Annotated in this window: 83 protein-coding genes and 2 rRNA genes (1 of these 85 cut by a window edge); 38 read left to right on the top strand and 47 right to left on the bottom strand. The window is 36.3% G+C overall.

Going from position 1 to position 104,622, the window contains the following annotated elements; genetic code table 11:
- The 4 genes from BC781_RS24310 to BC781_RS24325 form a co-directional block, all read right to left on the bottom strand.
- Window positions 1–682: the start of a hypothetical protein gene (locus BC781_RS24310; protein ID WP_146201776.1), read on the bottom strand. It extends 863 nt beyond the left edge of the window; only the first 682 of its 1,545 coding nucleotides appear in the window; the start codon lies at window positions 680–682; the stop codon falls past the left edge of the window.
- Window positions 683–707: 25 nt separating this feature from the next.
- Window positions 708–2,069 (bottom strand): OmpP1/FadL family transporter, encoded by a 1,362-nt coding sequence (locus tag BC781_RS24315; RefSeq protein ID WP_158281577.1) that lies wholly within the window; start codon window positions 2,067–2,069, stop codon window positions 708–710.
- Entirely contained in the window at window positions 2,053–2,781 is a 729-nt protein-coding gene (locus tag BC781_RS24320; protein ID WP_109622956.1) for a type III pantothenate kinase, read from the bottom strand. The genes BC781_RS24315 and BC781_RS24320 overlap by 17 nt, the downstream gene beginning before the upstream one ends.
- A 159-nt stretch (window positions 2,782–2,940) precedes the next feature.
- Window positions 2,941–4,815, bottom strand: coding sequence for a cation:proton antiporter (locus tag BC781_RS24325; RefSeq protein WP_245935662.1), 1,875 nt, complete (start codon window positions 4,813–4,815; stop codon window positions 2,941–2,943).
- Between the two features lie 293 nt (window positions 4,816–5,108).
- Here BC781_RS24325 and BC781_RS24330 point away from each other — a divergent pair, with 293 nt between their 5' ends.
- Both BC781_RS24330 and BC781_RS24335 read left to right on the top strand, forming a co-directional pair.
- Window positions 5,109–6,725, top strand: coding sequence for a hypothetical protein (locus BC781_RS24330; protein WP_109622958.1), 1,617 nt, complete (start codon window positions 5,109–5,111; stop codon window positions 6,723–6,725).
- A gap of 260 nt (window positions 6,726–6,985) precedes the next feature.
- Window positions 6,986–8,257 (top strand): Glu/Leu/Phe/Val family dehydrogenase, encoded by a 1,272-nt coding sequence (locus BC781_RS24335; protein ID WP_109622960.1) that lies wholly within the window; start codon window positions 6,986–6,988, stop codon window positions 8,255–8,257.
- Window positions 8,258–8,327: 70 nt separating this feature from the next.
- Here the strand turns inward: BC781_RS24335 and BC781_RS24340 are convergent, their stop codons facing one another.
- The 3 genes from BC781_RS24340 to BC781_RS24350 all read right to left on the bottom strand — a co-directional run bounded on the left by BC781_RS24340 (window position 8,328) and on the right by BC781_RS24350 (window position 11,889).
- Window positions 8,328–8,945: a hypothetical protein gene (locus tag BC781_RS24340; protein ID WP_109622962.1), complete on the bottom strand. Its 618-nt coding sequence runs from the start codon at window positions 8,943–8,945 to the stop codon at window positions 8,328–8,330.
- 3 nt (window positions 8,946–8,948) lie between these two features.
- Entirely contained in the window at window positions 8,949–9,794 is an 846-nt protein-coding gene (locus BC781_RS24345) for a metallophosphoesterase family protein (RefSeq protein WP_109622964.1), read from the bottom strand.
- A gap of 193 nt (window positions 9,795–9,987) precedes the next feature.
- Entirely contained in the window at window positions 9,988–11,889 is a 1,902-nt protein-coding gene (locus tag BC781_RS24350) for a tetratricopeptide repeat protein (protein ID WP_109622967.1), read from the bottom strand.
- 282 nt (window positions 11,890–12,171) lie between these two features.
- Here BC781_RS24350 and BC781_RS24355 point away from each other — a divergent pair, with 282 nt between their 5' ends.
- The 4 genes from BC781_RS24355 (at window position 12,172) to BC781_RS24370 (ending at window position 17,276) form a co-directional block, all read left to right on the top strand.
- On the top strand, window positions 12,172–14,331 hold the full coding sequence (locus BC781_RS24355) for a prolyl oligopeptidase family serine peptidase (RefSeq protein WP_109622969.1): 2,160 nt from the start codon (window positions 12,172–12,174) through the stop codon (window positions 14,329–14,331).
- Window positions 14,332–14,602: 271 nt separating this feature from the next.
- Window positions 14,603–15,709 (top strand): cysteine peptidase family C39 domain-containing protein, encoded by a 1,107-nt coding sequence (locus tag BC781_RS24360; RefSeq protein WP_109622971.1) that lies wholly within the window; start codon window positions 14,603–14,605, stop codon window positions 15,707–15,709.
- Window positions 15,710–16,030: 321 nt separating this feature from the next.
- On the top strand, window positions 16,031–16,345 hold the full coding sequence (locus BC781_RS24365; protein WP_146201777.1) for a hypothetical protein: 315 nt from the start codon (window positions 16,031–16,033) through the stop codon (window positions 16,343–16,345).
- A gap of 247 nt (window positions 16,346–16,592) precedes the next feature.
- Complete coding sequence (locus tag BC781_RS24370) at window positions 16,593–17,276, top strand: hypothetical protein (RefSeq protein ID WP_109622975.1); 684 nt, start codon at window positions 16,593–16,595, stop codon at window positions 17,274–17,276.
- A gap of 12 nt (window positions 17,277–17,288) precedes the next feature.
- Here the strand turns inward: BC781_RS24370 and BC781_RS24375 are convergent, their stop codons facing one another.
- The 5 genes from BC781_RS24375 to BC781_RS24395 all read right to left on the bottom strand — a co-directional run bounded on the left by BC781_RS24375 (window position 17,289) and on the right by BC781_RS24395 (window position 22,250).
- Complete coding sequence (locus tag BC781_RS24375) at window positions 17,289–17,876, bottom strand: DUF4199 domain-containing protein (protein WP_109622977.1); 588 nt, start codon at window positions 17,874–17,876, stop codon at window positions 17,289–17,291.
- A 21-nt stretch (window positions 17,877–17,897) separates the two neighbouring features.
- Window positions 17,898–19,172 (bottom strand): dihydroorotase, encoded by a 1,275-nt coding sequence (locus BC781_RS24380; RefSeq protein ID WP_109622979.1) that lies wholly within the window; start codon window positions 19,170–19,172, stop codon window positions 17,898–17,900.
- 152 nt (window positions 19,173–19,324) lie between these two features.
- Complete coding sequence (locus BC781_RS24385) at window positions 19,325–19,732, bottom strand: ATP-binding protein (RefSeq protein ID WP_109622981.1); 408 nt, start codon at window positions 19,730–19,732, stop codon at window positions 19,325–19,327.
- Entirely contained in the window at window positions 19,710–20,069 is a 360-nt protein-coding gene (locus BC781_RS24390) for an STAS domain-containing protein (RefSeq protein WP_109622983.1), read from the bottom strand. Before BC781_RS24390 ends, BC781_RS24385 begins: the two co-directional genes overlap by 23 nt.
- 144 nt (window positions 20,070–20,213) lie before the next feature.
- The gene (locus tag BC781_RS24395) at window positions 20,214–22,250 is read right to left on the bottom strand and encodes a GAF domain-containing SpoIIE family protein phosphatase (protein ID WP_109622985.1); all 2,037 of its coding nucleotides are present in this window, start codon (window positions 22,248–22,250) and stop codon (window positions 20,214–20,216) included.
- Window positions 22,251–22,586: 336 nt separating this feature from the next.
- Between BC781_RS24395 and BC781_RS24400 the strand changes: the two genes are divergently transcribed.
- Window positions 22,587–24,077, top strand: coding sequence for a BamA/TamA family outer membrane protein (locus BC781_RS24400; protein ID WP_109622987.1), 1,491 nt, complete (start codon window positions 22,587–22,589; stop codon window positions 24,075–24,077).
- Here the strand turns inward: BC781_RS24400 and BC781_RS24405 are convergent.
- Window positions 24,074–24,970, bottom strand: a complete 897-nt coding sequence (locus BC781_RS24405) for an alpha/beta fold hydrolase (RefSeq protein ID WP_109622989.1) — start codon at window positions 24,968–24,970, stop codon at window positions 24,074–24,076. The genes BC781_RS24400 and BC781_RS24405 overlap by 4 nt on opposite strands.
- Window positions 24,971–25,284: 314 nt before the next feature.
- Here BC781_RS24405 and BC781_RS24410 point away from each other — a divergent pair, with 314 nt between their 5' ends.
- The 7 genes from BC781_RS24410 (at window position 25,285) to manA (ending at window position 33,087) form a co-directional block, all read left to right on the top strand.
- Window positions 25,285–26,559, top strand: a complete 1,275-nt coding sequence (locus tag BC781_RS24410; protein ID WP_109623120.1) for a nucleotide sugar dehydrogenase — start codon at window positions 25,285–25,287, stop codon at window positions 26,557–26,559.
- A 58-nt stretch (window positions 26,560–26,617) separates the two neighbouring features.
- On the top strand, window positions 26,618–27,607 hold the full coding sequence (locus BC781_RS24415; RefSeq protein WP_109622991.1) for an SDR family oxidoreductase: 990 nt from the start codon (window positions 26,618–26,620) through the stop codon (window positions 27,605–27,607).
- A 28-nt stretch (window positions 27,608–27,635) separates the two neighbouring features.
- On the top strand, window positions 27,636–28,520 hold the full coding sequence (gene rfbA / locus BC781_RS24420; RefSeq protein WP_109622993.1) for a glucose-1-phosphate thymidylyltransferase RfbA: 885 nt from the start codon (window positions 27,636–27,638) through the stop codon (window positions 28,518–28,520).
- A 28-nt stretch (window positions 28,521–28,548) separates the two neighbouring features.
- Complete coding sequence (galE, locus tag BC781_RS24425) at window positions 28,549–29,601, top strand: UDP-glucose 4-epimerase GalE (RefSeq protein ID WP_109622995.1); 1,053 nt, start codon at window positions 28,549–28,551, stop codon at window positions 29,599–29,601.
- A 189-nt stretch (window positions 29,602–29,790) separates the two neighbouring features.
- The gene (locus BC781_RS24430) at window positions 29,791–30,270 is read left to right on the top strand and encodes an NADH-quinone oxidoreductase subunit A (protein WP_109622997.1); all 480 of its coding nucleotides are present in this window, start codon (window positions 29,791–29,793) and stop codon (window positions 30,268–30,270) included.
- Window positions 30,271–30,288: 18 nt separating this feature from the next.
- Complete coding sequence (locus tag BC781_RS24435; RefSeq protein ID WP_109622999.1) at window positions 30,289–31,677, top strand: right-handed parallel beta-helix repeat-containing protein; 1,389 nt, start codon at window positions 30,289–30,291, stop codon at window positions 31,675–31,677.
- 192 nt (window positions 31,678–31,869) lie between these two features.
- On the top strand, window positions 31,870–33,087 hold the full coding sequence (manA, locus tag BC781_RS24440; RefSeq protein WP_109623001.1) for a mannose-6-phosphate isomerase, class I: 1,218 nt from the start codon (window positions 31,870–31,872) through the stop codon (window positions 33,085–33,087).
- Between the two features lie 140 nt (window positions 33,088–33,227).
- Here the strand turns inward: manA and BC781_RS24445 are convergent, their stop codons facing one another.
- The 4 genes from BC781_RS24445 to BC781_RS24455 all read right to left on the bottom strand — a co-directional run bounded on the left by BC781_RS24445 (window position 33,228) and on the right by BC781_RS24455 (window position 36,951).
- On the bottom strand, window positions 33,228–34,289 hold the full coding sequence (locus BC781_RS24445) for a hypothetical protein (protein WP_109623003.1): 1,062 nt from the start codon (window positions 34,287–34,289) through the stop codon (window positions 33,228–33,230).
- A 61-nt stretch (window positions 34,290–34,350) separates the two neighbouring features.
- Window positions 34,351–34,542, bottom strand: a complete 192-nt coding sequence (locus BC781_RS25440; protein WP_146201778.1) for a hypothetical protein — start codon at window positions 34,540–34,542, stop codon at window positions 34,351–34,353.
- 12 nt (window positions 34,543–34,554) lie between these two features.
- On the bottom strand, window positions 34,555–35,256 hold the full coding sequence (locus BC781_RS24450; RefSeq protein WP_109623005.1) for a T9SS type A sorting domain-containing protein: 702 nt from the start codon (window positions 35,254–35,256) through the stop codon (window positions 34,555–34,557).
- A gap of 252 nt (window positions 35,257–35,508) precedes the next feature.
- Entirely contained in the window at window positions 35,509–36,951 is a 1,443-nt protein-coding gene (locus BC781_RS24455; protein WP_245935663.1) for a sodium:proton antiporter, read from the bottom strand.
- Window positions 36,952–37,543: 592 nt separating this feature from the next.
- Here BC781_RS24455 and BC781_RS24460 point away from each other — a divergent pair.
- The gene (locus BC781_RS24460) at window positions 37,544–38,779 is read left to right on the top strand and encodes an FtsX-like permease family protein (RefSeq protein WP_109623007.1); all 1,236 of its coding nucleotides are present in this window, start codon (window positions 37,544–37,546) and stop codon (window positions 38,777–38,779) included.
- A gap of 91 nt (window positions 38,780–38,870) precedes the next feature.
- Window positions 38,871–39,290 carry a hypothetical protein gene (locus BC781_RS24465; protein WP_109623008.1) on the top strand — a complete coding sequence of 140 codons (420 nt, stop codon included), beginning with the start codon at window positions 38,871–38,873 and terminating at the stop codon, window positions 39,288–39,290.
- Between the two features lie 56 nt (window positions 39,291–39,346).
- Here the strand turns inward: BC781_RS24465 and BC781_RS24470 are convergent, their stop codons facing one another.
- Window positions 39,347–40,210, bottom strand: a complete 864-nt coding sequence (locus BC781_RS24470; RefSeq protein WP_109623011.1) for a pirin family protein — start codon at window positions 40,208–40,210, stop codon at window positions 39,347–39,349.
- A gap of 170 nt (window positions 40,211–40,380) precedes the next feature.
- Between BC781_RS24470 and BC781_RS24475 the strand changes: the two genes are divergently transcribed.
- Window positions 40,381–41,286, top strand: coding sequence for a diacylglycerol/lipid kinase family protein (locus BC781_RS24475; protein WP_109623013.1), 906 nt, complete (start codon window positions 40,381–40,383; stop codon window positions 41,284–41,286).
- 225 nt (window positions 41,287–41,511) lie between these two features.
- Here the strand turns inward: BC781_RS24475 and BC781_RS24480 are convergent, their stop codons facing one another.
- Window positions 41,512–41,889 carry a DUF805 domain-containing protein gene (locus tag BC781_RS24480; protein WP_109623015.1) on the bottom strand — a complete coding sequence of 126 codons (378 nt, stop codon included), beginning with the start codon at window positions 41,887–41,889 and terminating at the stop codon, window positions 41,512–41,514.
- A gap of 170 nt (window positions 41,890–42,059) precedes the next feature.
- On the opposite strand from BC781_RS24480, the gene BC781_RS24485 reads away from it, so the two are divergent.
- Window positions 42,060–42,452, top strand: coding sequence for a hypothetical protein (locus BC781_RS24485; RefSeq protein ID WP_109623017.1), 393 nt, complete (start codon window positions 42,060–42,062; stop codon window positions 42,450–42,452).
- A 94-nt stretch (window positions 42,453–42,546) separates the two neighbouring features.
- On the opposite strand, the gene BC781_RS24490 is transcribed toward BC781_RS24485, so the two are convergent.
- The gene (locus BC781_RS24490) at window positions 42,547–43,863 is read right to left on the bottom strand and encodes an ABC1 kinase family protein (protein ID WP_109623019.1); all 1,317 of its coding nucleotides are present in this window, start codon (window positions 43,861–43,863) and stop codon (window positions 42,547–42,549) included.
- A 24-nt stretch (window positions 43,864–43,887) separates the two neighbouring features.
- Window positions 43,888–44,535, bottom strand: a complete 648-nt coding sequence (locus BC781_RS24495) for a TetR family transcriptional regulator C-terminal domain-containing protein (RefSeq protein ID WP_109623021.1) — start codon at window positions 44,533–44,535, stop codon at window positions 43,888–43,890.
- Between the two features lie 224 nt (window positions 44,536–44,759).
- Here BC781_RS24495 and BC781_RS24500 point away from each other — a divergent pair, with 224 nt between their 5' ends.
- From BC781_RS24500 to BC781_RS25685, 4 genes are all read left to right on the top strand, one after another.
- A complete protein-coding gene (locus tag BC781_RS24500) occupies window positions 44,760–45,209 on the top strand; it encodes a DUF523 domain-containing protein (RefSeq protein ID WP_109623023.1) in 450 nt (149 codons plus the stop codon).
- Between the two features lie 208 nt (window positions 45,210–45,417).
- Window positions 45,418–46,302, top strand: coding sequence for an ABC transporter ATP-binding protein (locus BC781_RS24505; RefSeq protein ID WP_109623025.1), 885 nt, complete (start codon window positions 45,418–45,420; stop codon window positions 46,300–46,302).
- Window positions 46,303–46,320: 18 nt separating this feature from the next.
- On the top strand, window positions 46,321–49,938 hold the full coding sequence (locus BC781_RS24510) for an ABC transporter permease/M1 family aminopeptidase (protein ID WP_109623027.1): 3,618 nt from the start codon (window positions 46,321–46,323) through the stop codon (window positions 49,936–49,938).
- 239 nt (window positions 49,939–50,177) lie between these two features.
- Entirely contained in the window at window positions 50,178–50,993 is an 816-nt protein-coding gene (locus BC781_RS25685) for a hypothetical protein (RefSeq protein WP_109623029.1), read from the top strand.
- Window positions 50,994–51,054: 61 nt separating this feature from the next.
- On the opposite strand, the gene BC781_RS24520 is transcribed toward BC781_RS25685, so the two are convergent.
- Window positions 51,055–54,024, bottom strand: a complete 2,970-nt coding sequence (locus BC781_RS24520) for a DUF2339 domain-containing protein (RefSeq protein ID WP_109623031.1) — start codon at window positions 54,022–54,024, stop codon at window positions 51,055–51,057.
- 244 nt (window positions 54,025–54,268) lie between these two features.
- On the opposite strand from BC781_RS24520, the gene BC781_RS24525 reads away from it, so the two are divergent.
- Window positions 54,269–55,003 (top strand): SIMPL domain-containing protein, encoded by a 735-nt coding sequence (locus BC781_RS24525; RefSeq protein ID WP_109623033.1) that lies wholly within the window; start codon window positions 54,269–54,271, stop codon window positions 55,001–55,003.
- A 194-nt stretch (window positions 55,004–55,197) separates the two neighbouring features.
- Here BC781_RS24525 and BC781_RS24530 read toward each other — a convergent pair whose 3' ends face one another.
- Window positions 55,198–55,431, bottom strand: coding sequence for a DnaJ domain-containing protein (locus BC781_RS24530; protein ID WP_109623035.1), 234 nt, complete (start codon window positions 55,429–55,431; stop codon window positions 55,198–55,200).
- 324 nt (window positions 55,432–55,755) lie between these two features.
- On the opposite strand from BC781_RS24530, the gene BC781_RS24535 reads away from it, so the two are divergent.
- The 3 genes from BC781_RS24535 (at window position 55,756) to BC781_RS24545 (ending at window position 57,726) form a co-directional block, all read left to right on the top strand.
- The gene (locus BC781_RS24535; protein WP_109623037.1) at window positions 55,756–56,424 is read left to right on the top strand and encodes a DUF4136 domain-containing protein; all 669 of its coding nucleotides are present in this window, start codon (window positions 55,756–55,758) and stop codon (window positions 56,422–56,424) included.
- Between the two features lie 8 nt (window positions 56,425–56,432).
- Complete coding sequence (locus tag BC781_RS24540; protein WP_109623039.1) at window positions 56,433–57,035, top strand: outer membrane beta-barrel protein; 603 nt, start codon at window positions 56,433–56,435, stop codon at window positions 57,033–57,035.
- A gap of 109 nt (window positions 57,036–57,144) precedes the next feature.
- Window positions 57,145–57,726 carry a hypothetical protein gene (locus tag BC781_RS24545; protein ID WP_146201779.1) on the top strand — a complete coding sequence of 194 codons (582 nt, stop codon included), beginning with the start codon at window positions 57,145–57,147 and terminating at the stop codon, window positions 57,724–57,726.
- Between the two features lie 62 nt (window positions 57,727–57,788).
- Here the strand turns inward: BC781_RS24545 and BC781_RS25785 are convergent, their stop codons facing one another.
- Complete coding sequence (locus tag BC781_RS25785) at window positions 57,789–58,598, bottom strand: energy transducer TonB (protein ID WP_109623042.1); 810 nt, start codon at window positions 58,596–58,598, stop codon at window positions 57,789–57,791.
- A gap of 137 nt (window positions 58,599–58,735) precedes the next feature.
- On the opposite strand from BC781_RS25785, the gene BC781_RS24555 reads away from it, so the two are divergent.
- Window positions 58,736–60,499 (top strand): M14 family zinc carboxypeptidase, encoded by a 1,764-nt coding sequence (locus tag BC781_RS24555; RefSeq protein ID WP_109623045.1) that lies wholly within the window; start codon window positions 58,736–58,738, stop codon window positions 60,497–60,499.
- Between the two features lie 41 nt (window positions 60,500–60,540).
- Here the strand turns inward: BC781_RS24555 and BC781_RS24560 are convergent, their stop codons facing one another.
- From BC781_RS24560 to cdd, 3 genes are all read right to left on the bottom strand, one after another.
- Window positions 60,541–61,530: a HupE/UreJ family protein gene (locus BC781_RS24560; protein WP_109623047.1), complete on the bottom strand. Its 990-nt coding sequence runs from the start codon at window positions 61,528–61,530 to the stop codon at window positions 60,541–60,543.
- A 36-nt stretch (window positions 61,531–61,566) separates the two neighbouring features.
- Window positions 61,567–62,442 carry a peptidyl-prolyl cis-trans isomerase gene (locus BC781_RS24565; protein ID WP_109623048.1) on the bottom strand — a complete coding sequence of 292 codons (876 nt, stop codon included), beginning with the start codon at window positions 62,440–62,442 and terminating at the stop codon, window positions 61,567–61,569.
- Between the two features lie 139 nt (window positions 62,443–62,581).
- Complete coding sequence (gene cdd, locus BC781_RS24570) at window positions 62,582–63,076, bottom strand: cytidine deaminase (protein ID WP_109623051.1); 495 nt, start codon at window positions 63,074–63,076, stop codon at window positions 62,582–62,584.
- A 136-nt stretch (window positions 63,077–63,212) separates the two neighbouring features.
- On the opposite strand from cdd, the gene BC781_RS24575 reads away from it, so the two are divergent.
- On the top strand, window positions 63,213–64,577 hold the full coding sequence (locus tag BC781_RS24575) for a saccharopine dehydrogenase family protein (protein ID WP_109623053.1): 1,365 nt from the start codon (window positions 63,213–63,215) through the stop codon (window positions 64,575–64,577).
- A gap of 55 nt (window positions 64,578–64,632) precedes the next feature.
- Here BC781_RS24575 and BC781_RS24580 read toward each other — a convergent pair whose 3' ends face one another.
- The 3 genes from BC781_RS24580 to BC781_RS24590 all read right to left on the bottom strand — a co-directional run bounded on the left by BC781_RS24580 (window position 64,633) and on the right by BC781_RS24590 (window position 68,688).
- Entirely contained in the window at window positions 64,633–65,262 is a 630-nt protein-coding gene (locus tag BC781_RS24580) for a hypothetical protein (RefSeq protein WP_109623055.1), read from the bottom strand.
- Window positions 65,263–65,437: 175 nt separating this feature from the next.
- Window positions 65,438–66,319, bottom strand: coding sequence for a DUF4249 domain-containing protein (locus BC781_RS24585; RefSeq protein WP_109623056.1), 882 nt, complete (start codon window positions 66,317–66,319; stop codon window positions 65,438–65,440).
- 65 nt (window positions 66,320–66,384) lie between these two features.
- Window positions 66,385–68,688: a TonB-dependent receptor gene (locus BC781_RS24590; protein ID WP_109623058.1), complete on the bottom strand. Its 2,304-nt coding sequence runs from the start codon at window positions 68,686–68,688 to the stop codon at window positions 66,385–66,387.
- 316 nt (window positions 68,689–69,004) lie between these two features.
- On the opposite strand from BC781_RS24590, the gene purH reads away from it, so the two are divergent.
- From purH to BC781_RS24605, 3 genes are all read left to right on the top strand, one after another.
- Complete coding sequence (gene purH / locus BC781_RS24595; RefSeq protein WP_109623060.1) at window positions 69,005–70,543, top strand: bifunctional phosphoribosylaminoimidazolecarboxamide formyltransferase/IMP cyclohydrolase; 1,539 nt, start codon at window positions 69,005–69,007, stop codon at window positions 70,541–70,543.
- Between the two features lie 127 nt (window positions 70,544–70,670).
- Complete coding sequence (locus BC781_RS24600; protein ID WP_109623062.1) at window positions 70,671–72,347, top strand: hypothetical protein; 1,677 nt, start codon at window positions 70,671–70,673, stop codon at window positions 72,345–72,347.
- A gap of 147 nt (window positions 72,348–72,494) precedes the next feature.
- Window positions 72,495–74,369, top strand: coding sequence for a DUF3604 domain-containing protein (locus BC781_RS24605; RefSeq protein WP_109623065.1), 1,875 nt, complete (start codon window positions 72,495–72,497; stop codon window positions 74,367–74,369).
- A gap of 85 nt (window positions 74,370–74,454) precedes the next feature.
- On the opposite strand, the gene BC781_RS24610 is transcribed toward BC781_RS24605, so the two are convergent.
- From BC781_RS24610 to BC781_RS24620, 3 genes are all read right to left on the bottom strand, one after another.
- Entirely contained in the window at window positions 74,455–75,375 is a 921-nt protein-coding gene (locus BC781_RS24610; protein WP_109623067.1) for a DNA/RNA non-specific endonuclease, read from the bottom strand.
- 112 nt (window positions 75,376–75,487) lie between these two features.
- Window positions 75,488–76,006, bottom strand: a complete 519-nt coding sequence (locus tag BC781_RS24615) for an SRPBCC family protein (protein WP_109623069.1) — start codon at window positions 76,004–76,006, stop codon at window positions 75,488–75,490.
- A 159-nt stretch (window positions 76,007–76,165) separates the two neighbouring features.
- Window positions 76,166–77,359, bottom strand: a complete 1,194-nt coding sequence (locus tag BC781_RS24620) for a class I SAM-dependent methyltransferase (RefSeq protein ID WP_109623071.1) — start codon at window positions 77,357–77,359, stop codon at window positions 76,166–76,168.
- Between the two features lie 343 nt (window positions 77,360–77,702).
- Between BC781_RS24620 and BC781_RS24625 the strand changes: the two genes are divergently transcribed.
- From BC781_RS24625 to BC781_RS24635, 3 genes are all read left to right on the top strand, one after another.
- Complete coding sequence (locus BC781_RS24625; RefSeq protein WP_109623073.1) at window positions 77,703–78,575, top strand: P-loop NTPase family protein; 873 nt, start codon at window positions 77,703–77,705, stop codon at window positions 78,573–78,575.
- Between the two features lie 85 nt (window positions 78,576–78,660).
- A complete protein-coding gene (locus tag BC781_RS24630; RefSeq protein ID WP_109623075.1) occupies window positions 78,661–79,608 on the top strand; it encodes a hypothetical protein in 948 nt (315 codons plus the stop codon).
- Entirely contained in the window at window positions 79,595–80,281 is a 687-nt protein-coding gene (locus tag BC781_RS24635; protein WP_109623078.1) for an ATP-binding cassette domain-containing protein, read from the top strand. The genes BC781_RS24630 and BC781_RS24635 overlap by 14 nt, the downstream gene beginning before the upstream one ends.
- Here BC781_RS24635 and BC781_RS24640 read toward each other — a convergent pair.
- Window positions 80,278–81,066: a DUF3050 domain-containing protein gene (locus tag BC781_RS24640; protein ID WP_109623080.1), complete on the bottom strand. Its 789-nt coding sequence runs from the start codon at window positions 81,064–81,066 to the stop codon at window positions 80,278–80,280. The two genes, BC781_RS24635 and BC781_RS24640, sit on opposite strands and share 4 nt — an antisense overlap.
- Before the next feature lie 116 nt (window positions 81,067–81,182).
- On the opposite strand from BC781_RS24640, the gene BC781_RS24645 reads away from it, so the two are divergent.
- Window positions 81,183–81,944 carry a hypothetical protein gene (locus BC781_RS24645; protein ID WP_158281578.1) on the top strand — a complete coding sequence of 254 codons (762 nt, stop codon included), beginning with the start codon at window positions 81,183–81,185 and terminating at the stop codon, window positions 81,942–81,944.
- 280 nt (window positions 81,945–82,224) lie between these two features.
- Here the strand turns inward: BC781_RS24645 and BC781_RS24650 are convergent, their stop codons facing one another.
- The 6 genes from BC781_RS24650 to BC781_RS24675 all read right to left on the bottom strand — a co-directional run bounded on the left by BC781_RS24650 (window position 82,225) and on the right by BC781_RS24675 (window position 91,695).
- Window positions 82,225–85,701: an efflux RND transporter permease subunit gene (locus tag BC781_RS24650; protein WP_109623084.1), complete on the bottom strand. Its 3,477-nt coding sequence runs from the start codon at window positions 85,699–85,701 to the stop codon at window positions 82,225–82,227.
- Window positions 85,702–86,174: 473 nt separating this feature from the next.
- A complete protein-coding gene (locus tag BC781_RS24655; RefSeq protein WP_109623086.1) occupies window positions 86,175–87,320 on the bottom strand; it encodes an efflux RND transporter periplasmic adaptor subunit in 1,146 nt (381 codons plus the stop codon).
- 39 nt (window positions 87,321–87,359) lie between these two features.
- Window positions 87,360–88,733, bottom strand: a complete 1,374-nt coding sequence (locus tag BC781_RS24660; protein WP_109623088.1) for a TolC family protein — start codon at window positions 88,731–88,733, stop codon at window positions 87,360–87,362.
- Between the two features lie 8 nt (window positions 88,734–88,741).
- Window positions 88,742–89,353: a TetR/AcrR family transcriptional regulator gene (locus BC781_RS24665; RefSeq protein ID WP_158281579.1), complete on the bottom strand. Its 612-nt coding sequence runs from the start codon at window positions 89,351–89,353 to the stop codon at window positions 88,742–88,744.
- Window positions 89,354–89,551: 198 nt separating this feature from the next.
- Entirely contained in the window at window positions 89,552–90,523 is a 972-nt protein-coding gene (locus BC781_RS24670; protein WP_109623092.1) for an outer membrane beta-barrel protein, read from the bottom strand.
- Window positions 90,524–90,807: 284 nt separating this feature from the next.
- Complete coding sequence (locus BC781_RS24675; RefSeq protein ID WP_109623095.1) at window positions 90,808–91,695, bottom strand: peptidylprolyl isomerase; 888 nt, start codon at window positions 91,693–91,695, stop codon at window positions 90,808–90,810.
- 215 nt (window positions 91,696–91,910) lie between these two features.
- Here BC781_RS24675 and lpdA point away from each other — a divergent pair, with 215 nt between their 5' ends.
- The 3 genes from lpdA (at window position 91,911) to BC781_RS24690 (ending at window position 97,799) form a co-directional block, all read left to right on the top strand.
- The gene (lpdA, locus tag BC781_RS24680) at window positions 91,911–93,311 is read left to right on the top strand and encodes a dihydrolipoyl dehydrogenase (RefSeq protein ID WP_109623097.1); all 1,401 of its coding nucleotides are present in this window, start codon (window positions 91,911–91,913) and stop codon (window positions 93,309–93,311) included.
- A gap of 373 nt (window positions 93,312–93,684) precedes the next feature.
- Window positions 93,685–97,089, top strand: coding sequence for a preprotein translocase subunit SecA (gene secA, locus BC781_RS24685; RefSeq protein ID WP_109623099.1), 3,405 nt, complete (start codon window positions 93,685–93,687; stop codon window positions 97,087–97,089).
- A 92-nt stretch (window positions 97,090–97,181) separates the two neighbouring features.
- A complete protein-coding gene (locus BC781_RS24690; RefSeq protein WP_109623101.1) occupies window positions 97,182–97,799 on the top strand; it encodes an SPOR domain-containing protein in 618 nt (205 codons plus the stop codon).
- 63 nt (window positions 97,800–97,862) lie between these two features.
- Here the strand turns inward: BC781_RS24690 and BC781_RS24695 are convergent, their stop codons facing one another.
- From BC781_RS24695 to rrf (BC781_RS24725), 7 genes are all read right to left on the bottom strand, one after another.
- Entirely contained in the window at window positions 97,863–98,972 is a 1,110-nt protein-coding gene (locus BC781_RS24695) for a glycosyltransferase family 4 protein (protein ID WP_109623104.1), read from the bottom strand.
- 15 nt (window positions 98,973–98,987) lie between these two features.
- Window positions 98,988–100,109 (bottom strand): glycosyltransferase, encoded by a 1,122-nt coding sequence (locus BC781_RS24700; protein ID WP_109623105.1) that lies wholly within the window; start codon window positions 100,107–100,109, stop codon window positions 98,988–98,990.
- A 42-nt stretch (window positions 100,110–100,151) separates the two neighbouring features.
- Window positions 100,152–101,237: a glycosyltransferase family 9 protein gene (locus BC781_RS24705; RefSeq protein ID WP_109623107.1), complete on the bottom strand. Its 1,086-nt coding sequence runs from the start codon at window positions 101,235–101,237 to the stop codon at window positions 100,152–100,154.
- 495 nt (window positions 101,238–101,732) lie between these two features.
- Window positions 101,733–102,209, bottom strand: coding sequence for a DUF4920 domain-containing protein (locus BC781_RS24710; RefSeq protein WP_109623109.1), 477 nt, complete (start codon window positions 102,207–102,209; stop codon window positions 101,733–101,735).
- A gap of 154 nt (window positions 102,210–102,363) precedes the next feature.
- The gene (locus BC781_RS24715; protein ID WP_109623111.1) at window positions 102,364–104,136 is read right to left on the bottom strand and encodes an alpha-amylase family glycosyl hydrolase; all 1,773 of its coding nucleotides are present in this window, start codon (window positions 104,134–104,136) and stop codon (window positions 102,364–102,366) included.
- A 168-nt stretch (window positions 104,137–104,304) separates the two neighbouring features.
- A 5S ribosomal RNA gene (gene rrf / locus BC781_RS24720) occupies window positions 104,305–104,416 on the bottom strand.
- A 118-nt stretch (window positions 104,417–104,534) separates the two neighbouring features.
- Window positions 104,535–104,622, bottom strand: a 5S ribosomal RNA gene (rrf, locus tag BC781_RS24725); the annotation flags it as partial.

Consider the following 104,622-nt stretch of genomic DNA (forward strand, 5'->3'; position numbering starts at 1 on the left):
CCAATTGCTTTTCGAATTCAGCAGTTGGTTGATCAGCTTTCTTGAAGTTCTCGATGTTTTGCTCGATAGCAGGGATTTTCTTTTCCTTGTTCTCGATCTTTTGTCTGTAAACAGGAATATCTTTACCCAATTTAGCTACAGAAGAGAAGAAGAATTGGATATTTGGATAATATGTTTTGTTTCCGTTTGCCTCAATAACTGAGTTATAGAAATCATAAACATTTTTCCAGTCCATTTCTCCACGGTCTTTGATATATGGCATATATACAAGACCTTTCTTGTTTAGCATTGAGTTCTTAGACTTCGGATAATAAGCTGCACGGTAATCGTACAAAGCTAACAATTGGTCTTCGTAGTAAGTTACCTTATCACCTTTCGCTTTTTGTTCAGCTTTTACCAAAGCTTTGTACATTTTTTCACCATATACGTACAAACCTTTGTTGATGTAAGGAACATTTTCTAATAACCACAAGTAGTTTGCCTCAGCACTTGCGTAGCTTTTTGCTTTAACCTCATCAGAGAAGAATGTCCATTTGCTTTTAGTTGCGTCGATGTCAGCACCCCAACACCAACCTTTCTCATCACAGCCCTCTTTTTCTTTGACTACGATGTCAGTTGTTTGTGCGAAAAGGCTTACCGCACAAGTCATCATAAGTAAAAATACACTACCTAATCGTTTCATAGTTTGATCGTATTGTATAGTAGATTTAGTTAACCCTAATTCTTCTGAACCATTGGTCATTGATTGTCAATGCCAAATAAACTCGCCAATAGTTTTCTGTTACCAACCTATCATTACTTGGTTTAATTCGCCCCCAAGTACCTGTAAGTGTGACATTAGAAAATCCGATTGGCATTGAAAAACCACCATTCAAGCTTACGTCTGTTAGTGTTTCTGTATTGCCTTCAAACTCAATTTGGTTTGGTAGTTCTTCATATCTTAAACCAGCTCTCCAAGTGATACGTTTCCAGTAATTCGTTGCAGAAAGAATGTCTGGTGTATATTCCATTCCGGCACTGAATCTTTGGCTATCTCTATATTGTTGAGACGGATCTAATGGATAAACAAATTTATCAAAATTCTGTCTCGAGTAGTCAAATGCAAGAGCTAATTTTCCTATTATTTCATAACTAACTCCTACTGTATAGCGGCTAGGAATTTCCAAATCTGCTGAAGATGGATAAGGAATAGTATCGGCTGTACCGATTGTGATACCACTTTGGTTTTGTAAAGAAGTAATAATATCTCCTTCTTGCTTTAATGGTGCTTCAAATTGGTAAGTAGCACCAATAGAAATTCTTCGGTTATTAGGTCTATTTTGTTCTGGATTTCCTCCAAAATCATAAGCATAGTAAATACCCGGTTGGAAAGACCAACCTGTTTGGTTCAATCTTGCAAGTTGTACCGCTTCGTATTCCGATCTGCCTCCATCAATGACTGAACCACCGCCTGATGTTACAATCACAGATGAGAATCTGTCTTCTTGTACACCAAAGTTGTACGATGCATCGATACCAATAGACAAACCTTTTATTATAGAGTAACCCGCAGCCAAAGATGCTTGAGTAATCCCACCCTTTCCACTATTCTCTGTCAAATAGAATAATTCAGAAGGAACTCCTCCGTTACCTGAGCCAGACTCTACTGGTGATAAATTTGAAAAACGGTAGTTTAATGAAGATGCAGGACGCAAACTTGCAGACATTGATAACTTTTTACTTACAGGAACAGCAAAGTGTAAATAAGTAAAGTTACCGTTAAACTCAGTTTCGCGACGAGTATTCCCACTTTCTGTTTTTTGGTCTAGCCATTTACCTTCTACGAAGTAGCCAGCCTCAAAAAGTGTTAGTCTATTATAAGTTAACAAAGCAGGGTTTAAGGTATTTGCCATACCTGGGTGTCCTAAACTGACACCTACACCTCCCATTGCTATATTCCGAATACTCATCGGCTCAAATGAACGTCCATAACCTAATGTAGTGTATGGAGAATTTCCAATCTGAGCAGCTCCTTCACGAGCAAACAGAAGGCATAAAAAAAGTGATACGTAACTAAGTTGTTTCAACATAATCCTGAAGTATTGCATTTAATCCTCGTAGGACCAAATTGTAGTCTGCAAAGATGGGAGGATTTAACTTATATTCAAAGAATTCTGCGTCTCCTCCGCACAAGATAGGCTTTAATTTTCCGAACTCTTCACTGTATTTATCAATTGTGCCCTCAATTTCAGCCCTTAATCCCGTTACAACACCTGCTTCTATGCAAGATTGGGTCGTATTTCCCCAAATGGGTGACTCATCGCTAACAGTAACTAAAGGTAAGCGAGCAGTAAATTCATGAAGAGCTTTGAAACGCATATTAAGACCGGGAGAAATTGCCCCTCCTACATATCGGGAAGGAGAATGCAATAAAACATCAAATGTGATACATGTTCCTGCATCAATAACAATAAGATTCTCACTTGGAAATAATTGCTGAGCCCCGATAACTGCGGCTAAACGGTCAAGTCCTAGAGTTTCTGGACTACCGTAAAGATTTTGGATAGGTAAAGGTGTCTGATGATTAAAAACTAGAAGAGCCGCCTTTGATTGAATACTTTCATATAGTACTGTTTTGTCTTTTCCTACGTTTGAAACCACAACCCAATCGGGCTGCTTTTCAATAATATAGTTTAATATCGTTTGATCATCCAAACGTGACTTCACATCTACAAGAACGTCCCCATCAAATAAGCCTACTTTCCCAAAAGTATTCCCAAAATCTATCGAAATGCTTTTCATCTATTCATACATTTGGAACACGAGACTTTACCCCTCACCGTAATCCATACAGTTTATCGAACATAATTATTATCCTATTCGAGCAGGAACAAGTCTTTTAACATAATTAACTTTATATAAGCAACGTTTTATAACACCTCTTAACACCGTATACCATCGCTAAACTCTTGGTAAAAATGCTAAGGTTGAACCTTCTTTGATCTCTACTAGGTCTTCTGTAACTGGAAAGGCATTTTTTTCATGAACAATTAAAAGTGGTATGATACTATCCGATTTTTCTTCTAGTATTTTCTCCAAGTCTTCTTGAGTATTCACCCCCACTTCTTGAATTTTTGTTCTACGACGGAATGCCTGTGTCAGCGAAATGAAATCATACTTACCATGAAATAATAAGTTCTTCGGATTTTCTAGATTGGTAATTTCTAATTCTCTCTTCGATGCTAACCTATAAACATTTCCATCGCCAATTTCTTTTCCAATGATCCGATTTCCTAATACATTTATATCTGTATTTGAAGTCATCGCGAAAAGCTTCCCAAACTTTGAAAAATCCATTTCTTCTAAACCTTCATCAGAGAATAAACTTCCCTCATAAACAGGTAACCAAGAAGTTCTACATTCATTCACATTTGACTTTGCTGTATCACCAAGCATCACAGGAATTCCTTTTCCTTTTAAGTATTTAGCAATTGTTCGAGCTGTTTCTCCCGCACCCAAAAACAGAATACCATTTGGTTTCTTTCTAGTTACGCCCAATGCATTGGCTACTTGTTTGGCTAATAATCCTTGAATAATTACAGTACCAACAATAGTCATAAAAGTAAGAGGTAAAAGCATTTGAGCATCTTCAACAATCTTTGGAGAAAGCCCAGCCTGACCTGCCAAATCCACCATTTTTACTGTGAAAATTGAGGCTACCCCTGCCGCAACAATACCTCTAGGACAGATAAAAGAAATAAAGATTTTCTCTCTTAAATTCAATTCAGATTTGATGGCACTGAGGAATACGACCAAAGGTCTAAGGACTAAAACAATTACTAAAAATAGTAGTAAGCTTTCCCAGTTCATCAACTTCTCCAAATCAGCCATATCCATCCTCGAAGAAAGCATTACGAAAAGGAATGAAATCAGAATCAAAACCACATCTGCTTTAAAAGAAAGTATTTCTTTTAAACCTTCTATTTTTAGATTGGCGAGTATCATTCCAAGAATAGTCACTGCCAATAATCCAGATTCAGCATGAAGAATATCAGCTAAAGCAAAAGCCATAATTACAATCCCGAGAACAACAGTATTTCTCAGATAATATGGCAATAGTTTATTGGTGAGAATTTTATATAAAAACCAAGCAAATAAACCTCCTACAAATACTCCGGCAACTACAGTCGTTGCAAAGGTCTTCAATGCAAAAAGCGTGAAGTACTCATTTGGCTTTCCTGAAACAATAAATTCATAGATAAGAATCGCTATCAAAGCTCCTACTGGGTCTATAAGAATACCTTCCCATTTCAAGATTGTACTAATCTTGTCATTAGGTTTTACATTTCTCAAAATTGGACCTATTACAGTTGGCCCTGTTACAATGATTAATGCCCCAAACAGAAATGCTATTTGATAACTAAAGCCCATGATATTATGAACAGCCAAAGCCCCTCCGATAAGAGTGACGACTGAGCCATAAAAAATCATATTTCGAACCACTGTCGCTAAAGACTTTACTTCTTTAAATTTCAAAGTAAGTCCTCCTTCAAAAAGTATAAGCCCCACCGATATTGAAACAACATCAAATAATCTTTCTCCTTGAAATATTCGATCTCCATCAATCAACTTTTCTCCCGTAGGAGTGAACAACGATGAAATAGGACCAAATACTAATCCCACAATAATAAGGGGTAAAATGGCTGGTACCTTGATACGCCAAGCTAACCACTGTGCAAAAAATCCTAAAACTAATAATCCAGCAATTTCAAACATACCAATGAAATATAATGAAGTCCAACCATCACTATTCTTAGAATTCTCTAATTCAGTCACTCTTTAGCTGAGTTCTAAAAATGTGTACATCAAACAAGATGAGAATTGAATTCAATTCCTACCAACTTGTAGTATAGGTATTTGATTTCAATATTTAAAAACAAACTTTCATTTTTTTGTTTTTATTCTCAAATAAATCCATTGAAAATTTTAGCTAAAAAACTAGCTCAAATACCTTCCTAAGCCACATTATTCTGAATTCTGACAGAAAAGGTTGCATTTGCAATTCATTTTCTTCTCATCTATCTTATTGTACACTCTAAAGCTGCATCATTGACTAACCCATTTCAACTATGAGAACTTCGTACTTCGTTTTCGTCATGACTCTTCTCGCTTTTTATATTCCTACCTTGGTGAGTGGTCAAACTTGGTCTGAAAAATCGATCCAACTAGATATCAATTCCAAAGATTTTTCTAGTTATCAGACACTTGAATTTCCTTCTAAAGGATTATTGGTTTTACGCGAAGGCAATAAGCGACCAGGAAAGCACCTACCAGTCATTTGCCAATTTTATGACCTAGACCTTGAAGTAAAATGGACTCGTAATCTTAGCATTCATAGACACTATGAACTCATTGGTGAAACCCTTTATGAAGATAAAGCCTATCTATTGGCCCAAAATTCTAAAGATGACTTCTTAGTCTTTGAAATTGATACAGAACAAGGTCGAATTAATGAATACGCATTTGATAATATTGAACGAGTGAATCCTACTCATTTTGTAGCACTCAAAAATCATATCATCATAGGAGGGCATGATCAAGGACATCCTACTGCTATCATTTTTGACACCAAACTTCATAAGAAAAGCATACTACCTTCTCTACATCAATTGAAGGCAAAACTAGTTGAGATTAGCTACCATCCCGAAGTACATAGCTTTACGGTAGTCAGTAAAACCACTCAAGGATTGAAGCCTGGTATTCATTTCAACACCTATTGGGAAGATGGTAGACTTCAAAATAACTTTTGGTTAGAAGATACCGAAGACTATAACCTTCATACCTTCCGTCCATTTCTGAATAAAGAACATAAACTTGTTGTGCTTGGTACTTACGGTTTAAAAAGTAGTAAGCAAGTTCAAGGAATTTACTCGCTAAATTTCAGTGAAGAAGGTCAGTTTGAAGATATGAAGTTTTACGACTTCGGGTATTTCAAAAACTTCTATCAACACTTATCTGAAAAACGTAGAAATCGACTCGCTAAAAAAATTGATTCAAAAAGAAAGAAAGGGAAGATTCACCCACTCCGCCATAACTTTTATCTCTATGATCTGAAGTTTGATGATGATCAAGTTGTATTAGTTGCTGAAGAAGTAGAACTCAACCGCCCAAGCAGAACTACACAATTTCATCCTAATGCTTTTCCATACAACAATACAGCTTCTACAATGGCTCTTCAGTACACTGTTCCTTTAGGAATGTATAATTCGTCATTATACAACAGAAATGTAGATGCAAAAATGTATCATGATCTTGGGTTACTCACAGAACAGGTTTTCCCTAGTGAAATAAGGTACAAACAGCTTATTGCTTGCGGATTTGATCGAGATGGAAATCTACGTTGGGACAATGCCTTTCTTTTAGAAAACCAACCAACTTCTATACCTCAAAAACATGCAGATATTTTATTATTCGAAGATCAAGTCAGTATAATTGAAGCCTTGGATGACAAACTTCGTTTTGCAGAAACTAAACTGAAAAAATATGCAGATTCGGTTCAAGTACAAGAAATGAACTTCCAAAACTTGGAGTCTAAAGAAGTGATTCACCGCTCAACCTCTCAGTGGAATGATGATCGTATCTTGATCATTTCTGAAGGTCGAAAATTAAGTTCAAGTTTTACACTTCGACCTCAAAAGTGGCTTATTATTCGTTCAGTCATGAAAAAGGATCAGGAAGAAACATGAATTTCTGATAAATTAATCAACATCAGAAACGAAGAATAAACAAAACCCAAAAACCACTTAAAATCAAAAACTTAACACACTAAAACTTGAATCTCTTTTCATCTTGAAAAAGAATTTCTAGGAGAAAAAGTAAAAATATTTTGTACTATCTCTTGAAGATTCATTTGAAAGATATACATTTGCATCAATAAGTGTGTAATTAACACCAATAATTAACGAAACAAAAAACCGAGTCTACATTACTTGATAATTTTTTGTCTATGGCTTACATCGAACCTGCACCAATTAAGGACAAAGAAAATCCATTTGAATCAATGATGGAGCGTTTCAATATCGCGGCCGAGAAGCTTGGTCTTGACGATGAAACGTATGGAGTTTTAAAAAGCCCATCTAAACAGGTTATTGTCTCCTTGCCTATTACTATGGATGATGGTAGAAAGGAAGTCTTTGAAGGCTACCGAGTGATTCACTCAAATATCCTTGGACCATCAAAAGGAGGGGTTAGATTTGACCCACACGTGAACCTTGATGAGGTAAAAGCATTAGCTGCTTGGATGACATGGAAATGTGCCGTTGTGGACATTCCTTACGGAGGAGCTAAAGGGGGCGTGAAATGTGAACCTTGGACAATGTCTGAAGGCGAACTTGAGCGTTTGACAAGAGCCTATACTTCTGCTCTCAATGAAGTTTTAGGTCCAGACATCGACATTCCTGCTCCAGATATGGGTACTGGCCCAAGGGAAATGGCATGGATGATGGATGAATACTCTAAATCACGTGGTAGAACAATCAACGACGTTGTAACAGGTAAACCTCTAGTACTTGGAGGCTCCCTTGGTCGTGTGGAAGCTACAGGTCGTGGCGTTATGGTTTCAGCTATGGTTGCCCTTGAAAAAATGGGCATCAAACCAACGCAAGCAACTTGTGCTGTCCAAGGATTTGGAAACGTAGGTAGTCACGCTGCTATGCTTCTTGAAGAAAGAGGTCTACGCATCCTAGGAATCTCTGATCACACTGGAGCTTACTGGAATGAAAGAGGATTAGATATTAAGAATGCGATCCATTATCGTCAGGCAAATGGCACTTTGGAAGGCTTCACAGGTGGTGAAAAAATCACTAACGAAGAACTAATCACATCTAAAGTTGATGTATTGGTTCCTGCAGCCAAAGAAGATGTTATTACTTACCATAATGCTGATCAAATTCAAGCAAAACTTATCGTAGAAGGAGCAAACGGTCCAACTGGAGCTCGCGCAGATAAGTTTTTGAATGAAAAAGGAATTGTAGTGGCACCAGATATTCTTGCAAATGCAGGAGGTGTTACTGTATCATACTTCGAATGGGTTCAAAACCGTCTCGGGTACAAATGGACTCGTGAGCGTGTGAACAGAAGAAGTGACCGTATTATGAAAGAAGCATTCGAGAGAGTGTACCGTACCGCACAAGAGTATGACGTATCCCTTCGTATTGCATCTTATATTGTAGCTATCAAGAAAGTCTCTGAGACTTATCGTTATAGAGGAGGATTTTAACAGATAATACACACACCTTATCACTTACAAGAGGGCAGCTTATTTTAAGCTGCCCTTCTTTTTTATATCATCAGTCAAAATGTAACAACACTCCTACACTCGCATTCACGAAATGATTAAAAAGCATTTCAGGGTTCTTAAATTGATTTACGGAATAAAGAATTGTTCTTCCTAAATCGCCATAAAGCGTGACTCTTTTTATCAAGTGTTTCTCACAAAAGTCATAATTATACCTTGCCCCGACAGAAAAACGTAAGTCGGTGGCATGACTAAACCAATAATAACCTTCGGGATATCCTTCTTTGAGACTTGTGTGTTCTGGACCAAAATACCAACTACTAGCTAAGCCAAGACCGAGTAATTCTAAACTCATATTTGGCTTAATCTGAATAGGATGAACCAACCAAGTTGAATATTTTAGATTGACAATATTCTTAGCTCTTCCTCTTACTCCAGAGGGAACAAATCCATAACCTAAATCCAAATAACCACGTTCTCGTTTACCAAGCTTATACCCAGCCCCTAAACTTAATAATCCTTGTCCTCCTGCAAACTGCATATAAGCGTAATCAGGTATCCATTTATTTCTAGTTGAATCAGGTGCAATTTCTGTACTTTGCTGAGCGACTACAGTCACTTTCGTAAATGCTAAAAGTACTACTAGCAATATTCCCTTTATTAGCTTCATGTCTTATACCTTCTTGCGTTCCCATTTGATTTGTCCATCTTCTATCCAGAAAATGGTATACTCATTATTTAGCATAGCATTTACCTGTATGCTCGGTACCGATTCATTACTGTAAGGATATCTGACTATGTAATTATGGCTATGTCCATGGATTACCGCTAAGACACTTGGAGTTTCACTTATGAGCTTATCCAACTCTGGATAAAGGTTCTGATCTAAAGCATTTTCTTCTGGGAAAATCCCTACATGACAAATGATTACAATTTGATCGAAGTCCTCAGATGGGCTCATTTCTTTACTCAACCAAGCTACATCTGGTACTTTACCATTAAATTGGTTTTCGAGGGAATTGGTATCTAATAGGATAAATTTTACTCTTCTGAAAATGAAGCTTTCATTGAATGCACCATACATCTCTTTGAACATCGGTTGTCCTACACCAAGATAGTCATGATTCCCTATGACTGTCATGAATGGACTTTGTGCTCTTTCATAAATAGAAAAAGATGCTTCATACTCGCTCGGAAGTCCAAACTCTGTGAAATCTCCTCCATTTAATATGAAATCAATAGAGTCTTGTTCATTCACATCCTCGATTCCCTTTTCCAACTCTGCAAAGTAATTTTGATTATCTGCTATAAAAGCAAACTTCACGACACCATCACTCCCATTTGTTTGAAGTTCATATTTAGCTAAACGTTCAATATTTTTTCGGTTTGAGTCTTTTTCATCTTCTTCAAGATTGATGTCGTAGGGTGTGTATTCAAAAAGGCCGCAACTACCAAGTAGAAAGGTGAAAATGTAAGAAAATGAACAAAGCCATTTTTTAATTGCTAAGTTGATTTGCATGATTTGATTGACTTGGATTTCCTACTGATTTGAATGGGCTATCAGTAGGTACTTTGTAAGTAAATTTTTCAAGTCAATATTAGAGGGTATTCAATCAAGCTACTCTTTTTTCTTACTGAACCGATCAAATTCGAGTATCAAAGAGGAAAGAAGCTTGACTGAATTTTAATATATGATATGCAATGTTATCATTTTATAGGCTTAACCCAATCAATAAAATATCATCTGTCTGATGGTAACCTTGCATCCAATTTTCTAGCGAAGATTGAAGTATCTTAAACTGCTCATCCATCGGGAGCAAATGTATCTCTCTCAATAACGAACGGAATCTTTTTCGTAAGAATTTACGACCTTCTGGTCCTCCGAATTGATCTTGATAACCATCTGAGAAAAGATAAATATGAGTAGGCTTCTTTAACGAAATCATATGCTCTTCAAATGAGCGCTCCGTTTCTTTCTGCTGACCTCCTACTGCATGCAGACCACCTTTTATCACATGCATTTCGCCTTCTTGGAAATACAATAATGGATTCTTTGCTCCTGCAAAATGTAACGTTTGTTCTCTATGATTAATCGTTATTAAAGACACATCCATTCCATCACGATTATCCGTTTCATCTTGCTTCAAAGCTCGCCTTACTCCTTCGTGTAAAAACTGTAAGATTGCTGATGGAGAAGTCAATTTTTGCTCTAAAACTGCTTGTTGTAATAGAGCATTGGCAATCATAGACATAAATGCTCCGGGTACTCCATGTCCTGTACAATCTATTGCAGCAATGATCGTACTTCCATTTATATGATTCCACCAATAAAAGTCTCCACTAACAATATCTCTCGGGCGAAAAAGTACTTGAACTTCATTGAGGTATTCGTCTAAACTACTCAAAGACGGAAGCATTGAAGACTGAATGCGTTCAGCGTATCTTATACTTTGTACCATTTTATGTTTTTGTAGCTCAACCTGATGATTTGCCTCTTTCAGTTCTACATTTTTTAGTCTATGAATTTCTGACTCTTGTTGTGCTTTTTCTAGTTCAAAGTTAGAGCGCATCTTTTTGAGTTGTGCCTCAACCTCTTCACCTTGTAAGTCTGATTTTACTTGTAGATACTGCTCATATGTTTCTACGGCTTCCCAAGGAGCTTCATTACTTTTATAGGTTTCAGCTAAAATCTTGAGTGCTCGTAATTGCTTGACTTTTGCATCTATTGATTCCGCATTTTTCACTGCTAGATTTAGAAATTGCGTAGCATTTTCATACTCTCTAATTTCAAAAAACAACTCGCCCAATGCCGTTTGAGTCGTTACAACACCTTGCTTATTATTTAATTCTTCTCTCTGCTGAAGAGCTTCCATATACCAAGATAAAGCCTCTTCACTTTGAGACATCGCTCTGTAGACTTCTCCAATTTCATGTTTAGCTCTTGCATTGGAGTTCTTATCTTTTTGCTCTTCGCTAATATTTAAAGCGCGACGATGTAGAATAAGTGCTCTTTCATAGTCTTTACCTAACATGGCTAAATGCCCCATCCCGATTGTAGATGAACAAATACCCATCGTATCCCCTAAGATTTCAAAGTCCTTCAAAGCCGCTTCATAGTGCTGAAATGCCTGCTCTTGATCTTTTAATTCATCATAAAAAGAACCCAATAGATAGTTTACCCAAGCTCGGTCACTCGGTATAGCTGCATTTTTATTCAAATCGTAAGCCTTCAAAACATATGAAAATGCTTTTTCATGCTCTCCAATTCCCCAATACATAACTCCATGAAGCGTCAAACATCTTGAAAAGTTGTGTTGATCTCCGGAGTGTTCTAATATATTATATGCATATTTTAATTCTTGGATGGCATATGAAGTGTTCGAAAACTGCAGCTGCTTAACAAAAGCAAGCCACATTCTTGCTATAGCCTCACCTTTTTCATATCCATTAGCAATAGCTAATAACCTTGCTTCTTCTGCATATTCGGCTGCCTTTTTTCTATCAGTACCTCGTAATCGCCAAGCTTTTTCTGCTAGCTCATCAACTCTAGCTCTGGCTATTTCTACACTCTCTTGATCTGTTGATTGGTTTAGTTTTTCGTCAAAGGCTATCATAGACCTATTCTCTTCTGTTATTTGTTTTTAGCTTATGTGACTTCGCACCTAGATATTCGTCATATTATCTAACGTCTATACAATAAGTAAAGTGTTTGCCATGACATTAATCCAATCATAGAAAACAGCATAATATGTATTCTGTGTTAGGTTCTAAAGTTACTCGTATGGGTTCAACGCAATTACAATCAAGAGGTTCTGAATATATTTCAATTTTGTCTGTTTATTTTTAAATTGAATACCATTACGACTAATCAATTCAATTTTATAACACTCTATCATATGAAACACACTTCCAAAGGAGTAGCTCTTTTGTTGGGTATCATGTCTATAACTTCCTGTCAAAAAACGGAACAAGACACCGTTTCAACAATTGAATACCCTGAAACAAGGAAAGATCTCACAGTAAAAGAAGATTACTTTGGTACAGAAGTAAGCGATCCTTACAGATGGTTAGAAGATGACATGTCTGAAGAAACAAAGGCATGGGTTAAAGCTGAAAATAAAGTCACATTTGACTACTTAGATCAAATTCCATATCGTGATGCGATCAAGAAACGAATGACTCACCTTTGGAATTACGAAAAGATTTCAGCGCCATTCAAACGTGGAGAATATACATATTTCTACAAAAATGATGGTTTGCAAGCGCAAAGTGTTCTTTACCGTTTCAAAAAAGATGGTGACACTCCTGAGGTATTCCTTGACCCTAACAACTTCTCAGAAGACGGAACAACTTCATTGGCTGGTTTAAGTTTCAGTACAGATGGAAGCCTTTGTACTTATCAAATCTCTGAAGGTGGTTCTGACTGGCGTAAAATCATTATCATGGATGCTTCATCTATGAAAGTAATGGAAGATACACTAGTAGATGTAAAGTTTTCTGGTGTAAGCTGGAAAGGACAAGAAGGTTTTTACTACAGCAGTTACGACAAGCCAAAAGAAGGTTCTGAACTTTCTGGTTTGACACAACAGCACAAACTTTACTTCCACAAACTTGGTACTGCTAAAGCAGAAGATAAACTGATCTTTGGAGGTGAAGAAACTCCTAGAAGATACATTTCAGGGTCTGTAACAGAAGACAATAACTATCTTGTGATTTCTGCGGCTATCCGTACTTCTGGTAATGAACTTTATATTCAAGATATCAGCAAACCAAATCAGCCAATCATCAATGTTGTAAATAACTTCGACAATGAGCATTCTGTTGTTTACAATGAAGGTAGCAAGCTATTTATTGAAACAAACCTTGATGCACCAAATAACCGATTAGTTACTACTGACTTCAGTAAAGTAGCACCTTCTAATTGGGTTGATGTTATTCCTGAGTCTGAAAATGTATTGAACGTATCTACTTCTGGAGGGGTATTTTATGCTAAATACTTAGAGGATGCTGTATCAAAAGTATATGCTTACGATACTAAAGGAAAACAATTACAAGAAATTGCACTACCAGGAGTGGGTTCTGCTAGCGGTTTCTGGGGTTCTAAAGAAGATAAAGAAGTTTACTACACCTTTACTTCTTACACTTACCCTTCTACAATTTTCAAATACGAGCCAACAAAAGGTACGTCTGAGCTATACAAAAAGCCTACAGTTGATTTCGATTCTGAAGCATTTGAATCAAAGCAAGTATTCTATACGTCAAAAGATGGTACTAAAATTCCTATGATCATCACCTACAAAAAAGGAGTTGAGCTTAATGGAGAGAATCCTACTATTCTTTATGGATACGGAGGGTTCAATATCAGTATCACTCCTCGTTTCAACACTGCAATGTTGGTATTCTTAGAAAAAGGCGGAGTCTATGCCGTAGCCAACCTAAGAGGTGGCGGAGAATATGGTGAGAAGTGGCATTCTGCAGGTACTAAAATGAATAAACAAAATGTATTTGATGACTTCATTGCCGCTGCTGAATACCTAATCAAAACAGGTTACACTTCCGAGCGTAAACTAGCAATCAATGGTAGATCAAATGGTGGATTACTTGTAGGTGCTGTAGCCAACCAAAGACCTGATCTATTCAAAGTAGCATTACCAGGTGTGGGTGTAATGGATATGCTTCGTTACCATAAATTCACTGCTGGTGCAGGATGGGCTTACGATTATGGAACATCTGAAGACAGTAAAGAGATGTTTGAGTATTTACATAAATATTCACCTTACCATAGCATCAAAGAAGGCATTGACTATCCTGCGACATTGGTTACAACAGCAGATCACGATGATAGAGTAGTTCCTGCGCACTCATTCAAATATGCTGCTCGTTTGCAAGAATACCATTCTGGTAATACGCCTGTTCTTATTCGTATTGATACAAATGCGGGACATGGAGCTGGTAGACCTACAGAAAAAGTAATTGAAGAGTACACAGATTTACTCGCATTTACTTTATGGAATATGGGTTATGAAGAATTACCAAAAGATGATACAGTTCAGTAATCAGAGCATATAACTCATTCAAAAAATCCTTCTCACATTTATCTCGTGAGAAGGATTTTTTTATTCACTCAATTACTTGCAAGAACCGATAAAAGTAAATTATTAAGAGAATATAGTATATATCTAATATATTTAGATTAACATTAACCCAAAAACATTTTAATAATACTATCTTCTAATACCATTCTTATGTTCATCTAGAGTATAAGACTTTTTCTCATACCATTCGACAGACTAACAACCTAATCACATACGATCTAAGACATTATTTATGAAGAATAAACTATCTACTTTTTTGCTACTTACTTTTCTAGGAAGCTGCAATCCAGCTACTTTTTTCCAACAGAGGTATTATAAAGATAGCTACCAACCAATAAGTATGGAATCTCAAACTGTTCTAGAGGACAGTGCAACTATAAAAGGAATGCATTGTATCTCTTACAGTACTGCTTATTGTCAATCGGCTTGTTTACAAATGATTCACTCATTATATGGTGATATTGAAGATATAAGCTATTACAATTGGGCAATGGGATTCACCTACGGAGCTTACTATCAAGAATATGCAGGCGTATACTCATTTCTACCTTACAGCGATCCTGAAACAGGATTAATACAAGCTGAATCTGTTTTGGGGTATAAGAAAAACTACTTGATAAGTCATGATAAAGATGTCTTCATTTCAAATATTAAAGCACACCTCATCAAGAATCAACCTGTAAAAGTTGGAGTTAACAGTGCTATTTTGGAGAATAGAAAAGGTTTTTATCCACATAGCATCATACTTATTGGTTATACCTCTGAATATGTAAAATACTATGAAACTGGAGGAAGTGACCGTATTCTGTTCCAATATGAAGGAGAAAAAGTAAAATGGGACAGATTGATTAGTGCCATTACTTCCTTCAGTCAAGGTTTCAATTACCCCTGGGAATACCAACTCACTGTCTTTGATAAAACCTCTTCTCAAAATCTAATTACCACACACCTTTCTGCGAGTATTATTCAAGAAAATGCAAAATCTGTCATTGGAGCATCTTACGGTTCTACTCACCTCGGGTCACATGCTTTTATAGAACTTGCAAATCGAATCGAACAAAAGGATTTGACAACCGATGAGAGTTCATATCTCTTGAAATCACTTTCCTTTGGACAACTGACTCGTGAAGACAATGCAGTCTACATGCTCTCCGATAAAATGCATACTTTTAATTTTACTGAGATAGCTGTTCTTTATAAACAAAGTGCTGTTGAATTCAAGAAATCTCAAAATGCCCTAGAGAAAGGAAACTTTAAATCATGTGCTAAAGCATTAAGAGAAATTGGAAGAATAGAAAATAAGATAGGTGAAAAGCTATCGCAAATTCTTGAAATCTGATTCTAATAACACCTCATAAAATATATAAGAGTGGCTTTTAATCAGTCACTCTTTTTTTGTCGGAATTTATGACCAAAGGCTTAATTAGGAGTTATTAACCATAAAGATGAAAAATTAAAATAATACAATTATTCAAAGACATTAAATATACTTATCCTCCTTAAATACAAGTTTCAAACTAAAAACACCTCACCTACAACTACTTGCGTTTAATATCATTAATTAACGAATTACATTTTTTCTTCCTTTTTCATGTCTTCCCTTATGAATACCAAATGGTACTCTGAAACACAGACTCAATCAACACTAAATAACAGACTAATGAAAAAGGTTATCACTCTCATACTTCTTATTTTCCCATTATTCACATTTGCTACAGGTGGAGATGATCACACACATAAAACTGAAAAAGAGGAACTTCACCCTTCAGAAACATCTTTTTTCAGATACGAATATTTAAATGCGACGAGCTTCAACGGTAGACATAAAGTTCCTGTTAGAAAGAAATTCTCATGGTTCAATGAGGTTGGATTAGAGGTTAATATCCAAGGTTATTGGGTAAATACTCAGTCGGGTTTCTCTCCTGTAGACGGCAGATATGTTATGGTAGGAGCTGAACGTTTCTATTTCAAATAATCTTTCCCATAATAGCTTAATTAAAAACGAATAATCCATAAATACTAAGTATTATTTATGGATTATTCTTTGTTTTTATACTATCGTAAAAACTATGATAACATAGATCACCTAAGGGAAAAATTGGATTCATTATATTTCCAGTTGATCATTTATCAATAGTATGGTAAACAGCTTCATGCTCATTTGTGTTATTGGACAAGAAAGCGTGTAAAAACTGCACTACCATAAAACAACTAAACAAATAATGGCATCACAGGAATCCTACATAAGTTTTCAGATAAGCTCAGGAGGCTTTAATGGTAGAGAACTTTATTATTATAAGATTACCCCTACATATACAGAAGTAAAAATTAAGCTTACGCCATACAGTTCGCGTGAACCAATTGAAAAGTGCTTTACAGGCCCTTATACAAGTGATGCATTCCGTTATTTGGAAGATAAGATCAAGAAATGCTTTGAGGTAAACCCAGATGATATTTTTTCTGGTAAAATGCCTTTTGACCCTAGTGTGGCAAGCACAATTGACATTCAGCTTTTCAATACACAGAAATTTATTCTAGGGAAATGGCTGCCTTGGATGAGCCATGTGATTCATCAGCTCAAAGGATTAGATTGTAAAGTTCATATGGACTACCAATACATCCTTGAACATGTGGAAGCTATCAAACGTCAAGCTTTGTTACAAATTCCTAGTTTTCATTTCACATTAGAGGATGAAAAACAAAGAGCTTCAGCCGTTCGGGTAAATGGATTCTTAGTTTGGTCTATGGATGAACAAACTCCCCCTAATGACTTGCTCTTGCTAAAAAGTGATGACTATTATATTGAAGTCTTCAGACGATTGGAAGGAGAGCCTCTTAAAATCACTGCAAAAGAGACTTTCAGTAAAGTCCTTTTGAAAAACAATGAATTAAGTTTAGAGAAATAAAAAAAGCGAGGATTAATTCCTCGCTTTTTCATTGAAAGTAGGTTTCGGTGAACCTGTTTTGAAGATAAGCATGAATAAGAATGAGGCAAATAGCCCAAACATCATCATTCCTCCTGCTTGATCTATCGTCAAATCTTTCGGAGACAAATCTTTGACAATCGCCAACTCAGCTTGATACTCTTCTTCGTTCTGCCAACGAATTATATTGCTGTCTTCGTTTTCTTCATTTTTCATCAGATTTGGCTTCATTCCCTCCATGAGTTCCTCAAGTTTTGTGATATGCACTTGACGCATATCTTCTCCCAAACTTGAGAATGAAAGCAATGTAAATAAAGCCAGTCCGAATACAGTACTACTTACAGACGCTGTAATGAATCCAAAAAGAAGACCATGCTGTGCTCTCAAAACATAATTGTTGAGCTTGTCTTTGAAGTACCACATTCCTCCACCCAACAATCCGCCATAAATCCCCCAATAGAGGTATTTTAACTGTCCGAAAGCATGTTTGCCAAATAGATGTAAAATAATGACGTAAAGAAAACAGCTCAAACCGATCGCTAAACCAGTTGTTAGTGCTGCTCCAAAAAGTTTCTTATTCATAGCTTATTAAAGTCTGTAATATTATGCAGATGGCAAGCTGTTTTTAGTGCCATTCACCGTTCCAACCACTTTCCCTTTCAATAGTTTACCGAAGAAAGGCGAATTGTTAGACAATGACTTATTATTTTCTTTAGTAAAAGTCCAGAAATCTTGCTCATCAAAGATGGTCAATTTAGCTTCTGCACCCTCTACAATTGAAGGATTTTCAAGCTTCAACAATCCACGAGGACCTGTTGTTAATTTCTCGATGATTACCTCTGTAGATACGTCTGCTGGCTTATTTGACATTAAAGCTGAGAATGCTGTCTGCAAACCAATTGCGCCAAAGTCTGCCAATTCAAACTCCAATTCTTTCGATTCAATATCTTGTGGAGCATGTGAAGAAACAATTGCATCAATCGTTCCGTCTTTGATACCTTCCCACAAAGCTTCTACATCCGATTTCAAACGGAATGGAGGTTTCACTTTAAAGTTAGTATCAAAGCCCATCATATCTTCATCAGTAAATGCAATCTGATGTGCTGCAATATCACAACTTACCTGTAAACCGTTTGCTTTTGCTTTACGGATCAATTCTACAGCTCCCGAAGTCGAAATATTAGAGAAGTGAATTTTTCCTCCTGTGTAGCCAAGAAGTGAAATAAAACGCTCAATCGCGATATCTTCTGCCAATGAAGGAATACCTCTCGTCCCCATTAGCGTACTTGTGATACCTTCATGCATTTGTCCGTTTTGGTGCATTTGAGTTTCTTCTGGAGAAACAATCAAAAGACCATCAAAAGGCTTCAAGTATTGTAAAATACGACGTGCTACTCCTAAGTGCCACATTGGATGTTCAGCATCAGAAAATGCAATAGCACCTTCTATATGTAAATCTTGTAGCTCTGTCATTTCTTCCCCTTTCAAATCTTTTGTTGCTGCCGCAACAGGGTGTAAGTCTACAGGAGAAAAAGCTGCACGATTTTTTATAAAAGAAACGGCTTCTTTGGTCTGTACTGCTGGTTTGCTATTTGGAAAAGTAACCACATCAGTAAAACCACCAGAAGCCGCTGTGCGACAAAGTGAGTCTATTGTTTCTTTATGTTCAATACCAGGTTCAGAGAGTGATGACCTCATATCAATCCAACCAGGAGAAACGCTGTACTGAGCACCATCTATAGATACTGCATCTTTTGCGTCTTGAATATCTCCGATTTTACTGATTTTGCCATTCTCAATCAGAATATTGGTTTGTTTGCTATGATATGCCGAAGAGGGGTCTATAACTTTTACCCCTTTAAGAAGAATATTATTCATTGCACAGAATAGTTTTGCTATTTAACCAGCAGATCTGTGTCCTAGTTTCACTGCCACAGACAAAGGTAGCAGAGTATGATGAAATTATCCAAAAAGGATGAAAGGAAATCGGGGAAAGTGGGAAAGAAGAATTAGTTTAAAAAAGGTAAAGTTCAAATTCGCTTGTAGAGTTTGAGTATATGTTTGCTTTGGTGTTGTTCTACTTTTATGTCATCCATGATGCGTTTTACGAGGATAAGCCCCATTCTGCCCGCTTTCTTTTCATGAATCACTTGCTCTATAGAAGGCGACTGATAGGTATTTGGGTCAAAACAGCTGCCTTCATCCATTATTTCAAAACAAATTTGCCCATTCAGCATTTTCACATTCACCTCCAAATCCATATCAGGATCGCAGTGGTTTGAATGAATAATGCGATTGGCACAAACTTCGTCGACAGCCAATACAAGAAGATCTATTTGTTCTTGTGTTACTGACTGTTTACTCAAAGTCTCTGCTACAAAATGCCGAAGCGTATGTAAATTTTCTGTATTACAATTAACTGTTTTCTTGTAGACCATTTATCAAGTCTTTTGCTTCATCTATTGTTGTTACAATGGAAAGAAGTTGATCTAACCCTAAAATGCGAAAAACTGTTTCCACATTTGATGCCATTCCGAAAAATACAAGAGAGGTTCCTTTTTCTTCCCATTCATCAATTCGGGAGGTGAAAACACCAATTCCTGCAGATGAAATATAAGTAAGTCCGGTACAGTCCACTAAAATGTTTCTGAAGAGCTTCGAAACTTGTTCTAATACTTCATCAATTTCTAAAGAAGAAGCAGCATCCACTTCACCATTGATCTTAATCACATGGAATTCTCCTTCATCACATTGTATTACTTCTACTTTGCTCATTACGTAAATAAAATCAGTAAGGTTTACGAAAAATCCTTTTTAACTCTATAGGATAGTTACAAAAAGGCAAAACACACACTTTCTCTCAAAAATGCAAGCGTAACCTCTCAAAAATAACTTAAAGAAGCTAAAAATCGTTTTGGCTTAGAATCTGATTAATACCATGGTAAGATCATCATCTACTTTATAATCTTTAGTAAAATCTTCTAATTCCTCCATCAGTTTTACGGAAACTTCTTTCACAGGACGCTCTGCATGTTGAAGTAAGAAATCTTTCAGGCGATCATAGCCATACTCTTCTCCATCAGGTGACTTTGCTTCTATAACGCCATCGGTGTACAAAAAGATTAAATCTCCTTTTTCATAAGAAATTTCATTGGTCTCCAAGAACTTGAAAAAACTGTCGTTTCGAATGATTCCTAAGCCCATCCCTTTACCGTCTAGTGGCACAACTTCTTTGGCCGAAGCTTTATAATAATAAGCAGGACAGTGCCCTGCCCTAGAGTATCGGATATATTTAGCGGTAATATCAATGTCCAAATAACAAGCCGTAACAAAACTTCCTTTTTCCAAACATGTACTCAACGAGTTGTTGGCATGATAGAAAAGCTCTGAAGGATCTAAATTCATCCGCACCAAAGCTTGGAAAATCCCCTTCATCTGTGCCATGTTAAAAGCAGCCGAAATTCCTTTCCCTAAGACATCGGCAATCACAATTCCATATTTTCCATCTTTGATCTGATAGAAATCGTAGTAATCTCCCCCCACTTCTGTATGCGGTAGTGAACGTGCATACAATTCAATACCTTCTACTTCAAATAGTTTTTCGGGTAAAAGACGCTGTTGTACTTGTCGGGCAATTTCCATTTCATTACGGATTCGCTCATGTCCCAAAGCATCTTCTAGCAATCTAAAATTGTGCAATGCAATACCTGCTTGTGCTACCAAAGCATTTACAGAATTGATCATCATTCGGTCAAACCCTTGATAGATCGTTTTTAAAAGCACCAACATTCCGATCGTTTCTTCAGCCCTCTTGACAGGAACTACCATGACCGATCTGAAACGCTCATTGCTTTCATCACCTATGTATGGATTGAAGGTGTATTTTTTCGTTTTGGTAAGATGTTCTGTTCCTTTTTTATCTAAAATTTTACGGATGTATTCTATTTCTTTTGTCGACATCTGATGCGACGAAAAGAAGTTATCGGGATAAACCTCTAACCAACCACCTTCAGCTTTTACGATACTTACAGCATTTCCCAAAAGCACTTTATATACATCCTCTTTTGTTTCACCCTCTATCAGTGTCCTTGTCAAACTTTGCGATAGACTGATCTCTTCAAATTTCTGCTCAAACACAGAAGATGTTGGCAAATTAAAAAGCATGAAAAGGATACTTGCAAAAGCATATATCGAGATGAATGTAAACAAGGTTATTGAGAATACATTCTTCAGTAGATCATCAACAATAAAATTGGGCTGTTCAAAGTAATATCGGATACTGAATACGAAATAGGCTAATGCCAATAGCACAAAAATCAGCTGAAAAATACTCGCTACTTTCTGAGAAAAGTTAAGGTAAGGAACCCATCTCACATTCACGCATAGTACCAAAATCCATATTACCAATACCGCATAAGGGATATTGAAATACATATCAACGATTCCTATACGGAAGAAATGACTGATAAGCGCAACTAAGAGAAATATTTCAAAAGCCTTCCAAATTCGGTATGACCACACCTTTTTTTCATGAAGGATAAGTCGTTTCCAAGTTGTGAATGCGACAATCAAGGTTATCAATAACGATGCAAATTCAACTTGAAAAAAGAAAGCATTTATAAGCGGATGATCTGCCCAAAAAGAGTCTTGAATAACAAGATTTGAGATATTTATACAAAGCGATATGAAGGTACAGATCAAGGTTGTGATAAACACCCGCCAAAGTAAAGCCTGAATATCATACTCGATATGCTTCAGAATTCGGTCAGCATACAAATATCCACTTCCGATGAACAGGTTTAGAAAGAAGCCTTTGAAAAAGAGAGGAGTCTCAATGAGCATAAAATCTCCACTTTCCAAATACACTTGCTCCTGTACCCCAACAATGAGAAGCATAATCCAACTCAGAATAAATACAATGATGGTTCCTTTTTCTACACGGTCAAGCCTTACCATATCTTCATGCAAGTTTCTTATTATACGGCATTTATAGTCAAAAGGACTATATAAGGGGAATTATATCTTAATATAAGATGATCTACCGTAATGGAAAGTTAGAAAGACTAAAGGAATAAATCAGATTTTTAAGTTTTTTTACTACTAAAACTAGTACAACAAGTTTATTTCGCTTTTTATCGATTAAAAACAGATAAAAAAAATGTTAACTCTGAAATGGTTAACAAGAAATAATAACACAAATGTGTATCTTTTGAGATCGTAAGATTGATAAATATTGTATTTAATCATGTAAAGGGAATTTGGTGTTATTTCACCGTAAAGATTTGAAAGGTAGTGCTCGAAAGAATAAGTCTCAGTTATATCACTTTTTGTAGAGGGGGAGGAATAATCCTTTTAATTTTTTGCCTCAGTTTATCTTCTTTCGCACAAGATGAAAACAACACCCTATCCTCAGATTCTACTGCTCAAATACATTTTGAAGGAGATAGTATCTCTATTGCTTCAATTACCCTCAACGGAAATAACATCACCAAAAACCATATTATTCTAAGGGAATTGAGTTTTAAAAAAGGCGATGAAATTTCTACAGAAGACCTTAATGAATTCCTAAAAAAAGAACGTAATAAAGTTTTCAACACCAACCTTTTTGAAAGTGTTGAATTTGACTACAAACTCAATGAGAGAAACGAACTAGAGCTTACCGTCGATATGGTTGAACGATGGTATATCTGGCCTATTCCTATTCTTGAAATTGCTGATCGTAATTTTAATGAATGGATAAATAACAGAGGTGCAGATTTCTCTCGTATTTATTATGGAATTCAGTTCAAACAACGAAATTTTAGAGGAAGAAATGAAAATTTACAACTCTTGCTTAGAGGTGGTTTTGCTGAACTTTACCGCATAAGCTACGATGCTCCATACATTAATAAGAAACAAAAAACCAGTTTACATATCGATGCTTTTTATAGAGAAGACCCGAATGTTGCCTATAAAGTAGAAGATGATCGATTTGTAGAAATCAACAGTACAGAAGGCCCCATAAAATGGACTTGGGGAGCTAGTGTTGGAATAGGCAGAAGAGCTAAATTCTTTGACTATCATAGACTTGTTTTGTCTTATAGAAATATCACCGTAGCTGACACAGTTACGACCTTAAATCCAAATTATCTTGCCGATGGTAAGAATCAGATTCAATACCTGAGCTTAACATATAGATATAGGCGAGATATGAGAAATATTGCTAGTTATCCTCTCAGTGGGTCATTTTTAGAAGTTTCTCTTACAAAAGAAGGTTTGGGAGTTTTCAATGATATCAATACAGCTTCTTTTGATCTTGATTACTCAAAATACTTTGATTTAGGGAATAACTTCTATCATGCTAGTGGAATTTCAGCAAAAGTATCTACCCCTAACGATCTCCCTTACGAGAACAGTAAAACGCTTGGCTATTCAAATAATATGGTCCGAGGCTATGACAAATACGTATCTTTAGGAAATTCCATTGGAGTTTTAAAAAATACTTTGAAGTATAAACTCATATCCACAAAAATCAATATCAATCTTGATAAAAAGAAGTTTAAATACTTTTCTAGTATCCCTATAGATATTTACATCAAAACGTACGCTGATGTGGGCTATAGTTCTCAAAATGATTCATTTAATAGTTCTGAGTTGAATGAATTACCGAACACGTTCCTTGGAGGTGGAGGACTTGGTCTTGATATTGTGACATTTTATAGTACAGTACTACGTCTAGAATATTCAGAGAACGTACACGAAAAGAAAGGAGGATTCTTCTTTTATCTAAGTGCTGACATTTAATAGGTATATTTTTTCATTATTGGATTGAGGTCTTCATCTACTAATAAATGTCCTTTATCTAAAATATCAATCGTACAATTCTGAATTCCCTCACTTAAAATATGTGCGCCTTCTAATAAAACTACTTCATCTCTTCTCCCATAAAATAAATGCACAGGTATCTTATACTCATTTAGCCCTTTCTTGATACCAATTAAATCGGGTTTAAATGCTCGCATAGTCTTATGCATATTGAAAAATCTTTGCCTTTGCGATTTATGTCCAAAATGGTTACAAGTAAAGTCATAAAGAAATTTCGAAATCCAATTCTTTTCGTAGACAAAATCAACGATTTTGAAAAACAACCACGGAAGTCTCATCAGAGCTTTTAAAAGGATAATTAAAACTCTTGGTAATGCATTTATATCGTAGAGTGGATGGGTTTTCACCCCATCTGGAGCAAGTAAATACACTTCTTCCAATCTTGGTAAAATCCGTTGGATAAGTGATAAACTTATTCGTCCTCCCATACTATATCCCATTAGAGAAAAGCTCTTTTTCTTTTCCATTTTAGATATAGCTAAGAATAACTTTATCAAATCATTCTTCGAAAAAAACTTCCGATTCCACCTAGTTTTGCCGTGATAAGGTAAACTTATAGCATAAACAGTATATTTTTCACTTAAGGAACTTTTTAGAACTTGATATAACTGAGCTTTATCGCCAAAGCCATGTAAGCATATCAACAACTTTTCTCCAGAGCCATACTTGATGTATTCTACATTTCCATAAGGGGTCTTTAAGTAGTTTTCAGGAATAGAATTATTTTCATTCATTTGCTCCAAGTAAGACTCGTAGCTTGTACTTTTTTGTTGAATTTTACCTTCCTTATAATTTCCAATACTAAGTCCCATTTCTGAATTACTGAGTTAATTGCTTGTTACTAAAAGTATTCAAATAATCTGATAAAATTGTTTATTGCTTAGATTTATCCATTTTGAAAACAATTTTTTCTGTTTTTAGATAAAGAAAGAATATCTTTATGACTCTAAAAAAATATTACTTTTAGAAGTTTGGATACATTTTTTAGGTTTCAATCCCTTACTTGTCACCAAGTGTATTCATTAAATTTTAAACTGAAATTTAGATTTTCACCAAATAATCTTAGGTATAGTTTTGGAACAAATCGGAACTAACCCAAAAAGATCTAACCTAAAGTAGAATGGCGATGAACCAATCAAAAAACTTCGAGAAAAAAATTGGTATTATTGGATTAGGCTATGTTGGCTTACCTTTAGCTGTCGAATTTGCTAAGCATAATGTAAATGTAGTCGGCTTTGATATAAACGTTGATCGTATTGCTGAACTTAAAAGTGGGGTCGATAGAACGCTAGAAGTTCCTAATGATGAACTTTCATCAGTTTCAAGCTTGCAATTCACTTCTTCAATTGAAGAAATCAAAGACGTAGATATATATATTGTTACTGTACCAACTCCAATCAGTGAGTTCAAAACTCCTGATTTGACTCCGCTTAAAAAAGCTAGTGAAACTGTTGGTAAAGTTTTAAGTCAAGGTAATATTGTTGTATACGAATCAACTGTTTACCCTGGTTGTACAGAAGAAGAGTGTGTTCCTGTTCTTGAAAAAGTAAGTGGATTAACATTCAATCAAGACTTCTTCTGTGGATACTCTCCAGAAAGAATTAATCCAGGAGATCACGTACACAGAGTACACAATATCAAAAAAGTCACAAGTGGTAGTACACCTGAAATTGCTGAAGAAGTTGATCAGATGTATAACATTGTAGTTGAGGTAGGTACACATAAAGCTTCTTGTATTAAAGTTGCTGAGGCTGCAAAAGTTATTGAAAACTCACAAAGAGATTTAAATATTGCTTTTGTCAATGAGTTATCATTAATTTTTGATCGTGTAGGAATTGACACCCTTGAAGTACTTGAAGCTGCGGGAACTAAGTGGAACTTCCTTCCATTTCGTCCAGGACTTGTAGGAGGTCACTGTATTGGTGTAGACCCTTATTATCTTACTCATAAAGCAGAGAGTCTAGGATATCATCCTCAAGTAATTCTTGCTGGTAGAAGGATCAACGACAATATGGGTTCATTTATCGCTAGTAAGGTTGTAAAACTGATGCTTCAAAAGAAAGCTCTAAGCCAAGGAACAAGAGTTCTAGTCATGGGAATTACATTTAAAGAAAATTGCCCTGATATTAGAAACTCACGAGTTATTGATATTATTGAAGAATTCCATGGTTATGGACTGAATGTTGATGTTTATGATCCTCAAGCTGATAAGAACGAAGTGAAACATGAATATAATGTTGATCTTATAGAAAAGCCTGAAGGAAAGTATGCAGCTGTTGTTCTTGCTGTTTCTCACTCAGAATTTGAAGGGATAGACTTAGATAGTTTCACAGAAAACGATTCTGTTATCTATGACGTCAAGTGTGTACTTGATAAAAATGCAGTGACAGATAGATTATAAGATTTAAAGGAAAAAAGGCTGTCCCACAGCCTTTTTCATTTTATACACGGGAAAGTAAATGTTAATCAAAGACAGTAAAATACTAGTAACCGGAGGAGCTGGGTTTATCGGTTCTAACCTCATTGATGAATTGTTAAAGCAAGGAAATTTTGTCCGATGCTTAGACAATTTTGCTACTGGGAAAAAAGAAAATATTGAACCATTCCTTTCCCATGAAAACTTTGAGTTCATTGAAGGAGATATCCGTGACCTTGAAGCCTGTAAAATAGCTACAGAAGGAATCGAATATGTACTGCATCAGGCAGCTTTAGGTTCTGTTCCAAGATCTATTAATGACCCAATCACTTCTAATGAAGTTAACATTAGTGGTTTCTTAAATATGCTTGTTGCGTCAAGAGATGCAAATGTGAAACGATTTGTTTATGCTGCAAGCTCATCCACTTATGGTGATCATCCTGACCTACCTAAAGTTGAAGATAATATTGGAAAACCTCTTTCTCCATATGCTGTAACCAAGTATGTCAATGAACTTTATGCTAAAGTCTTTGCTGATACTTACGGGCTAGAAACTATTGGTCTTCGTTACTTCAATGTATTTGGACGAAAACAAGATCCATATGGAGCATATGCAGCAGTCATTCCAAAGTTTGTTTCGGCTCTTATGCGTAAAGAAGCTCCAGTGATCAACGGTGATGGAACTCATTCAAGAGACTTCACATATATCGATAATGTAATCCATGCAAATCAAGTTGCCGCATTATCTACTCACCCAGATGCTATAAATACTGTTTATAATGTTGCTTTCGGAGAAAATACTTCACTGAATCAACTTTTTGATACTTTAGTTGAAGAACTCTCTGTATTTGATTCAGATATTAAAAATATAAAACCCGTATACGGACCAGAAAGAGCTGGAGATGTCAAACACTCTCTTGCTAGTATAGATAAGGCCGCAACACTTCTAGGTTATAACCCTAAATTTAGTTTTAAAGAAGGCATTAAAGATTCTGTCCGTTGGTACTGGGAAAATTTGGTGGTAAATTCTTAACCCTAAGAAACGCAAATACACTATAACTATGAAAGGAATTATTTTAGCCGGAGGATCAGGCACTCGCCTACATCCTTTGACATTGGCTGTCAGTAAACAGCTCATGCCTGTGTATGACAAGCCAATGATTTATTATCCTCTATCAACATTAATGCTTGCCGGTATTCGTGAGATCTTGATTATTTCAACACCTCATGATATGCCTCAATTCAAAAAGCTTTTGGGTGATGGTTCTCAAATAGGTTGCGATATTACTTATGCAATTCAGCCTTCTCCAGATGGACTAGCACAAGCCTTCATTATTGGAGAAGAGTTTATTGGAAATGATTCTGTAGCATTAATATTAGGTGATAATATTTTTTATGGCGATGGAATGAGTCAACTTCTACAGTCTAAAATAAATCCTGAGGGAGGAGTTGTATTTGCATATCACGTCAATGATCCAGAGCGATATGGCGTAGTTACTTTTGATGAAAATGAAAAAGTAATTTCAATTGAAGAAAAGCCTGAAAATCCTCAATCAAATTATGCTGTACCAGGCATCTATTTCTACGATAATCAAGTCGTAGAAATTGCGAAATCATTAAAACCTAGTCCTAGAGGAGAATTAGAAATCACAGATGTCAATAAAGTATACCTTGAGAAAGGACAGCTTTCTGTTGGAAAATTAAATAGAGGTACTGCTTGGCTAGATACGGGTACTTTTGCTTCATTGATGCAAGCAGGGCAATTCGTTCAAGTTATTGAAGAAAGACAAGGTTTAAAGATCGGTTGTATAGAAGAAGTAGCTTTCAGAATGGGCTTTATTGATTCTGAGCAACTACAAAACTTATCCAAGGCTCTTTTAAAGAGCGGCTATGGAAAATACCTTGAGCAAATAGCGAAAGGAAACCTAGCTGAAATCAATATCTAAATGACATTCCAAAACTTCTAAATAATAAATGAAAAAGGTTTTTGTTACTGGTGGTACTGGATTTATCGGTTCGCACACTGTAGTTGAATTAATTGAACAAGGTTACGAGCCTGTAATCGTTGATGATCTTTCAAATTCTAACATTGAAATTTTAGATCAGATAGAACAAATTACAGGTAAAAGACCAACCTTTGAATCATTCAATCTAATTGATCCTGTAAAGACTGATGCCTTTATTGAAAAACATAAAGACATGGTTGGTATCATTCACTTTGCAGCCTCAAAAGCTGTAGGTGAGTCTGTAGCCGATCCATTAAAATATTATCAAAATAACTTTACATCATTAGTCAACATACTTCAAAGTATGAAAAAGCATGATGTGAAAAATATTGTATTCTCTTCTTCATGTACGGTTTACGGACAACCTGATCAACTTCCAGTAGATGAAAATGCACCAGTTAAAGTTGCTGAATCACCTTATGGAAACACAAAACAGGTTTGTGAAGAAATATTGAGAGATACTGCAAAAGCTCACCCAGAAATTAATGGAATTGCGTTAAGGTATTTCAACCCAATTGGAGCACACCATACTGCTCTTATTGGAGAATTGCCACTTGGAGTTCCTCAGAACCTCATCCCATTTATTACTCAAACGGCAAAAGGTATTCGTGAACAACTTCAGGTTTTTGGAGATGATTACAACACACCTGACGGAACTTGTATTCGTGACTACATTCATGTAGTTGATTTGGCTAAAGCTCACATTAAAGCTGTCGAACGAATGGAAGGAGGCGAATGTAAATCCAATTATGAGTTCTTCAATATTGGTACAGGAACTGGTAGCTCTGTTCTTCAAGTTCTTAATGCCTTTGAGAAAGTTAACGGAGTAAAAGTCAATTACAAAATTGCACCTCGTCGTAGTGGTGATGTAGAACAAGTTTGGGCAAATACAGACATTGCAAACAATGAATTAGGCTGGAAAGCTGAAAGAGATTTGGATGAAATGGTAAAAAGTGCATGGGCTTGGGAAAACTACTACAGAGATAAGCTTTCTCAAGTAATCGAAAAAGTTGAAGCATAAAGTTTCACAAAAATATAATTCTAAAAGCGGAAATCTTTTTGTAAAGGTTTTCGCTTTTCTTTTACACATCATCCTATTGATTCATGTTTTTTCATAAATTTGAGTAATTATATGACTTTTAGATAACTAATCACGAATAGATCAGTTATTCTCTCAAAAACATAAAACAGCTCAATTCTTTAACTTTTTATGGAAGAACAGAATATCGTCTCTGATTTCGGATATATATTTCTCTTTATTGCTGCAGGTATTATTTTCGTATTTGGAGGACTAATGGCTTCAATGCTCTTGCGTCCAAATAGACCTAATCCAGAAAAGCTTACGACATATGAAAGTGGTGAAGATCCCGTAGGAAATGCATGGGGACGCTTCAACATTCGTTTCTATATTGTAGCACTTATGTTTATTCTTTTTGAAATAGAAATCATATTTCTATTCCCTTGGGCCACTGTTTTTGGTCAAAAAGAGTTAATAGATGCTACGGAAGGAACTTGGGGATGGTTTGCACTTTTTGAAGCTATCATTTTTGTCGGTATTTTAGCACTCGGTCTTGCATATGCATGGCGAAAAGGCTTTATAAATTGGGTAAAACCAAAACCTCAGACTGCTGAATTCGAAAGTCCTGTACCTGAGGATTTATACAATAAAGTCAACGAGACTTATCAATAGCTTTAACTGATAGATTTTATGTCAAACAGACTTTTGCTAGGAGGCATGTTTCTACTAAACATACTCCTTTTTTTTGCTTGTACACCTTCTGAAGAGAAAATCAGTACTGACCCAAGTCTGAATCTTACTTTCTCTGAAGATACACTTACGTTTGACACTTTATATTCTGAAATAAAAAGTACGACAAAACGCCTAAAAGTTTACAATCCGTCTGAAAATGCAATCTTAATTAATAGCATTCGTTTCCAAGAAGCTACCAATGATTTTCAAATCAGCCTTTTTGGAGAAAATGCTCAAGAATTTAACAATATCACACTTTTTGGCAAAGACAGTCTGATGTTGCTTCTAGATGCTACGCTAGAAAATTCGGATCAAAATGATATGATTTTCTTAGAGAATCAGCTTCAGTTTTCCTTCAATGCAAAGCTTCAAGAACTACCTGTACAAGCATGGAAACAAGATGTACACATTATTGGAGCTAATGAAACGGAGACTTTACTTGAGAATTCTACACACTGGACAGCTGATCGACCTTACGTTCTTAGAGGAAATATCATTGGTGAAAATCTCTTGGTAGATGCTGGTGCGACCATCTTAATGGACAACTTTTCAAGTATCATTATTAATCAAAACATTCAACTTTTAGGCTCTCTAGAAGATACTATTCTTATCCAATCTATTCGTCAAGATGAATACTATGCCAATGCACCCAACCAATGGAATGGTATTTTTCTATCTGAAAATAGTCAAAATCATATCATTCAAAATACCATTATTAAAAATGGTCGCTATGGTATTTTTTACATAGGAAATGGTTCTGAAACGGCCAATCTCAGTATTGAAAATACCTTGATTGCAAATATGGAAGCCATGGCTTTATTAGGAGTTTCTTGCAATGTAAAACTGATCAATTCCATCATTTACAACTCTCAAATAGCAATGGCATTTGGTGGAGGGGGCAAATATGAACTCGTCCATAACACTTTTGCTAATTTTACCCCTTCATTTTTTCAAAATGAGCCATCCTTTAATTTCTCTAATTATGTCAAATTTGAAGATCTAGAGTTTTATGGTGATACAGAAATCACACTTACCAATAACATTCTTTGGGGAGATCTTTATGATGAGCTTTTTATAAACCAAGAAGAAGATGCTACATTCTTGCTTTCGGGAAGTAACAATATTATAAAAACAACGTCAGATGAAATAAGTGGACTTGAAAATACAAGTATTGATAATCCTGTTTTTACACAAGACACTTATTTACTAGACTTCAGATTAGACGCTGAAAGCCCTGCTATAAATAATGGCGTTCAGACAAAATACACTACTGATTTTTATGGTATAGATCGTAGTTCTGAGCCAGATATTGGGGCTATTGAATGGGTTGAAGCAGAAGCAAACTAAACACAAACTTGATCTTCTTTCAATTGGAAAAGGTAATTGTGATTTATGGGTAAAAGTTTTACTCTGCATTTAAGAAATAATACATATTAACTATGTTTTTATGATTTCTTGAACATCAGAATACTCTTAGATTTACCTTCTTAAATTTGAAAAAGATTAAGAAACTTCAAGATAGAAATACATAAATAAACAATGAAAACCTACGTTTACCCACTTAAGGGAAAGATTCAGAATTATGCATGGGGTGGAAATTCATTTATCCCACAATTGCTAGATTTTAGCGCCGAAGAAAATACACCATACGCAGAATACTGGATGGGAGCACACGATAAAGCTCCTTCAGTTCTTAGTACACAAAATGGTGAGACGAATCTAAATGATTTCATTCAGACGGATGCAAATACGATCCTTGGAGATGTAATTGCAAAACGTTTTGACAATAAACTTCCATTTTTATTCAAAGTTCTTGATGTAAAGCAAATGCTTTCTATTCAAGTACACCCAACAAAAGAGGAAGCAGTTAAAGGATTTGCTAGAGAAAATGAGGAAGGAATTCCACTTTCAGCTAGTCACAGAAACTATAAAGACGATAATCATAAACCTGAAATCATGGTTGCTCTAACCGATTTTTGGTTGCTGCACGGTTTCAGAAATGAACAAAGTCTTCGTGAGATACTTGAAATTTATGATGTCTTTAAACCTCTAATTCCTGTTTTTGAAAGCGGCAATTATAAGGCATTATATCAATATGTTATGGAAATGCCACAAGAGGAAGTAGATACAATGCTACAACCTCTTATCGATCACCTTCTCCCTCTTTACGAAGCTGGAAAATTAGAGAAACACTCTCCGAACTACTGGGCGGCTAAAGCTGCAGTGGAAATGTCTCAAGGAAATCATTTAGATAGAGGTATTTTCTCTATCTATTTCTACAATCTTGTAAAAGCGAAAAAAGGAGAAGCTGTTTTCCAAGATGCGGGAATTCCACACGCTTATTTAGAAGGTGTAAACATGGAATTGATGGCAAATTCTGACAACGTTCTTCGTGGTGGATTAACTCCAAAACACGTAGATGTTCCAGAGCTGTTGAAGCATGTTACTTTTGAAGCTGTGACACCAAATTTATTGGAAGGTGAAAATATTTCTGATTACGAACGTGTCTATAAAAGTCCTGCTCCAGATTTTGAGTTGAGTAGAATTACACTCCCTTCTGCATCTACTTATAAAAGTGTAGAAAAACACGCTGCCGAAATTATAATTGCAATAGAAGGAGATGTAACTGTGAAGACAGATACTGATGAGTTTAAGATTGAAAAAGGAGAAGCATTCTTTGCATCCGCAGATGCCGCTTATAGCATTGATGCTGATCAAGAGAGTTTACTGTTTAGAGCTACTGCTCCATTAAACTAAAACCTTCTTATTCATAGATATTTAAAGCCTTGTAAAACCTATTTTGCAAGGCTTTTTTATAGAAAAAGAAACCACTCAAAAATATTTCGAGTGGTTTACTAATCAGATTATTCTCAACCTTATTAATATTATTTTTAGACTTATAAAACAGTTGGCGATTCCTCAACAGAAATATTTACACCATCCAGTTTTAATGTATTTTGAGTCGATACTTTGATAACTCCTTTCGCACTTGTAAAAATATTCTTCGCCAACTTGCTTGTAGACACAAAACTTCCCCACACCATCATTTCACCATCTACATAAACTTCACCATGATCATTGAGGTAGTAATTATCTCCTACCATAAATTTCCCGTGCTTTGATATATCTACAACTGCTTTCTGCTTGTGATGAATATGCTGTTTTACTTTCATTTCTCCGTAGACAATGAAGTTAGAATGTCCGAATAGGTCTAGACTCTCTCCTACTTCAAACTTTCCTACAATCTCTCCTATACTATTCTTTGAAAAACTAGCCGACTTAGCTAAGGCTAAATGCCCACTTTCAATCACATGAATTTTAGATTTCCCAGAAACATCTAAACTACCTTTACCATCTAAAAGACCTGAAATTTCTAGGCTACTGTAGTGAGTCAATTCTATTTTCGATTTCACCTCTAGTTTTGCTTTTTCAGAAATTGAAAACTTATGGTTCGACTCATTATTTAATAATAGATTATTGAAGAATGCCTCCCCTTCTATATTCACTTCAGCCAAAGATTCCGTTCTGAAATCTTTCTTTACTTCTAGCACTCCTCTTCCTCTATAAAAGCTAAAATCTTTGAGTATTATACTTCCATTTATTTCTATTTTTCCTTCATTTTTAATTGTACTATTTCCCTCTAATACTACAGATTCTTTCCCTTCGCTCAAAACACGTATAGAAGCTCCCTCATCTAAGTTTAGAAGTGCATTGGTACACATTACGATCTTTTCTCGAACGGTCAGTATAACCCCTGAAGGAATATTCAGTGTGCCTTTTTGAATAATCAAAGTTTTAAAGGTTCCACTCGTATCTAGTGTTTTAGCATTCTTAATTGTTAAGACCTCTTCACTTGTATCTTTTCCAGCATCTTCAACTTTCGGGGCAATACGATTCTGTCCTACTATGCTAAAAGATATCAAACATAGTAAGCTTATCGCTATCAGACCTTTTTTCATGATAATAGGTTTTTAGTAGTTGTTTCTTGATTATTTCGAAGTCTGTTTGATACTTTAAATACTATTTATTACGCTCTCCGTTGTAAATTTTTTGGTAGTGTTCTTTTAGCTTTTCAAGCTGTTTTTCAGTGGGTTTTTCTTCATTAATCACATTCGGATAAAACGTTGCACCAGAGTGTGTATCCAAATAATACAGTAATGAAGGTACTAGCCAACAAATCCCTGCCCACATGATATATGATGATATTTCCATAAATCGCTTCTTTTAGTGTACAATGATTTTCTCATACTGTATTCCGTTATCATTCGATATTTTGAGGAAATACATACCTTGTATCAGATGATCTACAGAAATTTCCCAAGCATGAGGAGTACTTGACACCTCTCCTACTTTCAGTTGATTACCTATCTCATCATAAAGCATAAAATCATAATTGCTGGCTAAAGATGTCCGATTATCTTTTGAAATGAAGATATGGCTAGCAGCAGGATGCAAACTATTCGTTAACTTCTCTCTCATATCATTCAAAACAGTAATAGGATCTGAGTATGAGCAAGAGCCATCTTTTGCGGTTTGCTTTAATCTGTAGAAGTTCTTTCCTAGAGCAGGAAAATCATCTTGGAAAAAATAATATTGAATGGCATTCGAGCTTCCTGATGCATCCACTTTGAATAAGGATTCATAGTGTTCTCCGTCCAACGACTTCTGAATATCGAATGATTCACTATTAGTTTCTTCCTTTGTTTCCCATTCGATGATAGCAGAACCGCTTTCCATCCAGACTTTAAAAGAAATCAGATTCGTCGATAAAGTGTAGGTCACTTTATTCGGTAAAATCATAGAACCAAAACGTGAAGAACAGTCTTCTTCAGCGTATTCTATATCTGTCTTCTTACTTTTTTCAGCAAAGACAGATAAATGGCAGCAACAAAAAAATAAAAATACCCAAGAGTAAATTTTCAGCATTATGATAGTAGGTTAAGTAAATTAGGTTAAATCTCCGTTAGGAATGTAATTAGGTTTCAGTCATCAAACAGAGGTGCTATGGAATGGGTTCTAGATACTTCTGTGAGCTATCGTAAGGTATAAGCTATTGAAGAAGCTATTCTCAACTAAATAATGAACTTTTTATGCAATTCATACGAGCTAAAAAAAGGATATAAAAAAAGGTCTTGGCACCTAAGCGTACCAAGACCTTTATTTCTTAACTCTTTTACCTTATACAAAAGCAAAAAATGCTAGCCATGTAAGGAATAAGATTGGTAATAAGATTGGCAACGAATATCTAACGATATAACCGAAGAACGAAGGCATCTCAATACCAATTTGCTCTGCAATAGATTTCACCATAAAGTTAGGTCCATTACCGATATATGTCATAGCTCCGAAGAATACCGCAGATACTGAAATTGCTCTCAACTCAATAATTGCTTCAATTCCTCCGAATTGCTGTGCTCCTTCTGTAAAGGCAACTACATCTTGAAGATTACCAATATCTCCACCTTTAGCTGCAAGCGCTGCAGTAAAGAAGTTCAGATAAGTTGGTGCGTTATCCAAGATACCTGATAGTGTACCTGTACCCCAATAAAGTGTATTGTGCGTGATTAGAGCGGCTCCTTCAGGAGATGCTGCAAATGAGGCTACCAATTCTAAAGCGGGCATCATTGTACCGAAAATACCTACGAAAATGAATGCAACTTCTCTAATTGGCTCAAAGTTGAAATCATTTCCTTCAATTGCTCTTTTATCAGCCAATGTAAAAGAGAAGTAAGCAACACTAAGCATGATTAGCTCTCTGATGAAAGAGAAACCAGTCAAATACGTTCCAGCTTCTTTAGCCGCAGGGATTGTAGAAATACCCAAACTTCCGTCTGTGTGCTCAATTACTGCAGGTACCCAATTCAATTTTGCAGGGTCAATGAAAATAGCCACAATCACAAGAACCAACCACAAAAAGTTTTTCGCTCCTGTAAAGCTAATTTTATTCGTATACTCAGCATTTGAATTATCTTCAATCAGGTCACCTTCTTTTGCTCCTTGTCTTTTATCTACAAAGAAGAATAAAATAGCCAACAAGCCAATTCCAAATACCCACGGCGTGAAACTGTGCTCTAATGTCCATTCGAACGGTACTCCTTTCAAGAAACCTAAGAATAGTGGAGGGTCTCCAATTGGAGTCAAAGCTCCACCCACGTTACTTACCATGAAGATAAAGAAGATGATATGGTAAGCAGAAATACGTCCTTTGTTCAAACGAATGAATGGACGAATCAAAAGCATAGAGGCACCTGTAGTACCAATAATATTTGAAATAATAGCTCCAATAACCAATAGTACCGTATTTGCGAGTGGTGTCCCTTTACGGTCTATATTGATCATGATACCCCCTGAGGCAATATACAATGCCGACAATAGTGAGATAAATTGGAAGTACTCAAAGAAAGCGTGTAATGGCGCAGCGTGATTGTGTAGCCCGAAAAGGTAATACACAACTACAACTAGGGCCAAGCCTATAGCTACTTTAGGATAGTTATGATGCCAGAACTTTTCATAAAATAAAGGCCCTGTAGCAATCATAGTCAATAAAATCACAAATGGAATTACTGAAAATGGGGATGCTGGTGCTCCATGTCCTCCGGCCTCAACAGCACTAGCACTCATAATACTGGCAACTTCTGCAAATGCCCCTTCAGCTCCAAAAGCTGAAAATCCCAGCATCACCAGTAATGTTAGAATAAGTTTTTTCATCATTTTTCTGTTTCAACAGTCTAGTAGTATCTCTCCACAACCCACACACTCATTGCTTGTCTGTTTTTTTTACCGAGTTGTGTAATATTTTTAATCCAATTTTTTCCCCTTACCTTAAAATGGAATTTTGGTATGGCAAGTGTAAATTTTTCCATTCTTAAAGAGAATGACTAAAATCAGCTTTCTAATCAATCTTACTCATTACCGTGTTTTATTCCGTTAAAATCCATTTTAACCAAATAATATTGTCAAAATATTTGTAATTATTTAATACTTGGAACAGCCATTTTAGCACATTCATTATATTAACAAGGTTTTAGTGTGTCAAATTAATTTTTATAGGCTTAAAAGAATGTCTAATGAAAGCGATGAATTAGTAACAATTTATTTACAATAACGTCTTTTTGGTGTCAATTATTCAGCTATGGATTTTTTAATGCTTTCCAACATTATACTTCAATTTGTTTTACTAGCTCCTTTTAGTTGAATAATGTATTTTTGAATTATGAGTAAAACATCAAACTTCAGAGTCCCACTTTTCATAGCCAGAAGATATTTTTCTATTGGAAAAAGTTTTATCAAACTTCTTTCTAGTATCTCTATGTTTGGCGTTGCGATTGGTACGGCTGCACTTGTCATTGTCTTATCCGTTTTTAATGGACTAGAAGACTTGACTAGGAATATGTATATGATGCATAACCCCGACATCAAGATCAGCCCTAGCAAAGGCAAACACTTTGAATATACCGACGCGCTCAAAAATAAGCTAAATACAATTGAAGGAGTTGAAGTTCTTACCGAAACGGTAGAAGACAATGCTCTACTGATTTATAAAGACCAACAAAAGGTAATTAATATGAAGGGCGTTTCTTCAAACTTTATGAGCCTTTACGAATTTGATACTACTTTAGTATTGGGTGATTCATACCTTTTAAAAGATAGCGTTCCTTATTTATTGGCAGGCGCTGAGCTTTACAAGGAGCTTTCTTTAAGAGTAAAAGATAACTTGAATTTGTTAGAAATTTGGTTTCCGAAGCGAGAAAAGAAAGTTTCTCTAAATCCCAATACTGCCTTTAAGAAAGCTTATATACAGATTGGAGGGATTTTCCTTACAGAACCAGAATATGATGCTCAGAACGTAATTGTACCAATGGGTTTTGCAAAGAAACTCCTACAATACGATAATGAACTGACCTCACTAGAGATTCGAGTAGCAGAGAATTACAGCATATATGAAGTTCAAGAACAGCTTAAGGATGCTCTAGGCGATGACTTTGAGGTAAAAAATAGTGATGAACAACAAGCTCATATTTTGAAAGCTGTCAAAATCGAGAAGTTTTTCACCTACATCGCATTTGTATTTATACTTGGCGTCGCTTCATTCAATATATTTTACTCACTGGCGATTCTGGGTATTGAGAAAAAGAAAGACATTAGTATACTCATGACTATGGGAGCGTCTCAGACCTTCTTGAAGCGTGTCTTTTTAATAGAGGGTAGTCTCATTGCTTTTGTAGGTGCTTCTGTCGGTTTGTTGCTTGGCTATGGCATCTGTATTGGTCAACAATACTTTGGTTGGGTAAGTCTAGGTATTAACAGCGGACTTATTGATGCATACCCAGTCAAGATAAAAGCATTAGATTTCGTAATGACTGCAGCCGCTATTATTGTCATTACATTCTTAGCATCTATTGTACCTGCCAGAAACGCTACCAAAGTGATCATTACAGAGAACGTTTAAAGAAAATCACTTTTTAGCAAAGAACTTACAACGCGAAGTTTTTTGAATGTCATAGCAGTTTGAAGAAACGTACTAAACAAACAAACTAACTATGAAATCAATTTTGAAAACTATCGCAGCTGTTGCAGCTTTCTTCATGTTTGCTTTTGCTGCCAACGCACAACAAATGCCAAACCCAGAAGAAGCAGCACAACGTGTCTGTAACAAATTGGCTTCTGAGCTTTCACTAGATGACTCTCAGAAAGAAAAAGTAACTCAAATTTACCAAGAGCACTTCCAAGAAATTGGTAAATACAAAACAAGAGGTGCAAACACTTCTGAAATCAAGGAAAGCCGTGAAGAGCTTCACAAGCAGATGAAAGAAGTTCTAAACGATGAGCAATTCGAGAAGTATGCATCGATGGAAAAAGAAAGAGAAGAGCGTATCAATCAGCACAAAGAGCAAATGAAAGATGATATGCAAGATGCTACTGAAGAATTGGAAGACGTAGACCAAGAAGAGCAAGAATAATTTATATCACTAAGAATGATGCCCCTTCATAAAGTTGAAGGGGCATTTTTTTATTCTTATTCTTCCAATAAAACGCCCATTTTACCCATTTGAGCATCTCTTAGCGCTTGCATGACTTCAGACTCTGTGTTCATCACAAACGGACCATAAGTTGCAACCTCTTCATTTATAGGAGGAGCTGCCAAAAAGATCGTTCTAGTTTCTTGATTTGCTTTCAAAGTCACATTTTTTCCTTCTTCAGCAAAAACAAACATTTCTTTGCCTTTACCTACTACATATTCATTGACTTCAAGTTCTCCATCTAAAATATACATTAAGGCTTGATAACCTTCGGGTACATCTAATTCTACCTCCCCATCAGTATCCATATCTAATCGGAAAACATTCAGAGGACTCGGGTGCTCTATTTTTCCTTCTATCTCGTTAAATTGCCCAGCAACAACATCTATTTTTACCTTTTCGTCATCACTAATAAACCTTGGCATATCTTCAGTTTTCACAGGCTGATATGATGGATTGTCCATTTTATATTTAGCAGGAACATTCACCCATAACTGAATAATTTCAAAATCACCACCTTCTTCTGCCAAGTACGCTGGAGGTCGCTCGCTATGCATAATTCCTCGTCCAGCAAACATCCATTGAACGCCACCTTCTGTTACTATTTCATCATTTCCTTCCGAGTCTTTATGATGAACCGCTCCTTTGAAGATAAAAGTTACAGGAGAAAATCCTCTATGCGGATGCACTCCTACTCCCACATTTTTTTGAAGTTGATTACCTGGTAACCTGTCTTTCCAATGGTGGATTAGTAAAAAAGGGTCTACTTGATCTATTGTAGCAGTGGGCAGAGGTTGATCTAGAATGATTCCTCCCATATTTACCTTACTACTTTTACGGTGTGCTGTGATTTTTTTCATAACTCAACATATAAAAATTATTTTACATGTAAAATAAACAAAGCCGAAAAGAAATTGTTTCAGCGACTTCAACTCAATCACTCTCCGAATCTTATTTGCCCGAACCAAATTAATACGAGTCGCATTAAGATAGTTGAGGTCTACTTTTTCTCATAAAATTCTAAAGTTGTATGAAAGTATTATTAGTTGTCAATCCCATTTCTGGAAGTACAGATAAAACCGAATTTATCAACCAAGCGAAATCTTTATGTCAGAAATATGGAATCGAGCTAGAAGAATTTCATACCACAGGAAAGGACGATGTGATCAACCTAGAACATAAAGTCAAAGAATACACCCCTGATAAAGTTGCTTCTGTGGGCGGAGATGGAACTACGCTCATGACCTCATTGGCTCTACTCGGTTCTCATGCTCCTATGGGAATTGTTCCTCTTGGTTCTGCCAACGGAATGGCAAAAGAGCTAGGAGTTTCACATGATCCGCTTACTGCTTTTCATGATATACTGCTCACACAAGTTAAAATGCCTTTGGACATCATAAAGGTGAATAGTGAATTCTGTAGTATTCATTTGGGAGATGTGGGAATTAATGCCACTATCGTTGAAAAGTACTCAAAGGAAGAAGAACGCGGTTGGGCAGCTTATGCCAAGCATTTCTTTTCTGCAATCGCCGAATCTGAGCTATTCAACGTTAGCATTGAAATAGATGGAGAAATAAAAAAACATGAAGCTTATACCGTTATCATCGCCAATACAAGAATGTACGGAACAGGCGCGGTGATCAACCCTAAAGGGAATCCACACGATGGACTTCTAGAGATTGTCGTGGTTCACAAACGAAATCTGGAAGGACTAATAAATTTAGGACTTAGCACCATTTCTGAAGACCTTGTCAGTAAAGTGGAAGATCATGCTAAAATTTACCAAGTTGAGAAAGCTAAAATAACCTTTGAAGAGCCTAAAACACTCCAACTGGATGGAGAGCTGACAGGAAAACATAAAGAGCTTTGCATAGAAATCATTCCTGGTGCAGTTAATTACTTAAGCACAACAGACAATATTTTCTATAAACCTTAATTAAGTAAGTAAAAGGATATAGGAATATAGGTAAGACTATCCTTAGAGTTTGCGAAGCTAGCGAGTGCAGCATCTAAGGATTTAGGTATGAAGGTAAGAGTCTTCAGACTCGATTTTATTCCCTATTTGAGTCTGAAGACTCTAACTCCCATTTCTTAATTCGAAGATCACTTCGCTAACTCTTCAAATAGAAGATTTTATCTCGAAAATATATGTCCAAAATACTTAAGATAAAGCAATCTCTTGAATGGGTTCTGCGCCATATTCATTTGCTCCTAGATCTCCTTTCTTAATCCACCAATAAAGTAAAACTAAAGATCCGATAAGCGGAATAAACATAATAAGCAGATACCAGCCATTTTTACCAATATCGTGAAGTCTTCTTACACTGACAGCTATACTTGGCAATAACACTCCCAAACTATAAATCCCATAGATTGGCCCTGCCCCTGTTTCTGCATTTGCAATACCAAAAAGGTTATCAATCAGAGCAGCCACAAATCCGATTAGAAAGTTGAAGAGTACAAACATCCAAAACTCTTTTCTACTTGCTCTACCATCAAAGCCTGTGTAATTACGCAATACTGCCAAGTACCATTTCATAACTGAGAAAATTGATTGTCTAGCATTGAAACAATCTTTAACTCAGAAAAGTACCATCCTTTCCATTTTCACATTTCACCTAAAAAGAATTCTTTTTTTATACTTCATTTCAACCTTCTGAGCATCAGGTGGGTCTTAGAAGTAAGAGTAAGCATAAAAGCACATGATTTATGATCAGAAAATTAATCCTATTAACCATTTTACCTATTGTATTCTTCTCTTGTAGCGATGAATATACTGGCCCAACTAAAGAAGTGAAAATAGTTGTAAAGGGAACTAACTTCGATCCAGATACACTGATAACTTCTGGTGACCTTCTTTTGCAAGGACGATTACGATTTTCAGTACTTACAATCAAAGACGAACCACTTTCAGCCTTAGAAAATATATACCCCAATATGGCTTATGATATTTATGTTCCGTCATGGCATCCGTACGGAAGTCGACAAGGGATATTTGTAAAGCCTCATGAATATATTATCGGAGAAAATACCGATTCCATTATCGTTCAATTTGAGAAGAGAGAGATTTCCCCAACACTTGAGGAAGATCAAAGTTTATAATCAACAACAACAAACTACTTCATAGTAATTCACACCTAAAAAGGGTAGAAAACATTCGTCTTCTACCCTTTTTCTTTAGCCCTATTTTTACTGTTTACTTATTTACACTAGAGCTGTCATAACTTTCAGTCTTCACTTTTGCTCCCAAATCATGGAGTAAATTATAAAGTCCAAAGTATGTTCTATTGATATAGAGACCATCTCTTGCCCCTCTCGCTTTTTTACTTGTTCTAAATTTTTTCGCTTCCGAAAGCATCTCTCCCATTTCAAAAATTTCCTTGAAATAGCTTTCATCTGCAAAATCAAACTCTTTGTGATGGAAAGGTCTTCCGAGTAAGAAAATCAGATCGCGGATGGTTTTGGAGAAATATAATTTATCTTCTTCGGTATCATCATCATAAATGAACTGAAGCGTCTTGAATTTTTCCATCAGATGATCGTCATCGGTATAAACCTCTTTTTTCAGTAAACCGAAATACGCATCATAGAAATCTTGAGGAATTACTTTAACACAACCAAAGTCAATAACACCAAGTGTTCCGTCTTCTTTTAGCATGAAATTTCCAGGATGCGGATCAGCATGAACTTGCATCAACTGATGAATCTGAAAATCATAGAAGTCCCAAAGAGCCTGACCAATCTGATCTCTGATTTCTTGAGAATGTTCTTTCTTCAAAAACTCGCGCAGTGGCTTTCCTTCTAGCCAATCCATCGTAATCACTCGCTCACTCGAAAGCTCTGGATAATATTTTGGAAATCTTAGATTTGGAATATCAGCACATGCTTCTGAAATTTCGATAGATCTTCTTACTTCCAATTCATAATCTGTTTCTTCCAGAAGTTTCATTTCTACTTCTTCCATGTAATGGTCTAGCTCTGTTTCATTCAGATTGACCAATCGCATAGCAAAAGGCTTTACTAACTTCAAGTCAGATTTCACACTAGAAGCCACCCCAGGATATTGAATTTTGATCGCTAATTCTTTTCCCTCCAAAGTAGCCTTGTGCACTTGCCCAATTGAAGCTGCATTTACAGCCGATTTGGTAAAGCTCTCATAAATCTGCTCTGGTGCTTTCCCAAAGTATTTTCTAAATGTTTTTACGACCAAAGGATATGATAATGGCGGTGCACTGTATTGTGCCATTGCAAACTTTTCTTGATAAGCCGTTGGCAACACATTTTTATCCATACTCATCATCTGAGCTACTTTCAAGGCACTCCCTTTAAGTTCACTCAACGATTCGTAGATATCTCTTGCATTATCTTCATGAAGTTCTTCGGTTCCTATTTCTGGGTTAAAAACCTTCTTGGTATAATGCTTTACATAATTTCCACCAACTTTCGCCCCTGTACGCACAAAACGAGCTGCACGCTGCACTTTGGTAGAAGGTATCTTAGATTGTTCTTTCATGGTTTCGGGTTAGTTCTAATGTGTTTATCGGCTTTGGAATAAGAATTTTCCAAAATCAAAAGCAGACTCTAAAGGCGTTTCAGCCATCAGATCAAAGCTCAGTTTTACTGCTCTTTCTATTGCCTCATCCGTTTTTTCAAATCCGACACTTTCATCTCTTATCCAAAAATCTATCACAAATAAGCATTGCACCCACATGGCTTTCGGATAAAAGTCATCCAAATATTGTCTGCGTTTAATTTCCTCACTTTCCTTTGCCTCCATCAAGACATTTCTTACCCACTTATGAAACTCGCTTTTAAATAATGACAAGTATTCTGGAGTTTTTTTCAATGCCTTCTCTTTCGGACATTCTGTAGCTTCAAGAATATAACTTCTATTCTTTTTCAATACTTCAGCTAAAGTGAAATAGAATGAAAGTAGCTTCTCTCTTGCTGAGTATTCTTGGTACACCTCTTCTGAGGTCATCATCTCATAAGTTTCTTGAAAAAAAGAATGCCATATATGCTTTTCAATTCCCTTGAATGAATTGAAATGTTGGTAAAAATCTTCTTCTTTAAGTTTGATAGATTTAGAAAATTTGAATACCGAATTCGGCTTAGTGCCATGTTCTAAAACATGTAATTTATAGGCATCGAGGATTTTTTGAGTCTTGTTTACGGTAGTAGCCATAGTTAAAGGGACAGATAAATAGTTCTTTTCCTAAGTAACATAGTTAGATTCGGAAATGTTATTGATTTTTGAGGAAGAAACATACATTTCATCTACAAAAACTACACTTCACTCTTCTTCTTTTATAGCTCATAATCAGCTTTTAGCTGTTAATAAAAAACTAAAATTTTGGACTTCAATTTTCTTCCTCTGATCTTTATATTTTCTCTACAAGAATAATTTTTATGAAGAAAAAATACTTGATTAGTGCTTGTTTGGCAGGAGAAGCTTGTCGTTATGATGGAAAAGATAATTTAAAACCTGAACTAAAGGCTTTGCTCGAAAATGAGGATGCTATTTTAGTCTGTCCTGAAGTAATGGGAGGTCTCCCAACACCAAGAACTCCCGCCGAAATTATTCAAACCGAAGACGGCTTAAAGGTTGTCACCAAAACAGGAGAAGATGTCACAGATGCATTTCAAAAAGGTGCTGAAAAAAGTCTAGCTATCGCAAAAAAATATAATATCACTCATGCTATTTTGAAGGCTAAAAGTCCATCTTGTGGAAGTGGAAAAATTTATGATGGTACTTTTACAGGGAAATTGATAGATGGAAATGGCATAACAACCTCCATTTTAGAGCAACATGGTATAGAAGTATATTCTGAGCTTAACTATCCTAACAAGGAAGATTAAACACATTTTTACGCATTACTTTTTTTCGTTTTTCGACTAATAGTGTTTTAATATTTAACAATTAATAGTGCTTTCTATTATAATCTTTTCATTCATTTTTAGCACTTTAGCAACCTATTGATTTTTACCACGTCTTTTAATAAGATTACGATAAGCTACTACTCCCTTTGTACTAAATATTTTTTACATATAAATTTTTCCCACTCGAATGACAAGTTTACGAATTACTAATCTTTCTAAAACTTACCCAAATGGTGTAAAAGCCATGAATGATATCAACCTTGAAATTAGCAAAGGCATGTTTGGGCTTTTGGGGCCAAACGGTGCAGGAAAGTCATCGCTTATGCGAACGCTTGCTACACTTCAAGATGCTGATCAAGGATCGATTTTTTTGAATGAGATTGATGTCATCAAACACCCTGAAGAATTAAGAAAAGTTTTAGGATACCTACCACAAGAGTTTGGGGTTTATCCTAGAATTACTGCTGAACAATTGCTAGATCATATTGCGGTATTGAAAGGTATTAGCAATAAAAAAGAGCGAAAAGAACTGGTACACTACCTTTTGCAAAAGGTGAATCTTTTTGATAAAAGAAATAAAAGTGTCAAAGGCTTTTCGGGCGGTATGAAACAACGTATCGGTATAGCTCAAGCCCTTATCGGAAATCCGCAACTGATCATTGTAGATGAACCAACCGCAGGCTTAGACCCTGGTGAAAGAAACCGTTTCCACAATCTTTTGGCTGATGTGGGTGAAGAAGTTGTCGTGATTCTTTCTACGCACATTGTAGAAGATGTACGAGAGCTATGTACTGATATGGCGATCATGAACCTCGGACAAATTGTGTACAAAGGCGCTCCAGAAGATGCTGTTTCTGAATTGGAAGGCCGCGTTTGGCAAAAGACTATTGCCCGAAATGAAGTGGAGCAATACAAAGCACAGTATCAAGTTATTTCTGATAAAATGGTAGCAGGAAAACCAGTCATTCACATTTTGAGTGATGAAGCTCCTCAAGATGGTTTTATTGCTGTTTCTCCGAACTTAGAAGATGTATTCTTCTCCAAAATCAATCTTCAGCCAGAACTTGTTTAATCTAAGCTTATCTTTTTTATGTTTTTAGAAATATTCTTGAAAGAGGTCAAGGGCGGATTAAAACAGCCCATGGTCTATGTATTCATTTTTGTCTTAGGACTGCTGAGTACTGCCGCAGTTGTAAGTGACAGCGTAATGATTGGTGGTTCAGCTGGAGCAGTCTTCCGAAATGCACCTCACATTGTTACATTCTACATCAGTATACTCTCTATTTTTGGAATTTTAGCCTCTACTGCATTTTTCAACAATGCAGCTCTCAGAGACTTTAATAACCAATTCAACGAAATTCTTTTTAGTACACCAATTAAGAAATCAGCCTATTTTTGGGGCAGATTCTTAGGGGCTTTTTTCTTGGCTACTTTACCTTATTTGGGCGTTTATCTTGCTTTTATTATTGGTAAAGAACTAGGCCCAGTAGCAGGATGGATGCCAGCCGAACGTTTTGGTCCGACACCTTGGAAAGCCTTTCTAAATACTTATTTACTCTTTGTTCTTCCAAATACGCTATTTGCTGGTAGTTTGGTATTTGCTTTAGCCAGCAAATTTAGAAGTACACTGATTTCATTTGGAGGTGCTTTATTCATTCTTATGGGCTATGCCATAGGTTTATCTTTAATGTCTGATATCGAAAATGAAACGATGGCAGCATTAGTAGATATGTTTGCGGTTAGTACGTTTACACATGTCAGTAGGTATTTCACAACAGTTGAGAAAAATACAACGGTTGTAGCCTTTGAAGGCTTGATGCTCTACAACAGATTGATTTGGACTTCAATTGGACTACTGATTACAGTATTGGCTTATATTACCTTTTCTCCCAAAGCTAGAAACATTGGTAAGAAATCTAAAAAAGAAGAAGTTATTGATTCGGTAGCTGATCAGATTAGTAAACCAAATGTACTTCCTCGTTTCGGTACTAGTCTCACTTGGTTACAATGGAAGAGTATATTTGCTATCAATTTCAGAAGCATGATCAAGAGTAATCTAATGAAGATTCTCTCTATCTATGTTTTGATTGAATTCATTGCAAATGTTTGGGGCGGCTTCGAGTATTTCGGACTTCAATCTTATCCTGTTACCTACAAAATGCTATCAGTCATTCAAACGTCTATCAGCATTTTGTTTGCAGTAAGTATGGTCTTCTACAGTGGCGAATTGGTATGGAGAGATAGAGAAGCTAAACTAAATGAAGTTATTGATGCTACTCCACATAACTCATTTATTTCTCTTTCTGCAAAAGCCTTTGCACTTATTTCTATGCTAAGTGTCATCCTCATCGGAATGATTTTCTTTGCGGCAGGCTACCAACTGATCAATGGATATACACGCTTTGAATTTGACGTTTACTTTACCGTATTATTCTTAGATACATTCCCTGGATTCATGATCTGGATCTTTGTCTGTATCCTGATTCAAGTACTCGTCAATCATAAATATATCGCCTACTTTGTTTCGATCTTGATCATGTTTGGGTCAGAGATATTGATGAGTGTCTTCGATGTTCAATCTAGAATGATAGACATAGGTTCTGCCCCAAATATTACTTATTCAGATATTAGTGGTTTAGGTCCTGGTTTAAGTTCTACAATTTGGTTTACGATCTATTGGGTACTATTTGGTTTATTGGCTCTTTTCAAAGCTGGTTTCTTCTGGAATAGAGGTACAACCAAAACGTTCCCTGTAAGAATCAAATTAGCGGTTCAACAAATGAAAGGAGGAAATGCCATTGCCTTTTATGGTCTATCTGTTCTTTGGATTGGAGTGGCTTCTTTTGTTTACTACAACACTCAAGTTCTGAATCCTTATGATACAACAGACCAAAGAGAGCAAAGCCAAGTAGACTATGAAAAAGAGTATAAAAAATACACAGACTTGCCAATTCCTTCTCTTACAGATGTCACCTATCATATTGATATTTTCCCGCATCAGAGAGATGTTTTTGTAAAAGCTGATTTGAAGTTGGTCAATAAGCAAGAGAACCCAATCGATACACTATTATACGTTTATAGTGACGATTGGAAACCAACCTTTGAAATCCCAAATAGTAAAGAGATTTTCCATAATGAAGACGATGGAGTGATCATGTTCCAACTTGATCAAACTCTTGAACAAGGAGACACTATTGATCTTGTATTGAAGACGGAATATGTTACTGAGGGCTTCCAAAATGGTAGAGGAAATACGTCTATAGTTAAAAACGGAACCTTCATTAATAATTTGACCATTTTACCTAAACTAGGGTATTATGAAGGTATTGAAATCTCTGACAAGAATAAACGTAAGAAGTATGACTTGCCAGAAAAAGAGCAAATGCCAGAGCTGCAAGCTGATTGTTCAGAGACATGCTTACGCAACTACCTATCAAACGGTCGTTCTGATTGGGTGAATGCTCAAACTTTTATATCTACTTCAGATGATCAAATTGCTGTTGCTCCAGGAAGTTTAGTAAAAGAATGGACAAAAGAAGGTCGAAAATACTACCACTACAAAGTAGATCACCCTTCATTAGATTTTGCATCGTTTGTATCTGCTCAGTTTGAAGTCAAAAAGAAGAAGTGGAATGATGTGGATATCGAAATCTATTACGATAAAGATCACGGACAGAATGTAGATGTCATGATCGATGCCGTAGAGCGTTCATTAATCTACTACTCAGAAAACTTTGCCCCTTACGAGCACAAACAAGCTCGTATTATCGAGTTTCCAAGATACAGTACTTTCGCGCAGGCATTCCCCGGTACAATGCCATATTCTGAAGCCTTTGGTTTTATCATCAACTTAGAAGATGAAACAGAAAATAATGTCATAGATGCAGTGATTGCTCACGAAATGGCACACCAATGGTGGGCTCATCAAGAAATTGGTGCAGAGATGGAAGGCGGTACAATGCTGACAGAAGCCTTTGCTGAATATTCCTCTTTAATGGTCATGAAATCAATATCTGATGACATGAAAATGAAGAAATTCTTGAAATATGACTTCAACAGATATTTGAGAGGTAGATCAAGTGAAGTTGAAAAAGAGAAACCACTTTATAAAGCAAACAGTGATCAAGGATATATCCATTACGGAAAAGGTAGTGTGGTACTTTATGCCCTACAAGACTACATCGGAGAAGAAAATGTCAATCTTGCTTTAAGAGACTTCTTGGGAGAATTCAGGTATAAAGAACCTCCTTATCCGACTTCTTTAGACTTCCTTCGTCATTTAGAGAAGCAAGTACCAGACTCATTGGCTTACCTTGTAGATGATTGGTTTAAAGAAATTACTTTGTATGACTTTAGACTTCAAGAAGCAACAGTTAGTAAAACAGCTGATGAAAAGTTTAGGGTAAAAATGAAAATTGATGCCTCAAAGCTAAAAGCTGATTCGCTTGGTACTGAAAATGAAGTTCCGATTAATGATTGGGTTGATATTGGGGTTTATGCCGATGCTGATGAAGAAAAACTACTTTACTTCGAAAGAGTAAAAGTTGATCAGAAAGAGCAGTTCTTTGAGTTTACTGTCAATGAAAAGCCACTTAAAGCAGCTATTGATCCTCGTAGATTACTGATCGAAAGAGTAATCAAAGACAATGTCAAATCTTTAGAGGAAGTTGATTCTGAAAAAGAAGATTTACTCGCAAAATCTGAATAACCAACTCATTTATAGATAAATGAAGCCCGATTAGTAATTGTACTGATCGGGCATTTTTTATTATAATAAATTTAGAGATAGCAAGATTTAAAGATTGATTAGCATTCAATCTATATTTTTAAGTATTGATCTCTTCAACTTTTGCTAAAAATGAAATTATAGTAAACTTTCTGACTTTACTTTTCACTTGTCCCAAATGTTTACCTATTTCGGATAAATCTATTTCAAACTTTTTGATTATGAATACTAAAAAACTTTACACCCTTACACACCTAACTATTGCATCAATTTTCGTTACACTTCTTACCCTTGGTTCTTGTCAAAAGAAACAAGAAACTGCAACTGAGGCAAAGACCGAAACTGTAGAAGAAGTTGTAACTGAAGAAGTAAAAGAAGAAGCTACTACTCCTGAAACTAAAGCAGTTGCGGCACCACAAAAAACACAAGTGAGTGCTAGTACTTCTAAAGAATCAACTTCTACTTCTGTGACAGCAGAATCTCCTGAAGTAAAAGAAATCAAAGCTGAACCTAAGGTATTTACACTTGCCTCAGGCGGTATGATTGATGTAAAATTGGATGGAGAACTTTCTACTGATTCGGTAAAAGTAGGTAACGTCTTTAGTGCACTCGTTACAAAAGATGTTGTTGCAGATGATGCAACAGTTATCCCTGCTGGTTCGGTCGTAAAAGGAGAAATTACCAAAGTTAAGAATGAGAAAAAACTAGGTGGAAAATCTCACATTGAGCTTACACTTAAAACGGTTACACTAAGCGGAGCTGATTATGCACTTGTAACAAAAGCGCTTTACTTTGAGGGCAAAAATAAAATTGGTAAAACAGCTCTTAATGCTGGTGTAGGTGCTGCTGCTGGTGCTTTAGCTGGTAACTTGGGTAGTAAAAAAGGAAACAAAACTAAAGGAACTCTTATTGGTGCCGCTGCTGGTGCTGCTGCTGGTGTTGGTGCTACAGCTCTTGGCAAAAAAGGTTCTTATACATTGGAAAGCGGAATGGAATTGTCTTTCGAACTTACTGACAATGTAGAAATCACGATGTAATTTCTTATTTCGTTATTTCCATAAAAAATCCCTAGCCCAAAACTGAGCTAGGGATTTTTTTCTATTTCATTCGTTCTTTCAACTTCACATAAGCAAAGGAGGCAACCAAGAGCAATACTCCCAGGCCAATAAATACCATTATCTTTTGTGGCATCGCTAAATCAATAGTATCATAGAATACCACCTTCAATAAGGTACTTGCAAAAAATCCGATTGAAATCTTTACAAATAACTTATCTGCTGATCTCAAATAAATAAATATAAGTACGATTGCATTTAAACCTAAAAAGAGGGTAAACAATGCACCAAATGCATCGAAGTGGAATCGTTCTAACAAAGTCAGTACTGAAGATATGAGCTGCAACTGAAGTACTATAAAAGTCCAAGGAAAATGCTTACGCAAACTATCTTCTAAAGCTCTCTGATAAACCGAGTACATGTAGTATACATAAACGACCAATAGTACTGTATATAAAATAGGTATCCATATACTGTTAGAGAAGAGAACAACTGCACTAAACAAACCAAATACACTTGCCAAAGCATAATTCCAGTGTTCTGTAGCTTTAAATACAGCTACATACTTATTTGTATATAACATAGCTAAGAGGCTCATTGAGATTCCTATTCCTATCCAAGCCTCCGTATTGTTGTCAAATTGCCATACTGAGAGTAATACAATTACTAAATAAGGTGTGAGTATTTGTAGAAAACGATAATAAGATTTCTCTAGCTTTTCAGCATTGTATCCTTTTTCAAATAAAATAAGTGAAACCAGTACCAACGAAAGAACTAAATAGTTTAGCTCATTTTTGAATGGGAATAAATAACATACACCTACGAATAGAATATATACCTCGGTTTTTATCGCTCTATATTTCACTTTTTTAGCGATTGCATACGGTATTAATATAGATATACTAGCAACTACACTCAACCATTCAGGATAATGCCTATAAACTGATTTTATAATAGCAACTGGAATAAGTAAGAAAAAGGCTCCCCACAAATGATATAGAATGGTATAAAGCTCACTTTTCTTATCCATTTTCATGAGCTGATAAATCATTCTTAAGCCCCACAAACTTAAGAAACACTCAATCATTGCAAACTTTCCATACATCAACTGTCCTGCAAAGTAAGCGTGCCCTACTGTCATGGCTGAATTTGTAATCCCAATTCCTAGTACAGCCAATGAAGTCAGTGATAAATATGCCGTATACTTATTTTTGAAATATTTATGCCATCCAAACATACCTACTGCTTGAATTGGAGCTAATACACAAGCCCACATTCCCATGAATTGGAAGGCTACTACATTAAAGACGATAATTGCCCAAAGTGGTATGATTTCTTTCGTGACCTTAAACCAAACTTGCTCATCTCCTTCCAGTTCATTTTTTTTCCACTCAATCACTCTCCAAACAATCGTTAGTAAGAGCCCAAGTGCAAAGAAATTATAGAAACTATCTTGTGCTAAGCCCAACTCCCAATTGGTCACTAATGCTGAACTCTGGTAAAGTAATTTCCCAACAGCAAAAAGAAACAGTAACCACGCTTCTTTTCGTAAAGCCTTCATTTGGAAAGTAAAACCGAAAATCATGAGCAGTACGGCTTCCAATCCCCAGAAAAAGCCCATCATACTATGCTCAAACAAGGCAGGTATTGCCAAGCCTACAAAAGTAGAAATAATTGTGAGTAAGGCTACTTTTATTCGGTTATCAAGTCTGCTCCACAAGAACTTTAAACCTATACCAAAAACAGCTGCATTTCCTAAATATAAAAGTCCTAAAATGAACTGTTGTTCGATCAGACTCTGATACAAATTGAACAGTAAAAAGCCTAAAGATCCACAGAGAACTAACAGATCAGTAGTTTTCCAATTGTATTTTAACTTCCCTTTTTCAAAAACTACAAAGAAGAAAAAGAGGTAAGCAAACAGATGGTCATAAGCAACAAATAATAACTGATTTGGTCGCTGCTCAAATACCGAATATTCTAATAGAAATACTGAATTCAGAAATGCTAAATAAAAGAGTCCTCGCCATGCTATTCGTTCTGAAATTAGAATTGCACCTAAGGTTAAAAACCACAAGTATAAAAAGTACAATTGCCCATTTTCTGTAGAGGATAAATAAAATGGCGCATAAGCACCTCCAAACAAGAATAATACAGCTATGATTTTCGCTTCCAGTCTAAGTGCTAAGAACACTCCAAGTCCTGTATTCAGCACTACCAAAATAAAGCCTAAGAGGCTGGATGACAAAGAAGGAAACTCTCCTAATCCACTCATAAAGTAGATCATAAGATAATTGAGGGCTAAGCCTAAGCCCACCAAAGCAGAGCCAAAATCTTCATACTTTTGATCTCTGAAAAATAATCGAAATCCAACTACAATCACGGCTACTCCCGATAAGAACCCGCTACCAACTTTCACGACCTCTGCCCATTTCCCAAATTTAGGTAAAGCATATTGCATGAGGTATCCAAAACCAAATAACATGGCAACAACCCCTGCCAAAGTCATAAAGAGAATCGGTAGCTTCCCTTCTTTCTTATATCGAAAATAAATACCCGATAATAGCCCGAACGCTTCTGAGATAGGAGCTAACCAAGGCAATACATTTTTCCACTCAAATGTTGATTGCTCTCTTACTTCAGACTCAACTTCCGCTACTCTTTCTTCTTCCTTGTCTTCAATCGGAGGTGGAGTTACTGCTATATTTTGAGGCTTTACTTTTCGTATTTCTTCATTTCTCCGATCCGCAAGGGTAAGCTCTAGTTGCTCTTCTTCTTTAGGGACAAAAGCTGCCTTCTCTTTTTCAAGCTGATTTAAATAGAAACCTCTAAGCGTACTGAGTTCTTTACGAAGTTCAACCATTTTGGTATTTAACTCACGCTCCAAAACCCGTTGTTTATTACTTACATTTTCTAAGGCATCAGCATAGGCCATCAATGGTTTCCCACATGATCTGCATAAAAAAACATCTGCTTCATTTTGCGTTCCACATGCAGTACATTCATTCATCATAAGCTAAAAAATTTAGTCTTTCTCCTCATTCTCAAAAAGTAAAGAATCTGGAGTATATCGTGGAAGTTATAAACATAAATTGAATTGACAAAAGACAAAACAGGATGTAAACCTCCTAAATCATGTTAGAGATAGGCATTCTGAATATAAACATTGTTAAATACAGCAAGAGATCACATCTCTTTTGGAGTATTAACTGTCTTAAGAAAAAACAGGATTAAGACCATACAACATACCAACGAATATGAAAAAGAACTTATCAATACTATTACTATGCTTAATGCCCTTCTTTGTTTGGGCACAAGAGCGTCATTCATCTGACCCTATGATAAAAGTAGAAGGCTATGCTACCGTAAAACAAGTACCCAAACTGATGAACATTAATATCACTATCAGTCAAGAAGATATTGCCTACGATATGGCTGTACAGAAGGTACAAGAGAAGCTCAGCAAAATGAAAGAGAATTTTAAGAATGCGAGCTTAGATGAAGAACTAATTAAAGCTACTTCATTCAGAGTAGATGAGCGTTTTGAGTATCGTGATGGAAAGAGAAAATTGATGGGCTATAATGCAGTCATGGATCTTTCTGTAAAAACAGAATACAATGCACAGACAAGCTACAAGGCTGTAGCCGCACTTACAGAAGATAAAGAATTTGTACGTTTTAGTATTGGTTTTGAGCTTTCTGATGATCAAAAAACAGCTTTAAAAGAAGAAGCTTTGAAAAAAGCAGTAGCAGACGCAAAAGCAAAAGCACAAATTCTGGCAGAAGCTGCAGGAGCTAAACTTGGAGACTTAAACAGCATAAGATACGGACATACAGACGAACACTATAGACCTTCTCCTCGTGCCTTTGCCAAAGGTGAAGTAATGGCTATGGAAGCTCAGTCTGCAAATATGGGTGGAAATCTAGAATTGAACCCAAAAGAGATCGAAATCTCGAATAGAGTAATGATGAAATGGGAAATTGAAGACTAACAAACTTAAACACACTTTAATAAAACAGTATATTTAAATTTCTTCTTTCTCTTAGTAAGCCTCCTTTCTAATTTTTAGAATTGGGGGCTTTTGCTTTTCCTATTTATCTCTAAAAAATAAAGCTCAAATCAGTTACGATCCGAGCTTTTTAAATTTCATAAGACTAGAGATTTGAACAGATTAAATTACTCATCTTAACCATTCTCCCCTTCATCAAGAGTTCTGTCATAAGCCGTTCGTTTCTCAGTATCTGAAAGCACTTTGTAAGCATTTTCAATTTCTAGAAACTGTTGCTTTTCTGAAGCCCCTAACTCTCCATCAATCCTCAATTGATCAAACTTGAGTAAGAAACCAATATAAGCTTCCTTAACTTCTTCTGATGCACATCCCCGCCTAAGCCCTAAAAGCCTATAATAGTCTGCATTCATTTTAGTTAAAAAATTTAGTTTTATAACCCTTCTTTTAAATTCTAAAAAAAATCCATAACAACCTATAAAATCAACAAAAATTAATTTGAATTTAACATTGTGCTATCGAATCAAAATCATAAATAGAAATATGGTTTTCAGTATCTACAGGGATTTTTATTCTATTCTATACAATCTCCGACTCTATGATTTTGGAACTTGTACTTTCTTATCGAAATATTGAAAAACTTCTATATTTTAAGTAAAACTAATGCCAATTACATCTACACTTTTTGAAGAACAACTAACTTAAACAGTCGATAATTAACATTAACCCAAACCTTCATGAAGTACCCAAAACTTCAAACTATATACCTAATCGTAGCTAGTGCTCTCTTCTTTGTTTCTTGTTACCCCGATGAACCCGATAATATTTCAGAGCTTGACATTGTAGGGACTACTTTTGATCCCGAATACGATTTTTCAGAAATAGAAACCTACTTCCTTCCAGATTCAGTAGTTCATATCGAAGACTTGACACGTTCGTCTAACAATGTGAATATCACTCGTGATATTGATGATGTCATCTTAGAGACAGTCAAAGAAAATTTAGATGCTCTCGGCTATATGGAGTTAGAAACAGAAGATACTTCTCAGGTGGATGTTGTCATTCAAGTTTCAGCCTTTTCAACCACTAATACCAGTATTTTTGATCCTTATGATTGGTGGGGATATTGGGGATGGTACCCAGGCTGGGGTGGTTATCCTGGCTATGGTCCGGGTTGGGGCTATTTCTATCCTTGGGGACCTCCTATTATTTACTCTTACAGCACAGGAACAGTACTCATCGAGATGGTTGATCCTAATAACCCAATGACCAATGATGAAGAAGTGCCTTTGGTTTGGCTTGCCGCTATCAATGGACTGCTCAGTAGTAATCCTGGCTCAAACCAAAACAGAGTCGTCAATGCAATCAACCAAGCTTTCGAACAATCTCCTTACCTCAATGACTGATCTTAGTTATGAAAAATATAATTAGATATACCCTTATTACTTTCTGTCTGGCTTTCAGCATTCAGAATAGTTCTGCTCAGATGTATAGTTCTTTGACTTATGATGTTTCCTTCCCTCTCAGTCATGAAGTCATTGACTTTATTGACGATACGAGTTGGAGAGGTTTTACATTCAAGGTTGGTGGAGAAATCACAGAAAATATAGGTGCAGGTATTTATTCTGGCTGGTATGTGTTTAATGAAAAAGTAAGGGGAGAACAGATCACAACAGATATAAGTACACTATCGGGCGTTCAATTCCGCTACATTAATATTGTTCCAATTATGGCTGATGTTCACTACAGAATGGCTAACTCTGGCGATTGGACTCCATACGGTTCTTTAGGAATTGGTACATACTTCTTCAAGCACACTACAGATGTTGGTATTCTGAGAATAAGCGATGACGAATGGCATTTTGGGTTGGCTCCTGAAGTTGGTGTTGCTTATCATTTAAGAGAGAATAGTCATCTGCTTCTTAGTATCAGATATAATCATGCATTTCCTACAAAGGATTGGAATACACAATCTTTCTTTCAAATAAATGTAGGTCTGATGTGGTCTGAGTGGTAAGACACATGTTTGATGTTACGCTATTTTTTTTTCATTTTAGTATAAATGAAATATAGGTATTGATTTTCAATTCTATAGTCATTTTTCATTTACCCAAATACTAAATCTGATGAAAAATAGATTCCTTAAATCACTAATTCTACTAATTATTAGCTTTCTACCTATCCGATGCACCAACTGCAATTGTGATAATGAGTATAGATATTTTGACATCACCGATATGAGTGCTGTTCAGTATAATGTAAACGATCAAAGTGGTTTTCAAACCATATCAAATGGACAAACCGTAAACATTACAGACTTCAGAATCGGTTATAAATTCGACACAGAACTACTTAGCGCTATTCAAGCTCGATCTTTCAGTTTAACTCAAGAAGTATTTGCATGTGACTGTTATGCTATTGAGCGCTCTAAGGAAGAACGTTTTGTATCCCTATCATTTATCACAAACTATGATTTTGATGAGAATCATCAAGCGGGTTCTAGCATCAATGACCTCCTTCAAAATGGCTCCTTAAACTTAGAAGAGTATTTAAATTATACTGAACCCATAGTTTTTAAAGAAGATATATTCGAGTTAAAAAGTCCTCCTACTCTTTCAAACAAATTTAAATTCACAGTGATAGCGACTCTTAGTAATGGAGAAATTTATAGCTCAGAAAGTGAAGAAGTTACAATTCAAGCAGAATAAAAAAAGCCTTTGGAAGTATGATTAAAATCCAAAGGCTTTTCTCTTTTAAAAGATCATAGCAACTACTTACTATCTTTCTTTGATGAACTTCCTAATGAAAAATTTATAGGCACAACCATTTTCTGCTTAACAGGCTTTCCTCTCTGAAACCCTGGTTTCCATTTAGGACTCATCCTTATCACTCTTTCAGCTTCTGCATCACAACCTGCGCCAATCCCTCTTACAGTCTTAACATCAGTCACACTTCCATCTTTATCTATTATAAATTGAATGTAAACCTTCCCTTCTACTCCCATACGACGAGCCTCTTGAGGATATTTCAGATTCCTTCCTACCCAGTATAAAAATGCTGTAACACCTCCTTCAAATGAGGCAGGGTCTTCTACTATTTCAAAAACCTCGTCTAGTGTTTCTTCTTCTACTTCAAATTCCTCAAAGTTTTCCTCTTTTTCTTTTAGGGCAAATCCTCTTGCCTCAAGTTTCTTATCCGGAATTAGAAATTCGATTTTTGTTGTTTGTTTCTGAGCTACAGCCTTACCATTTAATTGAGCAGGCACCCACTTAGGACTACCACTTAGTAATCTAACAGCTTCCTCATCACAACCATGCCCTAAACTTTCATCAATCACAATGTTTTTGATTGAACCATCTTTATCTACCACAAATTCAAGTTTTACATTTCCTTGAATCTTCGCATCTCTAGCTTCTTGGGGATATTCAAGGTTATCCTTAAAGTATTGGTACAGTTCTAAAAAACCACCTTTGAAATGTGCAGGTTGATCGACATCCTTATAAACAATAGATGGTGTATTTTGTGAAAAAGCTATACTTGGAATCAAGCACAGGAATAAAAAAATTAATTCTTTTCGCATCTTAAAATGAATAATAGTTGAATACTAATGAGTTAGAGTCAAGTTAGATAAAACACAGATTAGTTTCAATTATTTGAAGACATTCCTTAGTTTCGCTGACTTACACAACAAACATCTTTTTGATCTCACAGATACTTATGACAAAATATACAACACTATACCTTTTCTTTTTACTTGCACTTATAGGCTGTGGACAATCTTCTGACACAGATTTTAGCACTCGCTTTGAAAAATCTGAAGGGAAAGAAACAGCAACCTACAATGAAACAATCGAGTACTTTGAGAAATTAGCTGATACAAGTCCATTTGTCAAATTACAGACCTTTGGTACTACCGATGCGGACAAACCTTTACACCTTGCTATTTTTGATTTCGATCAAGATTTCAACTTCAAAAAAAGCAGGACAAAGAAAAAAGCAATCGTCTTTATCAATAATGGGATACATCCTGGAGAACCAAGTGGTATAGATGCGTCTATGCTTTTCTATAGAGAATTAATCCAAAATGATTCTCTACGTCAGCAATTAAAAGATATCGTTATTGCTTCTGTTCCGATCTACAATATTGGTGGAGCTTTTAACCGTAGCAGTTTCAGTAGAGCAAATCAGCAAGGGCCAGATGCTTATGGTTTTAGAGGTAACAGTAGAAATTTCGATCTGAATAGAGATTTCATTAAGCTTGACTCTGAAAATGCAAAGACATTCACACGAATCTACCAACTTATTCAACCCGATGTTTTCTTAGATACACATACCAGTAATGGTGCCGATTACCAGCACATCATGACGCTGCTTACAGGACAAATCGAAAAAATGGGTGAAGATGTAGGTAGCTATGTGCGATCAACTTTTGAGCCTTTATTATATCAAGAAATGCATGAAAAGGGTTTTCCTATGGTTCCTTACGTCCATTCTTTGGGTAAAACTCCAGATACAGGAATTACTGCTTTTTACGATTCACCTAGATATTCGACTGGATATTCAGCGACATTTCATGCGCTTTCTTTTATCACAGAAACACATATGCTGAAAACTTACAAGCAGCGAGTTGATGCGACTTATGCTTTTATTGAAACTCTAATAAAAACTACTGCAACTGAAAAAGAGACGATCAAAAGTCTTAGAGAGAAAGCAATTACAAAGGCTAAAACTGCAGATGAATTTACCTTGCATTGGGAAATTGATACAAGTCGTTATGACATGATTCCATTTAAAGGCTATACAGCTAAGTATAAACCAAGTCTAATTAGTGGAAAAGAACGTTTATACTACGATCGAAATGAGCCTTGGGAAAAAGAAATTCCATACTATAGCTATTACACGCCTGTACAAAAGATAAAGACACCTAAAGCCTACATTATTCCAAAAGCGTGGAAAGAAGTTATCAGAAGGTTGCAAGTCAACAAGGTTAAAATGAGTCCAATTTCAGAGGATACAACTATGATGGTCACAGCTTACAGAATAGCCGACTTGAATACTGTAAAATCTCCTTTCGAGGGTCATTACTTGCATTATCAGACTAAAACTGAAACTATTCAAACGGAGATTTCTTTCAAAAAAGGAGATTGGCTTATCCCTCTGAACCAAGACCGTAATCGTTTCATTGTAGAAGTTTTAGAGCCTTCTGCCCCAGATTCTTATTTCAATTGGAATTTCTTTGACACTATTTTACAGCAAAAAGAATGGTATTCTTCTTATGTTTTTGAAGATTTGGCGGTACAATATTTAGAAGAGCATCCAGAAATCAGGGCTAAACTTGAAGCCAAAAAACTTGAAGACCCTGCCTTTGCTGAAAATGGTGCTTCTCAACTTTATTTTGTTTATAAACAAACACCTTATTACGAAAAAGAGCATTTAAGATATCCTATTTTCAGAGTAGAAAAAGAAGCACTAGCATTATAAAATTTGAAAACGGCATAAATCAGTTTTATGCCGTTTTCTTTTTAGCAAAAAGCTGCTATTCGTTCTATAAACCAAAAAAATGCAACTGAACCAATCATATAGGCAGGTATCTTTTTTACCATTAAAGACACATTTGATAGTCGATTAAACAGCCCAAAAACAGCTAGCATTACAGATACAAAAGCAATCTGTCCTAGCTCAACACCGATATTAAAACACGCAAGTGCTACAGGTATTTCTACTTGAGGAAGCCCCACTTCGTGTAAAGCACTCGCAAAGCCCAAACCATGCAATAATCCAAAAGTGAAAGCTACTAACCAAGGTGACTTACTTGTCAAACTTTCTTTACCTTCTAAATTTTTTATTAACTCAACAGCTAAGAATACGATACTTAAAGCGATGACTGCCTCAACAGGTGGAGTGGGAATATAGATAACGCCCAAAACAGCTAAAGTTAAGGTAAAACTATGAGACAAAGTAAAAGCTGTTATCGCTCCCAATAGCTTTTTGAACCGTTTACAAATCAGCAATAGGGCTAACACAAATAACAAGTGATCTATCCCTAACAAAATATGTTCGACACCCAATACTGTATAAGTCTCGGCTAGCTGTAGAGTACTTGCCGTCCCTTTTATCAATCCAGTATCTTGATCTGCTTGTAGCATCATTGTACTTCGCTCTCCATTCAGGTACTCGACACTGACCAATACATCAATCAAAGTTTTCTTCAGTCCATCAATAAAAATAGCAGTTCCTTCTAACGGTATTTCTGCAACTAACTCATATTTTGAGAAACTAGCACCTATCGATTTTTGAGGTCTCATAAGTCTATTGAGTTGGATTCCTTCCTCAAAAACAGGATAAATTGGAGGAATCACATCTCTCATTCTAGGTACTTTCCAATAGACCTCATAAGTATCTGAATCCTTCTGAATAATCTGTAGAAAAGCAGGGCGAATTTCGTGAGACCATGATTGAGAAGGCAACAAGAAAAGAATTATAAAAAGGAGGTAAGTAGATAGTTTTTTCATACAATTCGACTGATCAGAGTCTTAATTTTTCCAATATCACCTTACTGATTTCAAACTATAATCTTCCGAGAGGAAATTTTCTTCAGGCAGTTCATCTACTGTAATCTTGTATTGCTCTTTCAATAAATGGTAGATTTCTTCAGCACTTTCCTTTTCCCTTTCATATCTCCAATCTCTCAAAACATCATCTTTTACTTGGTTTAGTGATGGAATTGGAGCTTCGACTTTTTCTTTGATAAATACCAAATGCATCCCCAACCCTGAAGTAACTGGGCCTATCCATTTTTCAGTTTCTACTGACTCAATAGACCTTACAAACTGTTCCCCTAATTGTCTGCCAAGATGGTATGTAGAAACCTTCTCATAATAAAAAGGAAATGAAAGCTGATCGCCTTTTCCTTCCACTTCATCAAAGGGTAGATTCTCTAAATCAGATAATAATTCTTTAGCATCTTTAATTGGGTTCTCTCTATGATCTCCCGTGAAGGTTAATTGGTAAAGGCTATATTTTGCAGGTAATCTATACTCTTCTAAATGAGTTTTAAAGTATGACTCTAATTCTGATTCGGTAGGCTCCGTCATTCGCGCAAAATCATTGGATAAGAACTGCATTTTTTGTGCTAATCGTCTTCTGATAATCTCATCATTATGATCTAAATTTATCTTCAAGGCTTCTCGATAAAAAACCTCTTGTTGAAGAAATTGATCTATGAGTTTTTGAAACTCGCTACTCGTTGGTTTACGTTTCCATTGCATTTCCCACTTAGCAATCATCTCTTTGAGGTCGCTACTATCTACATGTATTTCGTCCTCTGCTTGATCAGTTTCAAGACCTATACTTTGGTAAACTAAAAAAATAAGACCTCCTATTAGTGCAAAATGCAATAGCGGTTCTTTCCAAAATTTCTGCATAGGTTCTAGTTAATTTCATGTTTAAGGCTTGATAAAAAAATAAGCTATTTATGTTTGAATCACACAAATAGCTTTTTCATTCTATACCTTGTTATATAAATAATCCCAAAGCAAAATATAATTCTTCTACCTCAAAGGATTACTTATTGGTAAGTGCTGATTTATCAAAATGCAGAGGCAGTAAACTACCCAATGAAGGGAACAAATAATATTCTCCATTTTCCCATATCATAAGCAATGGGATTGGGCTTTCTTGTTTCATTTCATACTCAAACATTGCTTGTCTGCAAGCACCACAAGGGGCTGTTGCAACAAAATCTTGGGCATCTTTCGGCTTCCCAACTACTGCTATAGCTGTTATCTTCTGATCGGGATAGTTACTCCCTGTCCAATAAATTGCAGATCTTTCTGCGCAGATTCCAGAAGGATAGGCTGCATTTTCTTGGTTACTCCCTGTAACTATTTCTCCATTTTCCAATTGTAATGCGGCTCCTACCTGAAAGTTTGAATATGGGGCATAAGCTTTTTCACTGATTTGCTCAGCAGCTTTCATTAGGTTTTGAAATTGAAGGGGTAAATCCGAAAAGGTTTCAAAGACTTCAATCTCTGTGGTAAGTTGTATTTTTTTCTTCATGTTGTGCTTTTTATCGTCACTGAAAGTAGTGATAAGCAATGGAATCGCTAAGGATTATATCAATTAAGTCCTAAAATTTTGCTTATTTACCAATGCTTAACATACTCAAAATAACACAAACCGATTAACAACAACAATGAAACACATATTATTGATTGGCGCTGGGCGATCGGCGACCACCCTAATTGACTATTTACTAGAACAAGCTGAAAGGTTAGATTGGTTTATCCGATTGGGAGACCGTGATGAGACTTTAGCCCAAGAAAAAATAAAAGGAAGCTCAAGAGCAACCGCTTTTGGCATGGATGTGAAAAACACAGAACAACTGATTATTGAAATCAGACAAGCCGATGTTGTTATTTCTATGCTTCCTGCTTTTATGCACTTACAAGTTGCAGAGCTTTGTGTTGAATATAGAAAACACCTTGTAACGGCTTCTTATGTTTCTGAAGACATGAAGAAACTCAATGAGAAAGCGGAACAAAATGGTGTACTTCTTCTGAATGAAATTGGTCTTGACCCAGGTATTGACCATATGTCTGCGATGAAACTTATTCATCATATTAAAGATGAAGGTCATAAAATTGAAGCTTTTGAATCTTTTACTGGTGGACTTTTAGCACCAGAAAGTGAGAAAGGAAATCCGTGGAAATATAAATTTACATGGAATCCTCGAAACGTAGTCTTGGCAGGTCAAGGCGGCTCTGTGAAATTTTTACACAATGGACGTCACAAATACATTCCTCCTTATCGACTTTTCAGACGTACTGAAATCTTAGACATTGAAGGCTTCGGTAAGTTTGAAGGCTATGCCAACAGAGATTCCTTAAGTTACATTAATATTTATGGCTTACAAGGCACTCCTACGGTCTATAGAGGTACACTTCGTAGAGTAGGATTCTGTAGAGCTTGGCATATTTTCGTGATGCTTGGAGCTACCGATGATAGCTATGTGATGGAGGATATAAAAGACATGACCTATCGTGAGTTTATCAATTCTTTCCTTCCTTATAATCCGAATGATTCTGTGGAGTTGAAGCTGATGCAATACCTTCATATTGATCAAGATTCGGATATTATGGAGAAACTAAGATGGTCTGGTATTTTCTCTGATAAAAGAATTGGATTGGAGTCTGCTACTCCTGCTCAAATCTTAGAGAAAATATTGATGGATAAATGGAAAATGGATTCTGATGACCGAGATATGATCGCGATGCTACACAAGCTGATCTATTTTGATGGTGTTTCTTATCGTAAAATCCTTTCTCATATGGTCATTGAAGGAAAAGACAGCATCCATACAGGAATGGCACAAACAGTTGGATTACCTGTTGGAGTTGCTACAAAATTGATTTTAGAAGGTGTTATTCGAGAAAAAGGAGTTCAAATTCCTGTAAAACCAGAAATTTATGAACCTGTTCTCAAAGAACTCGAACATTACGGAATTCAGTTTATTGAACAAGATGAAATTTGTGAGATAGAAGCTGAAAGAACGATATAAAAAAATCCCCTTTCTTCTATTCATGAGGAAAGGGGATTTTTGTATAAAATTGACTTTACTTCAATTGTACTGTCATTAATTTTCTTTTTTGCTTAGCTGACTTTCTAGCAAATGCACTCGTATCTGTATAGTCTAAATAAGTAAGTGCTCCAGTGTACTTACCTTCAACCTTTTTCCCTTCTAGGTTAATACCATTAAACGACAACTCATAAGTTTCTCCATTTTGCGTTACGGTAAGTGCTCCGTTAACCAATAGACTACCTTCTGCATCCTCAATATCCTCTAATGCTGGAGACCAGTTAGTAGCATATAGTGCATAATCAAATGTCATTGATGGTTGCAACTCATCATTAAACTCAAATGGATAAGTTCCTTCAGATAGCCTATCCTCGCTATCTGAAAACAGTTCAAAGTAAATAAATTCTCCAGAACCTGTTGGTTCTGAATCTCCATCCGAAGAGATCTTAATGCCTTTAGAAACTAATGATAGATCAAGGTTATACCCTTCATGCCAATCATCAGTACCGTAGTTCTCCAACATACCTTGAGATAATTCATAAGTATCATCGCCTACTTTAAAATAGTTGGCCGGTAGTTCATCTCCTTCATCTGTAGCTTCTTCACAAGCAAAAAGTCCAAATGAAAGTGCCAATACAGTTACGATAGTGTGAAAAAATGATTTCATAGTTTTTAGTTTAAATATTTAGAGTATTAAAAAAATGATTGGCACCAAGAAGTAGACTTATCAAAGCATATAAAAACTAATTATTTTATTTTAAACTTTTAATACTATTTTTTACAAAATGGTCTATGAATAATGTAAAAATACAGCTACAAAATTCACATAGATTAATATTAGACTATCGTTTAAATACAGTCTTCGTAGCTAAATCTACCAATGCGATATCCGATAAGTGAAGATTGAAAAATCCTAAACCATTCGTCACGTTTGATGGATAATTAACAGGTTCAATCAATACATCATTTACAATTCCCTGAGATTGATTTCTTAACTCCAAATACTCATGATATTCTTGGCTTATATTGGCCATAGAAATCATTAGTGTATCCGAAGGATTATAGTTCTGATAAAAAGTTTCTAGATACATTGGGCGACCATCTTCTGGAATATCTTTATCTGTAAATAAAAAAGTGAATGGCTGATCCATGATAAAGTCTTCTATTTTTTGACTCTGTGACATTGAAACTCTTTGAATACTCATCATATACCAATTATCCTGATCGGGGTCGTCAAATGAAAATTCGATAGCCAAATTCATTTCATCATTTTTCTGAACAAGATCCGCTTCTATCTTATCAAAATTCACCCTTGGTAGTACCTTAGATTCGGCATAAAGCTCTTTCCCGTTTACATCTTTTATTTTTAATGCATAGGTTTCTAATTCTTCCAACTCCATAACACCCAATGCTGCATAAAGACCACTGCCCAGAATTTCTAAAGTATCATGTGCATGGTTTGAAGCTAAAATTACCTCGGCATCTTTTAAGACAATCTGATCTTCATATTTCTGAAAAATCTCTGCGGGATCTTTTGACGCTTCTCCAATGAGTCTGGCATCAAAGGTTTTAGTGAGTGCTATTGTCACATATTCTGAAGGAATATACTGAGATGAAACTACTATTTCGTTTGGTGGTGCTGGAAAGTCTACTACGGCTAAAGGTTCTGGCATACACGAAGCCAAAAAAGCTGTTCCGCAAACAAGCGATAGTACTTTGTTCATACTTGAGGTATTTAGGTTAATAGCTGGTTATTAGGTTTGGATGTTTGTTAGTTTGTTGTCGTTGCTTATAATGAAAAACTCACATTCATAAACGGTAACATACCAAATAATCCGGGTTGTTCATATCTGTAGGTGTTTGCATCTCGGTCATAGCTCAAGACGATTCCTACAGGAGATGTTCTATTGTAAACATTGTATGCCCCCGCAACAATTTTCCATTGTACCTTTTTTTCAGGTTTACTACTAAACTCTACACTCAAATCTAAACGATGTACATCCGCCAACTTCACACCATTTCTTGAAGAGTAAACAGGTACAATATCAACGACAGTTGAAACTGGGTTCAAGGTCAAATACCTAGCAATGATTGGTGTAAATCGGGCTCCTGATAAGTATTCCCATGTGCCCGATAATTTCCAACGAGGGTGTAAAATGTAATTTCCAACAATAGAGACATTATGTCTACGGTCATATCTTGATGGAAACCAAGCGCCATAATTGATATCACTAAATTGTCGTTCAGACTTAGCCAATGTGTAAGCTATCCAACCTGTGAACTTCCCTTCTTTTTTACGGAGAAGAACTTCCATACCTAACGAACGGCCTTCTCCTTGTAATAAGATGTCATCAAACTCCGTAGAAAATTGGGCATTACTACCTTCTTTATACTCTACTAGATTGTTCAACTTCTTATAGAAAAATTCTAAGGTAAATAAGCTTTTCCATTTGGGTAGATTTCTATGATAGCCAACTGTGACTTGGTGAGAATTCTGAGGTTTTACAATCTCGTTACTCGGGTACCAAATATCAGTAGGCAGAGCTACTGAAGAATTTGACAGGCGATGTAAATACTGATTCATTCTCGAATAACTCATTTTCACAGACTCTTTATCTGTCAAAGATAGTGTCATCAATGCTCTTGGTTCAAAGCCTATATATGCACTTTCAGCAAGTACAGCAGAAGAAACCCTAAAACCCAAAGTCGCTTGTATTCTATCTGTCAGTTGTCTTTCGTGCGAGACAAAAGGTGCGATTTCATGCATAAACTTGGAATTACTACGCTGATTAGGTACTACATTACTCACATCTCCCTCTGACAAAACCGTGTAAGGACTTAGTGCATGCATCGTGTAATCTACTCCCGTCTTCCAAAGGTTATTTTTCCCATCATAGTAATCCACTGTATTCTTAAAACCTAAGGAACGAATGCTGTACGAAATATTCACCAATTCATTTTGATCTACGTTTCTTAGGTTATATGAAAAACCACTAGAAGTTAAAGCCGACGATAAACTTAACTTAGGAGAAAAGGTATGTTTCCAGTTCAGTGCATAAGCATCGTTTTTATTGATCAAACCTGTATTTGAGTCAAAATCTCCCGTTTCTATCGCCATAATATCATCTCCTTTAAAAGCAGAAAATGAGATGGTATTATTTTTATTGGCCTTGTAGGTTATTTTACCATTTACGTCATAGAAATAATAAGGTAAATCTTGACCTGTAGCTTCAGCAACCTTATCGGCATAAGTTCTTCTTCCTGCTAAAGAGATCGATAATTTATCTTTTACAATTGGTGTTTCAATCGCTAATTGAGAAGCCAAAGAACCTATCTCTCCTTTCATTCGGAACTGTTGAAGGTCTGGGTCTTTTGTATTCACTTTCATCACTGAAGAAAGACGTCCTCCATCACTTGCATTAAAACCTCCAGTTGTAAGTGTCACATCATTCAATACTGCCGAATTAAATACAGACATAAAACCAAAAAGGTGACCTGCATTATACACTATTGCATTATCCAATAGTACTAAGTTCTGATCGGCATCTCCCCCTCTCACAAACATATCAGAAGAACCTTCAAAACCTTTTCCTACACCGGGTAGTAGTTGAGTAACTTTAATGGGGTCAAAGTTTCCTGCTATGGACGGAATGTTTTCCATTTCCTCAATGGAAATCGCTATTACACTTACCTCATTGGTTTGAATCTTTTGTTCCCATTCTGAGACGGTTACTTCCACCTCACCCAATACATTTTCTTCAATAGCTAGGAAAGGATTCCAAGTTTCGTTTTTCTGAAAATCGATCTTCTTTCGTTGAGTTGCAAAACCCACGACACTTACCACTACCTCAAATGTCCCTTTGGGAACGTGAAAGGAAAATTTACCATCGAAATCTGATGCCATCCCGATGCTTGTACCTTCCAAAAATACAGATGCAAAAGGCACCACTTCTCCAGTCTGAGCATCTTTAATCACTCCACTAAAGGTAAAAGGCTTACTTTCTTGTGCTTGTGCAACACAGATATTGATTCCATACAGGAATAATAATATAAAGGAATACTTGATGATGTAATGGGAGTAAACTTTGGTCATAGTTAGTTGGGTCGTAACTCTCTTTCAGAGAACAGTTTTTAGGTCAAATTAGGTTACTCAAAAAGCTTCTTAAGCGTCGCTTTTCTTAGTTAGGTTAGTTAAAGGTAGAAAAACACCCTTTATCATAGAAAAACGATGTAATAAAAGGCGAATAATCGCATAGTAAAACCTCATCTTCTATAAAAAATAGCAAGTCAGACTTTGCAGGGTTCAATTTAACCCATATAAATCATTTTAGATTTTTCTTCCATATTTTAGAAACTCTGTTTAGTTTCGCAGCACTTACGCTCATATACACTTCAAAATCACTTCTTCAATGAAAAAAATTGAGTCGGCACTAATTTCGGTGTTTTACAAAGACAGATTAGACGAGATTGTTAAGATTCTTGACAAACACGGGGTTAAGATCTTCTCAACAGGAGGTACGCAAAAGTTTATCGAAGAGCAGGGTGTTCCTGTAACTGCGGTAGAAGACCTTACTTCATACCCTTCTATTTTGGGTGGTCGTGTAAAAACACTTCATCCAAAAATCTTCGGTGGTATCCTGAACCGTAGAGACAATGAAACGGATCAATCACAAATCAACGAATTTGAGATTCCTAACATCGATCTTGTGATCGTTGACTTGTATCCATTTGAAGAGACAGTAGCTTCGGGTGCTGCTCACCAAGATATCGTTGAAAAAGTGGACATCGGAGGTATTTCTCTGATCAGAGCCGCTGCTAAAAACTACAAAGATGTATTGATCGTCTCTTCAAGAGAGCAATACGATGAAGTAGCTACACTTTTGGCTGAAAAAGAATGCCAAACTGAGATGAAAGATCGTTTGAAGTTCGCTTCTAAAGCTTTCGATATTTCTTCTCACTACGACACTGCTATCTTCAATTACTTCAACTCACAAGTAGAAGAAGAAGAGCAACAAAACCATTACAAAGAAAGTATCCGTACAAGCAAAACGCTTCGTTATGGAGAAAATCCTCACCAAAAAGGGGAATTCTATGGCGACTTGAACGATATGTTCGAGCAACTACACGGAAAAGAGCTTTCTTACAACAACTTGGTAGACGTTGACGCTGCGGTTGCATTGATCGACGAATTCCCAAGAACAGAAGGCGTTGCTTTTGGTATCTTGAAACACACAAACGCTTGTGGCGTGGCTGTAGCCGATACAGTAAAAGATGCTTACGTTACGGCTTTGGCTTGTGACAATGTTTCTGCTTTTGGTGGCGTTTTGGTGACCAACGAAAAAGTAGATGCAGCAGCAGCAGAAGAAATCCATAAGTTATTCGTGGAAGTATTGATTGCTCCAGACTTCGACGAAGATGCATTAGAAATCTTGAAAGGAAAGAAAAACCGTATCCTACTTAAGCGTAAGGATGTGACTCTTCCTACAAAACAATATAAGACTTTGTTGAACGGTGTATTGGCACAAGACAAAGACTTGAAAATTGAAGTTGAAGCTGATCTTTCAGTAGCAACGACAAAAGCACCAACTGAAGCAGAAACCAGAGCATTACTTTTTGCAAACAAAATCTGTAAGCACACCAAGTCAAACGCAATTGTATTGGCAGTTGACGGACAACTTTGTGCAAGTGGTGTAGGACAAACTTCACGTGTAGATGCCTTGAACCAAGCGATTGCAAAAGCGAAAAACTTCGGTTTTGATCTTTCTAAAGCAGTATTGGCTTCAGATGCATTCTTCCCATTCAATGACTGTGTAGAAATTGCACACAAAGAAGGTATCCGTGCGGTAATCCAACCAGGCGGATCTGTAAGAGACCAAGATTCTATCGATTTCTGTAACGAAAACGATATGACTATGGTCATGACAGGTGTTCGTCACTTCAAACACTAAGCCTCGGATTTTACTAATATTCGACATATATGCACTAGCCCACGATCCAGCAATGGACGTGGGCTTTTTCTTTTTTGATAGGCAGATTATTAGATTAACTTTGTACTAGACTAATATTAAGATTGTTATGAGACATTTTTTGTTATTACTTTTTGTACTATTCTCTTTTCAAAGCCTTGCACAAAACCAACTTTCAGGGGTAGGTATTTACTATGATCATTTGGGGAATGAAATCAGCGATTTTTTCCAACAAGGACGTGGACAAACATCTGCCGTTACTATAGAGCTTGGTGGAGATAGGCTAATTCCAAGTTTAGCATACCGTGCAGACGGTTCTGTAGATACTCTTTTTATCAAAAGTGATATTTATAAAGGCTTGAGAGGTTTCAAGTTTAGCCCAAAAAATCTAGACAGAAACACCTTAGTTCAAGAAGCTCAAAAATATAATAGCGGTATTCTCAAAGACAAAAAACTAAAGGCAAAAGAGTACACAAAAATAAAAGGACTTCCATTGAATGAAAGTGATTCTATAGTCGTACTTGCTAACTATTTCGTACAAAGTCCTAAAGGAAATCAAACATATAGCTCTTCTGAATTCTTTTATGTTACATATCAAAATGAAGATTATAATGTTCTGCAAAGATTAAATTCAACACTTTTTTACCTTCAGCCAAAATCTAACCCAACTCGTATTCAGCATATAAGTGGACGAGGAGAGAAACTCTTAAACAGTTTATTTTTCTTATTTAAAGACCGTCATCGTGCATTAAAAGAAGAACTAAATAAAGATAAAAAGAAATTAACTAGCTCCGACTTCCCATCAATTCTTAAAAGATTAAGCGTGATCGATGATTATGTAAATAAGAAAAAGACCTATTATAATCTCTTTTGGGAAGAGACATTAGATAAAAGTAAAATACTTTATTCATCAGAAATAACAACTCTTACGGATAGCCTTACAGAGTTGACTTTCCGTGATTTAGATGATAACACACTTAGTATTCAGGAATTTAAAGGTAACGGAGATCTAACACTTGAAGGGGGAAGTTCTTTTTTCTATGAAAATGGTACTATTAAAGATTTTTATAAATATAAGAATGGTGAAGTCTTCAAGTACCTTAAGTTTAGACCAAATGGAGACAAGCACAAGTTGTTTATTAAAAAACCTTCTTCGGCGAGTTCCACTACTCCGCCTCTCCTTTTAAGTAAATATTGGAAGTCTACTGGAGAAGAAATTAACATTTTAGTACAAGGAGAAAACCTTATCACTGAATATGATTCTATTAGAGGTCAAGAGATTAATTATATATATAAAAATAGAATTTTAGAGGAAGTTTTCTTTACAGAAAATGGAAAGCACACTCACCTATATCACCATAAATTATCATTAAAAGTCGAGGCTAACTTAAAAAACTACTTTACTAAAGCTAAAACTACTTACAATGTTTCTGAAAACCATGTTGTATATTTTTTACGACTTAAACTAGGTTCAGACTTCAAGACAATTTCTTATGACTTCTTATCACCAAAGAATGATGATAAAGAAACCGCAATAAAGGATTCTTATGCGCAATTTGAATCTAGTCCTTACAAAAAATGGAAAGGGAAAAAGAAGTTAAATTATGAGTTTATTTTACCTATTGCATTTAAATCAGGAATACCAAATTCGATAGTTCCAAGATATTTACTCAGAGATAACTCTTGGATGCATCATATGATGTGGGACAATCAAAACATGATGATGCAACAAATGATGCATCAGCAGACAATGCAATACATTCAGCAAGTAGCGCCTACTTTCTAATTCTCAATACAATTGTCATTAAAGCCTATACTTTTATGGAAGAGTATAGGCTTTTCTTCTTGTATGAATTCACAGCAAATTACAGATTTATTCTTAGGTATATCTCTTATTTTAAGATGCTGAATACCTTAGATCTGATTTGCCTATATGAGACTCATTTTATTCATTCTTTTTAGTTCTGTGCTGTTCGCTTGTGCTGATAAATCAAAGCAAAAAGATAAACCTTTAGATAATATTGTTCCACCTTCAACACTAGCTGTTCCCGAAGAAATGGATGTGACTATTAATCCATTGAAACAAGCTTACTTTGGAGAACTACATATGCATACATCTTTTTCTTTAGATGCATACATTGGGGGTACACGACTCACTCCCGACGATGCTTACAGAGCTGCAAAAGGTGAAGAAATGATCATATTGAACAAACCTTTCAAGCTCAAACGCCCACTTGATTTTTGTGCTGTAACCGATCATGCTGAATATATTGGAGAAATGCTAACGGTGATGTCTCCCAATGCAGCAGGCTACAATGACATTGAACCCACTCAGGTTCGAACAGCTAAAACAAAAGAAGAAAAAAGTGAGCTGTTCAAGAAATTAGTTGTAGATAACAACCGATCTGCAAGACCCAAACACTTATCTTATTATACGGGAAATGCATCTATAAAATCAGCTTGGCAAATGATTATAGATGCCGCTGAGAAAAATTATATTCCAGGTAAATTCACCACGTTTATAGCCTATGAATGGAGTGCAGCACCCAACTCGGCAAACCTTCATCGAAATATCATTTTCAGAGATAATGTCGTTCCAGATTTCCCTAAAAGTTATATCGATATAAATCGAGAAGAAGAACTTTGGGAATGGCTTTCCAAAATCACTACGGAAGGCTCTACTGTTCTTGCAATTCCCCACAATTCTAATGCTAGTAACGGTGATATGTTCAATAGCAAAGACTCTGATGGTTCCCCACTATCTACAGCATATGCAGCTCGGAGGCAACAGTTTGAAAGAGCTATTGAAATTATGCAGATCAAAGGAAACTCTGAAGTTCACAAAGAGCTATGGCCTACCGATGAATTTGCTGATTTTGAAAATGCGAACTCTATCTATTCCAAAAAGCGTAAGCTGAAAAAAAACAACTTTGTACGCTACGCTCTAACCAAAGGAATGGAATACCAACATAAACTCGGAGTTAATCCATTTAAATATGGCATTGTAGGCGGTACAGATAACCATAACGGCATGCCTTCAAATGTAGAAGAAGATAATTGGGAGCACGGTAGTCATGGAGTGGAAGACTTTGAGGCAAAGCAACGTACAATTGGAGATTTGACGGGCTGGGCAAAAATTTCAGACCTAAATCCTGGAGCATTGACTGCTGTATGGGCTGAATCGAACACTCGAGGGAGTATTTGGGACGCGATTTATCGGAGAGAAACTTATGCTACTTCTGGTCCTCGAATTCGGGTAAGATTTTATGGCGGAAATCATTTTGATAGAAAACCCAAAGATTACGTTGAGCTTGTCAATGACGGAGAACAAAATGGTGTCCCGATGGGCAGTGATTTGATTGTGGATGAAGGTGACCGACCTGAATTTTTAGTTTGGGCACTTAAGGATGATATTGGTCCAAACCTAGACCGTATTCAGATCATTAAGGGCTGGTATGATGGCAAAGAGTTACAGGAAAAAATATTCAACATTGCACTGTCTGATAATCGAGTAGAAAATCCCGATGGAAGTGTAGAACCGCTCGATGCAAAAGTTGATTTTAAAACAGGCTTTTGGAGTCAGGACAAAGGAGCTGTAAAATTGATGACACATTGGGAAGACAAAGAATTTAACCCTGCCTATGAAGCTTATTATTATGTCAGAGTGCTTCAACTCCCAACAGCTCGTTGGAATACTTGGGATGAAATTAGAGAGGGAGTTAAATACCCAACCGAAGTACCGAGAGTAGTAGTGGAACGTGCTTGGACTTCTCCTATTTGGTACACTCCTCCTCAAAAAAAGAAGTAATAAAAAAGTCTATAATACTTCACTAATGTTAGTACTATAGACTTTTCATTTCTACTAGATTACAGCCTCATTTATGAGTAGCTTTTTACTTAGAATTTTTAGAAGACTTCTTCTTTGACTTTGTCTCTGATGAATTTACAAACCAATCTTGAACATCTAAAAGAGCTTCCAATTCTTCCTCTATTGCATCATCAAGTTTTGGCATAAAATCAATGCCTGTCATATCTTCTACTTTCTGAATTGGAACGGCATAAGATGAAAGAGGCTTATCACATTTTCCATTTGGCATCAAAAAGGCAATCGCATCATTTGACTCCAAATCAACACCGATTTTGTAATACCATTTTGGAACAGAAACCTTACTAGCGCCAATAGTTGGTAAACCATCTTCTAGAACAGGACCAGTATAGATCATTATCTCTCCTCTACTTCTTGCCCAATCACGGAAAATTGACTCCAATTCTTTCCAAGCTCTACGATTCAAATCTGGATGCTGAGGACTCATATTCGATAAGAAAAAGCTCTCACTCATTGCCTTTTTGTTGAAAGACATATCTGCTGCAGGAGCTAAATGTCCTCGATCGTAGCCCGAACCTTTATAATCGGCTAATTGTGCAGACTCAGATGTAATGCTTGGGTCTGGTCTGAAATTATCAGAACGCTTACTATTTTTTACCAATTCTTCCTCAACTAATTCATAAGCCACCCATTCAGCCTGTTCGTGTTTTTCGCTATAAGAAAGTGTATAGTAAGAGTGCTTAATGACCTGCCCTTCTGACTTTGGTAATAAGGCATCAACATCGTGTTGAAAATCTTTACCTCCAACTGATGCTTTTTTGACTGGAGTTATTTCTTTTTCTTTTGCTGGAGCCTTTTGTTGTAAAGGCGTTAATTCTGAGTCCGACAATTGATCAATATCAATCGTCTGTGTCTTGTCTTGTTTTTGTACACAAGCAAATAAAGTAAGTAAGGAATAACAGAATACTATAGATATATACTTTCTCATGATGCGAAAAAATTGGTAAAAAATAGTTTCCACCAAAGCTATTGAGTTTCATGAAAAAAAGAAACACTCCGAATTTAGAATTCAGAGTGTTTTTATGAAGTTTTATTTTTTACTAGGCTACTTTTACGCTTCTCTTTTCGAGCTTCTTGAGTTTTCTTGGATGAACAATTCCTTTTTCCGCATAGTATTTCAGCTCTTCAAGAATTTCATCTAAGCCTTTCGAAAGTCCACCTTTCAATATTGGGTACAAGAAATAGCCTACTGTTTTAATTTCAATATTTGCCTCAAAAACAATTTCTGTTTCTTCTTCTGAAACCTTATTGAGTTTCGACTTTAAAAGGTTCTGAACTACAGGTGCTGGTAGATTATAAGGAACTACTTGAATATTCAATCGATAGTTTTCCTTATCAAACAGTTTTATGTCTTCCTCTGCATAAGGAGCATTTTCTTTATCTGAAAAAGTACAAACTCGTCCTATCATAGGTGAGCCTAAAGCAAGTTGTCCCTCTTTCTTTTCGACAGCATGCACTACTTGAGACATCCAATCCCCTGCCTTGTCAAACTCTACTGCCCAAACTTGCCAAACCTTTTCAATCGATGCTTTAATCTTAATGCTCTTTGTGATTTTCATAGTTGTTTATTTTTGAGTGATTATTCCAATTCTGTTAATCACAAAGTAAGGGCATCGAGAAAAGAAAAAAGTGAGGATTTAGTTCATAGTTATGGAGATTTGGTTCACGGAAAAAAATAAAAAAAGGGTAAAACTAAATTGTTCTACCCTTCTACTTTATTAGTCTAAAACAACATCAAGACCTTTATCTAAAATCTCTTGCAGATAATGATATTTCAGTCCGTGTGTTTGTTTTATATTTTCAATTTTTTTGATCACTTCTGGGTCTGGCTCACTTAAATCTTTTTGCTTTACTCCAACTACCAAAACATTCTTTGGTGTATGTTCCGTTGAAATAAATTCAAACACCTTTGTTTTATAACCATAAGCCTCCAAAATCAACGCTCTGATTCCATCGGTCAACAGTTCTGCTTGTCTTTCTTTCAAGATACCGAACTGAGTGATTTCACTCAAATCATCTGTTGGACAAAGTTGCTTTCTAACCTGTTTATGGCAACACGGCGCACAAATAATCACCTTTGAATTCGCTTTGATTCCTCTATAAATAGAATCGTCAGTAGCCGTATCACAAGCATGAAGAGCAATCAGTACATCAATTGCTTCTAAAGTTGCCTCTTGAATTGTTCCTTCTTGAAAACTTAAATGTTCAAAACCTGCTTTTTCAGCAATCGAATTACAGTATTCCACCAAGTTTTGACGAAGCTCTACTCCAATTACATTGGCTTCACGATTCACCACATTCGTCAGATAATCATAAAGAGCGAAAGTCAGATAACCTTTACCAGCCCCCATATCTACGACATTGAAACGACCGTCAAACTTCACTGACTTCAAAATTCCATCTATGATCTCTACATATTTATTGATCTGACGGTACTTATCTTGACGACTATTTTTGACCTTATCATCAGCAGTTACAACCCCCAACTCTTTCAGGTACACATTTCCTTCAGCCTTGATAAAACGATGCTTTTGCTTATCGTGGCTTTGCTTAGGAGCTTCTTTCTTTGTTGCCTGTTTCGTTTTCAACTTAGCAACATTCTTGTTATTGATATTCAAGAAATAATCTGCCGAAGTTGTTTTCAAATCTGCTTGATAAAAGTCTGTCTTCAGATGTTCATGAATAAGCGTTACAGCTTCCTCAAACAAGAAATTCTTTGTGATATCTTTTGTCTCGTGACGGTACACAAATGAAAGGCAAGTTCCTTTCTTTATCTTCACAACCTTGGCTGTAAGGGTACGCAAATCACTTTCTTTATCTCGCTTATTTGCTAGTTTCAATTCTACAAAAGTAGATTGTTGTAAACTATCTTGAAGGAACTGAATAAACTGCTCCAATTTATCTGTGCTCATTATAATTTTCTCTTTATCAAAATGCTTTCGCAAAGGTAGGTATTTTTAAAACAGAATACTTTCTCAAAGTAAAACAGAGAAGTACTACTTTCCCTTTAATCCCTTCAACTTTGTTAAAATATTGGCTTTGAAGCTCAATCATTCATTTTTTTCGATGAATGTATTATTTCATAAGATGAAAAACATCGACATTTTTTTATATTTGAACTATTCAAATAATGGGTGTTTACGTTGTTATGAACCACCCAATGAGTCACATCATTTATGACAGAATAGGACTCGTATTTAAGTGATGTTTTAAACTGTATTGAAAATTTTTTGAACCGTAAACAGTTTTTTGAAGATGAAAAGGATTCGATTAGGTAAAAAAAACTTCCTAAGAAAGCGTCAGAATAAAGAACGCAAAAATGATCCTACACCTTCAACTCAAACTGCTACTCTAAACGACAAACCTCAAACAAAAAAGCTAGATTCGAATAATCAATATCCTATGAAAAAAACCATAAATTTCATTACCCAATCCAAAGGCGGTGTGGGTAAATCTACTTTTACCTATATGATTGCCAACAAAGTCATGAAAGAGAATGCAACAAATGCAGTATTCTTTGACATGGATCCTGAGTCGCAATCAACACTTCAACTTTGTGATTTTACAAACCCTTCAAAGGTTGATTTGCTGAAAAGCAACGAAAGTGATATTGACCGTACAAAGTTTGATGACTTCCTTTATGACTTTGCAGAGCAAACAACTTACAATGAGTGCTTTTGCGATATGGGAGCTGAAACTTCAAAGCATTTCGTTCGCTACTTACAAGGAGATGGCGTACTTGAAGTGATTGAAGATATCAAAAGCATGAATATTCAGGTCAATGTATATTGTGTATTAGGTGGAAATGGCGATTTCTTCCCTTCTATTCAATATTGTGAGGAGCTTTTTGGAGCATCTAAAGAGGTCTTTTCTCCTTGTATCGTGATGAATCGTTACTATCAATACAAAGTTGATGCTATTGATAAAATCAATGAAGTAGCTAATCAATTTGATGCTGAGGTAAGAGAATTCCGTGTTCTTCATGAAGAAGGAACAGAAGCAATGTCACAGATTCTTCAGATTATGGGCGAAGGAAAACCTGCTTACACTGAAGCTAAACGTGGTGCTAAAATTAGATTCAATTCGGTATTAGATGATTTCATCTTCAGATTACCATCATTGAACTAATCGATATATAAACTTAATTGATAAGGATGTTTTTGTAGTGATACAATTACATCCTTTTTTTAGCTAAAAATACCACACTCAAAATATGCTAACTGCCTTACTTTTTATTAGGTACAAACAAATACTCAGAAGCTTACAAGGTCTAGGTTTTCTTAGAAGTCTTGTACTACTCTTTTTAATCTCTGGAGGGCTTGCCTACATTTTTCAGTTTTCTTCCACAACACAAAATGCTTTCATCATTCTAGTTTTACAATGCTTTGGTATTGGGAACTTACATTTTCAAAGAAATGACCGACAATTCCTGAAACTTCATACAGAAAGTATTGCCTTCCTTTTTTTATCAGAATACCTCATTCTCTCCTTACCTTTTATCTGCTGTAGCATCATTCACCAACATTGGATTGCTCTAACCATTACACTCCTTTACCCTGTAGCTTTAAGTCAACTTGATTTTAGGCTTAAAAGAAAAACGACTAACAACGTATTTTCTAAATGGATTCCATCGGAAAGTTTTGAGTGGAAAGCATGGGCAAAATCGAATGCAAATTATAGTATGATCATTTGGGGAATAGCACTCGTATGTTCCTTCTTTATTGGAGCTGTTCCTATCGCTCTCTTTTTCTTTGGCTTTCTCACGATCAACTACTACGAGAAAAATGAACCGCTATCTTTTATACTGGTTTATGAGAAATCAGCAAAGGCATTTTTAGCTCAAAAGATTAGAATTCAGCTTTCTATTTTTTCTATCATTTGTCTTCCACTTGTAGCCGTATTTCACCTTTTTCACCCTGAACATTGGTATATCCCTGTCGTAGAACTTGGACTAATGGTACTTATTCATTGTTACTTGATTTTACTCAAATATGCATTTTACAGACCTCAAGAACGAATCCCTGCCGTAAGTACTTTCGGTGTTATGGGTTTCATTAGTATTCTTTTTCCACTAATGTTACCAATCGTACTTCTCATGTCAATTCGTTTTTACTTTAAAGCTATTCGTAACTTAAATACCTACCTCCATGATTTCAGTTAAAGACCTTTGTTTCGCTTACTCATCGGACAAACTTATTCTTGATCACCTCAATTTAGAGTTAAAAGAAAATCAGATTCATGGAATTGTAGGTTTGAACGGAGCAGGAAAAACTACTTTTCTTCATACTCTATTTGGCTTAAATAAACCTTTGGAAGGAAAGCTACTTTTCAATGGTGAACCACTCACTAAAAAACAGATTGCATACCTTGTTACCGAAAACTATTTCTATGCCAATATTACTGCTCGAGAGTATCTTGAATTGGTAAAAAATACCGATTTCAATATCGAAGAATGGAATGCTCTTTTCGGCTTACCTCTTGATGATTTGATTGAGAATTATTCTACAGGTATGAAAAAGAAAATCGCTTTTCTTGCTATGCTAAAACAAGATAAAGCGATTATGATTCTTGATGAGCCTTTCAATGGTTTAGACTTGGAGAGCAGTAGAATTATCCGCTCACTTCTTCTAAAACTCAAAGAGAAAGGAAAAACTATTCTTCTTACTTCTCATGTGCTAGAAACGCTTACCAATGTTTGTGATAAACTCCATCATTTGGAAAATGGGCAAATCAATTACTCATGTGAAAAAGAAGATTTTGATGTTTTCGAGCAGAAGATTTATCAGACAATTGAAAAGCGTAATCAGCAGAAAATTGAAGAATTATTAGACTAAACCAACTCCAAAATTTCCTCTTGGATACCATCCCAAAGTTTGATTCGGAGTGCTAAAGCTTTTTGACTCGCGATCAATGCCTCTTCCCATTTCACAGGGTCATCACCACAGAATAATTTAATCATTCGCAACGCTAAAGGACCATGTTCGTCACCGTCAAGTTCAATGTGTCTTTCTAAGTAATAGACAAATTTGTCTAGCTTATTTTCTGAGTTCAAGTCTCGAACAATTTGGGTAAACATATCCGGAATTAAGTCTTCTCTACCAAAAGTAAAAACAGCCGCAATTACATGTGCGTTGCCTTCTGCGATCGTTTCAAAAGTAAAGTTGACAAACTCTTTGATTGACGAAGGTAGCTCTAGTGCATCTAAAGCATACGCTACACTTTCCCCACTTCTGATCTTTTCAATGAATGAAGTGATTTCAGATGTATCTGCTCCAGCTTCTTGCATAGCATCCAAATAGATCTCGTAATGACTTGCAGACTGACCGTCAAAACCTAAATCACTTTCTTCATCTCTTACAATATCATTGATGAGTCTACGCATTTCTGGCTCGCCCTGTGGTATCCAAGGAATAGTCGTACAACTCAATTTTTGTTGTAAAGCTTTAAGCAATGACATGAAATCCCAAACCGCATAAATGTGATGCTTCATAAAGACTTGAAGCGCTTCTAGAGTATTGATATTTGGGTAAAGTTCATGTTGTAAAAGTGCTTCACGATAACTTTCTAATTCTTGCTTCAACGATTGGCTATCGAGTAATTTGTTTGTCTCTAGTTCCAAAATGTAAGTGGTTATGTTGATGAGATTATTCTAAGTATTCTCATAGTAAATCGTACAATTACGACTTTTGTTTTCGTGATTCAGTGCTTCTTTCTGAAAAACACAAGCTTTGTAGTTTGAATACTATACTTTATCTTTTGACCATAAATTATGATTCAGACTTTTCAAATCGTCTTATGCCTACTTCATATACCCTACAAGAACCTTCCAAAAAGAAGAAATCTGTTGGTTTAAAAATTCTAAGTTTCGTATTGAAACCTATTCTGCTTTTAGGTTTTCCTTTTTGGCTTATGATCAGAGGTTGTATCTTCTTGTATCAATACTTTGAAATGTACACCTGGCTTGCCTTTATTTTGGGCTTAGCAATTACTCTTTTTGTGCTGCTGATCTATGTAACTTTTATCTATCGAAAATTACTAGGAAAGCAGTTTATCACTCCTCTTGAATTTCGTTGGAATTTTTATTTCACAACTGTTTTATTGATTGGTTACTGTGTTTTTGCAATGCTTTCTTTTTCTGCCAAAAACTCAAAACATCCCGAGATACAAGCGGAATACACTTCACTTCATCCTTTTTTAAGATTAGGAGTTCGAACACTAATGCTTATGGATAAAGATTTATTGATTACAGATGCTAAAAGAATTCCAAAGGATTACAAAAAGATGGGATTAGCAACCAAACAACTATCTCTGCATTATGTACAGGCTTCGGGGTATTCACACGCGATGGATATCAGAGTCAATGATCGAAGTGAAATTCGGAATTTTTTAGTCACTATTTATTTTAGGATGTTTGGCTTCAATGTGATTAGACATGTCGGTACAGCCGATCACCTTCATGTTTCACTTTCTCCAATTGAATACCCGAATAGAAAGTAAATTCTAGTACAGTTTTCAGAATCACACTTTTCTAAGTAGTGAGACAAATCAAAACGGATATTCTATTCGAAGAGTTAACGAAGTGATCTTCGAATTAAGAAATGGGAATTAGAGTCTTTAGACTCTTGCTTTCATAGATAAATCCTTAGACCACTTCGTTTATTCTAGAGTTCGTAATAGCCTATTATTCTCCTTCAAATACTATAGAAATAAACAAAAAAGGTCGCCTCATTGCTGAGACGACCTGTATGTTTGTTCAATTGCAGTCTAATTAAGTGGATTATGCCTTACCTAAATCAATAGATGGGCTAGCCTTTTTCTTACCTCCCAATCCTTTTACCCAGTTGCTTAGGCGAGTGATCAATAAGAACATTACTGGAACAACGATCAATGTAAGGAAAGTAGCGAACACCAATCCGTAGATTACCGTCCATGCCATTGGTCCCCACATGTCTGCGTTTTCTCCTCCCATAAAGATATTAGGTTCAAAGGAAGCAAACAAGCCAAAGAAATCAATATTTAGTCCTGTTGCCAAAGGAATCAATCCAAGTACAGTTGTAATTGCTGTCAACAATACTGGACGAAGACGAGTAAAACCAGCTTGAACGATACAATCGATCAACTGTAATTTTTCAAGCTCTTCTCCTTCTTCCATTCCAAGTTCCTTCTTCTTACGCTTAATCAAAAGGTCAGTATAATCTATCAATACAATAGCATTGTTTACAACTACCCCTGCCAAAGAGATAATACCAATACCTGTCATGATGATTACAAACGGATCTTTGAAGACAAACAAACCTAAGAATACACCAATCAAACTGAAAAGTACAGACATCATAATGATGAATGGCTTCGAGAATGAGTTGAATTGTGATACCAAGATCAAGAAGATCGCACAAACTGCAATCATCATTGCTCTTGACAAGAACTCCATAGATTTTGCTTGCTCCTCTTGTTCTCCCGTAAATTCGTAAGAATAACCCTCAGGTAATTTCTCATTTGACATCAGCTCTTGTACTTCAGATACAACGCTATTTGGGTTGTAACCTTCTGTGATATTTGAGCTTAGTACGACTACTCTGTCCAAGTCAATTCGTTTTACCTCACCAACTGTAGAAGAATACTCCAAGTTAGCTACCGAAGAAATTGGCACTTGGTGGAACTGTCCTTGATTGTCTCTAAAAGTAATACGTTGATCATTCAAAGATGAAATATTGTAACGATACTCATCTTTCATACGAAGCATGATCGGGTGATCGTCATCGCCATCTTTGAACTGAGAAATTTCTTTACCATAAATTGCCGTACGTAAGTTTGAAGCGATCAAACCTGTTGATACGCCAAAACGACGAGCTTTATTACGGTCTATGTTTACCAACATTTCTGGTTTACCAACATTGATATCGATACCCAACTTATCAATTCCTTCAATTCCTGATTGCTCAATTTTAGCCTTCATTTTTTCAGCTTCAGCAATCAAGACTTCGTAATCTTCACCTTTGATTTCGATATTAATTGGCTTACCTGTTGGTGGTCCATTACGCTCTTTATCAGTTACAACTTTAAGACCTGGGATTTCTTTCATCAAGTTTGAACAAACCTTTAATACTTCAGCTGTAGAAATACCAAAACGGTCTTCAAACGGAACGAACGTAAGTGTAATTTTACTCTTGTGCGGTGTTACTTGTCCACCACCCATTGGTTCTTGAGGGTCTCCTGTGTTTTCACCGACATTAGTTACAATAGACTCAATGATTGGTGAGTAAACAGCAAGTTCTTTATATAATTTAGCCTCAACCTCTTTTGTCATACGGTTTGTTTCCTCTACATCAGTACCAAGTGGTGCATCGATATACATGAAAACATTTCGAGGTTCATTTTCAGGGAAAAGTAATGTTTCGGGTTCTGAACTTCCAAACAAACCAACTGCGGCAAACAAGAAGATAAATGTTCCTCCAAAAATTGCATAAGGACGGAAACCTTTCAAGGCAAATTTTAATGAGCCTAAGTACAATTCTTCAATTCTTACAAGCAATACATTTTGGAACCAATATGCTCCTGGACGTAACAAATAGATATTTGCAATTCCCATCAGAGCAAAGAACATCAACAGATTACCCATTGTGTAAGTTTCCCCAATGAAATAGAATACAAAAGCAAACGCCGCTGTAACCGCTGCGATAATCAAGTTTCTTTGTTTGTTAGTAACAATTGGGCTATTGCTAATCTTCATGAATGCTTTTGCCATCACTGGGTTAATGATCAAACCTACAAATAGTGATGAAGCCAATACCACGATCAAAGTGATTGGAAGGTATTTCATAAACTCTCCCATGATACCTCCCCAGAATGCCAATGGTACGAAAGCTGCCAAAGTTGTTGCTGTAGAAGAGATAATTGCCATAGCAACCTCTCCAGCACCTTCTTTAGATGAAGCTTCTTTGTTATAGCCTTCTTCTCTCAGACGGTAGATGTTCTCGATAATTACAATAGCATTATCTACCAACATACCAAGTGCTAGAATCAAGGCGAAAAGTACAACCATGTTTACGGTAATTCCCATCATACTCAAAAGCATGAAAGCCATAAACATAGATAATGGGATAGCCATACCTACCAACAAAGCGTTACGAAGTCCCATGAAGAACATCAAAACCATAACTACCAAGATCACCCCAGAAATAATAGAGTTCTCCAAGTTATCAATTTGCTTCTTCATGTCTTCTGCTTGAGATTGTGTCAATACAATATCCAAGTTAGAAGGAAGCTGTCCACTTGTTTTTGCCTTATCAAGAATAGCGTTTACTTTCTTAGTTGCCTCAATTAGGTTTTCACCACCTCTCTTCAATACATTTAGAGAGATTACAGGATTTGCACCTTCTGTTGCAAACTTAGAAGTCGCTAGTCTTGCATAACTCTTACGCTCTTCGTAAGTATCATTTACTTCTGCCAAATCTTTCAGATAGATAGTATTCATCTTTTCTGATTTGACAATGATATTTTTTAATTCTTCTGCAGTACTAAATTCTCCAGTGACACGCAATGAACGGCGGAAACCATCCGTCAAGACATCACCCCCTGACATCGAGATGTTTTCATTGGCAACCGCCTGTTCGATATCTCCGAAAGACACCTTCATTGCGTCCATTTTGAATAGATCAACATTGATCTGAATTTCTCTTTCTACTGAACCTGCAATGTCTACACGAGAAACTTCTGAAAGCTCTTCAAACTCGTCTTCTAGGTATTCAGCATATTCTTGAAGTTTGTCTATCTCGAAATCACCCGAAAGGTTTACAACCACTACAGGGATTTCGGTAAAGTCCATCTCCATTACGGAAGGATCGGTATCCAAATCGGTAGGAAGTTCCTTCTTCGATTTGTCTACGGCATCTTTGGTATCTTGGAGCGCTTTAGAAACTTCAACATCTTCGTTGAACTCAACAATAATTACTGAAACATCTTGAGCCGATGTAGATTTAATTTCTTTTACTCCTTTAACTGATTTCAGTTCTTTCTCAATCGGGCGAGTAATCAAGTTCTCAATATCTACAGGAGAGTTACCAGGATAAATAGTGTTTACATACACCATCGGTAACTGAATCTCTGGAAATTGTTCTTTCGGCATTGAGCTGTATGAGAACATACCGAAAACAACAATAATCGCTGTCAAGATAAAGACACTCGTACTGTTATTTATAGAGAGGCTACTTAAGCCAAATTCTTTTAATGCTTTTTTGTTCTGGTCTTTTTCCATAACCTTTTTTTCAATAGCAAAATGATAATGTAAAAGAGAATAAGTAAACAGACATTGGAAAAAGGGAATACCCTTTCATTTTAATTTGTCATGCACTGTGGAGACTTTTGCTTTTACTCACTCTACAGTGTTCATTTCTTTGCTTGATCAAAGAAACGAACCAAAGAAAATCAAGCCTCATAAAAAACGGACAACGCACATCCGCTGCTTCTCCGCTTTTGAGGCAATCCTCCCACTACTCAAAAGAGTAACTTGTCCCATCGTGTGGAGCTCGGGGGGCTTGTGGGTAGTAGATCGAATGGGACTTGACTTTTTTTGCTTCGTTTTTTGTGTCAAGACAAAAAATGAAGACTATAATTCCTCAAAAGAAATACTTTACCCTCTGCGATTATTTGGTTCTAATGAAAAGCGACATTCATTAAAACATATATGCTATATTACTTTTATCGAAAATAAATTGTAAGGAGCTAAGCTTATTTTACAAGTACGACTTTCTCTCCGTTGGTTACGTCACTGTAGCCTTTATCTACGATTGTCATTCCTGCAGCCAATCCTTCCTCAATCATCGTTTTACCAGCATATGACTTACCTGTAGTTACTACTACTTTCTTCACAAAACTCTCACCGCCTTTATTCTCCAAGACATAAACGAATTCTGTACCATCAGCTGAGTGCTGTACCAAGTATGAAGGAAGTACTACTACGTCTTCTTTTTGGTAGTCACGAATACGAACTACTGCCATTGTATTTGGCTTAAGTTCTGCTTCTCGATTATCTAATTCTACTTGAATACGGAATGTTCTGTTTTGTGGGTTGATGAATTTCCCTACAGAAAGAATTGGTCTTTTATATTCGTCATTCATCAATGGAATACGAACTGTAACCTCATCACCTTTCTTAACTTGCTTGCTATAAACTTCAGATACTTCGGCTACAACCTCTACTTTATTCAAGTTTACGATACGAGCGAATGGCTGACCTGGAGCTGCAAGTTCTCCTTCATTAGCGAAGATATCATCTACAGTACCGCTGATTGGCGCCAATACATATCCTTTTCCTTTTTGCTCTTCCAAACTTGCCAAGCCTGCTTCCAAAGTTTCTTTTTGGTTTTTCACTTGTAAGTATTGTACTTCAGAACCTACACCTTGTTTCCAAAGTCTATCTTGCTTTTCATAAAGCGTAGTTGCAAGGTCAAGATTTGTTTTAATCTCCTCGATCTGCTTATTCAATACCTCTGTATCTAGCTGACCAAGACGTTGTCCTCTTTTTACATACTGTCCTTCTTTTACCAAAATTCGTGTCAAACGACCATTCATTTCTGGTGAAACAGTTACGTTTTTATCTGAAGTAATATTTGCAGGAACTTCCACGAAATGCTCAAATTGAGACAATTCTGTTTGGAAACCTGTTACGCGTTTCAAGTTTGAAACTGTAACAATATTTCCTCCTGCAGCAATTTCTTTTTCTAATAGTTCAATTTTTGAGCTAAGTACTGCGTGCTCACTTTTATATTGTTCAAGCAATGCTTGTTTCTCTTCCAATGACTTTGAATCGTCGGCACAGGCTGCTAATAAGAACGCCATTGCCGCTACGGCGATTTTCTCTCTGTAAGATGCCATGTTGGTATATAGTATGATTTGTTGTGTGCTAAATTTTGATTATTCAGTATATAAGATTCCGTTCGCTTTCTCCCATGCTACTTTAGAAATAAGCGCATCGTAAAGAGAACTATAATATTGAGTAGATGCCTGTCTGTAAGAAGTTTCGGCATCTGTAATCTCCAATGAAGAACCTAAACCTTCTTCAAATTTGATTTTTGAATGCTCATAAACTCTAGCAGCCAACTCCATATTTTGTTTTTGGATTTTCAATACTTCAATAGAAGACTCCAAGTCATCTCTTGTTTGGATTTGCTCAAGTGTCAATTGGTTTAGCAAATCTTTCTTTTGTTGCTCAACTTTCAAGACTTCAAGCTTGCGTTGTTGGATTCTTCTATGACGTTGCAAACCATCGAAGATTGGGAAACGAAGAGAAACACCCAACATAGAACTACCAAACCAATTATTCATATCTGATAGTTGAGATCCACCATCATTCCAACCGTATTGCCCGAAAGCATACAAACCAGGTAGGTAACCTACTTGCTCTTGTTTTACTTGGAAGCCTTTTAAATCTTCATTTGTATTGATGATACTAAACTCAATACGCTCTTCCACTGGTCGACTTAAAGATTCATCAATTACCAATGCACTTGCATCTATATCATCTAGTGTTTCAGATAATACTACTTGATCAGTTACATCTTTACCCATTACAGCTAAAAGTAACTTCAAGCTATAATCTCTTAAATATTTCGACTTTGTCTTTTCAGTTTTGATATTGTTCAAACTTACTTGAAGACGGTCTACATCATTTTTCTCTACAAACCCCTCTTTGTATTGAAGCTCTGTTTGCTCATACAATGAGTTTAAGTTTTTGATGTTTTGATCTAAAAGCTTCAAACGTTCATCAGTTACCAAAACTGCGTAATAACCGTTGATCACATTCTCAACCAAGTCAATTTTATTAGCGACTAATTGTTTTTCTGATAGACTTTGGAAAACACGAGATGCTTTCAAGCCTAAAAAGAATGTCCCATCAAATAAAAGTTGATTCACACTAACAGCGGCATTTCCATTGTATGCTACTCCGAAAGGAATAGCGACATCAGGATCACCTTCAGCACCACCAGCAAATTGAGCAGGTAAAATGGCTCTCTGAATTTTAGGTGAATAACTAATTTGACCTTCCGCATTAATTTGAGGAAGTCCCGTACCGATTACTTCTTTTACTTGTTCTTCGGCAATTTTCACGTCCATTCCTGCTTGTATCAACTGTCTGTTGTTTTCCAACGCAAAGTCAATACACTCTTGTAAAGAAAATGCCGTTTTATCTTCGGGCATTGCATTTTGTTGGGCTTGAGCTATTGAAATAGAGCAGCTCAGAAATGCCCAGATTGTAAGTGTAGTTTTCAGAAAAGCGGTGCGTTTCATCCTTATATTTAGTTATTAATTTTCTCGGTATACTGTTCTATAATTTCCAATCCTTTTGCCGTAGCAATTCCTCGGAGAAAGACCTCAAACAACTGGTCTTGAATATAATGTAAAGGCTTATCTTCTAAAGGGAATGTATCTTTATTGAAACCCAATTCAACTAGATGTATTCTGAGCTTTGAGATTAAATTGATATCAACATCTTTTCTAAAAACGCCCTCTTCTTGTCCTTTCTGAATGTTTTCGGTGATACTTCCGATGAAACAATTCTTTTTATAAGAGAGGTAAAGCTCCCAAGTCTCTGGATAATACTTTCGGAAATCATCAAGTATAGCTTGATTGACATTCCCAAATTCCTTTCGAAAATATGTTGTTGTGCGAAGGGCCAAATCCATAGCTCCTTCTGCCTCTTCTTCAATTTGTTGAAGTTCTCGTTCTTGGCGCTCCAATACTACTTTTGTAGCTTCATAGACCAAGGCATTCTTATCTTTATAATATTGATAGATTGTCTTCTTAGACATTCCCAACTCGGTAGCAATATCATCCATTGTGACTCTCTTTGCTCCGAAGTCTCTAAACAGCTCCCCGGCTATCGTCAATATTCTTTCCTTTACTTCCAATTTAAACACTCCTTAATTTCAAGAGTAAAACTAAGGAAACTTTAAAGATGTTTTCAGTTTCCTGTATAATTTTATGCAACATTTAATAATTTCTTAAACAAAGGTAAATGAGCGCTGAAATTTTGAAATAAAAAAAGTCCTCAAGTGTAATACTTGAGGACTGAAACCTAAAAATAGGTTGTTAAATCTATGTGTTGCTTAGAATTTGTATCCTACGCCAATTTGAACAGCTCTGTTCTTTACATATTCTCCGTCAGCTGGGTTAGCTTTTACATTGCTTAAACCCAAGTTGAATCTAGCATCGAAGAAAAGACCACTTGGCATTTCGTACTCAGCACCAAATACTAAGCTTACGTCTGTTTTGATGAATGAATCAGTTACATCAAAATCGCCTTCTTCTAATAAGTCATCACCTTTTTCTTGTAACAATGCTTGTGCGCCACTCAATTGAGCTACACCTGCAGTAGCTTCTGCATAACCTGCATCAGCTTGAGCTTTAACTTGATTAGGTGTTGCACCTCCTAAAGAAGCTTGAGGATCATCACCCATACCTGCATCAATAAGTTGTTGCATTTGTGTTGAAAGTGCCATTGCGTCATCTGCTTGTCCTTGAACAGCTGTAGCCATCGCTCCTAACATAGCAATGTTTCCTTCCAAACCTGCAATAGCCTCTGCTGATACATTGTTAGAAGAGTTTTTATTAGCATTCAATAAAATACCAACTTGTGCACCCGCCATTACTTTCAAACCTGAAGCAACTTCGTATTTTGCTACTAATGGAATATTTAAGTAGTTATAAGTATAATAACGGCTTACAGTTCCCTGACCATCAATTGGTAAAGCAATACCTGTCAACGCTGGAAGAGCATCTAAATCTGACCTTACAGCCATTAGATCATCAGTCTCCTCGATTGGTTGGCCGTCAACTTGAATTCCTTGTTGAGAGTACAATAGGTCTAATTGTACTGCAAATTTCTCTGATACGTTATAGTTAACAAATCCACCGAACATTGGACCGTAAATTTGTTTAGCGTAAGGGTTTGGAGCTTCTGTAGTTACAAATGCAATGTTAGCACCAGCTTTCAAACCAAACTCTACTTTTTTCTCTTGTGCAAATGAAGTCGAGGCAAATGCGAATAATGCAATTGCAGATACAAATAGTTTTTTCATTGAATTTAAAAATTTTTAATAAACAACTGACATAAAAAATCCCCCTCTGAATGTTGCTGTTTATCGTAAATTAGTGATTGAAAAAGTCCCTGAAAGCCGCTGATTGTAAGCTTAATGGGCTTCTCATAAAAATCTTTGTTGGTTTTGATAAGACTGACATCACCCATACAAAGAAAGCCTAATAAATTGGCCGTGTATAGCGCAATATATGAAAATATTTATTGTTACTTCAACACCTAAACTAAAAAAATTCACATTCGTTAAATGAATGAATATTCATTTATTTATTCCACGTAACCAAATTCTAAACGCAGCTTATCTTTTGGTATTTCAGATACTGTGATTTCCATTGAGATGTCTTCGATCGGACGATCATATTTATCCTTTCTGAGCTTACTCATTTTTTCCACGACTTCCATGCCTTTTACAATTTCACCAAACACCGTATAATCACCATCAAGCAATGGCATACCGCCTTCTGTAAGGTAAAATTGTTTAGCTTGTTCAGAAATTGTTCGGTCAAGCTCAATATTCAATTCTTTCTCTATTTGTTCCTTGTTTTGCACAGCCCAGTTCATCACCTTTTTCTGATCATTATCCATGTCTGCCCAATAGACTTCTGTCCTTAGATCAATTAATTCGTCTTTCTTGAGCCATTCCCTAAAAGCGGGTATAAGTTTTTTATAATCAATCAATTCTTTTTTCAAACTTTGTTCAGAGAATTTCTTCCCTACCACAAAGTAAAACTGACTTCCATTTGATTCTTTTTCTGGATTTACCGAATCGGGTAAACGAGCAGCAGCCAAAGCTCCTTTTTTATGAAAATGTGTTGGGTTCATCTCGGCAGGAATTGTGTAACCAATATCTCCTTTTCCCAATTTCTGTCCTCTATGTGCATCTTTTGATGTAGGATCTCCACCTTGAACAATACTATTACGTATTACTCTATGAAATAAGGTCTTATCATAGAATTCCTCCTGTGCTAATTTCAAAAAGTTTTCCCTATGTTTTGGTGTATCCTTGTATAAAACAGCATAAATATCTCCTAGTTCTGTATGAATCTTGACTAAGAAATCATTATTCGGATCACTTACCGCTGTTTTGATCTCTTTTTTCTGACACGCACTCAATACTAAAAGCCCCAATAGAGCGATTTTCCAACTAAAATTCATCCCATTAATTAGTTAACATTTCTTATAAATCACAACTTTTATTGAAATATGCTGTTAGCAAATTGGGTTAAAGTGCTATAAATTGTTGAGCCTGTTTTTCCCAAAGCAATGACACAGCTCTCCTATTCCATTTTTTTTTTGTGTTTAGAAGAGTATTTTTGTGTCAATTTAGGAAACGAAAAATAATATTTGAAAACTTTAAACTTTTTATAAACATGTCAGCTAAATACGATCTGATTGTCATTGGTAGTGGTCCTGGTGGTTACGTTGCAGCTATTCGTGCTTCACAACTAGGTATGAAAGTGGCTATCGTTGAGAAAGAAAACCTTGGTGGTATCTGTTTGAACTGGGGTTGTATTCCAACAAAAGCACTACTTAAATCGGCTCAAGTATACAACTATGTACAACATGCCAAAGACTATGGTGTGGAAGTAAGCGGATCGAACGTTGACTTTGACAGCATGATCAACCGTAGCCGTGGTGTAGCAAACGGTATGAGTAAAGGGGTTGAGTTTCTTATGAAGAAAAATAAGATTGAGAAACTTATGGGCTTCGGTAAACTTGTTGACAAAAACAAAGTTGAAGTAAAAGCGGAAGATGGCACTGCTACAGTTTATGAAGCAGAAAATGTAATCTTGGCTACTGGTGGTAGAGCGAAACAATTGCCACATATTCCTATCGACGGAGAAAAAATCATCGGTTACCGTCAAGCAATGACACTTCCAAAACAACCTAAGAAAATGGTTGTAATGGGTTCTGGTGCTATCGGTGTTGAGTTTGCTTATTTCTACAACTCAATCGGAACTGAGGTAACTGTTGTTGAATTCTTGCCAACACTTGTTCCAAACGAAGATAAAGACGTTGCTAAAGAACTTGAGAAATCATTCAAGAAGCAAGGCATCAAGTCAATGACAAACGCTGCTGTAACTGGCGTTGATACTTCTGGCGAAGGTTGTGTTGTTACAATTAAAAACAACAAAAACGAGAAAGAAACTGTAATCGAGTGTGACGTAGTTCTTTCTGCAGTTGGTGTTGAGACAAACCTTGAAGGAATTGGTCTTGAAGAAGTTGGTGTAGCACACGACAGAGGTAAAGTATTGGTAAATGATTATTACCAAACTAACATCCCTAGCGTTTATGCTATCGGAGATATCGTTCATGGTCCAGCTCTTGCACACGTTGCTTCTCACGAAGGAATTATCTGTGTAGAGAAAATGTCAGGTATGACTCCTGAGCCAATGAACTACAACAACATCCCTGGCTGTACTTACACTTACCCAGAGATTGCTTCTGTAGGTTTCACTGAAGAAAAAGCAAAAGAAGCTGGTTACGATATCAAAGTGGGTAAATTCCCATTCTCAGCATCAGGTAAGGCATCTGCTTCTGGCGCGAAAGAAGGTTTCGTAAAAGTAATCTTCGATGCAAAATACGGAGAGTGGTTAGGATGTCACATGATCGGTATGAACGTAACTGAAATGATTGCTGAAGCAGTTGCAGCTCGTAAACTAGAAGCTACTGCTCACGAAATCATCACGGCTGTTCACCCTCACCCAACTTTGTCTGAGGCAGTTATGGAAGCTGTTGCTCAAGCATATGATGAGTGTATTCACCTATAATTCATAGGTTTTAACATAAATTTATTTTTGACCGTCACTTCTGAAAAGAGGTGGCGGTTTCTTTTTAAGTTTCTTTACGATTTTTTGAAAAGCATTTTTTAGAAATTATCCCTACTTTCTCACAACCAAATAGTTAAAAGACCGTATTGAAACATTGCAAGTTGCAATAGTATTAAAACAATTTAGACTCCTCACATTCGCTTTCAAGAACAAATCATATGAATATTAAGACCAAGTCTATTTATTTTTTTGTTCCACCTATAGAAAGCAGAAGTTTAAGGCTAAGTTGTCAAAGGTTTTTGTAAATTTGTATGTATGGGTTTGAGCTAAATCAACCCCTACTTTTTTGTATTGAATTCTTCATCCAAGTAATATGCTGGACTTTGTAACTAAAGCGTTCTCGAAGATTTTCGGAACCAAGTCAGAAAAAGATCTAAAGGAGATTCTTCCATATATCAAGCAGATTCATGCTGAGGGAGATAAGTTGTTGCAGATTTCTGATGACGAACTACGTGCTAAAACCATCGAGTTCAAAGAAGTCATCAAAGATCACCTTAAAGAAATTGATGGGGAAATCGCTCAGTTGAAATTACAGATTGACGAGAACCCTCAAATGGAAATTGAGGAGAAAGAAGAAATCTTCGGTAAAATTGATAAGCTTGAAGAGACACATGATAGCGAACTAGAAGTTGTTTTGCTAAACATCATGCCTCAAGCCTTCGCTGTTGTGAAAGAAACAGCTCGAAGATTGACTGAAAATAAGCAACTCGTTGTCACTGCCAACGACCACGATAAAGAAATGGCAGCCGCCAAATCAAATGTAACTATAGATGGCGACAAAGCGATCTGGAGTAACAAATGGATTGCTGCTGGAAACGAAATCGAGTGGAATATGATCCATTACGATGTACAGCTTATCGGTGGTATCGTATTGCACAAAGGTATGATTGCAGAGATGCAAACTGGTGAAGGTAAAACGCTTGTTTCTACCCTTCCTTCTTACCTAAATGCTTTGGCAGGAAAAGGTGTTCACCTAGTAACAGTCAACGATTATCTTGCTGTTCGTGACTCTGAGTGGAATGCTCCACTTTTCGAATTCCACGGAATGCGAGTTGATTGTATCGACAAACACCAACCACACTCTCAAGGTCGTATCTCGGCATACAAAGCAGATATTACTTACGGTACAAACAACGAATTTGGTTTCGATTACCTACGTGACAACATGGCACGTAGCCCAGAAGAGCAAGTTCAGTTGAAGCACCATTTCGCAATGGTCGATGAGGTCGATTCAGTTTTGATTGATGATGCTCGTACACCACTTATCATTTCGGGTCCTGTACCTGACGGTGATAAGCACGAATTCAATGAGTTAAAACCTTTGATCGATCGTTTGGTTAGCCAACAACGCCAATTGGCAATGAGCTTATTGAACGATGCGAAGAAACAAATCAAAGCAGGAGATAAAGACAATGGTGGTTTAGCCCTATTCAGAGCTTACCGTGCATTGCCAAAATATAAGCCGCTTATCAAATTCTTGGGTGAACCAGGAATGTTGCAATTGATGCAGAGCACCGAGAACATCTACATGGCAGAAAATAACAAACGTATGCCAGAAGCAGATGAGCCATTGTTCTTCACAATTGATGAAAAGCGTAACTCGGTTGATCTTACCGATAAAGGTATCGATCACCTAACGCAAAATCTTTCTAGCTCAGACAAAGAATTCTTTATCCTTCCAGATATCGGAATTGAAGTAGATGAGATTGAGAAAGATGAAAACCTTTCTGATGAGGATAAATTGCAGAAAAAAGATGAGTTGATCAGCAACTATTCTTTGAAAACGCAACGTATCCACTCAGTAAACCAATTGCTGAAAGCTTACACCTTGTTCGAAAAAGACGTTGACTACATCCTTGCGGATAATAAAGTCATGATCGTTGATGAGCAAACAGGTCGTGTAATGGACGGAAGACGTTATTCTGATGGTCTTCACCAAGCATTGGAAGCAAAAGAAGGTGCGAAAATTGAAGCGGCTACTCAAACTTACGCTACAATTACGCTTCAGAACTTCTTCCGTATGTACCACAAACTTTCGGGTATGACTGGTACAGCCGAAACAGAAGCAGGAGAATTCTGGGAAATCTACAAACTAGATGTAGTTTCTATCCCTACAAACCGTCCGATCCAACGTCATGACAGAGAAGATAAGGTTTATAAAACTGTACGTGAGAAATTCAACGCTGTAGCTCAAGAAATTCAAGAGCTTGTCGCTGAGAATCGTCCGGTACTTGTGGGTACAACTTCAGTTGAAAACTCAGAGGTATTGAGCCGTATGCTTCAAATGCGTAAGATTCCTCACCAAGTCTTGAATGCCAAACAACACGCTCGTGAAGCAGATGTAGTTGCACAAGCTGGTCTTCCTGGTCAAGTAACGATCGCTACCAACATGGCTGGTCGTGGTACTGATATTAAACTTAGTAAAGAAGTTAAAGACTCTGGTGGTCTTGCAATTATCGGTACTGAACGTCACGATTCTCGTCGTGTTGACCGTCAGCTAAGAGGTCGTGCAGGTCGTCAAGGAGATCCGGGTAGTTCACAATTCTTCGTTTCTTTGGAAGATAACTTGATGCGTATGTTCGGTTCTGACCGTATCGCAAAAGTAATGGACCGTATGGGACTTGAAGAAGGTGAAGTAATTCAGCACTCAATGATCTCTAAGTCGATTGAAAGAGCACAGAAAAAAGTAGAAGAAAATAACTTCGCAATGCGTAAGCGTCTTCTTGAATATGATGACGTAATGAACTCGCAACGTGAAGTAATCTATAAGCGAAGAAATCACGCACTTTACGGTGATCGTCTGACACTTGATATCATGAACAACTTCTACGATGTTGCCTTCAACATCTCAGAAGTAAACCAAGATAACTTCGATGCATTCAAACTAGATGTATTGAAATACTTGGGACTTCACACAAGTATCAAGGAAGAAGAATTCACGAAGTTGAAAGTAGAGCAACTAAGCGAAAAGCTTTATACTGAGGCTTACGGAAACTATAAGGCGAAAAACCAAAACATTAAGAATCGTGTCCTTCCTGTCTTCAACCAATTGAAAGAAGATAAAGGTGGTATCGTTGCTAATGTAGCTGTTCCTATTACTGACGGAAGACGCTTCATGCAAGTGAATGCTTCTCTTGATAAAGTAATTGATTCTGAAGGTGGAGAATTGGTACAAGTACTAGAGCAAAACATCATGCTTTCAGTAATTGACCAAGAGTGGAAAGAGCACTTAAGAGATATGGACGAGTTGAAACAACAAGTTCAGAATGCAGTCCACGAACAAAAAGATCCATTATTGATCTACAAGTTCGAAGGATTCCAACTCTTCAAAGGTTTCTTGAACACTGTAAATGAGGAAGCAACTTCATTCTTGTCAAAAGCACAAGTAGCTGTTGCAGACCCATCGCAGGTTCAACAACCACAAAGACCAGCACCTCGTCAGCCTGAGCCAAAATTGCAAGAGCAAAAAGCGGAATCTCAAGCAGTGAGTGGAGCTACAGCGCCTCGTCCACAGGCTCCTCAAAGTCCAGATCCTCGTCAGATGGCAACAAACACTCCTAAAGCAGAAGTGACTAAGCCAATCAAGTCTGAGAAAACATATCACAGAAATGACCGAGTAAATGTTCGTTACAAAGACGGAACGGTTAAAGAAAATGTGAAATTCAAGACTGTAGAACAGGACTTGGAACTGAATAATTGTGTTATCATTGAAGGATAAGCATTATCCTCATTATAATATTTGCCTCTGTCCTTTGTTGACAGAGGCTTTTTTTACAAAGTGATCTTTCATGATCTAAAAATGGTATATCCATGAAAAAGACTTTTATCCTAACTGCTGCTATCCTGATGGCATTTGTAAGTTGTAAAACTTCCAAAACAGCTTCAACAAGTTTCGATGCCGATCTTTCAGCTTATCGTTCTGAAATTGTAGCAGCTTCAGCCACAAAAGAAGAAGAGAAGCCTGAAGAAGAAGCTACGGAACCTGTAAACAGTTCTGATATTCCTGAAGGAGAAATGCACGAACAGATAGAGTCTATGATTGGTCAGATGGCTCAAAGAAATTACAGCAAAGTAGAAGGCTACCGTATTTTGATTTACTCTACAACAAGTCGTTCTATGGCAAATAAAGCCTACAACAAAGCGAAAGCCATTTATCATGAACCTGTTTATTTCAACTACGAACAACCGAACTACAAGATTTCTTTAGGTGATTATTACTCAAAAAGACTCGCTCATGAGAAATTGAGTATGCTAAAAGCTGATTATCCAAAAGCGATCATTGTAAGAGATTACATTAAAGTAAGTGAGTATTCGGTACTAAACCTTACTCCAGATACACTTCGCATTACTCCAGAAGAATATGAAAAATTACTTCTAGAAGATATCGAAGAAGAGAATTTACCAGAAGTGACTCCAGAATCGGAGTAATCTGCATGATTTCTGATAAAGAAAAAGCTCAAGTCTAATTGATATAGACTTGAGCTTTTTTATTTACTTTTTTACCACTCCTTGCAAAGTTTTAATCACATTCTTCCAATAATACCGATCGTAGAAAGTTTTTGGAGTTGGTAAATCTCCTTGCGTTTTTACCCTTATCAGATTCTGATAAAATTCCTCTACTTGGTTATCCTTACTAATCAACAGCTTTTCTCCACAGTCTGCTACTGCTATTCCTTCTGCTCCTGTAGCAAACGAAACCACAGTTTTTCCTAAACCAATAGCCTCGATAGCCTTGGTTTTTACTCCTCCACCAGAATAGATAGGATTCAATACCACATCTGCACCAAGAATATGTTTTTGTAAGTCATCCACAAAACCTAAATACTGATAATACGATGACGAAGAAGTCTTCAATTCACCTTCTACACCTCCTCCACAAACAATGATATGAAAAGGGAAATCGGCATTTCTCTCCATATAAGGAAGTAATTCATTTTGGACAAATGCCAATCCTTCAGCATTGGGCTGATAGCTGAATGCCGCATAATAAAGTAGCAAGAAAGTATCTTCGGATAATCCTAAAGACATTTTCAATTCCTTTTTAGCCAATTCATCTTTCATTGGACTACTTTCTTGGTCTATCATATGAGGCAGAAAAGTAACTTCAGAAGGTTTGAGCTGAAAAACTTGTTCTCCTTCTTCCATTTCACTTTCTGAAATAAACAAAGAATGATCAGCCAATTGGAACATTACTTTTTCCCAAAAATACATCAATGGACTCCACCATTTCCCTATCGTTTCCCAACGCTTATACTCCAAATTATGTGCATAAAGCAAGGTTCTAATCCCTAACAGTTTTCCTACAGCCCATACGAAAGGCATCATATAAGGCTGCTGCAAAAAGATAGTCGTTACATTTTCCTTTTTACAAATATCCCACAAACGGTAAGCAAAACGAGGATCGATGTACTTCCACTTTTCATCTTTAAAAAGTCCATAAAATGGATAGGTAAGCTCCTCTGTAAGTTCATTATTATCTGAACTCACAGCTACAATTTCCTCAACTTCGGAAAGCTTCTCACAAAGGTCAAAACAAACCTTGTGTCCTCCGTTTGTTGGTGGCATATACTTGTAAGAAGTAATGACTAGCGTTTTTCCCATCTCTCAAAATCAATTCTAAAGCTTACCTACCAAATCCTCAATAGACTTCGCCAAACTTGTCCAAGAAAAGTTTTCCTTAAACTTCTTATGATTTTCTCGGAAGTCCTGCTCTCGGTCTTCTGTAAAATATTGTTTGATCTTCTCTGCGATAAGGTTTACTTCGGGCTTTTCTACCATAAATCCTGTTTCTCCATCCAAGATATATTCACCTAAACCACCTACATCTGTCGCAATCATTGGTAATTCATAATGAAGTGCAATTGTAGATATCCCACTTTGCGTAGCAGACTTATACGGAAGTAGACATACATTGGCTGCCGAAAAGAAAATCGGCACTTCATGGTCATCTATATAACGTACATGTGTTTTGATATTTGCTTTCAGTGGCGAGTTATCGATCTGTGATTGATAAGCCGAAAAATCACCATAGCTTTCTCCTGCAATGACCAACTCATAAGAATCATCCAATTGGTTAAAAGCATCAATCATAAGATCTAGCCCTTTGTAATTTCGGATAAACCCAAAGAAAAGAATTGTTTTCTTATTCGGGTCTAAACCCAACTCTTGACAAGCCTTTTCTCTATCAATTGGTGCTGGAAAATGATCATACAGCGGATGCGGGTGGTAGTTGTAAATCGCATTGGGCTGAAAGTGTAGCATATCCTTTTCCACTTGCTTACTCATCACCACAAATCCGTCATTCTGCTTCATAAAATAAGAAGTAAATGGCGTATCTATAAAGCGTTTTTCGTGCGGAATCACATTGTCTAGTACCGTAATCACTTTTGTATTTGGTCCCATCAGCTTAGCCACTGTTCCTTGCGAAGGTCCGAAAAAAGACATCCAATATTTCATGAGTAAAATATCGGGTTGCCATTCTTTTATTTTCTTCGCGGTCGTCAAATAACTGATCGGATTAATCGTATCCAAGCATGGAATACTTTCAATCGGGTCAGCAACATCTGCCTCAGTGACATACTGCGTTTGCCCCGGAAACAAAAAATCCGGGTATTGTCTGGAAAAGGTAAAAGCTTTTAGCTCATGCCCTTGTTGCTCCAACACCCTATACATATTGGCATTAAACTGTGCGATTCCTCCTCTGAAAGGATAAAAAGTGGATAAACATGCTATTTTCATACTCACAATGCGTTCTTCTCTACTACAAAAAAGTTTTCAGTATTAATTCAAGTCTTCCAAAGCAGTCATAGCCTGTTCCACCGAAAGGTCGTGCATACAACGTCGCTCTCTCGAACAGCTATTCCCATAGAAGCAATCACAACCCGATTGTGGTTCTACAATCACACCTCTTCCGTACAACTCAAATTCATACTTATTGAAGATGTTATTGAAAAGAACCATTTTCTTTTTCAAGCCTGTAGCAATGTGCATCATCATAGATACCTGTGTCACGATGATATCACAATTAGCTGTCAGTGCAATGAATTCTTCTAGAGAAAAATGTCCAGGATAGAATACATCTGCTTGTTCACTATAAAAACGGTTCTTTTCATCTTCTTGCTTTCCTCCCAAAAGTACAGGGTAATACCCTTTTTCTTTTAGAAGTTTAGCGAATGCTATCCAATTTTCATCTGTCCAAAGTCTTGTTTGCCATCTTGCACCACAACCTGTATTCAGACCAACAATTTTCTTTCCTTCTGCTTGCTCTTTCAAGCTATTCCACTTCATAGAAAGCTCCTCATTGATATTCAATAAATAAGGCTCTTGTCTAAATTCTTGATGACAAATCTCGAAGATTTCATCGAGGTAATTACGCTCGTTGTCTTGAGAAAGCTGATCATCTAAACCTGTCATAAGTTTATGAGTAGCTTTCTCAGTCGCTACATCTATGTGATTATCTTTCCAGATAAAGCCATATTTCTCTTTCGCTTCTACTTTTGCCAATAAAGCACAAGCCTCATGTTCTTTATCGAGGTTTATAGCAATGTCAAAAGCCATATTTTGAAGTCTGAAATAAGCCGTAGCATCTGGAGTAAGTATTTCGTCAATCCAATCTTTAGGCAATACAGCTGGAGAAAGTGTTAGCCAAGTAATATGAGCATTCGGATAAAGTTCTCGATACCTAATGAGCAAAGGTGTAGTACGGATCACATCTCCTATTGCACCAAGCTTGATAATCAAGATTCTTTTAGATATCGGCTGATAATCCTCACAATTCAGACAAACACGATTATGCGTTTTATTTGGCTTACAAGGGTACGCTCCCTTAAAATGTATACAATCAAATTTAATATCAGTCAACTCCATAAACTGTACTGTTTTCTGTACTATGTTAGCGATAGTACCCACCTTAAGACCTTAATTAGTAGGACATATGAATTTGGGTAATTTCTATTTTCATTCAAATTGATCGCTTATAGTGGGAATTATTGTTCATTGATTTAATCGTAGTCTTCATTTTTCCTTGATGAAAAACGAAGCAAAAAATCAAGTCCCATTCTATCATCCTCCCCACAAATCATCCCAAGCTTCGCACGATGGGACAAGCCCCCCTGTTATGCGACTAGTGGGCTTTTGCCACAAAAGCGGAGAAGCGGTAGCTAGTGCGCTAACCGTTTTTTATGTGGCTTGATTTCCTTTGCTTCGTTTTTCATCAAGCAAAGAAATGAAGGCTACAATTTGAAAAAGGAACATAATCCCGCTGTGTATGAATTTTTATGGATGAAAAACAATCCTGTTTACTTATGTCCACCTTAAGACCTTAATTGGAATAATAGATAAAAACGTAAAGATAATAAAAGACTATTCTGTAACAGTCGTTTTTCCATCTACTAAAATCACTCCATCTGCAACCATTGTCAATTTCAATTCTGGTTCTGTGATTTTTGCAATCTCTTCCGCTGACTGACCAGCATCTTCGGCATAATGTTTTAGCTCGTCTACAGGAATAAGCTCTTTCTTCAATTCTCCTTCCATGATTACCTTTCCTGACTCTAGTCCTTTTGGTACAAAGAAACCATAGTCTTTAAACTTTACCATCAGATCACTTCCATCTTCCAAAGTCACTTTCATCCAACAACCTTTGACCGCACAAGACTCATAAACATCACCTTGAATTTTCACATTTGCTACATCATTTGCCGCAATTGTAGATTTTAATTCTGTGTCTGAAAGAATATTATCTGCTGTAATTTCTGCTCCAAAGAATTCTTTTTTTTCTTCTTTCTGACAAGCAAATAATGTAAAAAGGGCAAAAAGGATAATGGTTAGCTTTTTCATGATTTATAAATATTCTATTGTGTAAAAAAACAGTTTTAATACGCTTACTTTTCGGATACAAAATACTGAATTCTCGGAATATTAGTTTGTAATTGAAATGAAATTAGCTTTCAGTAAAATAAATCCTATATTTCCTCAACTTCAACGGATGAACCTACCGAACTTCTTCAATTAACAACACTTGATTTACGGACTTAAATGCGACTTTTCCATCCTCAACCTTCGCTATTTCTCCTGAATAAGCATTTCGCAATTGCGTACCTTCTTCATAAATATCACGCAACTCTACGACACTAAGCTCATCTTCAGTCAATTTAATAATGACTCTATCACGATGTCCATTCTTATCGTATTCTCTTAGAAAAGTATTTTCACCAATAGAGGTCTGAATACCTGCTCCAACTGAATGATGATTATTTCTGAATTGCCCTAGTTTTCTCCAATGTTTCAACATTTCGGGGTTTGTACCCCAAACAAAATCTGATCGGAATCCATGAGTTGGATCAGAAGCATTACTTTCTACAGCCTTTCGACCTACTTCATCACCATAAAATATCTGTACTGCCCCAGGAGATAACAGAAGAGAAGTCCCACAATTCATCATATCAGAATTTTGAGTATCTCTCTTATAGGTATTGTTCAAAAAACTAAGTGTATTCCAATCTTCTCTAGTATTGAGATTATCGGAATAGTTCTGCCATGTTGTTCCTATTGATAATAAGTTGCCATCTTTTGGGAAAGTAAAATTCACAATTGAAGCGAAACCAGCTTTAGCATATTCTTCATTAAAGTCTATTCCGGCATCCCAAATATCACCCGTCATCCAGAAATTATCGCTCCAGTTTGCTCCTGCTATATTTGGATTCTTTTCTCTCCAATTACTCAAAGCTTCATTGCATGCTTTGTTTAATTCTACCCAACGGAACGTATCTACATTTTCTAACACATCACATCTAAAGCCATCAATTCCGAACTCCTCTACCCAAGCGGCAAGCCAATGAATAACATATTCTGATTGAGCAATATCTAAATCCGTTCGATACTTCTGAGCCGAAGGATTAACCCACTTCTTAAATTCGTCGCCTTCACTTGCCCATTTATTCTTCATGAGTTGAGGAAGACCTACTGCCTTTCTTGAATCTGTCCTAAAATCAGGCAAACCAAAGATACTTTCCGTCAATACATCTTTATCAACTTCTTCACTACTTCTTATCCAAGAATCTCCCCACCAATTCATCCAATTCTGAGAATCTTCAAAGTCAAAATGATTGAGGTATGAATAAATCTGATAATGCTCTAAGCTATCTTTTCCTTCAAGATTTAATCCATCGTAGTGCATTACGGCTTCATCTTCCGTCAGATCAACTCCTCCAAATTTATATTGAACAGCATCTAAGAGCGTTAAATACCCTGGATGATTAATCCCTGCATCCATAACCACTCTCATTCCTTGAGTGTGTGCTAAATCAACAAATGCTCTGAATTCTTCAATTGTACCAAAGTTTTTATCCATGGCTGTAAAATCCATCGGATAATAACCATGATAAGCATAATGAGGAAAGTCGTTTTTGTCTCCTCCACCTACCCAACCGTGGATTTGCTCATAAACACCTGTGATCCAAATGACATTTACACCTAACTTTTGGAAATAACCTTCTTCTAACTTTTGAGTGATTCCGACAATGTCTCCCCCGTGGAATGTAGCAACATTCTTAGTTTCATTTCCATAATCATTTTTCCGATTATAGTTCTCATCGTTTGAAGAAGTTCCGTTAAAAAATCTGTCAATGTAAACAAAATACACTGTTGCATTATCCCAAGTAAAAGATTCACCTACAGCACTACTCTCCACCCTACTTTTACATGAATAAAGACTCGATAACAAGAATAAGGTGAAGAGCACCTTACCTAATAGATTCTTTTTCATATTTACTTATTTTGATAGTCTAGGCAATTTGAGTTGCCTTGTTTTGTCAGAATAAATATACATCAAGCGAGTGGAAATATAATTATCGAAATAACTCTTGTGGCGAGATTGTTATAAATAAAAAGGCTTAGCTAGTATCTTGTACTAACTAAGCCTTTTTTGAAATAAGGTTAGCAATGACCTACTCTCCCACCTATTACGGCAGTACCATCGGCGCGGTAGGGCTTAACTGCTCTGTGCGGAATGGGAAGAGGTGAACACCTACGCTATCATCACTATTATATTTTAGATGTCTTTACTTCTAAAACAGCCTCCCTTTACCGCTCTGTTTCGAAGTTTTAGGGGATAAAAAAACTCAACTAATATCTTGTATCAATTGAGTTTCTTAAAATTAATAAGGTTGGCAATGACCTACTCTCCCACCTGTTACGGCAGTACCATCGGCGCGGTAGGGCTTAACTGCTCTGTGCGGAATGGGAAGAGGTG

It is taken from the genome of Sediminitomix flava, assembly GCF_003149185.1.
Classification (GTDB): domain Bacteria; phylum Bacteroidota; class Bacteroidia; order Cytophagales; family Flammeovirgaceae; genus Sediminitomix; species Sediminitomix flava.

What these genes read in the sequence shown, in the direction of transcription:
- BC781_RS24315 (WP_158281577.1), bottom strand. Translation starts at nt 2,069, where the DNA reads ATGTTGAAACAACTTAGTTACGTATCACTTTTTTTATGCCTTCTGTTT.
- BC781_RS24320 (WP_109622956.1), bottom strand. Translation starts at nt 2,781, where the DNA reads ATGAAAAGCATTTCGATAGATTTTGGGAATACTTTTGGGAAAGTAGGC.
- BC781_RS24330 (WP_109622958.1), top strand. Translation starts at nt 5,109, where the DNA reads ATGAGAACTTCGTACTTCGTTTTCGTCATGACTCTTCTCGCTTTTTAT.
- BC781_RS24335 (WP_109622960.1), top strand. Translation starts at nt 6,986, where the DNA reads ATGGCTTACATCGAACCTGCACCAATTAAGGACAAAGAAAATCCATTT.
- BC781_RS24340 (WP_109622962.1), bottom strand. Translation starts at nt 8,945, where the DNA reads ATGAAGCTAATAAAGGGAATATTGCTAGTAGTACTTTTAGCATTTACG.
- BC781_RS24345 (WP_109622964.1), bottom strand. Translation starts at nt 9,794, where the DNA reads ATGCAAATCAACTTAGCAATTAAAAAATGGCTTTGTTCATTTTCTTAC.
- BC781_RS24350 (WP_109622967.1), bottom strand. Translation starts at nt 11,889, where the DNA reads ATGATAGCCTTTGACGAAAAACTAAACCAATCAACAGATCAAGAGAGT.
- BC781_RS24355 (WP_109622969.1), top strand. Translation starts at nt 12,172, where the DNA reads ATGAAACACACTTCCAAAGGAGTAGCTCTTTTGTTGGGTATCATGTCT.
- BC781_RS24360 (WP_109622971.1), top strand. Translation starts at nt 14,603, where the DNA reads ATGAAGAATAAACTATCTACTTTTTTGCTACTTACTTTTCTAGGAAGC.
- BC781_RS24365 (WP_146201777.1), top strand. Translation starts at nt 16,031, where the DNA reads ATGAAAAAGGTTATCACTCTCATACTTCTTATTTTCCCATTATTCACA.
- BC781_RS24370 (WP_109622975.1), top strand. Translation starts at nt 16,593, where the DNA reads ATGGCATCACAGGAATCCTACATAAGTTTTCAGATAAGCTCAGGAGGC.
- BC781_RS24375 (WP_109622977.1), bottom strand. Translation starts at nt 17,876, where the DNA reads ATGAATAAGAAACTTTTTGGAGCAGCACTAACAACTGGTTTAGCGATC.
- BC781_RS24380 (WP_109622979.1), bottom strand. Translation starts at nt 19,172, where the DNA reads ATGAATAATATTCTTCTTAAAGGGGTAAAAGTTATAGACCCCTCTTCG.
- BC781_RS24385 (WP_109622981.1), bottom strand. Translation starts at nt 19,732, where the DNA reads ATGGTCTACAAGAAAACAGTTAATTGTAATACAGAAAATTTACATACG.
- BC781_RS24390 (WP_109622983.1), bottom strand. Translation starts at nt 20,069, where the DNA reads ATGAGCAAAGTAGAAGTAATACAATGTGATGAAGGAGAATTCCATGTG.
- BC781_RS24395 (WP_109622985.1), bottom strand. Translation starts at nt 22,250, where the DNA reads ATGGTAAGGCTTGACCGTGTAGAAAAAGGAACCATCATTGTATTTATT.
- BC781_RS24405 (WP_109622989.1), bottom strand. Translation starts at nt 24,970, where the DNA reads ATGGGACTTAGTATTGGAAATTATAAGGAAGGTAAAATTCAACAAAAA.
- BC781_RS24410 (WP_109623120.1), top strand. Translation starts at nt 25,285, where the DNA reads ATGAACCAATCAAAAAACTTCGAGAAAAAAATTGGTATTATTGGATTA.
- BC781_RS24415 (WP_109622991.1), top strand. Translation starts at nt 26,618, where the DNA reads ATGTTAATCAAAGACAGTAAAATACTAGTAACCGGAGGAGCTGGGTTT.
- rfbA (WP_109622993.1), top strand. Translation starts at nt 27,636, where the DNA reads ATGAAAGGAATTATTTTAGCCGGAGGATCAGGCACTCGCCTACATCCT.
- galE (WP_109622995.1), top strand. Translation starts at nt 28,549, where the DNA reads ATGAAAAAGGTTTTTGTTACTGGTGGTACTGGATTTATCGGTTCGCAC.
- BC781_RS24430 (WP_109622997.1), top strand. Translation starts at nt 29,791, where the DNA reads ATGGAAGAACAGAATATCGTCTCTGATTTCGGATATATATTTCTCTTT.
- BC781_RS24435 (WP_109622999.1), top strand. Translation starts at nt 30,289, where the DNA reads ATGTCAAACAGACTTTTGCTAGGAGGCATGTTTCTACTAAACATACTC.
- manA (WP_109623001.1), top strand. Translation starts at nt 31,870, where the DNA reads ATGAAAACCTACGTTTACCCACTTAAGGGAAAGATTCAGAATTATGCA.
- BC781_RS24445 (WP_109623003.1), bottom strand. Translation starts at nt 34,289, where the DNA reads ATGAAAAAAGGTCTGATAGCGATAAGCTTACTATGTTTGATATCTTTT.
- BC781_RS25440 (WP_146201778.1), bottom strand. Translation starts at nt 34,542, where the DNA reads ATGGAAATATCATCATATATCATGTGGGCAGGGATTTGTTGGCTAGTA.
- BC781_RS24450 (WP_109623005.1), bottom strand. Translation starts at nt 35,256, where the DNA reads ATGCTGAAAATTTACTCTTGGGTATTTTTATTTTTTTGTTGCTGCCAT.
- BC781_RS24455 (WP_245935663.1), bottom strand. Translation starts at nt 36,951, where the DNA reads ATGAGTGCTAGTGCTGTTGAGGCCGGAGGACATGGAGCACCAGCATCC.
- BC781_RS24460 (WP_109623007.1), top strand. Translation starts at nt 37,544, where the DNA reads ATGAGTAAAACATCAAACTTCAGAGTCCCACTTTTCATAGCCAGAAGA.
- BC781_RS24465 (WP_109623008.1), top strand. Translation starts at nt 38,871, where the DNA reads ATGAAATCAATTTTGAAAACTATCGCAGCTGTTGCAGCTTTCTTCATG.
- BC781_RS24470 (WP_109623011.1), bottom strand. Translation starts at nt 40,210, where the DNA reads ATGAAAAAAATCACAGCACACCGTAAAAGTAGTAAGGTAAATATGGGA.
- BC781_RS24475 (WP_109623013.1), top strand. Translation starts at nt 40,381, where the DNA reads ATGAAAGTATTATTAGTTGTCAATCCCATTTCTGGAAGTACAGATAAA.
- BC781_RS24480 (WP_109623015.1), bottom strand. Translation starts at nt 41,889, where the DNA reads ATGAAATGGTACTTGGCAGTATTGCGTAATTACACAGGCTTTGATGGT.
- BC781_RS24485 (WP_109623017.1), top strand. Translation starts at nt 42,060, where the DNA reads ATGATCAGAAAATTAATCCTATTAACCATTTTACCTATTGTATTCTTC.
- BC781_RS24490 (WP_109623019.1), bottom strand. Translation starts at nt 43,863, where the DNA reads ATGAAAGAACAATCTAAGATACCTTCTACCAAAGTGCAGCGTGCAGCT.
- BC781_RS24495 (WP_109623021.1), bottom strand. Translation starts at nt 44,535, where the DNA reads ATGGCTACTACCGTAAACAAGACTCAAAAAATCCTCGATGCCTATAAA.
- BC781_RS24500 (WP_109623023.1), top strand. Translation starts at nt 44,760, where the DNA reads ATGAAGAAAAAATACTTGATTAGTGCTTGTTTGGCAGGAGAAGCTTGT.
- BC781_RS24505 (WP_109623025.1), top strand. Translation starts at nt 45,418, where the DNA reads ATGACAAGTTTACGAATTACTAATCTTTCTAAAACTTACCCAAATGGT.
- BC781_RS24510 (WP_109623027.1), top strand. Translation starts at nt 46,321, where the DNA reads ATGTTTTTAGAAATATTCTTGAAAGAGGTCAAGGGCGGATTAAAACAG.
- BC781_RS25685 (WP_109623029.1), top strand. Translation starts at nt 50,178, where the DNA reads ATGAATACTAAAAAACTTTACACCCTTACACACCTAACTATTGCATCA.
- BC781_RS24520 (WP_109623031.1), bottom strand. Translation starts at nt 54,024, where the DNA reads ATGATGAATGAATGTACTGCATGTGGAACGCAAAATGAAGCAGATGTT.
- BC781_RS24525 (WP_109623033.1), top strand. Translation starts at nt 54,269, where the DNA reads ATGAAAAAGAACTTATCAATACTATTACTATGCTTAATGCCCTTCTTT.
- BC781_RS24530 (WP_109623035.1), bottom strand. Translation starts at nt 55,431, where the DNA reads ATGAATGCAGACTATTATAGGCTTTTAGGGCTTAGGCGGGGATGTGCA.
- BC781_RS24535 (WP_109623037.1), top strand. Translation starts at nt 55,756, where the DNA reads ATGAAGTACCCAAAACTTCAAACTATATACCTAATCGTAGCTAGTGCT.
- BC781_RS24540 (WP_109623039.1), top strand. Translation starts at nt 56,433, where the DNA reads ATGAAAAATATAATTAGATATACCCTTATTACTTTCTGTCTGGCTTTC.
- BC781_RS24545 (WP_146201779.1), top strand. Translation starts at nt 57,145, where the DNA reads ATGAAAAATAGATTCCTTAAATCACTAATTCTACTAATTATTAGCTTT.
- BC781_RS25785 (WP_109623042.1), bottom strand. Translation starts at nt 58,598, where the DNA reads ATGCGAAAAGAATTAATTTTTTTATTCCTGTGCTTGATTCCAAGTATA.
- BC781_RS24555 (WP_109623045.1), top strand. Translation starts at nt 58,736, where the DNA reads ATGACAAAATATACAACACTATACCTTTTCTTTTTACTTGCACTTATA.
- BC781_RS24560 (WP_109623047.1), bottom strand. Translation starts at nt 61,530, where the DNA reads ATGAAAAAACTATCTACTTACCTCCTTTTTATAATTCTTTTCTTGTTG.
- BC781_RS24565 (WP_109623048.1), bottom strand. Translation starts at nt 62,442, where the DNA reads ATGCAGAAATTTTGGAAAGAACCGCTATTGCATTTTGCACTAATAGGA.
- cdd (WP_109623051.1), bottom strand. Translation starts at nt 63,076, where the DNA reads ATGAAGAAAAAAATACAACTTACCACAGAGATTGAAGTCTTTGAAACC.
- BC781_RS24575 (WP_109623053.1), top strand. Translation starts at nt 63,213, where the DNA reads ATGAAACACATATTATTGATTGGCGCTGGGCGATCGGCGACCACCCTA.
- BC781_RS24580 (WP_109623055.1), bottom strand. Translation starts at nt 65,262, where the DNA reads ATGAAATCATTTTTTCACACTATCGTAACTGTATTGGCACTTTCATTT.
- BC781_RS24585 (WP_109623056.1), bottom strand. Translation starts at nt 66,319, where the DNA reads ATGAACAAAGTACTATCGCTTGTTTGCGGAACAGCTTTTTTGGCTTCG.
- BC781_RS24590 (WP_109623058.1), bottom strand. Translation starts at nt 68,688, where the DNA reads ATGACCAAAGTTTACTCCCATTACATCATCAAGTATTCCTTTATATTA.
- purH (WP_109623060.1), top strand. Translation starts at nt 69,005, where the DNA reads ATGAAAAAAATTGAGTCGGCACTAATTTCGGTGTTTTACAAAGACAGA.
- BC781_RS24600 (WP_109623062.1), top strand. Translation starts at nt 70,671, where the DNA reads ATGAGACATTTTTTGTTATTACTTTTTGTACTATTCTCTTTTCAAAGC.
- BC781_RS24605 (WP_109623065.1), top strand. Translation starts at nt 72,495, where the DNA reads ATGAGACTCATTTTATTCATTCTTTTTAGTTCTGTGCTGTTCGCTTGT.
- BC781_RS24610 (WP_109623067.1), bottom strand. Translation starts at nt 75,375, where the DNA reads ATGAGAAAGTATATATCTATAGTATTCTGTTATTCCTTACTTACTTTA.
- BC781_RS24615 (WP_109623069.1), bottom strand. Translation starts at nt 76,006, where the DNA reads ATGAAAATCACAAAGAGCATTAAGATTAAAGCATCGATTGAAAAGGTT.
- BC781_RS24620 (WP_109623071.1), bottom strand. Translation starts at nt 77,359, where the DNA reads ATGAGCACAGATAAATTGGAGCAGTTTATTCAGTTCCTTCAAGATAGT.
- BC781_RS24625 (WP_109623073.1), top strand. Translation starts at nt 77,703, where the DNA reads ATGAAAAGGATTCGATTAGGTAAAAAAAACTTCCTAAGAAAGCGTCAG.
- BC781_RS24630 (WP_109623075.1), top strand. Translation starts at nt 78,661, where the DNA reads ATGCTAACTGCCTTACTTTTTATTAGGTACAAACAAATACTCAGAAGC.
- BC781_RS24635 (WP_109623078.1), top strand. Translation starts at nt 79,595, where the DNA reads ATGATTTCAGTTAAAGACCTTTGTTTCGCTTACTCATCGGACAAACTT.
- BC781_RS24650 (WP_109623084.1), bottom strand. Translation starts at nt 85,701, where the DNA reads ATGGAAAAAGACCAGAACAAAAAAGCATTAAAAGAATTTGGCTTAAGT.
- BC781_RS24655 (WP_109623086.1), bottom strand. Translation starts at nt 87,320, where the DNA reads ATGGCATCTTACAGAGAGAAAATCGCCGTAGCGGCAATGGCGTTCTTA.
- BC781_RS24660 (WP_109623088.1), bottom strand. Translation starts at nt 88,733, where the DNA reads ATGAAACGCACCGCTTTTCTGAAAACTACACTTACAATCTGGGCATTT.
- BC781_RS24670 (WP_109623092.1), bottom strand. Translation starts at nt 90,523, where the DNA reads ATGAAAAAACTATTTGTATCTGCAATTGCATTATTCGCATTTGCCTCG.
- BC781_RS24675 (WP_109623095.1), bottom strand. Translation starts at nt 91,695, where the DNA reads ATGAATTTTAGTTGGAAAATCGCTCTATTGGGGCTTTTAGTATTGAGT.
- lpdA (WP_109623097.1), top strand. Translation starts at nt 91,911, where the DNA reads ATGTCAGCTAAATACGATCTGATTGTCATTGGTAGTGGTCCTGGTGGT.
- secA (WP_109623099.1), top strand. Translation starts at nt 93,685, where the DNA reads ATGCTGGACTTTGTAACTAAAGCGTTCTCGAAGATTTTCGGAACCAAG.
- BC781_RS24690 (WP_109623101.1), top strand. Translation starts at nt 97,182, where the DNA reads ATGAAAAAGACTTTTATCCTAACTGCTGCTATCCTGATGGCATTTGTA.
- BC781_RS24695 (WP_109623104.1), bottom strand. Translation starts at nt 98,972, where the DNA reads ATGGGAAAAACGCTAGTCATTACTTCTTACAAGTATATGCCACCAACA.
- BC781_RS24700 (WP_109623105.1), bottom strand. Translation starts at nt 100,109, where the DNA reads ATGAAAATAGCATGTTTATCCACTTTTTATCCTTTCAGAGGAGGAATC.
- BC781_RS24705 (WP_109623107.1), bottom strand. Translation starts at nt 101,237, where the DNA reads ATGGAGTTGACTGATATTAAATTTGATTGTATACATTTTAAGGGAGCG.
- BC781_RS24710 (WP_109623109.1), bottom strand. Translation starts at nt 102,209, where the DNA reads ATGAAAAAGCTAACCATTATCCTTTTTGCCCTTTTTACATTATTTGCT.
- BC781_RS24715 (WP_109623111.1), bottom strand. Translation starts at nt 104,136, where the DNA reads ATGAAAAAGAATCTATTAGGTAAGGTGCTCTTCACCTTATTCTTGTTA.